This window comes from Nocardioides sp. GY 10127 (genome assembly GCF_004919085.1).
Classification (GTDB): Bacteria; Actinomycetota; Actinomycetes; order Propionibacteriales; family Nocardioidaceae; genus Nocardioides.
Map to the genome: position 1 here is coordinate 516,058 of NZ_STGL01000005.1, position 110,026 is coordinate 626,083.

The 110,026-nt window shown below is 74.5% G+C and carries 92 protein-coding genes and 2 tRNA genes (1 of these 94 cut by a window edge); 46 read left to right on the plus strand and 48 right to left on the minus strand.

The features are described from left to right. The 5 genes from E8D37_RS09535 to E8D37_RS09555 form a co-directional block, all read right to left on the minus strand. Positions 1-897: the 5' portion of a HAMP domain-containing sensor histidine kinase gene (locus E8D37_RS09535; RefSeq protein ID WP_136569499.1), read on the minus strand. The gene continues 555 nt to the left of window position 1, outside the view; only the first 897 of its 1,452 coding nucleotides appear in the window; the start codon lies at positions 895-897; its stop codon lies beyond the left edge, outside the window. Continuing rightward, complete coding sequence (locus tag E8D37_RS09540) at positions 894-1,616, minus strand: response regulator transcription factor (protein WP_136569500.1); 723 nt, start codon at positions 1,614-1,616, stop codon at positions 894-896. Before E8D37_RS09540 ends, E8D37_RS09535 begins: the two co-directional genes overlap by 4 nt. Before the next feature lie 67 nt (positions 1,617-1,683). Beyond that, the gene (locus E8D37_RS09545) at positions 1,684-2,565 is read right to left on the minus strand and encodes a fructosamine kinase family protein (protein ID WP_136569501.1); all 882 of its coding nucleotides are present in this window, start codon (positions 2,563-2,565) and stop codon (positions 1,684-1,686) included. After that, positions 2,562-3,083, minus strand: coding sequence for a low molecular weight phosphotyrosine protein phosphatase (locus tag E8D37_RS09550; RefSeq protein ID WP_240770313.1), 522 nt, complete (start codon positions 3,081-3,083; stop codon positions 2,562-2,564). Before E8D37_RS09550 ends, E8D37_RS09545 begins: the two co-directional genes overlap by 4 nt. Positions 3,084-3,088: 5 nt before the next feature. Beyond that, entirely contained in the window at positions 3,089-3,466 is a 378-nt protein-coding gene (locus E8D37_RS09555; RefSeq protein ID WP_136569502.1) for a phage holin family protein, read from the minus strand. A 247-nt stretch (positions 3,467-3,713) separates the two neighbouring features. Here E8D37_RS09555 and E8D37_RS09560 point away from each other — a divergent pair, with 247 nt between their 5' ends. Beyond that, the gene (locus E8D37_RS09560; RefSeq protein WP_136569503.1) at positions 3,714-5,402 is read left to right on the plus strand and encodes a methyl-accepting chemotaxis protein; all 1,689 of its coding nucleotides are present in this window, start codon (positions 3,714-3,716) and stop codon (positions 5,400-5,402) included. Positions 5,403-5,630: 228 nt separating this feature from the next. Here the strand turns inward: E8D37_RS09560 and E8D37_RS09565 are convergent, their stop codons facing one another. After that, on the minus strand, positions 5,631-6,320 hold the full coding sequence (locus E8D37_RS09565; RefSeq protein WP_136569504.1) for a GntR family transcriptional regulator: 690 nt from the start codon (positions 6,318-6,320) through the stop codon (positions 5,631-5,633). Positions 6,321-6,528: 208 nt separating this feature from the next. Between E8D37_RS09565 and E8D37_RS09570 the strand changes: the two genes are divergently transcribed. The 8 genes from E8D37_RS09570 to E8D37_RS09610 all read left to right on the plus strand — a co-directional run bounded on the left by E8D37_RS09570 (position 6,529) and on the right by E8D37_RS09610 (position 19,147). Next, the gene (locus E8D37_RS09570; protein WP_240770315.1) at positions 6,529-7,518 is read left to right on the plus strand and encodes an arginine deiminase-related protein; all 990 of its coding nucleotides are present in this window, start codon (positions 6,529-6,531) and stop codon (positions 7,516-7,518) included. A 92-nt stretch (positions 7,519-7,610) separates the two neighbouring features. Next, positions 7,611-8,207, plus strand: a complete 597-nt coding sequence (locus E8D37_RS09575) for a VanZ family protein (RefSeq protein ID WP_136569505.1) — start codon at positions 7,611-7,613, stop codon at positions 8,205-8,207. Between the two features lie 103 nt (positions 8,208-8,310). Then, entirely contained in the window at positions 8,311-9,402 is a 1,092-nt protein-coding gene (gene hisC / locus E8D37_RS09580; protein WP_136569506.1) for a histidinol-phosphate transaminase, read from the plus strand. Positions 9,403-9,698: 296 nt separating this feature from the next. Beyond that, on the plus strand, positions 9,699-13,295 hold the full coding sequence (locus tag E8D37_RS20305) for a transglutaminase family protein (RefSeq protein ID WP_240770316.1): 3,597 nt from the start codon (positions 9,699-9,701) through the stop codon (positions 13,293-13,295). 97 nt (positions 13,296-13,392) lie between these two features. Then, entirely contained in the window at positions 13,393-15,993 is a 2,601-nt protein-coding gene (locus E8D37_RS09595) for a circularly permuted type 2 ATP-grasp protein (RefSeq protein WP_136569507.1), read from the plus strand. Next, positions 15,990-16,997 carry a transglutaminase family protein gene (locus E8D37_RS09600; protein WP_136569508.1) on the plus strand — a complete coding sequence of 336 codons (1,008 nt, stop codon included), beginning with the start codon at positions 15,990-15,992 and terminating at the stop codon, positions 16,995-16,997. Before E8D37_RS09595 ends, E8D37_RS09600 begins: the two co-directional genes overlap by 4 nt. Before the next feature lie 75 nt (positions 16,998-17,072). Then, positions 17,073-18,113 carry a putative zinc-binding metallopeptidase gene (locus tag E8D37_RS09605; protein WP_136569509.1) on the plus strand — a complete coding sequence of 347 codons (1,041 nt, stop codon included), beginning with the start codon at positions 17,073-17,075 and terminating at the stop codon, positions 18,111-18,113. Between the two features lie 56 nt (positions 18,114-18,169). After that, complete coding sequence (locus tag E8D37_RS09610) at positions 18,170-19,147, plus strand: glutathione S-transferase C-terminal domain-containing protein (RefSeq protein ID WP_136569510.1); 978 nt, start codon at positions 18,170-18,172, stop codon at positions 19,145-19,147. Between the two features lie 30 nt (positions 19,148-19,177). On the opposite strand, the gene E8D37_RS09615 is transcribed toward E8D37_RS09610, so the two are convergent. Continuing rightward, the gene (locus E8D37_RS09615; protein ID WP_136569511.1) at positions 19,178-19,774 is read right to left on the minus strand and encodes a TetR/AcrR family transcriptional regulator; all 597 of its coding nucleotides are present in this window, start codon (positions 19,772-19,774) and stop codon (positions 19,178-19,180) included. A 172-nt stretch (positions 19,775-19,946) separates the two neighbouring features. On the opposite strand from E8D37_RS09615, the gene E8D37_RS09620 reads away from it, so the two are divergent. Then, positions 19,947-20,702: an SDR family NAD(P)-dependent oxidoreductase gene (locus E8D37_RS09620; RefSeq protein ID WP_136569512.1), complete on the plus strand. Its 756-nt coding sequence runs from the start codon at positions 19,947-19,949 to the stop codon at positions 20,700-20,702. Between the two features lie 119 nt (positions 20,703-20,821). On the opposite strand, the gene E8D37_RS09625 is transcribed toward E8D37_RS09620, so the two are convergent. Next, the gene (locus E8D37_RS09625) at positions 20,822-21,034 is read right to left on the minus strand and encodes a DUF2945 domain-containing protein (protein ID WP_136569513.1); all 213 of its coding nucleotides are present in this window, start codon (positions 21,032-21,034) and stop codon (positions 20,822-20,824) included. Beyond that, positions 21,031-21,522: an SRPBCC family protein gene (locus E8D37_RS09630; RefSeq protein WP_136569514.1), complete on the minus strand. Its 492-nt coding sequence runs from the start codon at positions 21,520-21,522 to the stop codon at positions 21,031-21,033. Before E8D37_RS09630 ends, E8D37_RS09625 begins: the two co-directional genes overlap by 4 nt. A gap of 294 nt (positions 21,523-21,816) precedes the next feature. Here E8D37_RS09630 and pdhA point away from each other — a divergent pair, with 294 nt between their 5' ends. The 3 genes from pdhA to E8D37_RS09645 all read left to right on the plus strand — a co-directional run bounded on the left by pdhA (position 21,817) and on the right by E8D37_RS09645 (position 25,397). Then, positions 21,817-22,968, plus strand: a complete 1,152-nt coding sequence (gene pdhA, locus E8D37_RS09635) for a pyruvate dehydrogenase (acetyl-transferring) E1 component subunit alpha (RefSeq protein ID WP_136569646.1) — start codon at positions 21,817-21,819, stop codon at positions 22,966-22,968. Beyond that, positions 22,965-23,975 carry an alpha-ketoacid dehydrogenase subunit beta gene (locus E8D37_RS09640; protein ID WP_136569515.1) on the plus strand — a complete coding sequence of 337 codons (1,011 nt, stop codon included), beginning with the start codon at positions 22,965-22,967 and terminating at the stop codon, positions 23,973-23,975. The genes pdhA and E8D37_RS09640 overlap by 4 nt, the downstream gene beginning before the upstream one ends. Positions 23,976-24,059: 84 nt before the next feature. Beyond that, entirely contained in the window at positions 24,060-25,397 is a 1,338-nt protein-coding gene (locus tag E8D37_RS09645) for a dihydrolipoamide acetyltransferase family protein (protein ID WP_136569516.1), read from the plus strand. A 2-nt stretch (positions 25,398-25,399) separates the two neighbouring features. On the opposite strand, the gene E8D37_RS09650 is transcribed toward E8D37_RS09645, so the two are convergent. Beyond that, on the minus strand, positions 25,400-26,884 hold the full coding sequence (locus tag E8D37_RS09650; RefSeq protein WP_168929700.1) for a M1 family metallopeptidase: 1,485 nt from the start codon (positions 26,882-26,884) through the stop codon (positions 25,400-25,402). A 92-nt stretch (positions 26,885-26,976) separates the two neighbouring features. Then, the gene (locus E8D37_RS09655) at positions 26,977-27,540 is read right to left on the minus strand and encodes a sigma-70 family RNA polymerase sigma factor (RefSeq protein ID WP_136569518.1); all 564 of its coding nucleotides are present in this window, start codon (positions 27,538-27,540) and stop codon (positions 26,977-26,979) included. Between the two features lie 527 nt (positions 27,541-28,067). Here E8D37_RS09655 and E8D37_RS09660 point away from each other — a divergent pair. After that, positions 28,068-29,846, plus strand: coding sequence for a serine/threonine-protein kinase (locus E8D37_RS09660; RefSeq protein ID WP_136569519.1), 1,779 nt, complete (start codon positions 28,068-28,070; stop codon positions 29,844-29,846). A 7-nt stretch (positions 29,847-29,853) separates the two neighbouring features. Here E8D37_RS09660 and E8D37_RS19840 read toward each other — a convergent pair whose 3' ends face one another. After that, positions 29,854-30,510, minus strand: a complete 657-nt coding sequence (locus E8D37_RS19840; protein ID WP_168929701.1) for a hypothetical protein — start codon at positions 30,508-30,510, stop codon at positions 29,854-29,856. 80 nt (positions 30,511-30,590) lie between these two features. Here E8D37_RS19840 and E8D37_RS09670 point away from each other — a divergent pair, with 80 nt between their 5' ends. Further along, positions 30,591-32,126: an amidohydrolase family protein gene (locus E8D37_RS09670; RefSeq protein WP_136569520.1), complete on the plus strand. Its 1,536-nt coding sequence runs from the start codon at positions 30,591-30,593 to the stop codon at positions 32,124-32,126. A 6-nt stretch (positions 32,127-32,132) separates the two neighbouring features. On the opposite strand, the gene E8D37_RS09675 is transcribed toward E8D37_RS09670, so the two are convergent. Continuing rightward, positions 32,133-33,122, minus strand: a complete 990-nt coding sequence (locus E8D37_RS09675; protein ID WP_168929702.1) for an SGNH/GDSL hydrolase family protein — start codon at positions 33,120-33,122, stop codon at positions 32,133-32,135. 75 nt (positions 33,123-33,197) lie between these two features. On the opposite strand from E8D37_RS09675, the gene E8D37_RS09680 reads away from it, so the two are divergent. Further along, the gene (locus E8D37_RS09680) at positions 33,198-34,208 is read left to right on the plus strand and encodes a cation diffusion facilitator family transporter (RefSeq protein ID WP_136569522.1); all 1,011 of its coding nucleotides are present in this window, start codon (positions 33,198-33,200) and stop codon (positions 34,206-34,208) included. Positions 34,209-34,321: 113 nt separating this feature from the next. On the opposite strand, the gene E8D37_RS09685 is transcribed toward E8D37_RS09680, so the two are convergent. Further along, positions 34,322-35,491 carry a helix-turn-helix domain-containing protein gene (locus tag E8D37_RS09685; RefSeq protein WP_240770317.1) on the minus strand — a complete coding sequence of 390 codons (1,170 nt, stop codon included), beginning with the start codon at positions 35,489-35,491 and terminating at the stop codon, positions 34,322-34,324. A 136-nt stretch (positions 35,492-35,627) separates the two neighbouring features. On the opposite strand from E8D37_RS09685, the gene E8D37_RS09690 reads away from it, so the two are divergent. From E8D37_RS09690 to E8D37_RS09700, 3 genes are all read left to right on the plus strand, one after another. Further along, positions 35,628-36,782, plus strand: coding sequence for a ferredoxin reductase (locus tag E8D37_RS09690; RefSeq protein ID WP_136569523.1), 1,155 nt, complete (start codon positions 35,628-35,630; stop codon positions 36,780-36,782). A gap of 109 nt (positions 36,783-36,891) precedes the next feature. Next, a complete protein-coding gene (locus E8D37_RS09695) occupies positions 36,892-38,178 on the plus strand; it encodes an acyl-CoA desaturase (RefSeq protein ID WP_136569524.1) in 1,287 nt (428 codons plus the stop codon). A gap of 65 nt (positions 38,179-38,243) precedes the next feature. Further along, a complete protein-coding gene (locus tag E8D37_RS09700; protein WP_240770318.1) occupies positions 38,244-39,005 on the plus strand; it encodes an ABC transporter permease in 762 nt (253 codons plus the stop codon). A 63-nt stretch (positions 39,006-39,068) separates the two neighbouring features. On the opposite strand, the gene E8D37_RS09705 is transcribed toward E8D37_RS09700, so the two are convergent. Beyond that, positions 39,069-39,437 carry a MerR family transcriptional regulator gene (locus E8D37_RS09705; protein WP_136569525.1) on the minus strand — a complete coding sequence of 123 codons (369 nt, stop codon included), beginning with the start codon at positions 39,435-39,437 and terminating at the stop codon, positions 39,069-39,071. Between the two features lie 71 nt (positions 39,438-39,508). Between E8D37_RS09705 and E8D37_RS09710 the strand changes: the two genes are divergently transcribed. The 4 genes from E8D37_RS09710 (at position 39,509) to E8D37_RS09725 (ending at position 43,054) form a co-directional block, all read left to right on the plus strand. Then, positions 39,509-40,579, plus strand: coding sequence for an alkene reductase (locus E8D37_RS09710; RefSeq protein ID WP_136569526.1), 1,071 nt, complete (start codon positions 39,509-39,511; stop codon positions 40,577-40,579). Positions 40,580-40,815: 236 nt separating this feature from the next. Beyond that, entirely contained in the window at positions 40,816-41,793 is a 978-nt protein-coding gene (locus E8D37_RS09715) for a trypsin-like peptidase domain-containing protein (protein ID WP_206055663.1), read from the plus strand. Between the two features lie 35 nt (positions 41,794-41,828). Beyond that, complete coding sequence (locus tag E8D37_RS09720; protein ID WP_136569528.1) at positions 41,829-42,560, plus strand: MOSC domain-containing protein; 732 nt, start codon at positions 41,829-41,831, stop codon at positions 42,558-42,560. A gap of 32 nt (positions 42,561-42,592) precedes the next feature. After that, positions 42,593-43,054: a nitroreductase family deazaflavin-dependent oxidoreductase gene (locus E8D37_RS09725; protein WP_136569529.1), complete on the plus strand. Its 462-nt coding sequence runs from the start codon at positions 42,593-42,595 to the stop codon at positions 43,052-43,054. Between the two features lie 672 nt (positions 43,055-43,726). Here the strand turns inward: E8D37_RS09725 and pgm are convergent. The 3 genes from pgm to E8D37_RS09740 form a co-directional block, all read right to left on the minus strand. Then, positions 43,727-45,367 carry a phosphoglucomutase (alpha-D-glucose-1,6-bisphosphate-dependent) gene (gene pgm, locus E8D37_RS09730; RefSeq protein ID WP_136569530.1) on the minus strand — a complete coding sequence of 547 codons (1,641 nt, stop codon included), beginning with the start codon at positions 45,365-45,367 and terminating at the stop codon, positions 43,727-43,729. Between the two features lie 54 nt (positions 45,368-45,421). Further along, positions 45,422-46,255: a maleylpyruvate isomerase family mycothiol-dependent enzyme gene (locus E8D37_RS09735; protein WP_136569531.1), complete on the minus strand. Its 834-nt coding sequence runs from the start codon at positions 46,253-46,255 to the stop codon at positions 45,422-45,424. Between the two features lie 62 nt (positions 46,256-46,317). Beyond that, complete coding sequence (locus E8D37_RS09740) at positions 46,318-48,096, minus strand: SpoIIE family protein phosphatase (protein ID WP_136569532.1); 1,779 nt, start codon at positions 48,094-48,096, stop codon at positions 46,318-46,320. A 213-nt stretch (positions 48,097-48,309) separates the two neighbouring features. On the opposite strand from E8D37_RS09740, the gene E8D37_RS09745 reads away from it, so the two are divergent. The 5 genes from E8D37_RS09745 (at position 48,310) to hutI (ending at position 55,802) form a co-directional block, all read left to right on the plus strand. Continuing rightward, positions 48,310-50,142 carry an NHL domain-containing thioredoxin family protein gene (locus tag E8D37_RS09745; protein WP_136569533.1) on the plus strand — a complete coding sequence of 611 codons (1,833 nt, stop codon included), beginning with the start codon at positions 48,310-48,312 and terminating at the stop codon, positions 50,140-50,142. A gap of 96 nt (positions 50,143-50,238) precedes the next feature. After that, positions 50,239-51,915, plus strand: a complete 1,677-nt coding sequence (gene hutU / locus E8D37_RS09750) for a urocanate hydratase (protein ID WP_136569534.1) — start codon at positions 50,239-50,241, stop codon at positions 51,913-51,915. 55 nt (positions 51,916-51,970) lie between these two features. Continuing rightward, positions 51,971-53,233, plus strand: coding sequence for an allantoate amidohydrolase (locus E8D37_RS09755; protein WP_240770319.1), 1,263 nt, complete (start codon positions 51,971-51,973; stop codon positions 53,231-53,233). Then, on the plus strand, positions 53,230-54,612 hold the full coding sequence (locus E8D37_RS09760; RefSeq protein ID WP_240770320.1) for a formimidoylglutamate deiminase: 1,383 nt from the start codon (positions 53,230-53,232) through the stop codon (positions 54,610-54,612). The genes E8D37_RS09755 and E8D37_RS09760 overlap by 4 nt, the downstream gene beginning before the upstream one ends. Continuing rightward, positions 54,609-55,802 (plus strand): imidazolonepropionase, encoded by a 1,194-nt coding sequence (gene hutI, locus E8D37_RS09765; RefSeq protein WP_136569535.1) that lies wholly within the window; start codon positions 54,609-54,611, stop codon positions 55,800-55,802. The genes E8D37_RS09760 and hutI overlap by 4 nt, the downstream gene beginning before the upstream one ends. A 92-nt stretch (positions 55,803-55,894) precedes the next feature. Here the strand turns inward: hutI and E8D37_RS09770 are convergent, their stop codons facing one another. Then, positions 55,895-56,506, minus strand: a complete 612-nt coding sequence (locus tag E8D37_RS09770) for a LysE/ArgO family amino acid transporter (protein ID WP_136569536.1) — start codon at positions 56,504-56,506, stop codon at positions 55,895-55,897. A 70-nt stretch (positions 56,507-56,576) separates the two neighbouring features. Here E8D37_RS09770 and E8D37_RS09775 point away from each other — a divergent pair, with 70 nt between their 5' ends. Next, positions 56,577-57,467, plus strand: coding sequence for a LysR family transcriptional regulator ArgP (locus tag E8D37_RS09775; RefSeq protein WP_136569537.1), 891 nt, complete (start codon positions 56,577-56,579; stop codon positions 57,465-57,467). Positions 57,468-57,609: 142 nt separating this feature from the next. On the opposite strand, the gene E8D37_RS09780 is transcribed toward E8D37_RS09775, so the two are convergent. Then, positions 57,610-59,457: an acyl-CoA dehydrogenase gene (locus E8D37_RS09780; protein WP_136569538.1), complete on the minus strand. Its 1,848-nt coding sequence runs from the start codon at positions 59,455-59,457 to the stop codon at positions 57,610-57,612. A gap of 276 nt (positions 59,458-59,733) precedes the next feature. Between E8D37_RS09780 and E8D37_RS09785 the strand changes: the two genes are divergently transcribed. After that, positions 59,734-60,192 (plus strand): Rrf2 family transcriptional regulator, encoded by a 459-nt coding sequence (locus E8D37_RS09785; RefSeq protein WP_136569539.1) that lies wholly within the window; start codon positions 59,734-59,736, stop codon positions 60,190-60,192. A 548-nt stretch (positions 60,193-60,740) separates the two neighbouring features. Here the strand turns inward: E8D37_RS09785 and E8D37_RS09790 are convergent. The 6 genes from E8D37_RS09790 to E8D37_RS09810 all read right to left on the minus strand — a co-directional run bounded on the left by E8D37_RS09790 (position 60,741) and on the right by E8D37_RS09810 (position 64,691). Further along, the gene (locus tag E8D37_RS09790) at positions 60,741-61,940 is read right to left on the minus strand and encodes a hypothetical protein (RefSeq protein WP_136569540.1); all 1,200 of its coding nucleotides are present in this window, start codon (positions 61,938-61,940) and stop codon (positions 60,741-60,743) included. A gap of 147 nt (positions 61,941-62,087) precedes the next feature. Further along, positions 62,088-62,720 carry a DUF2461 domain-containing protein gene (locus E8D37_RS09795; RefSeq protein ID WP_136569541.1) on the minus strand — a complete coding sequence of 211 codons (633 nt, stop codon included), beginning with the start codon at positions 62,718-62,720 and terminating at the stop codon, positions 62,088-62,090. 119 nt (positions 62,721-62,839) lie between these two features. Then, on the minus strand, positions 62,840-63,268 hold the full coding sequence (locus E8D37_RS09800) for a hypothetical protein (protein ID WP_136569542.1): 429 nt from the start codon (positions 63,266-63,268) through the stop codon (positions 62,840-62,842). A 441-nt stretch (positions 63,269-63,709) separates the two neighbouring features. Next, a tRNA-OTHER gene (locus E8D37_RS19845) sits at positions 63,710-63,788 on the minus strand. A gap of 10 nt (positions 63,789-63,798) precedes the next feature. Then, a tRNA-Gly gene (locus E8D37_RS09805) sits at positions 63,799-63,871 on the minus strand. A gap of 31 nt (positions 63,872-63,902) precedes the next feature. Beyond that, positions 63,903-64,691, minus strand: coding sequence for an SGNH/GDSL hydrolase family protein (locus E8D37_RS09810; RefSeq protein WP_136569543.1), 789 nt, complete (start codon positions 64,689-64,691; stop codon positions 63,903-63,905). A gap of 62 nt (positions 64,692-64,753) precedes the next feature. Between E8D37_RS09810 and dcd the strand changes: the two genes are divergently transcribed. After that, entirely contained in the window at positions 64,754-65,329 is a 576-nt protein-coding gene (gene dcd, locus E8D37_RS09815; protein WP_136569544.1) for a dCTP deaminase, read from the plus strand. 49 nt (positions 65,330-65,378) lie between these two features. On the opposite strand, the gene E8D37_RS19850 is transcribed toward dcd, so the two are convergent. The 3 genes from E8D37_RS19850 to E8D37_RS09825 all read right to left on the minus strand — a co-directional run bounded on the left by E8D37_RS19850 (position 65,379) and on the right by E8D37_RS09825 (position 67,113). Then, positions 65,379-65,555 (minus strand): hypothetical protein, encoded by a 177-nt coding sequence (locus tag E8D37_RS19850; protein WP_168929703.1) that lies wholly within the window; start codon positions 65,553-65,555, stop codon positions 65,379-65,381. 98 nt (positions 65,556-65,653) lie between these two features. Further along, entirely contained in the window at positions 65,654-66,535 is an 882-nt protein-coding gene (locus E8D37_RS09820; RefSeq protein WP_136569545.1) for a DUF4097 family beta strand repeat-containing protein, read from the minus strand. Positions 66,536-66,591: 56 nt separating this feature from the next. Further along, on the minus strand, positions 66,592-67,113 hold the full coding sequence (locus tag E8D37_RS09825; protein ID WP_136569546.1) for a pilus assembly protein HicB: 522 nt from the start codon (positions 67,111-67,113) through the stop codon (positions 66,592-66,594). A 304-nt stretch (positions 67,114-67,417) separates the two neighbouring features. On the opposite strand from E8D37_RS09825, the gene E8D37_RS09830 reads away from it, so the two are divergent. Both E8D37_RS09830 and E8D37_RS09835 read left to right on the plus strand, forming a co-directional pair. After that, positions 67,418-69,181, plus strand: coding sequence for a sodium:solute symporter family protein (locus E8D37_RS09830; RefSeq protein ID WP_136569547.1), 1,764 nt, complete (start codon positions 67,418-67,420; stop codon positions 69,179-69,181). A gap of 13 nt (positions 69,182-69,194) precedes the next feature. Next, positions 69,195-69,452, plus strand: a complete 258-nt coding sequence (locus tag E8D37_RS09835; RefSeq protein ID WP_136569548.1) for a hypothetical protein — start codon at positions 69,195-69,197, stop codon at positions 69,450-69,452. Between the two features lie 663 nt (positions 69,453-70,115). On the opposite strand, the gene E8D37_RS09840 is transcribed toward E8D37_RS09835, so the two are convergent. The 4 genes from E8D37_RS09840 to E8D37_RS09855 all read right to left on the minus strand — a co-directional run bounded on the left by E8D37_RS09840 (position 70,116) and on the right by E8D37_RS09855 (position 77,337). Continuing rightward, positions 70,116-73,871 carry a (Fe-S)-binding protein gene (locus E8D37_RS09840; RefSeq protein ID WP_136569549.1) on the minus strand — a complete coding sequence of 1,252 codons (3,756 nt, stop codon included), beginning with the start codon at positions 73,869-73,871 and terminating at the stop codon, positions 70,116-70,118. 222 nt (positions 73,872-74,093) lie between these two features. Then, the gene (locus E8D37_RS09845) at positions 74,094-75,074 is read right to left on the minus strand and encodes a DMT family transporter (protein WP_240770321.1); all 981 of its coding nucleotides are present in this window, start codon (positions 75,072-75,074) and stop codon (positions 74,094-74,096) included. Beyond that, positions 75,071-75,844, minus strand: a complete 774-nt coding sequence (locus E8D37_RS20550; RefSeq protein ID WP_136569550.1) for an IclR family transcriptional regulator — start codon at positions 75,842-75,844, stop codon at positions 75,071-75,073. The genes E8D37_RS09845 and E8D37_RS20550 overlap by 4 nt, the downstream gene beginning before the upstream one ends. A gap of 182 nt (positions 75,845-76,026) precedes the next feature. After that, the gene (locus E8D37_RS09855) at positions 76,027-77,337 is read right to left on the minus strand and encodes a choice-of-anchor P family protein (protein WP_136569551.1); all 1,311 of its coding nucleotides are present in this window, start codon (positions 77,335-77,337) and stop codon (positions 76,027-76,029) included. Between the two features lie 226 nt (positions 77,338-77,563). On the opposite strand from E8D37_RS09855, the gene hutH reads away from it, so the two are divergent. After that, positions 77,564-79,156, plus strand: a complete 1,593-nt coding sequence (gene hutH, locus E8D37_RS09860; RefSeq protein WP_136569552.1) for a histidine ammonia-lyase — start codon at positions 77,564-77,566, stop codon at positions 79,154-79,156. A 90-nt stretch (positions 79,157-79,246) separates the two neighbouring features. On the opposite strand, the gene dtd is transcribed toward hutH, so the two are convergent. After that, a complete protein-coding gene (gene dtd, locus E8D37_RS09865; RefSeq protein ID WP_136569553.1) occupies positions 79,247-79,678 on the minus strand; it encodes a D-aminoacyl-tRNA deacylase in 432 nt (143 codons plus the stop codon). A 59-nt stretch (positions 79,679-79,737) separates the two neighbouring features. On the opposite strand from dtd, the gene E8D37_RS09870 reads away from it, so the two are divergent. Continuing rightward, positions 79,738-80,043 (plus strand): hypothetical protein, encoded by a 306-nt coding sequence (locus tag E8D37_RS09870; protein WP_136569554.1) that lies wholly within the window; start codon positions 79,738-79,740, stop codon positions 80,041-80,043. A 124-nt stretch (positions 80,044-80,167) separates the two neighbouring features. On the opposite strand, the gene E8D37_RS09875 is transcribed toward E8D37_RS09870, so the two are convergent. From E8D37_RS09875 to E8D37_RS09910, 8 genes are all read right to left on the minus strand, one after another. Beyond that, entirely contained in the window at positions 80,168-81,520 is a 1,353-nt protein-coding gene (locus tag E8D37_RS09875; RefSeq protein WP_136569555.1) for an RDD family protein, read from the minus strand. A gap of 74 nt (positions 81,521-81,594) precedes the next feature. After that, on the minus strand, positions 81,595-82,461 hold the full coding sequence (locus E8D37_RS09880; protein ID WP_276606478.1) for a CoA ester lyase: 867 nt from the start codon (positions 82,459-82,461) through the stop codon (positions 81,595-81,597). A gap of 4 nt (positions 82,462-82,465) precedes the next feature. Beyond that, positions 82,466-83,572, minus strand: a complete 1,107-nt coding sequence (locus E8D37_RS09885; RefSeq protein ID WP_136569556.1) for a CoA ester lyase — start codon at positions 83,570-83,572, stop codon at positions 82,466-82,468. 83 nt (positions 83,573-83,655) lie between these two features. After that, the gene (locus E8D37_RS09890) at positions 83,656-84,222 is read right to left on the minus strand and encodes a DUF1992 domain-containing protein (protein ID WP_240770322.1); all 567 of its coding nucleotides are present in this window, start codon (positions 84,220-84,222) and stop codon (positions 83,656-83,658) included. Between the two features lie 87 nt (positions 84,223-84,309). Further along, positions 84,310-84,588, minus strand: a complete 279-nt coding sequence (locus E8D37_RS09895) for a hypothetical protein (RefSeq protein WP_136569557.1) — start codon at positions 84,586-84,588, stop codon at positions 84,310-84,312. Between the two features lie 59 nt (positions 84,589-84,647). Continuing rightward, positions 84,648-86,096 (minus strand): MFS transporter, encoded by a 1,449-nt coding sequence (locus tag E8D37_RS09900; RefSeq protein WP_206055664.1) that lies wholly within the window; start codon positions 86,094-86,096, stop codon positions 84,648-84,650. Next, on the minus strand, positions 86,093-87,457 hold the full coding sequence (locus E8D37_RS09905) for a M20/M25/M40 family metallo-hydrolase (protein WP_240770323.1): 1,365 nt from the start codon (positions 87,455-87,457) through the stop codon (positions 86,093-86,095). The genes E8D37_RS09900 and E8D37_RS09905 overlap by 4 nt, the downstream gene beginning before the upstream one ends. Before the next feature lie 65 nt (positions 87,458-87,522). Continuing rightward, positions 87,523-88,170 (minus strand): nitroreductase family protein, encoded by a 648-nt coding sequence (locus E8D37_RS09910; RefSeq protein ID WP_136569558.1) that lies wholly within the window; start codon positions 88,168-88,170, stop codon positions 87,523-87,525. Positions 88,171-88,315: 145 nt separating this feature from the next. Between E8D37_RS09910 and E8D37_RS09915 the strand changes: the two genes are divergently transcribed. Further along, the gene (locus E8D37_RS09915; RefSeq protein WP_136569559.1) at positions 88,316-88,675 is read left to right on the plus strand and encodes a hypothetical protein; all 360 of its coding nucleotides are present in this window, start codon (positions 88,316-88,318) and stop codon (positions 88,673-88,675) included. A gap of 39 nt (positions 88,676-88,714) precedes the next feature. Here E8D37_RS09915 and E8D37_RS09920 read toward each other — a convergent pair whose 3' ends face one another. Next, the gene (locus E8D37_RS09920; protein ID WP_136569560.1) at positions 88,715-90,151 is read right to left on the minus strand and encodes a M1 family metallopeptidase; all 1,437 of its coding nucleotides are present in this window, start codon (positions 90,149-90,151) and stop codon (positions 88,715-88,717) included. Between the two features lie 152 nt (positions 90,152-90,303). On the opposite strand from E8D37_RS09920, the gene E8D37_RS09925 reads away from it, so the two are divergent. Together E8D37_RS09925 and E8D37_RS09930 are read left to right on the plus strand one after the other, a co-directional pair. After that, positions 90,304-90,870, plus strand: coding sequence for a hypothetical protein (locus tag E8D37_RS09925; RefSeq protein ID WP_136569561.1), 567 nt, complete (start codon positions 90,304-90,306; stop codon positions 90,868-90,870). Positions 90,871-91,034: 164 nt separating this feature from the next. Beyond that, a complete protein-coding gene (locus tag E8D37_RS09930) occupies positions 91,035-92,336 on the plus strand; it encodes an MFS transporter (RefSeq protein ID WP_136569562.1) in 1,302 nt (433 codons plus the stop codon). Positions 92,337-92,394: 58 nt separating this feature from the next. Here E8D37_RS09930 and E8D37_RS09935 read toward each other — a convergent pair whose 3' ends face one another. Both E8D37_RS09935 and E8D37_RS09940 read right to left on the minus strand, forming a co-directional pair. Continuing rightward, complete coding sequence (locus E8D37_RS09935) at positions 92,395-93,231, minus strand: aldo/keto reductase (RefSeq protein WP_136569563.1); 837 nt, start codon at positions 93,229-93,231, stop codon at positions 92,395-92,397. 57 nt (positions 93,232-93,288) lie between these two features. Next, the gene (locus E8D37_RS09940; RefSeq protein WP_136569564.1) at positions 93,289-94,089 is read right to left on the minus strand and encodes an amino acid racemase; all 801 of its coding nucleotides are present in this window, start codon (positions 94,087-94,089) and stop codon (positions 93,289-93,291) included. Positions 94,090-94,176: 87 nt separating this feature from the next. On the opposite strand from E8D37_RS09940, the gene E8D37_RS09945 reads away from it, so the two are divergent. After that, complete coding sequence (locus E8D37_RS09945; RefSeq protein WP_206055665.1) at positions 94,177-95,097, plus strand: LysR family transcriptional regulator; 921 nt, start codon at positions 94,177-94,179, stop codon at positions 95,095-95,097. Positions 95,098-95,101: 4 nt separating this feature from the next. Then, on the plus strand, positions 95,102-95,548 hold the full coding sequence (locus tag E8D37_RS09950) for an NUDIX domain-containing protein (RefSeq protein WP_136569566.1): 447 nt from the start codon (positions 95,102-95,104) through the stop codon (positions 95,546-95,548). Between the two features lie 54 nt (positions 95,549-95,602). On the opposite strand, the gene E8D37_RS09955 is transcribed toward E8D37_RS09950, so the two are convergent. Continuing rightward, positions 95,603-96,121 carry a GNAT family N-acetyltransferase gene (locus tag E8D37_RS09955; RefSeq protein ID WP_136569567.1) on the minus strand — a complete coding sequence of 173 codons (519 nt, stop codon included), beginning with the start codon at positions 96,119-96,121 and terminating at the stop codon, positions 95,603-95,605. A 4-nt stretch (positions 96,122-96,125) separates the two neighbouring features. Continuing rightward, positions 96,126-98,912, minus strand: a complete 2,787-nt coding sequence (locus E8D37_RS09960) for a helix-turn-helix transcriptional regulator (RefSeq protein ID WP_136569568.1) — start codon at positions 98,910-98,912, stop codon at positions 96,126-96,128. A gap of 240 nt (positions 98,913-99,152) precedes the next feature. Between E8D37_RS09960 and dnaK the strand changes: the two genes are divergently transcribed. The 4 genes from dnaK (at position 99,153) to E8D37_RS09980 (ending at position 103,387) form a co-directional block, all read left to right on the plus strand. After that, a complete protein-coding gene (gene dnaK / locus E8D37_RS09965) occupies positions 99,153-101,009 on the plus strand; it encodes a molecular chaperone DnaK (RefSeq protein WP_136569569.1) in 1,857 nt (618 codons plus the stop codon). Between the two features lie 77 nt (positions 101,010-101,086). Continuing rightward, positions 101,087-101,617: a nucleotide exchange factor GrpE gene (grpE, locus tag E8D37_RS09970; RefSeq protein ID WP_136569570.1), complete on the plus strand. Its 531-nt coding sequence runs from the start codon at positions 101,087-101,089 to the stop codon at positions 101,615-101,617. A gap of 97 nt (positions 101,618-101,714) precedes the next feature. Further along, the gene (gene dnaJ / locus E8D37_RS09975) at positions 101,715-102,917 is read left to right on the plus strand and encodes a molecular chaperone DnaJ (RefSeq protein ID WP_136569571.1); all 1,203 of its coding nucleotides are present in this window, start codon (positions 101,715-101,717) and stop codon (positions 102,915-102,917) included. Continuing rightward, positions 102,917-103,387: a MerR family transcriptional regulator gene (locus E8D37_RS09980; protein WP_136569572.1), complete on the plus strand. Its 471-nt coding sequence runs from the start codon at positions 102,917-102,919 to the stop codon at positions 103,385-103,387. The genes dnaJ and E8D37_RS09980 overlap by 1 nt, the downstream gene beginning before the upstream one ends. A gap of 36 nt (positions 103,388-103,423) precedes the next feature. Here E8D37_RS09980 and E8D37_RS09985 read toward each other — a convergent pair whose 3' ends face one another. After that, complete coding sequence (locus E8D37_RS09985) at positions 103,424-104,878, minus strand: response regulator (RefSeq protein ID WP_136569573.1); 1,455 nt, start codon at positions 104,876-104,878, stop codon at positions 103,424-103,426. A gap of 250 nt (positions 104,879-105,128) precedes the next feature. Here E8D37_RS09985 and clpB point away from each other — a divergent pair, with 250 nt between their 5' ends. Beyond that, a complete protein-coding gene (clpB, locus tag E8D37_RS09990) occupies positions 105,129-107,771 on the plus strand; it encodes an ATP-dependent chaperone ClpB (protein ID WP_136569574.1) in 2,643 nt (880 codons plus the stop codon). A 617-nt stretch (positions 107,772-108,388) separates the two neighbouring features. After that, positions 108,389-109,888, plus strand: coding sequence for a hypothetical protein (locus E8D37_RS09995; RefSeq protein WP_136569575.1), 1,500 nt, complete (start codon positions 108,389-108,391; stop codon positions 109,886-109,888). The last annotated feature ends 138 nt before the right edge of the window (positions 109,889-110,026 follow it).

Here is a 110,026-nt window from a genome sequence, read left to right on the forward strand (position 1 = left end):
GACGTCGTCGAAGACCTCCTGGACGGCCTCGGGCGGCAGGGCGACCTCGTCGCTGCGGGCCTGGGCCAGCAGCTCGATGTTGGTGCGCAGGCTGGTGAGGGGGGTGCGCAGCTCGTGCCCGGCGTCCGCGACGAGGCGCTTCTGGCGCTCTCGGGAGGAGGAGAGCGCGCCCAGCATCTGGTTGAAGGAGACGCCCAGGCGGGCGATCTCGTCGTCGCCCTCGATGTCGAGCGGCTCGAGCCGCTGGGTGCGTCCGATCTCCTCGACGCCGGCGGTGAAGCGCCGCACCGGACGCAGGCCGCTGCGGGCCACGCCGAAGCCGGCCAGCGCGGCGACGAGGACGCCGGCCAGGCCGAGCACCAGCGTCACCACGCCCAGGTTGGCCAGCACCGTCTCCTGGGAGGAGAGCGACTGCGCGAGCACCAGCGCCTCGCCGTCCTGGTTGGGCACGGGCACCGCGACGACGCGGTAGTGTTCCCCGTCCTCGGAGGTGATGCTGCGCAGCGACTCGGTGGAGTCGCCGGTGGCGACCGCGTACTCGGGGTCGCCGATGACGATGTCGCCGCTGCCGCCGTCGCTGCCGGCGGCGCGCACCTGGATGCCCGAGGCGGTCACCTTGAGGACGGCGATGCGGATGTCGCCGGCGCCCAGGGCGAAGGAGGAGATGTTGACGACGCTGTTGTCCAGGCCCTCGATCTGCGCGCCCGTCCGGGCCCGCTCGATCAGCGAGGAGTCGAGGGTGTCGCGCAGCTGGGCCCGGGTCACGACGAACGCGCCGAGCGCGACCGCCGCCACCGAGAGCGCCACCACGAACGTGGTGAGCACCGTGATCCGGCTGGCCAGCGAGCGTCGGTAGTGCCACCGGTGCCCGAAGCGGGCAGGCCAGTGCAGGCTCATGACTCCTTCAGGACGTACCCGACGCCGCGGACGGTGTGGATGAGCCGGGACTCGCCCTCGGCCTCGGTCTTGCGGCGCAGGTAGCCCACGTAGACCTCGAGGGAGTTGGCGGTCGTGGGGAAGTCGTAGCCCCAGACCTCCTCGAGGATGAACGAGCGCTCCAGGACGCGGCGGGGCCGGCGCAGGAACATCTCCAGCAGCGAGAACTCGGTGCGGGTCAGCTCGATCTGGCGTCCGGCCCGGCGCACCTCGCGGGTGGCGGTGTCCATGGTCAGGTCGGCGAACGAGAGCTGTTCGGTCTCGTCCTCGCCGGCGGGCGTGACGGCGCGGCGCAGGAGCGCGCGCAGGCGGGCCAGCAGCTCCGCGAGGGCGAAGGGCTTGGTCAGGTAGTCGTCGGCCCCGGCGTCCAGGCCCTCGACCCGCTCGCCGACGGCGTCGCGGGCGGTGAGGACGAGCACGGGGACGTCGTTGCCGGCGCTGCGCAGCGCGCGGGTCGACTCCAGGCCGTCGAGGCGGGGCATCATCACGTCCATGACCACCACGTCGGGGCGGGCCTGGGCGATGGACGCCAGCGCCTGGGCGCCGTCGTCGGCGGTGCTCACCTCGTAGCCGTTGAACTCCAGGGAGCGGCGCAGCGAGTCACGGACGGCGCGGTCGTCGTCGACCACGAGGACGCGGGGACGCGGTTGCGTCGCGTCCGGGGCAGCGGGGGCAGGCACGGGCCCACTGTGGCAGAGGCTGCTGAGTGCTGGCTGAGAGCCTCCAGTGAGGCCCCGGCCGGGCGGCTCAGACGTACCGCGCCGCGACCTGGGCGGCGCGCGGGCCGTAGCCCCCACCGAACAGGCAGGCGTGCAGCAGCAGCGGGAACAGCTGGTGGACGCCCTGGCGCTCCTCCCAGCCGTCCGCCAGGGGCGAGACCTCCTGGTAGGCCTCCATCACCTGCGGCAGCAGCGGCAGGCCGAAGAGCGCGAGCAGGGCGAGGTCGGTCTCGCGGTGGCCGCCGTGGGCGGCGGGGTCGATGAGGTGCGGCACGGTCTGGCCACCGGGGGGCGCGCCGGCGGGCAGGCCCCACAGCACGTTGCCGTTCCACAGGTCCCCGTGCAGGCGGGCCGGGGGCTCGTCCGGGACGAGCTCGGGCAGGCGTCCGACCAGGCGCTCGACCACCCGCGCGTCGTCGGCCTCGATGGCGCCGCGGTCGCCGGCGAGCTTGAGGTAGGGGAGCACGCGGCGGACGGCGTAGAACTCCGCCCAGGTGGGGGCGGGACGGTTGGGCAGCGGCAGCCGGCCGGCGTAGCCGTCCTTCTCGGCGCCGAACGTGGGCGCCCCGGCGGCGTGGGTGCGGGCCAGCCCGCGGCCCAGCTCGGCGGCCGACTCGGCGGAGACCCGGCCGGGCTCGACCCAGGACAGGACGAGGCACTCGGCGTCCACCGCCAGCACCTCGGGGACCGCGACGCCGCCCGCCTCCGCCAGCCAGCGCAGGCCGGCCGCCTCGGTGGGGAAGAGGTCGGCCGGGGCGCCGGGGAGCGTCTTCATCAGCGCCGTCCGGCCGTCCGAGAGCCGCAGCTTGGTGGCGTGGGCGACGTCGCCCCCGGCGACCTGCGAGGTCGCGGAGACGGCCGCGCCGAGCAGCCGCTCGGCCCGGCGGACGACGCCGGACGCCCGGGTCACGGCAGGCCCGTGGGGCCCGTGACCCCGGGGGTGCGCTGGAGGGTGGCGACGAGGCCGGCGGCCACCCGCTCGACCATGTGCAGCACGTCGTTGAAGCCCTGCTCGCCGCCGTAGTACGGGTCGGGCACGTCGGCGCCGGGGGCGACCGGGTCGTGGTCGCGGAACAGGTGCACCCGCTCGCTGCGCCCGCCCATCTCGGCCAGGTTGGCGGCGTCCATCGCCAGCAGCAGGTCGTGCTCGGCGAACCAGTGCGGGGCGAGCTGCTGGGCGCGGTGCTCGCTCGGGTCGTACCCCCAGGAGAGCAGGGCGGACGCCGCGCGGTGGTCCATCGCGTTCCCCACGTGCCAGCCGCCGGTGCCGCAGGAGGCGACGCGGACGTGCCGGGACAGCCCGGCCTCGTCCACCCGCTCGCGGAGCACGATCTCGCCCATGGGGGAGCGGCAGATGTTGCCGAGGCAGACGATGCCGACCGAGTAGGAGCCGGCGGTGCGCGGGGCGGGGATGGTCGCGGTGCGCACGGCGCTCAGTCCTCGCCCAGGACGCCGTCGACGACCCAGGTCACGACGGTGATGATGAGGGAGCCCCACAGCGCCGGCCAGAACCCGCTCACCCGGAAGCCGACGCCGAGCTGCTGGGCGAGCCAGCCGGCGAGCATGAGCATGGCGGCATTGATGACCAGCAGGAACAGGCCCAGGGTGAGGATGATGAAGGGCAGCGAGAGCAGCTGGAGCACGGGCTTCACGAACGAGCTGATCGCGCCGAGGATCACCGCCGTGATCAGCAGCGGGACGATCTTCTCGCTCCAGTCGCCCTGCCGGGGCAGGAACCAGATGCCCCCGATCAGCCAGGCGGCGACGGCGAGGGCGACGGCGTAGGAGACGAGCCAGCTCACGAAGCGCACGGCTCGATCATGGCAGGTGCCGGGTGGGCGTCCCCACCTCTTCCCGCGGGTGAGGGGGCGCCTGGACGCATGTCGGGGAGCACCGGTCGGGGCCACCGGACCAGTCCACTCCCGGCCCCACCGGCTCCCACCTGCGGGAAAGCGCTTGAGTCACCCGTGGGGCTGCCGATGGCTCACTCGTCCCGGGCGAGGAGCCCGGCACGACTCGTCCCGTGCGCCGATCGCACGGTCGCCCCAGGAGACCCTCGTGACCCTCGCCCCCGAACGACCCCCGGCACCCTCCCCGATCTTCGGTGCGCCGGCGCCCGCCGCGGACCCGGCCCCCGTCATCGAGCCCGCCCCCGACCGCGCGCCCGGCCCCTGGTCGCGCGTGGCGCTGCGGTGGAAGATCCTCACCCCCGTCGTCGTCGCCGGGGCGGTGGCCGCCGGCGTCGCCGTGGTCGGCGCCAACGGCATGGCGGCCGGCGTGGAGGACACCCGCACCATCTACGCCGACCAGCAGACCGTCGAGCACCTCGCCGACCTGCGCGCCATGCGCCGCGCCCTGGGCGTCGACGCCCGCGACCTGGTGCTGTCCGACGACGCCCAGTACGCCGACGTGAAGGCGCAGTGGGCGCAGGACCAGGCGGACTTCACCGACGCCTTGGACGCGCTGGCCGCCACCGAGATCGGGAAGTCCGAGCCGGAGACCGTCGACCAGCTGGCCGGTCAGCTCACCGAGTACGTCGCCTCGGTCGAGGCGGACGTCGCTGAGCACCGCGAGTCCGGCGACCTCAGCGAGTGGCTCGCCCACTACGACGAGGAGTCGCTGCCCATCGCCACCGCGATGAGCGACTCCCTCGTGGCGCTCCAGGAGGCGGAGGACGCCCGGTCGGCCGACGTCGTGGCCGACGCCGAGGCGTCCTTCAAGCAGCGGCTCCTCACCTTCCTCGGCCTGCTCGGGCTCGGGATGCTCGTCTGCGTCGCTGTCGCGGTGGTCGTGAGCAACGGGATCGTCCGGGCCGTCGGTCGCCTCCAGGTCGCGCTGGGCGCGATGGCGGGCGGCGACCTCACCGTCGCCGCCGGCGTCCACGGCGGGGACGAGGTCGGCCGGATGGCCGCCGACTTCGACGCCGCCCGGGAGGCCCTGCGCGCCTCGCTCGGCGGCGTCACCGACCACACCGTCGTCCTCGCCGCCTCGGCCGAGGAGATGGCCGCCGTGGCGATCGAGCTCGGCGGCGTCGCCGAGGAGTCGGCCGTCCAGGCGTCCTCGGTCACCACCGCCGCCGAGGAGGTCTCGGTGAGCGTCCAGGTCGTCGCGTCCTCCAGCGACGAGATGGGCATCAGCATCCGCGAGATCGCCGAGTCCGCGACCGACGCCGCCCGCGTGGCCGCCGAGGCCGTGGTCAACGCCGAGCGCACCACCGAGACGGTCACCCGGCTCGGCGAGTCCTCCGCCGAGATCGGCAGCGTCATCAAGACGATCACCGCGATCGCCGAGCAGACCAACCTCCTGGCCCTCAACGCGACCATCGAGGCCGCCCGCGCCGGTGCCGCCGGCAAGGGGTTCGCGGTCGTCGCGAACGAGGTCAAGGAGCTCGCGGTGGAGACCTCGAGGGCCACCGACGACATCGCCCGCCGGGTCGAGGCCATCCAGGCCGACACCAGCGGCGCGGTCACCGCGATCGAGCAGATCGTGGGCGTCATCGGGCGGATCGCGGACTACCAGACGACCATCGCCGCGGCGGTGGAGGAGCAGACCGCGACGACCGGCGAGATCAGCCGCAACATCGGCGGCGCCGCGAGCGGCTCCACGGACATCGCCCGCAACATGGAGATGGTCAGCCGCTCCTCGGAGCACACCGCCGCAGCCGCGTCCATGACGCAGGAGGCCGCCGGCGAGCTCTCGAAGGTCGCCCAGGAGATGCGGGACCTGGTCGGACGCTTCCGCTGCTGATCCCGTCCCGCCTCCTCACGAGCTCCTCGCGCCGGGCGGCAGCCGGCGCGAGGTGGGCGGACCCTCCGGGCCGGGAGCCCCGGACGGTGCCGCACCCCAGCCCCCGCACCGGCGCACGCCGTCCGGTGCGGGGGCTCGTGCGTGATCGGGGTGGACGCGGTGCACGAGAGGCACCGCATCCACCCCGATCAGCCGGTTCAGCCCGATCAGCCCCCCTCGGGCCGGGTGTCAGCCGACCTGGTCGAGCCCGAGGGCGTCGAGGATGTCGTCCTCGGCGTCGATGAGGTGCTGGCGCAGGAAGGCGTCGGCACCCTGCACGTCGCCGGACTCCAGCAGGACGACGAGGGCGGTGTGGTTCTCCGCCTCGTCGTGGGCGTTGCGCCGGATGCGCTCGACCTGCGCGAGGGCGAGCTTGAGCTCCACCACCAGCGCCTCGGCCATCGCCTGGAGGCGCGGCGAGCCGGTGAGGCCCACCAGGGAGAGGTGGAAGGCCAGGTGCCGCTCGTTGAGCTCCTGGTAGGACGCCCCGGCGGCGACGGCGCCCGTGTACGCCTCGAGGGTCTGGCGGACGCGGCGGCGCTGCGCGTCCGTGGCGAGCTCCCACCGGCGCACCCCGGCCCCCTCCAGCACCCAGCGGGCGCGGCAGACGTCGCGCACCGAGTCGGCCTCGGGCGTCGTCACGCTCACGCCGCGGTTCGGCTCGCGCGTGGCCAGGCCCTCGGCCACCAGCATGGTGAGCGCCTCGCGCACGGTGGGCCGGGAGACCCCCAGCGAGCCGGCCAGCGCGACCTCGCGCAGCGGGGTGCCGGACTCCAGCTCGCCGTCGAAGATCGCGCGGCGCAGCTCCGCGGCGACGCGGTCGACGGTGGAGGAGTGCTCCAGCCGCAGGGTGGCGAACTGCTCGGACACGGGGCTCATCTTCCTACGAGGCGTCGCCGCCCCGGCGCGGGACGTGCGGGGGCGGACGGGTGGGTGCGGGTGCGGGTGTCGGGACTTGCAGGGACCAGGGTCCTGCCTCACACTGGCCGATGTCAGATTGTCTGACAATCTGACAGATGTGACCGGCGTCATCCCGACGGCCGCCCCGACCCCCGATGTGCCCCCGACGCTCCCCAGGAGGACAGCCGTGAGCTCTGCCCGGAACCACCCCGCCCGCACCGCCGACCTGCACGCCGTCCCCGCGGCCGCGCCGCTCGCCGCGCAGCAGCCCGCCCAGCTGGCCTGGGGCCGGCACTACGCGGCCGTCCGGCCGGACCACTTCCGGGTCGAGTACGCCATCAACCCGTTCATGCACCTCGACGACCAGCCCGACCCGGCGCTCGCCCTCGAGCAGTGGGAGCGGATGGTGGCGACCCTGCGCGGCCTCGGCGCGCAGGTCGACGTCCTCGACCAGCGGCCGGACTCCCCGGACATGGTCTACGCGATGAACCTCGGGCTCGGCTACGTCGACGCCCGCGGCCACGACGCCATGGTGATGAGCCACATGCGCTACGCCGAGCGTCGGCACGAGACCCGGTCGGCGGAGCCGTTCTTCGCCGCGGCCGGCCGGGCCACCTCGTTCGTCGGCGCCGACGGCGTCGGCCCGCACCTGGAGGCCGGCGACGCGTTCGCGTTCGGCGACGCCCTCGTGGTCGGCTACGGCCCCCGGACCGAGGAGGACGCCCTGGCGCACCTCGCCCGCACCCTCGAGGTCCGCGTGCGCGGCCTGCGGATCACGCACCCCGGGATGTACCACCTCGACCTGGCCTTCTGCCCGCTCGACGAGCGCCGCGCCCTGGTCTGCCCCTCCGCCCTCGACGGCCCGTCCGCCGACGCGCTGCTCGACCTCGTGCCCGAGCCGCTCGTGCTCACCGAGGCCGAGGCGCTGAGCACCTTCGCCGCCAACTCGGTGGTGGTCGGCCGCACGGTCGTCATGCCCGCCTGCCCGCCGCGCGTGCGCACCCGCCTGGAGGAGTGGGGCTTCGAGGTCGTCATCGTCGAGGTCGGCGAGTTCCACAAGGGCGGTGGCTCCATCCGCTGCCTCACCAACCCGCTCGACGTCACCGTCGGCCGCGACCTGCCGCGCGTCGAGGGCGGGGACGTCGTGCTGCCCGGTGCGGTGGAGGGCGTCGCCTGACCCGCTGCTGACCCGCTGACCGGGCGCTCCTCACAGGCAGGCACAGCACCGGGCGAGGCGGTTCCTGGCCCCGTCTGCCTAGGGTGCCTGGCGTGTTCGGCAGCGAGTTCCCCGTCGGCGGCATCCCGGTGATGCTCGCCGGCATCGCCCTGACCGGGCTGCTGTGCCTGCTCGTGCGCCGGGCGCTGCGCGGCCGCGGGGAGGTCTTCTCCTGGTCGGTGGCGCTGCTGCTCTGGGCGATCGCCGTCATCGGGTTCGTGACCCTGCTGCCGACCAGCAGCGACACCGGCGTCGTCTACGCGGACGAGCGGCTGGCCGGCTGCTCGTGGGACATCGGCGGCCCGGCCCCCGACGGGTTCTGGATCTTCTCCGGCGGGCAGCGCCTGCTCAACACGGTGATCTTCGTGCCGGCCGGCGCGCTGTGGGCGCTGGCCGCGTGCCGCTGGCGGGCCGGCCGTGTCCTGGTCCCGCTCGGCCTGCTCGTGCTCGCCGGCTACTCGGCGCTCATCGAGTGGACCCAGCTCGAGGTCGCGAGCCTCAACCGGGCGTGCGACGTCACGGACGTCGTGGACAACAGCACGGGCGCGGCGATCGGGCTGGCGGCCGGCGTCCTGCTCGCCCTCCTGCTGCGACCGTGGCGCGAGCGCCCCGGGTGGGTGCCCGCCCACGGGGTCTCCCGCGCCGCCTGACGGCCCCGCCTGATTGCCCCGCCTGAGAGCGGCGCCACCCGGACGGGGCGACCGCCGGGCGAGGGCTTCGGCCGCGGGCCGAGTGCCTCCTATCCTGCGGCCCATGAGCGACGAGGCCCGCCCCGCCACCCCGACCCCGCGCCCGCACCTGGCGCGCGTGCCCGCCTACGTGCCCGGCAAGCCGCCGGCCCCGCGGGAGGACCTGGTGACCTACAAGCTCTCCAGCAACGAGAACCCCTACCCGCCGCTGCCCGGCGTGATCGCCGCGGCGCACGAGGCGGTCGACACCATGAACCGGTACCCCGACATGGGCAACGGCGTGCTCTACGCCGGGCTCGCGGAGAAGCTGGGCGTGCCGGCGAGCCACCTGGCCGCGGGCACGGGCTCGGTGGCGCTGATCTACCAGCTCCTCACGGCGTTCTGCGAGCCCGGCGACGAGGTCGTCTACCCGTGGCGCAGCTTCGAGGCCTACCCGATCGCGGTCTCCACGTGCGGCGCGGTCTCGGTGCAGGTGCCGCTCACCGCCGACGGCCGCCACGACCTCGAGGCGATGCTCGCCGCCATCACGGACCGCACCCGGATCGTCATGGTCTGCACCCCGAACAACCCCACCGGCCCCTCGCTCACGCAGACCGAGCTCGACGCCTTCCTCGCCCGCGTGCCCTCGCACGTGGTGGCGGTCGTCGACGAGGCGTACCTGGAGTTCGTCCGGATGGACGACGCCGTGGACGGCATCGCCACCTACGCGCGGCACGAGAACGTCGTGCTCTTCCGCACCTTCTCGAAGGCCTACGGGCTGGCCGGCTTCCGGGTCGGCTACGCCGTGGCCCCCGAGCCGATCGCGGCCGCGCTGCGCAAGGTCTCGCTCCCCTTCGGCGTGAGCTCGGTGGCCCAGGTGGCCGCGGTCGCGTCGCTGGGTGCGGAGGAGGCGCTGCTCGAGCGCGTCGACGCCCTGGTGGCCGAGCGCGACCGTGTCGGCGACGCCCTCAAGGCGCAGGGCTGGGCGATCCCGGACGCCCAGGGCAACTTCGTGTGGTTCGGCCTCGGCGAGCGGACGCTGGAGCTCGCCGCGGCCTGCGAGGAGGCAGGCATCGTCGTGCGGCCGTTCGCGGGCGAGGGCTGCCGGGTGTCCATCGGCGAGCCCGAGGCCAACGACCGGCTGATCGAGGTCGCCGCGCGGTTCGTCCGCGGCTGACGGCGGCTGACGGCGTCGCCGGGCGCGGTCAGAGCCGGCCGGCGACCGCGAGGGCGACGACCCCGAACCGGACGGTGCGCCCGACGAGGCACAGGACGGCGAACAGCGACCGTCGCCGGCCCCGCGGCCCTGGACACCCCACGGCAGCGCAGGCCTCGGGGGGCCCGTGAGAGGCCGGCCGGAGGGGCCGGGAACGCACCCGAGACCCCGCCGGACCCGGGCACGCAGCGAGAATCACCGGGCAATTCGGTGAGATGGTGATGCCCTCGTAACGGTGACCGGGCAGTCTTGCCCCCATGTCGATCAAGGTCGCCCTGGAGCACCGGACCACCTACGACTTCGCCGAGCCGGTGGGGGTGGGCCCGCACGTCGTCCGGCTGCGGCCCGCGCCGCACACCCGCACGCCGATCGACGCGTACTCGCTCAAGGTCGAGCCGGCCAACCACTTCATCAACTGGCAGCAGGACGCGTTCGGCAACTGGCTGGCGCGGCTGGTCTTCCCGGAGAAGGTGAAGAAGCTCGACATCACGGTCGGCGTGGTCGCCGACATGATCACCATCAACCCCTTCGACTTCTTCGTCGAGGAGTACGCCGAGCACTTCCCGTTCGACTACACCGAGGAGCTCCGCAGCGACCTCGCCCCCTACCTGCGCCCCGTCGAGGACGCGGAGAAGGTGGACGCCTGGCGCGAGGCGCTGGACCTGCCCTCCGAGGGCGTGCGGACCGTCGACTTCCTGGCGCAGCTCAACGCCGCCGTGCAGGGCGAGATCGCCTACTCGGTGCGGATGGAGCCCGGCGTCCAGACCCCGGACCACACGCTGGCCAGCGCCATCGGCTCCTGCCGCGACTCCGCGTGGATGCTGGTGAGCCTGCTGCGCCAGTACGGCCTGGCGGCGCGGTTCGTCTCCGGCTACCTCGTCCAGCTGGCCGCCGACCAGGAGAGCCTGGACGGCCCGAGCGGCCCGGCCGAGGACTTCACCGACCTGCACGCGTGGACCGAGGTGTTCGTGCCGGGCGCCGGCTGGATCGGGCTGGACCCGACGTCCGCCCTCTTCGCCGGCGAGGGCCACATCCCGCTCTCCGCCACCCCGCACCCGTCCTCGGCCGCGCCCATCGACGGCGCCACCGACAAGGTCGAGGTCGAGTTCTCCTACTCCAACACCGTCACCCGCGTCCACGAGGACCCGCGCGTCACCAAGCCCTACACCGACGAGGCGTGGGCCCGGGTGGACGCCGTGGGCCGGGCTGTGGACGCGCGCCTGGAGGCCGGCGACGTGCGCCTCACGATGGGCGGCGAGCCGACCTTCGTGGCGCTGGACGACCAGATCTCGGACGAGTGGAACACCGACGCCGACGGCCCGCACAAGCGCGAGCTGGCCCGCACCCTGGCCGAGCGCCTGCGGAAGACGTACGCGGTGGGCGGGGTCGTCCACCGCGGCCAGGGCAAGTGGTACCCGGGCGAGCCGCTGCCCCGCTGGAACATCGCGCTCCAGTGGCGCACCGACGGCAAGCCGCTGTGGGGCGACCCCGCGCTGCTGGCCGAGCCGTGGGACACCTCCGGCGCCTTCGAGGACGCCCACGAGCGGGCCGAGAAGCTCGCGCAGCGGGTGACGCGGACGCTCGGCCTGCCGATCGAGCAGCTGCGGCCCGCCTACGAGGACCCGTTCCTCGCGCTGGCCGAGTCCGTGGCCCGCCCGCACGGCGAGCGGCCCGAGGTGGACCTGCTCGACCCCGAGCACGTCGACGCGCTGGTGGCCGCCGGCGAGGAGCTCCCGGCCCCGCACGTCCCGGTGGCCGACGCCCGCACCGCCCGCGAGCACCACGGGGTCGAGACCGACCCGGTGCGCGACTCCGACGCCGAGCCCGGCGCCAAGGGCCTGCGCGACCCCTCCGACCCCACCGACCCGCGGGCCCGCGCGGCCCGCGAGCGCGACGAGGAGCACCCGGAGGAGCACCCGGACGAGGCCGCCGAGGCCGCCGAGGCCCCCGTGTCGATGGTCGACCGGCTCGACGCCGCCGGCCTCGAGCTCATCCAGCGCCTGGACGAGGCGGTGACCGAGCCGTCCGGCTGGGTCCTGCCCCTGACCCCGGGCGAGGAGTGGACCTCCCCGCAGTGGCGCCTGCGCCGCGGGCGCCTGGTGCTCACCCCGGGCACGAGCGCGGTCGGCCTGCGGCTGCCGCTGGACTCGGTCTCGTGGGTCGACCCCGAGCCCGACGACCAGCCGTCCTACCTCGAGGCCGGGGCGCCGCTGGAGCCCTCGGTCCCGGTCGTCCGCGTCTGCGCCCCGGACGGCGCGGCCACCACCGCCGTCGCCTTCGAGGCCCGCGACGGCCACGTGCACGTCTTCCTCCCGCCGACCCAGCGGCTGGAGGAGTACGCCGACCTGCTGAAGATCATCGAGGTCGCGGCCCGCCGGCTGCGCCAGCCCGTCGTCCTCGAGGGCTACGGCCCGCCGCCGGACCCGCGCCTGACCAGCCTCACCGTCACCCCGGACCCGGGCGTCATCGAGGTCAACGTGCAGCCCACCCGCACCTGGGGCGAGCTGCGCGACCTCACCGAGACGCTCTACGACGAGGCCCGCCGCTCGCGGCTGACCACGGAGAAGTTCGACCTCGACGGGCTGCACACCGGCACCGGCGGCGGCAACCACCTCACGCTCGGCGGCCACCAGCCGGTGGACTCCCCGATGCTGCGCCGCCCCGACCTGCTGGTGAGCCTGCTGCGCTACTGGCAGCGGCACCCCTCGCTGTCCTACCTGTTCAGCGGACGCTTCATCGGCCCGACCAGCCAGGCGCCGCGCTTCGACGAGGCGCGCCCGGAGGCCGTCTACGAGATGGAGATCGCCTTCGCGGAGATCTCCCGGATCACCGACTCCCTGGCCTGGCAGGGCCTGGAGCCGCGCCCGTGGCTCGTCGACCGCGCCCTGCGGCACCTGCTCGTCGACCTCACCGGCAACACCCACCGCGCCGAGTTCTGCATCGACAAGATGTACAGCCCGGACTCCTCCCGCGGCCGCCTCGGCCTGCTGGAGCTGCGCGGGTTCGAGATGCCCCCGCACGCCCAGATGGCGCTGGTCCAGGCGCTGCTGGTGCGCAGCCTCGTGGCGATGTTCTGGGAGCGGCCGAACACCGACCCGCTGGTGCGCTGGGGCACGGGCCTGCACGAGCGGTTCCTGCTGCCGCAGGGCTGCATCGCCGACATCGCCGAGGTGGCGGCCGACCTGCGCGGCGCCGGCATCGCGTTCGAGGAGTCCTGGCTCGACCCGTTCACGGAGTTCCGCTTCCCGCGGATCGGCGTGGTCCGGGTGCCCACGACCCCGGGGCTGCGGCCCGAGCAGGGCGGCAACGCAGTGGAGCTGGAGCTGCGCCAGGCCATCGAGCCGTGGACCGTCCTGGGCGAGGAGGCGACCTCCGGCGGCACGAGCCGCTACGTCGACTCCTCGGTCGAGCGCGTCCAGGTCACCGTCCGCGACGCCGACCCCTCGCGCCACCTCGTCACGGTCAACGGCGTCCCCGTGCCGCTGGCGCCCACCGGCCGACCCGGCGAGTACTACGCCGGCGTCCGCTACCGGGCGTGGCAGCCGTGGTCCGCGCTGCACCCCTCGATCGGGGTGCACGCGCCGCTGCACGTCGACGTCGTCGACGCGTTCTCGCAGGTCAGCCTCGGTGGGGCGACCTACCACGTGGCGCACCCGGGCGGTCGCAACTATGACGTCCCGCCGGTCAACGCCAACGAGGCCGAGGCCCGTCGCCTCACCCGGTTCGCCCCGCGCGGGCACACCCCGGGCCTGCTGGACGTCGCGGCCATGCGCGAGACCGGCCGCCGCGCGGCGTCCGCCGAGACCCCGCACACGCTGGACCTGCGGCGCGTGCCGGGACCGCTCCTCACCTGAGGAGGGTGGCGGTGACTGCGGACGTGGGGTGCGTCGGCCGCGACCCGGCGGCGACGCCGACGGGCGTCGGAGGGCCGGGTCGGGTGAGAATGGCGCCGTGACGGTCCTGCGCGACTACGCGGCCACGGTCTCCCAGCCGCCTCTGGACGACACCGTCCGGCCCCGCCGCTTCGACGAGATGGTGGGCCCGGACGGCTCGCTGCGACCCGCGTGGAAGCCGCTGGCGGAGCTGGCGGTGGGCCTCACCGCCCATGACCTCTACCGCGTCGACGGCGACATCGTCCGGATGCTCGCGGACGAGGGCGTCACCTACGGCCGCCCCGGCGAGCGGCCCGGTCCGTGGCGCCTCGACCCCGTGCCGCTGCTCGTCGACGCCCCGACCTGGGCGCCGCTCGAGGTCGGCCTGGCCCAGCGCACCGAGCTGCTCAACGCCCTGCTCGTGGACCTCTACGGCGAGCAGCGGGTGCTGCGGGAGCGGGTCGTGCCCGCGCCGGTCGTGCTCGGCCACCCCGGCTTCGTCCGGGCGATGGCCGGGGCGCGGATGGCGGACAGCCACCCCCTGATCTTCTCCGCCACGGACGTCGGGCGCGACGGCGAGGGCGGCTGGCGCGCGGTGGCCGACCGCACCCAGGCGCCCTCGGGCATCGGGTACGCGATGGAGAACCGCCGCGTCCTCTCCCGCGTGCTGCCGGAGCTCTACCGCGAGTCCGGCCTGCACCGGATGGAGCCGTACTTCTGGGCGCTGCGCAGCGCCCTGATGCAGGCCGCGCCCACCGACACCGCCGACCCGCGCGTCGTCGTCCTCACCCCCGGAACCCACTCCGAGACGGCCTACGACCAGGCGTTCGTCGCCTCGACGCTCGGCTTCCCCCTCGTCGAGGGCAGCGACCTCGTCGTCCGCGACGGCTGGGTCTACCTGCGGCAGGCCCGCGGCCGGTTGGAGCGGGTGGACGTCATCCTCCGCCGCGTCGACGCCGCGTGGTCGGACCCGCTGGAGCTGCGCGGGGAGTCCCAGCTCGGCGTCGTCGGGCTCACCGAGGCGGCCCGGCGCGGCCGGGTGCGCGTGGTGAACCCCATCGGCGCCGGCGTCCTGGAGAACCCGGCGCTCATGCCCTACCTGCCCGCGGCCTGCGAGCTGCTGCTGGGCGAGCCGCTGCTGCTGGACTCGGCCGAGACCTGGTGGTGCGGCGAGGCCGCCGGCCTCGAGGCCGTCCTCGACGCGTTCGCGAGCGACCCCGAGCTGCGCCTCACCGGCATCGACGGGGAGGACGCCGGCCTGGCCGGCCTGCCGCGCAGCGAGGTCGTCCAGCGGCTGCTGGCGACGCCGCACCGCTACGTCGGGCAGCGCACCCCCGTGCTCTCCCAGGTGCCGACCTGGCGCGCGGGCTCGGCCCGCCCGCGGCCGGTCACGCTGCGGACCTTCACCGTGCGCTACGGCTCCGCGTACCGGCCGCTGGTCGGCGGCATGGCGAACGTGCTGGACGAGCTCACCGGCCGCTCCTCGGCGAGCAAGGACGTCTGGGTGCTCAAGGCCGACCCGGCCGACATCGACCAGGGGCTCTCCGGCGTCCTGGCCGCCACGCCCGGGCGGGCGGCGCCGGTGGCCGCGCCCCGCGTGCTCGAGGACCTGTTCTGGACGGGCCGCTACGCGGAGCGCGCGGAGGACCTGCTGCGGGTCCTGCTGGTCACGCACGCGGTGGCCGAGGACTACCGCACCCGCCCCCGCACCGCCGGCGGCACGAGCCTGGAGGTGCTCCTCGCGTCCCAGGCGCGGCTGGCCGGCCGGGTGCACGCCGACCTCGACGAGGAGTTCCGCTCCGTCCTGCTCGACGCCGACCGCGTCGGCGGCGTCGGGCACAGCATCGCCTCGCTGCGCGACGCCCTGGCCGGCGTCCGCGACCAGCTCTCGACCGACACCTGGCGCGCCTTCGGCGTCATCGACCGGGCCGTGGAGCTCCTCGAGGGCACGCGGTACAGCCACCAGATCGCCGAGTCGGCCGGGCGCCACCTGACCGGCCTGCTCTCCCTCCAGGGGAGCACCGCGAACATGATGCAGGACGAGGGCTGGCGGCTGCTCTCGGCCGGCCGGCTGCTCGAGCGCGCGCTGCAGCTGTGCCACCTGCTCGTGGGCACCACCACCGAGCGCCGAGGGCTGGACGTCGACCGGGCCGTGCTCGGCGCGGTGCTCGAGGCCGCCGAGTCCGGGGTCACCCACCGCCGGCGCTTCCGCGGCTACGTCCGGCCCGCCGGCGTCCTGGACCTGCTGCTGCTCGACCCCGACAACCCGCGGTCCCTGCTCCACTGCCTGGTGCAGCTGCGCGGGCACCTCGCGCACCTCCCCGGCTCGACCGGCTCCACGCGGCCGGAGCGGCTGCTGGAGAACCTGCTCTCCGAGGTCGAGGCGCAGGAGGTCTCCTCGCTGGTGGCCATCGGCGGGGCCGACCGCCCCCTGCTCACCGAGTTCCTGGAGACGATGCTCGACCGCCTCACGACGCTGGCCGACGCCATCGCCGACCACTACCTGGCCGTCGGCCCGCCGCCGCGCCCGCTCAACAGCCTCGCGGTGCTGGAGTCGCTGCCGCTGGAGCCGGTCACCGGCACCATCCCGATCATCACCGACGACATGGAGCGACCGCCCGGCATCCCCCCGCGCACGCCCCGGGGCGGCTCGCGCCCGGGCGGGGGTGAGCGGCCGTGAGGTACCGCGTCACCCACCGCACCACCTACACCTACGACAAGCCGGTCACCGACTCCTACGGCCTGGCCTACGTGACGCCGCGGACGCTACCGTCGCAGGAGGTCGAGCAGTGCGAGGTGATGGTCAGCCCCGCGCCGTCCGACCTCACCACCCGCGAGGACTACCTCGGCAACCTCGTCACCTATTTCCAGGTCACCGAGCCCCACCGCCGGCTGGAGGTGGAGGCCGTCTCGACGATCCGCACCGCCGAGCCGACCCACCCGGAGGCCTCGCTGGCCCAGCCGTGGGAGCGGGCGCGGCCGCTGGAGCACCCCGACCTGCCCGGTTCCCGCGACGCCACCGACCTGGCGCTGCCCTCGGCGCTGGTCGAGCAGACCGAGCAGGCCGCCGCGTACGGCGCGGCGTCGCTCACGCCCGGCCGCCCCCTCGGCGAGGCGGTGATCGACCTCATGCGCCGCGTCCACCGGGACTTCACCTACGACAAGACCGCCACCACGGTCACCTCGACCATCCCGGACGTGTTCGAGAGCCGCGCCGGCGTGTGCCAGGACTTCGCCCACCTCATGCTGGCCTGCCTGCGCAGCCACGGCCTGGCCGTCCGCTACGTCTCGGGCTACCTGGCCACCGACCCGCCGCCGGGCAAGCCGCGGATCGTGGGGGCGGACGCCTCGCACGCCTGGGTCGCGGTGTGGCTGCCCGGCGTCGACGGCGCCGAGGACGCCTGGCTCGCGGTCGACCCGACGAACGACCAGACGGCCAACGAGCGGTACGTGACCGTGGCCTGGGGCCGCGACTACGCCGACGTGCCGCCGGTCAAGGGCGTCATCTTCACCGAGGCGAAGCGGTCCACGCTCAAGGTCTCCGTGGACGTGGCGCCGCTGGACGAGGACGGCAACCTGATCGAGGTCGTGGGCGCGCTGCCGGCGGCGGCGTCCGCCGCCTCGTCCGCCGCCGCCTCCTCCGCGGCCGGCACCCCGGTCGACCCCGCGGCGTCCGAGGACTGACACGGCGCCACCGGCTCCGGCGCGTCCCCGGGCGGGTGGTGCCCCCGCGGCGCCCGGATGCGTCATCCTTCCGCGGTGAAGGCGTACCGCTGCCGGGTCTGTGCGAACCCGCTCTACTTCGAGAACTCCGTCTGCGTGTCCTGCGGGACCAACCTGGGCTGGTCGCGCGCCGAGCGCGACATCGTGCCGGTGGACGCCAAGGGCACCTACACCGACGCCGCCGGCGAGGTCTGGTACGTCTGTAAGAACCTCAACCTCTCGGGCTGCACGTGGCTGACCCGCGACGAGGGCGGCTGGTGCTTCTCGTGCCACCTCACCCGCACCCGGCCCAACGACGCCGACCTCGAGGGCATCTCGAACTACCCCGTCGCCGAGCAGGCCAAGCGCGCGCTCATCACCGAGCTCGAGGGCCTGGGCCTGCCGATCCTCTCCAAGCAGGGCGAGGACGGCGCGGGGACCGGGGCCGACGAGGTCGAGGGGCTGGCCTTCGACCTGCTCTCCTCGGTGGCCGAGAACGTGGTGATCGGGCACGCGGACGGCGTCATCACCATCGACCTGGCGGAGTCCGACACGGTCTACCGCGAGAAGGTCCGCGACCAGATGGGCGAGCCGTACCGCACGATGCTCGGCCACTTCCGCCACGAGATCGGGCACTACTACCAGTGGCAGCTCGTGCGCGACGACGAGACGCACGCGCGGTACGTGGAGCTGTTCGGCGACGACACGGTGAGCTACCAGGACGCCATCGACCGGCACTACGCCGAGGGCGCGCCGGCGGACTGGGCCGACCACTTCATCTCGACCTACGCCACGATGCACCCGTTCGAGGACTTCGCCGAGACCTGGGCGCACTACCTGCACATCGTCGACACCATCGAGACGGCGCGCTCCTACGGCCTGGCCGGGCCGATGGCCGTCGAGCCGGCGTTCCGCGACGTCGTCCAGCACACCTGGATACCGCTCTCGACGGCGCTCAACATGGTCAACCGGTCGATGGGCAAGGAGGACCTCTACCCCTTCGTCATCCCGGAGGCGGTCGTGGACAAGCTCGAGTTCGTGGACGGGCTCGTGCGCGCCAGGTCCGGCAACGTGACGGGCACGCGGCCGCTGGGCTGAGCGGGGGCGACCCCGAGGGGTGGGCAGATAGTTCAGATATCAACTACTATCGGCCCATGGCGACGACGACCGAGCACACCCCGTCCTACGTGGAGAAGGGGAAGGGCTACGACCGGGACATGACCTACGTGCCGGACCGGATCACCGCCGGCGCCCGGACCCCGGAGCACGGCCCGGTCAACGGCGAGCTCTGGCCGGTCGAGCCCGGCCGGTACCGCCTCGTCGCGGCGCGCGCCTGCCCGTGGGCCAACCGGGCGATCATCGTCCGCGAGCTCCTGGGCCTCCAGGACGTCATCTCCCTCGGCCTGCCCGGGCCCACGCACGACCAGCGCTCCTGGACGTTCGACCTCGACGAGGGCGGCGTGGACCCGGTCCTCGGCATCCACTTCCTCAAGGACGCCTACGAGAAGCGCTTCCCCGGCTACCCGCGCGGCATCACGGTGCCGACTGTCGTGGACGAGCGCACCGGCGAGATCGTCACGAACGACTTCCCGTGGATCACCCACGACTTCTTCCACGAGTGGAAGGAGTTCCACAAGCCCGACGCGCCCGACCTGTGGCCCGCGGACCTGCGCGAGGAGATGGACGCGGTCAACAAGCGCGTCTTCACCGAGGTCAACAACGGCGTCTACCGCTGCGGGTTCGCCGGCTCCCAGGAGGCCTACGAGGCCGCCTACGACCGGCTCTTCACCGCCCTGGACTGGCTCGAGGAGCGGCTCGCCGACCGCCGCTACCTCATGGGCGACCGGCTCACCGAGGCCGACGTCCGCCTCTTCACCACCCTCGTCCGGTTCGACGCGGTCTACCACGGGCACTTCAAGTGCAACCGGAACAAGCTCACCGAGATGCCCAACCTCTGGGGCTACGCCCGTGACCTGTTCCAGACCCCCGGCTTCGGTGAGACGGTGGACTTCGACCAGATCAAGGCGCACTACTACGTCGTGCACACCGACATCAACCCCACCGGCATCGTCCCGAAGGGTCCGGACGCGTCGGTCTGGCTCACGCCGCACGGGCGTGAGTCGCTGGGCTGAGGCTCTGCTTGACGGGGTGCGCTGACGGGCTCAGCCGACGGGCTGGGCCGCCCAGACGGTCCACCACTGCGGCAGCAGCCGCTCGAACAGGCTCATGAAGGCGTCGACGTCCTGCTCGGGGGCCTGGATCCAGACGGCGATGACGCCGACGGTGGCGTCGGCCAGGAACCGCTCGGCGGCCCGGGCGGCGAGGTCGTCGTCGATCCCGGGGGCGTGGACGTCGAGGTCGATCCGCCCGGCGCGGACGAGCTCGCGCGTCGAGCCGGCGAAGTGGCGCGCCAGCATCGCGTGCAGCGAGCTGGGCCCGGCGTCGTCGGCGAGACCCTGGCGGTAGACGGCCAGGTGGTCGCGCACGTGCACGAGTACGCTCCGGGTGGTGTGCGAGACGGCCTGCTCCACCGGCGTGTCCTGGTCGAGGAGCCCGGTGCGGAACGCGTCGAGCTGCTCGACGAGCGCCTGCTCGAGCAGGGCGAAGGGGGAGGTCGCGTGCTCGTAGAACGTGGTGCGGTGGACGCCGGCCTCGGCCGCCACCTCGGTCACGCTGAGCGAGGCCACCGGACGCTCCTGCGCCAGCGCCAGCACCGCCCGGTGCAGTCGTTCCCGGCTGCGTCGCTGTCGTGCGTCCATCGGTCCCCTCGCTGTCCCTCGCCGCTCGCCGGGGCTCCGTCGCCCCGACTGAGGATGTGACCCACGTCTCAGGAATGGATCACGTTGCGAGCAGGTTACTCCTCCACAGAGTCCGACACATGTCGGTTAAGAGAATCTCCGGCCGTACGACCGGACACTGAGGAGGATCATCATGGCCACTTACGACGTAGCGAACCGCTCCGCCATCGTCACCGGAGCGGGCAACGGCATCGGCCGCTCGGTCGCCCTCACCCTCGCCGCCAGCGGCGCCTCCGTCCTCGTGTGGGACCTCGTCGAGGACGCCGCGGAGAAGGTCGTCGCCGAGATCGAGGAGGCCGGCGGCATCGCCCAGGCCTTCGTCGGCGACGCCTCCGACCCCGAGACCCACGCCAAGGCCGTCGAGGCCGCCAACGCCATGGCGCCGCTCAAGATCGCCGTGAACAACGCCGGCATCGGTGGTGCCTCCGCCCCGCTGGGCGAGTACCCGCTCGACTCCTGGCGCAAGGTCATCGAGGTCAACCTCAACGGCGTCTTCTACGGCGTCCAGGCCCAGGTCAACGCCATGAAGGCCAACGGTGGCGGCGCCATCGTGAACATGGCCTCCGTGCTCGGCTCCGTGGGCATCGAGAACTCCGGCGCCTACGTCACCGCCAAGCACGGCCTGCTCGGCATGACCAAGAACGCCGCGCTCGAGTACGGCACCGACGGCGTCCGCGTCACCGCGGTCGGCCCGGGCTTCATCAAGACCCCGCTGCTCGAGGCGAACCTCGACCAGGCCACCCAGGACTTCCTGGCCTCCAAGCACGCCCAGAAGCGCATGGGCCAGCCGGAGGAGGTCGCCTCGCTCGTGGCGTTCCTGGTCTCGGACGCCGCGTCGTTCATCACCGGCTCCTACCACCTGGTCGACGGCGGCTACGCCGCCAGCTGACCCACGCCTCGCGCCCCTCGCGGGCGCCGGCTCGTCCCGGCCCGTCCACGTCCCGTGGGCGGGCCGGTCTGCGTGGCGGGCCTGCCACGGGCCGCGATTGGGGGCCGGGTCCGGGTGCCTCAGCCCGCCCGCTCGACCTCCGAGGCGAGCTTGAGGACGCGGGAGCCCGAGTCGGTCGCGATGACGTACGCGGGGTCGTCCTCGCTCCCGTGCCGGGTGATGTCCTCGCCCTTGATGGTGCGGCGCACCGTGTCGCGGTGCACCTCCTCGACCGTGCCGGTGGCCCGGCCGGACCCCCAGGCCCAGCTGACCTGCGTGCCGGTGCGGATCATGCGTCCTCCTCGCCTCGTCGTGCGTCCTGCTCGGCCGCGTCGCGCAGGCGCCGGAGCGTCTCCTCGATCGCGCGCAGGTTCTTGGAGGGGTACCCCAGGAGGCGCAGTGCGAGCCGCCCGGCGGCGGGGTAGCGGGAGTCGTCCCACGTCTCGGTGACGCGGCAGCGGGGCCCGCCGGCGTCCTGGGCGTCGTGGGCGTCCTCGGCGGGGAGCTCCTCGAGCTCGTAGCGCCACCGGTGCAGGCCGACGTGGCGCCAGGCGATGAGCCGGTCCGGCTCGTGCTCGACGACGGTGTTGCGGGTCCGGTAGCCGACGCCGAGCCGCATCCCCATGCCGAAGGTGTCGCCGAGGGCGAGCCGGTCCGGCCCGTCGGCGTCCCCGAGCACGGTGCCGGAGCCGTCGATCCGGGCGTGCTGGCGGGGGTCGGCGACGATGTCGAAGACGACGGACGCGGGGGCCTGGACCACGATCGAGGACTGCACGCTCATGCGCCGACCGTAGACGCGTCCCCCACGTCCGGTACCACCCCGTGGGACCCGCGCGCCGCCTCCGACCTGCGACGGGAGAGGATGTCGCCCCCGCGCGAGGCCACCTGGCGTGGTGCTCGGGGCGGTGGGGCGGTAGCGTGGACACACGATGTGGTCTGCGTCACATGACACCCGTGTGGCGCGGAATCCGGCAGGATGAGGCGCACCACCCCCGCGCCGAGCCCGCTCGGAGCGACAGAGCAGGACCACCCGGCGGAGAACCCCGGCGGGCGAGAGGAGTGGACGGTGCCCAGCATGCCCTCAGGCAGCACGCAGACAGACCCGAGCGACGCCTTCGCGGGTGCCTACGCCCAGGGCTCGCCGGAGCCGGTGCAGCTCCTCACGCCGGAGGGCGAGCGCGTCGAGCACCCGCTCTTCTCCTCCGACCTCACCCCGGAGCAGCTGCGCGGCCTGCACCGCGACATGGTGCTGACCCGGCGGCTCGACACCGAGGCCACCGCGCTCCAGCGCCACGGCGAGCTCGGGCTGTGGGCGCAGTCGCTCGGCCAGGAGGCCGCCCAGGTCGGCGCCGCCCGGGCCACCCGGCCGCAGGACTTCGTCTTCCCCACCTACCGCGAGCACGGCGTCGCGTGGTGCATGGGCGTCGACCCCGTCGAGCTCCTCGGTCTCTTCCGCGGCACCGACCACGGCTCGTGGGACACGGAGCGCACGCGGATGGCGCTCTACACGATCATCATCGGCGCGCAGACCCTGCACGCCGTCGGCTACGGCATGGGCCTGCAGCGCGACGGGGTCGTCGGGACGGGCGACCCGGACCGGGACGCCGCCGTCCTCGCCCACTTCGGCGACGGCGCCTCCAGCCAGGGCGACGTCAACGAGGCGCTCGTCTTCGCGGCCAGCTACCACGCCCCCGTGGTCTTCCTCTGCACCAACAACCAGTGGGCGATCTCCGAGCCGACCGAGCGGCAGAGCCGCGTCCCGCTCTACCAGCGCGCGTGGGGCTTCGGCCTGCCCGGCGTCCGCGTCGACGGCAACGACGTGGTGGCGGTGCACGCCGTCGTCTCCGCCGCGCTCCAGCGGGCCCGCGAGGGCCAGGGGCCCGTCCTGGTGGAGGCGTTCACCTACCGGATGGGGGCCCACACCACCACCGACGACCCCACCCGCTACCGGCTCTCGGCCGACCTGGAGTCGTGGAAGCTCAAGGACCCGATCCTGCGGCTGGAGGCGTTCCTGCGCCGCAACGGGCACGTGGACGAGGCCTACCTGACCGCCCTCACCCAGGAGGCGGACGCGTTGGGCGAGCGGCTCCGGGAGGGCTGCCGCTCCCTGCCCGACCCCGACCCGCTGTCGATGTTCGACCACGTCTACGCCGAGCAGACGCCCGAGCTCGCCGCCCAGCGAGCCGCGTACGCGGCCTACGCCGGCGGCTTCGAGGAGGAGCAGTGAGCAGCGCGAGCACCGGGACCGCGGGGGGCTCCTCGCGGATCACCCTGGCCAAGGCCCTCAACCTCGGCCTGCGCCGGGCCATGGAGGCCGACGACAAGGTCCTGGTGATGGGCGAGGACGTCGGCCGCCTCGGCGGCGTCTTCCGCATCACCGACGGCCTGCAGAAGGACTTCGGCGAGGACAGGGTGATCGACACCCCGCTGGCCGAGTCCGGCATCCTCGGCACCGCCGTCGGCCTGGCGATGCGCGGCTACCGCCCCGTGGTGGAGATCCAGTTCGACGGGTTCGTCTACCCGGCCTACGACCAGATCGTCTCCCAGGTGGCGAAGATGCGCGCCCGCACCAACGGCCGCACCGCGATGCCGCTGGTCATCCGCATCCCGTTCGGCGGCGGCATCGGCGCGGTGGAGCACCACTCGGAGTCGCCCGAGGCGCAGTTCGTGCACACCCCGGGCCTCAAGGTCGTCGCCTGCTCCAACCCGGTGGACGGCTTCACGATGATCCAGCAGGCCGTCGCCTGCGACGACCCGGTCGTCTTCCTCGAGCCGAAGCGGCAGTACCACTCCGACAAGGCCGAGGTGGACCTCGCCGCCCCGGCGCACCCGCTGTTCGCCTCGCGGGTGCTGCGCCGGGGCACCGACGTCACCGTCGCGGCCTACGGGCCCACCGTGCGCACCGCCATGCGGGCCGCCGAGGCCGCGGCCGTCGAGGGCACCTCGATCGAGGTGGTCGACCTGCGGACGCTGTCGCCGCTGGACCTCGGCCCGGTGGCCGAGTCCGTGCGCCGGACCGGGCGGCTGGTCGTCGTCCACGAGGCCCACGTGACGCTGGGGGTCGGCACCGAGGTCGCGGCGCGGATCACCGAGGAGTGCTTCTACTCCCTGGAGGCGCCCGTGCTGCGCGTGGGCGGCTTCGACGTGCCCTACCCCGCGGCCCGGATCGAGGAGGCGTTCCTCCCCGACCTGGACCGGCTGCTGGACGCCGTCGACCGCTCGCTCGCCTTCTGACCGCCCCGCTGTGAGAGTCCTGGTGGTCGAGGTGCGAGGGCGGCCACGCCCGAGCCTCGAGACCGCCGCCCGTGAGAGGAACCCATGCCCGAGTACAAGCTGCCCGACGTCGGCGAGGGCCTGACCGAGGCCGACATCGTCGCCTGGCGGGTCAAGGTCGGCGACACGGTGAAGGTCAACGACGTCGTCGTCGAGATCGAGACGGCGAAGTCGGTCGTCGAGCTGCCCTCGCCCTACGCCGGCGAGGTCACCGCGCTGATGGTCTCCGAGGGCGAGACCGTGGCGGTCGGGACGCCGATCATCCGCATCGGGCTGCCGGACCTCGCGCCCGCTCCCGCCGCACCCGCCGCGCCCCCGGCACCCTCAGCGCTCGAGATCGACCCCTCCAACCCGGCCGCCACCGGCGGCGGCGAGGGGGAGTCGCTGGTCGGCCGGGCCAAGGCCGAGGGCGGCACGACGCGGCGCCGCCGCAAGGCGGTGGAGGCGGCCGAGCCCGCCGCGGAGCCGGCCGCCCGCGACGTCCGCGCCCTCGCGAAGCCGCCCGTGCGCAAGCTCGCGAAGGACCTCGGTGTCGACCTCGCCGCCCTCGCGCCGTCGGGTGCCGACGGCGTCGTCACCCGGGAGGACGTGCTGGCGGCCGCCGGGTCGTCGCCCGCGTCGTCCGCGTCGCCGACGGCGAGCCCCGCGACGCCCCGTCTCGCCCCCGGCGAGCGCGAGACCCGCGAGCCGATCAAGGGCGTGCGCCGGGCGATGGGCCAGGCGATGGTCGAGTCGGCGTTCACGGCCCCGCACGTGAGCGTGTGGAAGACCCTCGACGTGACCCGGGCGATGGAGCTCGTCGAGCGGCTGCGCGGCCACCGCGAGCTGCGCGACGTGAAGGTCACCCCGCTGCTCGTGGTCGCCCGCGCCGTCCTGCTGGCGCTGAAGCGGCAGCCGCTGCTCAACTCCACCTGGGACGACGCGGCCGGCGAGATCGTCCTCAAGCACTACGTGAACCTCGGCATCGCGGCCGCCACGCCCCGCGGGCTGGTCGTGCCCAACATCAAGGACGCCGACGCCCTCGGCCTGCGCGACCTCGCGCTCGCCCTCGGGGTGCTCACCGCGACCGCGCGCGAGGGCCGCACCAGCCCCGCCGACATGGCCGGCGGCACGTTCACGATCACCAACGTGGGCGTGTTCGGCATGGACGCCGGCACCCCGATCCTCAACCCGGGGGAGTCGGGCATCCTCGCGGTCGGCGCGATCGAGCGGCGGCCGTGGGTGGTCGGCTCCGGGGCGGACGAGCGGATCGAGCCGCGCCACGTCACGACCCTCGCGCTGTCCTTCGACCACCGGCACGTCGACGGCGAGACCGGGTCCCGGTTCCTGGCCGACGTCGCCGCCGTCCTGGAGGACCCGGCCCTCGCGCTGCTGCTGGGATAGATCTATCCCCGTGCCGGGGACGTCTCCGAGTAGAGCCAGGAGCGGAAGAAGGACGCCGGGACGCCGCTGCGGCGCGACCACCAGGCGATCATCTGCGCCGAGGTGGCGTTGCCGTCGGCGTGCTGCTGCGGCCAGGCCCGGACCAGCGCCCGGAACCGGGCGTCGCCGATCCGCTCCCGCAGGCGGTGCCACATGAGCGCCGGGGAGTAGTAGACGTTCGAGGCGCCGAAGGACTCGGGGTCCGGCGCGCCGGGCGGGCCGTAGCGGCGGCGCAGCGCCTGGTCCTGGGCCGCCCAGGTGGCGGCCACCTGCCGCATCGTCACGCTCGAGCCGTGCTCGACCTGCCACACGACCTGCAGGTACATCGCCATGCCCTCGTTCATCCACAGGCCGCGCCAGTCGGTCGGCGTGACGAGGTCGCCGTACCACTGGTGGACGATCTCGTGGACCAGCACGGCCTGCGAGGTCGCGTACTCGGTGTCGCCGAGGGTCAGCATGGTCTGGGTCTCCATGCCGGAGTCGGAGTCGACCACCAGGACGCCCAGGGAGTCGTAGGGGTAGGCGCCGAGCCAGCCGGTGACCCAGTTGAGAGCGTCCGGCGCGGCCGCCACCGCCACGGCCCGCGAGGAGCCCTGGGGCACGTAGGTCGTGACCGGGGTGTCGCCCTGCACGAGCGCGGTCGTCTCGTACTCGCCGGTGGCGAGGGTGACCAGGTAGGACGCGGCGGGCGAGCCCAGCTGCCAGTGGGTGGTGCGGACGCCGTCGGTCGTGTCGTCCCCGACCACCCGACCGTTGGCCACGGCCGTCCAGCCCTCCGGCACGGAGACGGTGATGTCGTAGAACGCCTTGTCGGCCGGCTGGTCGTCGACCGCGTACCACGTGAAGGCGCCGTACGGCTCCTGCATCGTCCAGGTGGAGCCGTCGGTGCCGGTGGTCCAGCCGGTGGTGGAGAAGTCGCTGCGGGTGGTGGGGGCGGCCACCGGCTCGGGGGTGCCCTCGTAGTCCAGCTCCAGGACGTACCGCTCGTTGCGCACGACGCCGGCCTTGATCGTCACGTCGTCGCGGGCGTGGGTGACGGCGGTGGGGTCCAGTGCCTCGCCGTCGAGCGCGACGGCGGTGACGTCGAGGGAGTCGGAGAGGTCGAGGACGAGGCGGGGCGCGGTGCGTGCCGCCCGCAGCACGAGCGTCTCGTGGCCGGTGAGGAGGCGGGCGTCCGGGTCCCACGCCAGCTGCAGGTCGTAGTGCAGCGCGTCGACGACCGGGTTGCCGACCACCGGGTAGACGGGGTCGGTGCGCGGGGTGCTGAGCGCCTCGTCGTACACCGGGTCGTCGGGGTCGGGGAGGTCCGCGTCGCCGCGGCCCACGGCGGTGTCCAGCGTGACGGTGGGCGAGGTGTCGGTCGGCTGGACGCCGTCCTGCTGGCCGGGTGCCGGCGAGCACCCGGTCGCGAGGAGCGTCCCCGCCACCGTGGCCGCCACCCACGCCACGGCGCGCGTGCGGCGGGTCCGGGCGGAGGGCGTGTGGGTCCGGGCGGCGGGCCTGCCGCCCCGGGCGGCGGGCGCGGGCGCCCGACGTGGCCTCACGCGAGGTCCCGCAGGAGCGGGCGGGTGAGGCGGCGGCCGGTGTGGATCTGCGCCTTGACCGTGCCGAGCGGCAGGTCGAGGAGGGCGGCGATCTCGTCGTAGGGCAGGTCGTAGACGTCGCGGAGCAGCAGCGGCTGGACGAGCTGCGGGTGCTCGCGCTCGAGGGTCTCCATCGCGTCGAGCAGGTCGAGGCGGGTGCCGGCGACGACGGAGGTGGTGCGCGGGTCGGGCCGGTCGCTGCTCGCGTGGTCGTGCGGGTCGACCGGCCGCGCCTGCCGCGAGAGCCGCCGGTAGGTGGAGCGGGCGCTGTTGACGCAGACGGCGTGCATCCAGGTGGTGAAGCGCCCGTTCCCGCGCCACTGACCGAGCCGGGTGGCGACGTTGAGCAGCGCGTCCTGGCAGGCGTCCTCGGCGTCGGCGGGGTGCGGCAGCACGCCGCGGCACGCCGCCATCGCCCGCGGCCGGACCGCCGCCAGCAGCTCCTCCAGCGCCGCCGCGTCCCCGCCCGCCGCGCGGCGGGCCAGCTCGTCCACCTCGTCGGGCGTGGGTGCGTCGGTCACGAGCCGTTCCTACCCCGACCGCCCCTCCTGTGGCGAGGGTGTGCACCGACCTGGGACCTGATCGTTGCGGAGGTCGCTGGTGGGGGCTGGCGCTGGCTGGGGCTGTCTTGTGGCTGGTGGTGACTGGGGCTGCGGCCGGCCGGGGGCGTTCGGTCCTCGTGGGCGCGAGGACCGAACGCGGGCGGTGGGCTGGAGACGGCCGTCTGACCTGGGGAGATGCGGGGGCGGTGGGGTGTGGCGGGGTGTTCGGTCCTGCTGGGGGACGGTGCGGGGTGGTGTGGCCGGCGGTGTGGCGGGTGGCGTGGGGTCGGTGGTGGGGCTGGGTCGGTGGTGGCAGCTGGTGCGGGTGGCGGCCGGCGGGGGCGTTCGGTCCTCGTGGGCGCGAGGACCGAACGCGGGCGGTGGGCTGGGGGCGGCCTTCTGACCTGCGGAGACGCGGGGGCGGTGGGGTGCGGGGCGTGGTTGGGTCCTCGTGGGGAACGGTCTGACTAGGCTGACCCGGCCTGACGCGACCCGGAGGGAGGCACGTGGACGAGCCGACGCAGCCGGCCCCCGGCACGCCCCGCCCGGACACACCCGCGGACGCACCGACCCCGGGCACCCCCACCGCCGGCACACCCACCCAGAACCCACCCCCACCAGGACCCCTGCGCCTCGGCCGCTACGCAGTCCGCCGCCGGCTGGGCGCCGGGGCGTTCGCGACGGTCTGGCTGGCGTACGACGAGCAGCTGGACAGCCCGGTCGCGGTCAAGGTGCTGGCGGACAACTGGGCCGGCGAGCCCACGGTCCGCCGCCGGTTCACCGAGGAGGGGCGCTGGATGCGCCGGGTGGAGTCGCTGCACGTCGTCCCCGTCTACGACGCCGGCGAGCTCGACGACGGCCGCCCGTTCCTCGTCATGGCGTTCGCCGACCAGGGCACGCTCGCCGACCGCCTCGACGTCGTCGGCCTCACGCCCGCGCAGTCCCTGGAGGTGCTGCGCCAGGTGTCCCTCGGCCTGGCGGCGCTCCACGAGCGCGACCTCGTCCACCGCGACGTCAAGCCCGCCAACGTCCTCTTCCGCACCCGCGACGGCTCGGTGGTGGCGATGCTCGCCGACCTCGGGCTCGGCAAGGCGCTGGACGTCTCGAGCCGGCTCAGCCTCGTCGGCGGCACCCCCACCTACACCGCGCCCGAGCAGGCGCGCGGGGACGCGGTGGACGGCCGCGCCGACCAGTACTCCCTGGGCGCCCTGGCCTACCTGCTGCTCTCCGGCCGCCCGGCCTTCCGGCACGCCGACCTCCGCGCGGCCGCGGCCCCGACGGCACCCCCGCCCCTCGACGGCACCGCCCGCGGTCTGCCCGAGGAGGCGGCGCGGCGGGCGGACGCCGTCGTGCGGCGCGCCCTCGAGCCCGACCCCGCGGACCGCTGGCCCGACGTGGGCGCGTTCGTCGCCGCCCTGGAGCAGGCCCTGGAGCAGGCCCTGGAGCAGGCCCTCGAGCACGCGCAGACTCAGGGAGAAGAAGGGGCACACGGCGGGACGTTGCCCCCGACCGGCCCGGGCGGCCACCGCGGTTCCCAGCTCTCCGCGGCGCTCTCCGTGGCGGTGCCCTGGCTGCCGCTCGACCCCGAGCTGACCCAGCCGGGGGCGCGCCCCTCGGCGGTCGCGCCGTCGGGGGAGCTGCCGCCGCCGGTCGCCCCGAGCACGGCACCGGTCTCACGGCGCCGTCGGCTGCTCGGCGTCCTGGCGGTGGCGCTGGCGTGCCTGCTGGCCGCGCTCGGAGCGGGCCTGGCGGCCGACGCGGCGCTCACCCCGGACCCCCCGACCGAGGTCACCGTCGACGACGCCACCGGCACCCTCTCGGCGCTGGTCCCGGCAGCGTGGGACGTGGCGGTGGCGGACGAGCCGTGGAGCTCGCCCGCGGACGACGGCACCTACCCGGCGCTGTCGGTGGGCACGTCGGCGGCGTGGCAGTCCGCGGCCGGTGGCCAGGGAGTCTTCCTGGGGCTGATGAGCGGCAACGCGCTCCCGGACCGGATGCCCGGGCACCCCGAGTGCGACCGGGTCCAGGCGCGCTACACCGACGACGGCAGCGAGCCGGCGCGCACGGTCGTGCACGCCGGCTGCCCCGACGCGTCCAGCACCACCAGCAGCACCACCAGCAGCACCACGAGCAGCAGCACCACCGGCAGCAGCACCAGCACGGCCGTGATCGTCGAGCGCGTGGTCCGCGTGACGGCCGACCGCCTCCTGTGGGTCCAGGTCCGCGCCGCCGACTCGGCCACGGCCAACCGCGTGCTGGACGGCATCGCCACGCACGGCATGTGAGGCCGGCTCAGAACCGGAGGCTGTCCGCCGCGACGTCCAGCAGCGAGGCGAGGCCCTCGCGGTCGACCTCGCGCCCCACGACCCCGACCCACACGAACGCCACGTCCTCGCCCGGGCGGGCCACGTAGGTGTCCATCTCGACGCGGCGGTGCTCGTCGACGACGTAGGTGGTCAGCAGCGAGTCGTCGGTGCGCTGCTCCACCTGCAGGTCGAGCACGTCGGAGGCGGCCTCGAGGTTGGCGACCCGGTCCTCCAGCGCCGCCGCCACCGTCTGCTGCTGGTTGGCCACGAGCCGCAGCCGCAGGAAGTAGGTGTTCGCCGAGTCCGGGTAGGCGTAGGGGTAGAACTGGACGCCGCCGAAGGTCGAGTCCGAGCGCACCCAGCCCTGGGGCACCCGCAGGCTGACCGGGAACTCGGTGCTGCCCACCTGCACCCGGTGCGAGGGCAGGTCGGGCGCGAGGGCCGGGTCGTCGGGGTCGTCCACGACGCGCACGGTGCGCTCGCGCGGGTAGGCGGGTCCGGAGGCCGCGACGGGGCTGGGGACGCCGGCCGCGACCGGCCCCGCGTCGTCCTCGCTCCCCGCCAGGCGCGCACCCACGACCCCGCCGACGGCGGCGGAGACCAGCACCGCGCCGACCGCTGCCCCGAGCACCCGCGTCCGCACGTGGCACACCGTACGGCCACCCGGCCCGGGGGCGTGCCCGGTTCGTGCCCGTGCACGGGCGTCTGCCATCGTCGGCAGGCATGAGCGACCTCCTCCTGCGCCGTGCACGCGTGGTGCCCCTGCGGCCGGGCGACGGCCCCGGCCCGGAGCCCGTCGACGTCCTCGTCCGCGACGGACGGGTGGTGGAGGTCAGCCAGGGGATCGCGCCGACGGACGCCGTCGAGACCGTCGACGCCGCCGGACGCTGGCTGGTGCCGGGCCTGTGGGACGCCCACGTCCACCTCGCGCAGTGGACCCTCACGTCCGGACGGCTGGACCTCTCGAGGGCCCGCTCGCCGGAGGACGCGACGCGGCTGGTGGCCGAGCGCGTCGCCGAGTACCCCGACCTGCCCGTCATCGGCTTCGGCCACCGCTCGGCCGGCTGGCACCGCGAGGTGACCGTCTCCGAGCTCGACGCCGTCTCCGGCGACACCGCCGTCGTCCTCATCTCCGGCGACGCCCACCACGCCTGGCTCAACACGGTCGCGCTCATGCACCTGGCGCTGCCGGTGCGCGACTCGGTGGTCCGCGAGGCGGAGTGGTTCCGCGCCTACGCCCGGCTCTCCACGCTGGTCGGCGACGACGGCACCAGCCCCGAGGCCTACCGCCGCACGATGGACGCCGCGGCCGCCTCCGGCGTCGTCGGGCTCACCGACTTCGAGTTCTCCGGCGGGGCGCGGGAGTGGGCCGAGCGCTGGGTCAGCGGCGCCGACGTCCTGCGGGTGCGCATGAGCACCTACGCCGAGAACCTGGACGACGTCCTGCGCCGTGGCCTCGCCACCGGTGACCCGCTCGTGCCGCAGCTCCCGGACGCCCACCGCCTCACGATGGGCCCCCTCAAGATCATCAGCGACGGCTCGCTCAATACCCGCACCGCGTGGTGCTGCGAGCCGTACGGCGACGCCCACCGCCTCGAGTACCCCGCCGGCCAGGCGAACCTCTCCGGTGCCGAGCTGCGCGACCTGCTGCGCACCGCCCACGCCCACGGCCTCGAGGTGGCCACGCACGCCATCGGCGACGCCGCGGTGGCCGAGGCGCTGGCCGCCTACCGCGAGGTGGGCGCGCGCGGCTCGATCGAGCACGCGCAGATGGTGAATCGCGCCGACGTGGCCGAGATGGCCCGGCTGGGCCTGCGCGCCAGCGTCCAGCCGGCGCACCTGCTCGACGACCGCGACCTCACCGAGGCGATCTGGGGCACGCGCTCGGAGCGCTGCTTCGCGTTCCGGTGGATGCTGGACGACGGCGTCGAGCTGGCCCTGGGCTCCGACGCGCCCGTCTCCCCGCTGGACCCGTGGCTGGCGATGGCCGCGGCGGTGCACCGCTCCGCCGACGAGCGCGCCGCCTGGCACGGCGAGCAGGCGCTCACGCCCCGCGAGGTGCTGGCCGCCTCCGTGGACGGTGCCCCGACGGTCGGGGTCGGCTCGCTGGGCGACCTCGTCCTGCTGGACGCCGACCCGCTGGCGTCCGTCGACGCCGAGGACCCGGCCGAGGCCGCCGCCCTGCACGCAGCCCGGCTGCGGTCGATGTCCGTCGCGCTCACGGTCGTCGACGGACGGGTCGCGCACCGCGACCTCTGAGGGCGCTCAGCCCTGGAGCACCGCCAGCACCGCGTCGGCGACGGCCTGCTGCTCGGCGGCGAACGGGTGGAAGGAGAGCGCGGCGGACGTGTCGGTGCGCTGGCCCTGGATCCACGGATCGTCGGCGCAGATGTCGTGCCCGGCCGTGGCCGCCCAGACGTCCACGTACTCGACCCCGGCCCGCTTCGCCGCCTCCTCGACCGCGTCGGTCAGGCCCCGGTTCACCGAGCGGATGAACGGCAGGTCGCCGCTCGCCACCGGGAGCAGCCGGGGGCAGGAGCCGGAGGCGGGCACGATCTGCGGGTAGCCGACGGCCAGGACGCGGGCGTCGGGGCTGCGGTCGGCCACCCCCTCGAGGGCGGCGCGGACGTGGCTGCGGATCGTGGCCAGGGTCTTCTCGACCTCGGCCTCGGAGGTCGCGTCGGCGCACGGCGTCCGGCCCTGACCGCTCGTGGCCAGCTGCACGCAGCCGCCGAGCATGGAGCTGAACAGGTCCTGGTCGTTGCCGCCGATCGAGACCGTCACGAGGGTGGTGTCGGCCGTGAGCGCGTCGAACTGCGCCGGGTGGGCGACCCCGTCCATCGTCGTCTGCACCCCCACCAGGGACGACGTGGTGGCCCCCGAGCAGGAGACGTCGGTGAGGCTCGCGCCCAGCGCCGCGGCCACCAGGTGCGGGTAGTTGCCGTCGGACTGGAGGCAGCCGTCGTTCAGGTCCGTGGTCGGGACGAGCGGGGCGGCCGTGTAGGAGTCGCCGATCGCCACGTAGACCGGGCCGTCGCCGGTGGCGGTGGACGTGCTCGTGGACGTGCTCGTGGACGTGCTCGTGGACGCCGACGGGGAGCCGGTGTCGGCGCTGCTCGTGGTGTCCGTGGACGCCTGCGCACCGCCGTCCTCCGACGAGCAGGCGACGAGCCCCAGGGCGGGCAGCAGCCCGACGAGGGCGAGGGCGGCGAGGGCGCGGCGGGGGGCCCGACGCCGGGGGGTGCGCGTGGTCACGCTCACGACGCTACCGGGGGCGCGGTACCTCCGCGGGTGAGCGCCGGCGCGGCGTCCCCGCGCTACACAGGGAGCATGACGAGCGACGCCGTGCCCGAGCGGGAGGTCCGAGAGGCCCAGCCGCTCGACCCCGACGTCTCCGACTCCGACGACGGCGGCGGGGAGTCCCTGCTCACCGTGGTCGTGGCGCTCACCGCGAACGCCCTGCTCGCGGTGGGCAAGACGGTGGCCGCGGTGATCAGCGGCTCGGCCTCGATGCTCGCCGAGGCGGCGCACTCGTGGTCCGACACCGGCAACGAGGTCTTCCTGCTCATCGCGGAGAAGAAGGGCGCGCGCCCGCGCGACGAGGAGCACCCGCGCGGCTACGGCCGCGCCACCTACATCTGGTCGCTGGTGGCCGCGTTCGGCCTGTTCACGGTCGGCGCGCTGGTCTCCATCTGGACCGGCATCAGCGACCTGCTCGAGCCCGAGTCCGGCGACTCCGGCGGGTTCACCCTCAACTACGTCGTCCTCGCCATCGCGTTCGTGCTCGAGGGGACGTCGTTCGTGCAGGCCGCCCGGCAGGTCCGCGGCTCGTCGAAGAAGTGGGGCCTGCACCCGCTGCGCTACGTCAGCGACACCTCGAACCCGACCCTGCGCGCCGTCGTCCTCGAGGACGCCTCGGCCCTGGTCGGCATCGTGCTCGCCGCGCTCGGCATCGGCCTGCACCAGGCCACCGGCAACGCCCGCTGGGACGCCGTCGGCTCGATCGGCATCGGCCTCCTGCTGGCCGTCGTGGCGATCTTCCTGATCCGCCGCAACATGGAGTACCTGCTCGGCGAGGGGATCGCGCCGGCCATGCGCTCGCGGGTGCTGGCCCGGCTCCTCGAGCACCCGGACATCGAGCGGATCACCTACCTGCACGTCGAGTACGTCGGCCCGCAGCGGCTCTTCATCGTGGCGGCCGTGGACCTCGTCGGCGACGACGCCGAGCACGACCTCGCCCGACGCCTGCGCCGCGTGGAGCTCGACATCGAGACCGAGCCGATCATCATGGACGCCGTCCTCACCCTCGCCCCGCCCGAGGACCCTTCGCTGCTGCCGTGACCGCCCGCCCGGTGCCCCGGTGGCTGGTGGGCGGTGTCTGAGCAACCGTTGGGTGGCCGGGTTGGGTTGGTGGGGCACCGCCCACGGCAGCCCAGCGGCCAGCCGGCCCGACCTCACGCCAGCGCGACGGTCAGCGCCAGGACGGTCTCGGGGTCGTCGAGGGAGTCGCCGAACAGCTCGCGCAGCTGACCCATCCGGTAGCGGACGGTCTGCGGGTGGACGAACAGGGCGGCGGCCACGTCGTCGCGGCGGCCGTGGTGCAGCAGCCACGCCCGCAGGGTCTCGCTCAGCTTCTCGGCGGTGGCGGGGCGCAGGTCGGCGAGGGGGGCGAGCACCTGGGCGCGCAGGTCGGCGCGGGCCTCGGGGTCGGCGTCGAGCACGAGCTGGGCGAGGAACCGGTCGGCGTCGGGGCCGAGCCCGGCCGTGCGGGCACGCAGGGCGCGGTCGTAGGAGGACCGGACGGCCAGCCAGTCGCGCGCCGGGCCGGCGGTCACGTCGCGCTCGTCGACGCCGGCCAGGAACCGGGTACGCGCGGGCCCGGTGAGGTCCGGGACGAGCAGGAGGCCGTCGTCCTCGCGCCCGGGAGCCTCGGGGAGCGCGATCGTGGCGGCGGGCAGCCGCCCGAGGACCGGCCGCACCTGCGGCTGCGCCACGAGGACGGCGGTGAGGGTGGACGGCGGGGCCCACTCGGCCTTCGCCGCGGCCTCCAGCACCCGCTCGGCCGGGGCACCGGCGAGCAGCTGCGCGGCCAGCCGCTCCAGGAGCCGCTGCCGCACGCGGCCGGTGGTGGCGAGCTCGTCGGTGTGCCCGGCGACCGACGCCGCGGAGAGCTCGTCGATGTAGGCGAACACCAGCCCCGCGAACTGCCCGACCGTCTCGGCGTCCATCCCGCCCTCGACCGCGAGGGAGGACAGCTGCCGCCAGGACTCGCGGGCCCCGATCCGGTAGGCGGAGAGGAGCGCGTCGGTGCTGCGCCCGGAGCGCGCCTCGCCGCGGCCGAGCTGGTAGGCGCCCTCGACAGCGGGGCCGGTGGGGGTGCGCGGGTCGACCCCTCGGCGTCCGGAGGCCAGCGAGAGGAAGCCGCCGAGCGCGAGCTGCACCGCGTTGCGGATGTTCTCGCCCATCCGGCCCGCGAAGGTGTCCGCGTAGGAGGGCACCTCGCGGGTGATGGTGGTGACGACGTGGTCGGCGACGGCGGGCAGCTCGGCGCGCATGAGCGCCACCGCCTCGGCGGGCAGCCGGACGCCGTGGCCGGCGGTGCGACGGGTGAGCGGTCGGGCCACGTTCACGCCTCCTTCACGCGGAGTTGCTGAGAATCTGCGCCTTCGGGAACTTCTGTACCGAGCGAACAAAACTCGCGCGTAGGTTCACGTTCGCATGACAGGACTTTAACCCCATCGCAGCGTCACCATGGAGCCCATGACCAGCACCACCCTGCCCGGCGCCCGATCGGCGGCCGGGGGAGGACGGCCCGGGCCGCTGCGCCGGACCCTGCGCGACACCATCGCGCCCAAGGTCCGCCAGGTGGCCGACGCCGCCGTGACGCCCCTGTCGATCGACGACGTCCTCGACCACTTCCACCCGCTGCGCGGCGGCTCCGAGCTGCGTGGACGGGTCGTGCAGGTGACCCCCGAGACCCCCCGCTCCGCCACCGTGCTGATCAAGCCCGGCCGCGGCTGGCACGGTCACGTGCCCGGCCAGTTCGTCCGCCTCGGCGTCGACGTGGACGGCGTCCGCCTGTGGCGCTCCTACTCGCTCACCCACGGCCCGCGCCCCGACGGCCTCATCTCGATCACGGTCAAGATGGTCCCCGGCGGCGCCGTCTCCACGCACCTGGTGCGTCGGGTCAAGCCCGGCACCCTCGTGCACCTGGCCCCCGCCGAGGGCGACTTCGTCCTCCCGCAGCCGATGCCGCGCAAGCTCCTGCTCGTCACCGCCGGCTCCGGCATCACGCCGGTCATCGGCATGCTGCGCAACCTCTTCCACAAGGCGGAGGCGCCGGACGTCGACATCGTCCTCATCCACTCCGCGCTCGCCCGCGCCGAGGTCATCTTCGGCCGCGAGATCCGCGGCTACGCCGAGGCCGGCCTGCTCCGCCTCGTCGAGCTGCACACCGACACCCGCGGTCGCCTCGACGTCGACGAGCTCGACCAGCTGGTGCCCGACCTCGCCGAGCGCCCCACCTACGCCTGCGGACCCGTCGGCCTCCTCGACAGCCTCGAGGAGCACCACGCCGCCCGCGGCCTGGAGCTGTTCGTCGAGCGGTTCCGCCCCGTCCTCCTCGCCGAGCCCGGCGAGGGCGGCACGGTCACGTTCGCGGCCACCGGCACGGACGTCGAGGTCGCCGGCGACACGGCGATCCTGGACGCCGCGGAGGACGCCGGCGTCCTCATGCCCAGCGGCTGCCGCATGGGCATCTGCATGTCCTGCGTCCTGCCGCTGAAGGAGGGGACGGTGCGCGACCTGCGCAACGGCGAGCTGACCCACGCCGTCCCCGGCGAGACCCACCCCGACGGCGTGATGGTGCAGACCTGCATCACCTCCGCCGCCGGCCCCTGCACGTTCAGCCACTAGCCGCCAGGCACCGGCCACCCGGCACCACCCGCCGCCACCCGCACGGCGGCCCACCAGCACCCCGCCAGCACCCCGCCAGCCCGCCCCACCACCACGAGGGAGCACCGCGATGACCAGCATCACGAACAAGGACGTCAACCCCGTCGCCCACCTGAGCCCGGAGGACATCGAGCAGATCGGCCTCGAGCTCGACGCCATCCGCCAGGACATCCTCGACATCCGGGGCGAGAGCGACGCCAAGTACATCCGCCGGGTCGTCAAGGTCCAGCGCAACCTCGAGCTCGGCTCCCGCGCCGTCCTGCTCGGCTCCGCGCTGCCTCCGCTGTGGGTGCTCGGCACCGTCGGCCTCTCCGTGGCCAAGATCCTCGAGAACATGGAGATCGGCCACAACGTCATGCACGGCCAGTGGGACTGGATGCGCGACCCGAAGATCCACTCCTCCACGTGGGAGTGGGACAACGCCTCGACGGCGGAGGGCTGGAAGCACAGCCACAACGAGATCCACCACACGTACACGAACATCATCGGCAAGGACAACGACCTCGGCTACGGCATCATGCGCGTGGACGAGGAGCAGAAGTGGGTCCCGATGTACCTGGCCCAGCCGCTGTGGAACGCCATCAACGCCTGCTTCTTCGAGTACGGCATCGCCGCCTACGACCTCGAGCTCGGCCGCAACCTGCGCCTGCCCGAGGAGCGCCGCACGCCCGGCTTCAAGGAGCGCGCCGCCGCCACCGTGAAGAAGATCCGCAAGCAGGCGACCAAGGACTACGTGGTCAACCCGCTCATCGCGCTGCCCTTCGGCTCCGCGCTGCCGGCCCTGGCCGCCAACTTCACCGCCAACGTCGTGCGCAACGTCTGGTCGCACTCCGTCATCATGTGCGGCCACTTCCCCGAGGGCGTCGAGACGTTCGAGCTCAACAAGATCCCGGAGAAGGAGACCCGCGGCGAGTGGTACGTGCGCCAGATGATCGGCTCCGCCAACATCTCCGGCAGCAAGCTCACGCACATCATGACGGGCAACCTGTCCCACCAGATCGAGCACCACCTGTTCCCCGACCTGCCGAGCAGCCGGTACGCCGAGATCGCCCCGCGGGTGAAGGCGCTCTTCGAGAAGTACGAGCTCAACTACCACGAGGCGCCCCTGCCGCAGCAGGTCGGCTCGGCCTGGCACAAGGTCGTGCGGCTCTCGCTGCCGAACCACTGGCTGGAGACCACCAACCGCTCCAACGTCGTCGAGCAGAGCAAGCTGCTCTACGCGATGGTCACCAAGGGCCCGAAGATCCGCCGGCTCGCCCAGCGCCGCCTCGACCAGATGGCGCGCAAGCAGGCCGAGCAGAAGGCCGCGGCCGACGCCGGCACCCCGCTCACCGTGGTGGAGTCCGTCCCCGCCTGATCCGCCACTCCGCTCAGCACGGCCACTCGTGCCCGGTCCGACCTCGGACCGGGCACGATGTGCGTGTGAGCGGTCTGTGGGAGGACTGGCTGCGGTTCGTCCTCGGCCTGGCGGTGCTCGCGCTGGTCACCGTCGGGGTGGCCGCGTGGGCGGGGGTCGGCCTCGGCTGGCTGCCGGTCCGGGCGCTGGTGCGTGCCGCCGTCCAGCTCACGGCGGTGGCGCTGCTGCTGGCGGGGGTCCTGGCGACGCCGTGGACGGTGGTGGCGTTCGTCGCCCTCATGCTGGCCACGGCGTCCTGGACGTCGGCCGGCCGACTGCGCTCGCTGCACCGGGGGCGCCGCACGGCGGTGGTCGGGGTGCTGGTGGGCGCGTCCGTGTCCGTCGGCACCGTCCTGCTGCTCGGCGAGACGCTGGGGCTGGTGCCCTCGGGCGTGCGCTACGTGGTGGCCGTGGCGGGCATCCTGGTCGGCAACGCCATGACCGCCGCGACGCTGTCGGGCCGCGGCTTCCTGCGCTCGGCGCGCGTGCGGGCCGGCGAGGTCGAGGGCTGGCTGGCCCTGGGGGCGACCCCGTCCCAGGCGCACGCGGCGATCGGCCGGGAGGCGGCGCGGGAGTCGCTGCTGCCGACCCTCGACCAGACGCGCGCCACCGGCCTGGTGACCCTTCCGGGGGCGTTCGTCGGGGCGCTGTTCGGCGGGGCGAGCCCGGCCGACGCGGCACGGTTCCAGCTCGTCGTCCTGGCGGGCATCGCGCTCACCGGGGTGGTGACGGCCGTGGTGGTGACCCGGCTGGCGGGGCGGAGCCAGTTCGTGGCCGTGGAGGAGTGAGCGGTCGCGCGGGTCGTGTGCCTGGACGGGCCGCCTGGGGCCGATCGGGGCACACGACCTGCGTCAGCCGGCGACGATCTGTGCCCGGCAGCTCTCGGAGGCCTCGATGAGGCGGTCGAGGGCGTCGCGGGTGCGCAGCAGCTCGGCGATGTGCGCGTCGAGCCGGTCGCGCTCGCCGCGCAGGGTCGCGAGGGCGGCGTCCGAGGTCTCCGGTCCGGGGCTCTCGACGCACGGCATGACCTCGGCGACCGTGCGGCTGGAGAGCCCGGCGGCGTAGAGGCGCTGGATGAAGGCGACGCGCTCGACGTCGTGCTCGGTGTACTGGCGCTGACCGCCGCTGCTGCGCTCGGAGCTGAGGAGCCCCTGCTCCTCGTAGTACCGCACGGAGCGGGCGCTCACCCCGCCGCGTCGTGCCAGCTCGCCGATGCGCACGTGTGACCTCGCAGACGTTCGGTGTCCAGGACTTGACCCTGACGTCAGTGTCAGGTTCTAACGTCGACAGCATGACACAGCTCCACGACTCCTACGACCTCGCCGGCCTGACCCTGCCCAACCGCGTGGTGATGGCACCGATGACGCGCGTCCGCTCGAACCCCGAGGGGCTCGCGACGGCGTCGACCGCGACCTACTACGCGCAGCGCGCCTCGGCCGGCCTCATCGTCTCCGAGGGCGTCCACCCGCACGTCGAGGGCCAGTCGAACCCGCTCACGCCGGGCCTGGCGACCGACGAGCAGGCGGCGTCCTGGGTGCAGGTGACCGACGCCGTGCACAACCACGGCGGCCGGATCTTCGCCCAGCTCATGCACGGCGGCCGGGTCGGCCACCCCGACAACACCGGCGGCCTCCAGCCCGTCGGGCCCTCCGCCGTCGCCGCGCCCGGCCGCGGCTTCACCCCGAAGGGCCCGCAGGACTTCCCGACCCCGCGCGCGCTGAGCGGCGACGAGGTCGTCGAGCACGCCGCGTCCTACGGCGAGGCCGCCGCCCGCGGCATCGGTGCCGGCTTCGACGGCGTCGAGCTGCACGGCGCGAACGGCTACCTCATCGCGCAGTTCCTCTCCAGCAACGCCAACCTGCGCACCGACTCCTACGGCGGCTCGATCGAGAACCGCGTCCGGTTCGCCGTCGAGGCCACCGCCGGCGCCGTGGAGAAGGTCGGCGGGCACCGGGTCGGCATCCGGCTCTCGCCCGACTCCGGCATCTGGGGCGTCGAGGAGACCGAGTCCCGCGAGCTCTACCTCGCCCTCCTCGAGCAGCTGAGCCCCCTCGGGCTCGCCTACGTGCACCTCGAGGCCACGACGGACGACGACACGCTGCTCGCCCTGCGCAAGGCGTGGGACGGCACGCTGATCATGAACCCGGCCCGCCCCGGTGGCCCGACCCCCGCCGGCCCCGAGGACGCCCGGCGGTGGCTCGACAACGGCGCGGACCTCATCTCCTTCGGCCGCGCGTTCATCGCCAACCCGGACCTCGTCGAGCGCCTGCGCGACGGCCTGCCCCTGGCCGAGGCCGACCCCGCGACCTTCTACGCGGGCGGGGACCGCGGGTACATCGACTACCCGACCTACCGGGCCTGAGGAGCACTCTCAGGGGCTCCTGTCCAGTGGTGCGGACCGGTCGTCCAGCCCGCCGCGGCGGCGAGGCGATCAGCGTTTGCACAGGTGGGAGCCCCTGAGCAGCATCGAGGGGTGAGCGAGCGATCCGCCGCGGGCCGGCGGTCCCGCCTCCGTGCCTCCGTGCCTGGGCCCCGGCCGTCGGCGCGCTGCTGGCCGCAGGGGTGGTCGGCGGCGTCCTGGGCGGGGCGATCGTCCACGTGACGACGGGTTCGTCGCGGGCGACGTCGGTCTCGCGGGCCGTCTCCGACCTGGTCTGCGACGCGACCAGCGTCGCGGACACCGTGCTGCCGTCGGTGGTCACCATCTCCGCGGAGGGCGCCGACGGGTCGGCCGGCACCGGGACCGGCGAGATCTTCGCCGAGGGCGGGTACGTGCTCACCAACCAGCACGTCATCGCCGACGCCGGTGACGGTGGGCGCATCGTCCTCGTCTACACGGACGGGACGCGCACCACCGCGACCCTCGTCGGGGAGGACGTGGCGACCGACCTCGCCGTCCTGCGCGCCGACGACGGGGCCGAGGGGCGTCCCGTCATCGCGCTGGGCTCCTCCGCCGACCTCGAGGTCGGCCGCCCGGTCGTCGCCCTCGGCGCCCCGATGGGCCTGTCCAGCACCGTCACCACCGGCGTGGTGAGCGCGCTGGGGCGCTACGTCCCGGTGCCGAACGGCTCGGTGGTGCATCACCTCGTCGACGCCATCCAGACGGACGCCGCGGTGAACCCGGGCAACAGCGGCGGCCCCCTCGTCGACTGCGACGGCGCCCTCATCGGCGTCAACGCGGCGATCGCCACGGTGCCCAACGCCGACGGCGTGAGCGGCGGCGGCAGCGTCGGCCTCGGGTTCGCGATCCCGGTCGGCGTGGCCGAGCCCGTGGCCGAGCAGCTCATGACCACCGGCAGCGCGAACCACCCCGTCGTCGGCCTGGCCGCCCATGCGGTCACCGCCGCGGACGGCTCGCCCGCGGGGCTGCTGGTCAGCCGCGTCGCCTCCGGCGGGCCGGCGGACGCGGCCGGGCTGCGCGTCGGCGACGTCATCACGGCGGTGGACGGCGCGGTCGCCACCACCGCCGACCAGCTCGTCGTCGCCACCCTCACGCGGTCCGCCGGCGACGTCCTCCCCCTCACCGTCGAGCGCGACGGGGCGAGCCAGGACGTCGACCTCGTGCTCGCGCGGTAGGCGCTGGCTCGTCCGCGGCCGTCTAGGGTCGGCCCGTGGAACGTGTCCGGCAGGTAGGCGCCGTCGCCCTCGCCGGGTTCGCCGCGGTGAAGGGCACCGCCTGGCGCCCGCGCGCCTCCCTGCGACTCACAGGGGCCGGGGTGGAGGGCGACCGCCGCTGGTGCTTCGTGGACGTCGAGGCCCGGCAGGTGCTGCGCACGGTCTCGCACCCCGGGTTGCTGGAGCTCGAGGTGCGCGACGAGGACGCCGGCCTGCCCGTCGTCCACGTGCCCACCGGTGAGCGGGCCGAGGGCGGGCCCGTGCCCACCGGGGAGACGCTGACCTGCGACTACTGGGGGCGCGCGGTGCCCCTGGCCCTCCACGACGGCGCGCAGGCGGCGCTGGCCTCCCTGGTCCTGGGCCGCGACGTGGTGCTGGCGCAGGCGCCCCCGTCGGCGATCGTCTACGCGGGCGGGGTGAGCCTGGTGAGCACGGCGTCGTGCCGGGCCGTGGGCGTCGACCCCGTGAGTGTCCGCGCCTCGCTCGTCCTCGACCTCGGCGACGAGCCCTTCACCGAGGCCGCGCTCGTCGGACGGGAGGTGAGGCTGGGCTCGGGGGCCGTCGTGCGGCCCACCGCCGAGACCACCCGCTGCGCGGTGCTGGGCGCCGACGCCCTGCGGCGGCTCACGGCGCTGCGGGGGGCGCTCCTGCTGGGGGTCGACGGGGACGTGCTGGCACCCGGGGAGGTCCGTCCGGGAGACCCCGTGACGGTGGACGGAGGTCCTTGATCCCCGACCCGCGCGCTGCGTTGGATGGAGGCATGGCCTCCCGCAACCCCGTCGCCCGGCTCCTGCGCACCCGGTGGGCGGTGCGGGCGCCGATCCCGCTGTTCCAGCACGGGCTCGGGTTCCTCCTCGGCCCGCGGATGCTGCTGCTCGAGCACGTCGGCCGCACGTCGGGCGAGCCGCGCTACGCCGTCCTCGAGGTCGTGGAGCGCGAGGACGACGACCACCTGCTCGTCGCCTCCGGACTGGGTCGGCGGTCCCAGTGGTTCCGCAACCTGGCCGCCACGCCGGCCTGCCACGTCTCGACCGGCAGGCGGCGTCGCGTGCCCGCCGAGGCGGCCGAGCTGCCGCCCACCGAGCGGGACGCCGCGCTGGCCGGCTACGCAGTCCGCAACCCCCGTGCCTGGCACGCGTTGGAGAAGGGCATGCAGCAGCTGGCCGACGAGCGCGGTGAGGCGCTCGACATCCCGCTCGTGCGGCTGAGCCTGCGGGTGTAGGTGTGGGTGTGCCGCGGCCGGCTGTGGCCTGCGGCCTGCGGCCTGCGGCCTGCGGCCAGCTGTGGCCGGCTGTGGCTGGTGGCCGGCTGTGGGCGGCGGCCGGCTGTGGACGTTCGGTCCTCGTCGTCACGAGGACCGAACGCGGCGGCTGGGGTGAGGGCAGCTGCCTGACCAGGGCGGATGCGACGTGGCAGGCGGGTGGGGTGGGGTTCGGTCCTCATGGAGGACGTTCGGCGTCACAGGCAGCCCGTCGGCGGCCCCGGCTCGCCCGGTGGGCGCCGGCGGCCGGCTGTGGGCGTTAGGTCCTCGTCGCCACGAGGACCGAACGCAGGAGCCGCCCCGGGGCCAGCCGCCTGACCAGGGCAGATGCGACGCGGCAGGCGGGTGGGGTGGGGTTCGGTCCTCACGGAGCACGCTCGGCGTCACCGACAGCCCGTTGGCAGCCCCGGCTCGCCCGGTGGGCGCCGGCGGCCGGCTCTGGGCGTTAGGTCCTCGTCGCCACGAGGACCGAACGCAGCAGCCGCCCTGAGGACAGCCGCCTGACCAGGGCAAACGCGGAGCGACAGGCGGCTGCGGGGCGTTGGGTCCTCGTCGCCGCGAGGACCGAACGGGGCAGCGGCAGCCGCAGCCGCAGCCCCAGTCGCAGCCCCAGCCGCAGCCCCAGCCGCAGCCTCAGCCCAGCGCAGCGGACACGACGGCCCGGGCCTCCTCCTGCACCTGCGCGAGGTGCTCGGCGCCCTTGAAGGACTCGGCGTAGATCTTGTAGACGTCCTCGGTGCCGGACGGGCGCGCGGCGAACCAGGCGTTCTCGGTGGTCACCTTCAGGCCACCGATGGCGGCGCCGTTGCCGGGGGCCTCGGTGAGCTTCGCGGTGATCTCCTCGCCGGCCAGCGTGGTGGCGGTGACCGCCGAGGGCGAGAGCGCCTTGAGGGCGGCCTTCTCCTCGCGGGTCGCGGGGGCGTCGACGCGGGCGTAGGCGGGGTCGCCGAACCGCTCGACCAGCTCGGCGTACCGCTGCGAGGGGGTCTTGCCGGTGCGGGCCAGGATCTCCGAGCCGAGCAGGCAGAGCAGGATGCCGTCCTTGTCGGTGGTCCACGCGGAGCCGTCGTGGCGCAGGAACGAGGCGCCCGCGGACTCCTCGCCGCCGAACCCGAACGAGCCGTCGATGAGGCCCGGCACGAACCACTTGAACCCGACGGGCACCTCGACCAGCGGCTTGCCGACGGACGCGGCGACCCGGTCGATCATCGAGGAGGACACGAGCGTCTTGCCGATGGCGGCGGTGGCGGGCCAATCGGGGCGGGCGCCGCCGAAGAGATGCTCGATCGCGACGGCGAGGAAGTGGTTGGGGTTCATCAGCCCGGCGTCGGGGGTGACGATGCCGTGCCGGTCGGCGTCCGCGTCGTTGCCGGTGGCGATGTCGTAGGCGTCCCGCTGGGCGACGAGGGAGGCCATCGCGGACGGCGAGGAGCAGTCCATCCGGATCTTGCCGTCCCAGTCCAGCGTCATGAACCGCCAGGTCGGGTCGACGAGCGGGTTGACGACGGTGAGGTCGAGCCCGTGCCGCTCCGCGATGGCGCCCCAGTAGTCGACGGACGCGCCGCCGAGCGGGTCCGCACCGATCCGCACGCCGGCGGCCTTGATCGCCGCGAGGTCGACCACGTGCGGGAGGTCGTCGACGTAGGTGCCGAGGAAGTCGTAGGGCTTGGCCTCGGCGCGCGCCCGGCTGAACGGGATCCGCTCGACGCCGCCCATGCCGGCGCGGATCAGCTGGTTGGCGCGGTCGGCGATCCACGAGGTGGCGTCGGTGTCGGCCGGGCCGCCGTGGGGCGGGTTGTACTTGAAGCCGCCGTCGCGGGGCGGGTTGTGCGAGGGGGTCACGACGATGCCGTCGGCCAGCCCCGGGCCCGAGGTGCGGCCGCCGTTGGCGCGGATGATCGCGTGGCTGACGGCGGGGGTCGGGGTGTAGCGGTCCGCCGCGTCCACCAGGACGGTGACGTCGTTGGCGACGAGCACCTCCAGCGCGCTGGCCCACGCCGGCTCGGAGAGCCCGTGGGTGTCGCGGCCGAGGAACAGCGGCCCGTCGAAGCCCTGCGCGGTGCGGTAGTCGACGATCGCCTGGGTGGTGGCCAGGATGTGGGTCTCGGTGAACGCCGTCGTCAGGGACGAGCCGCGGTGGCCGCTGGTGCCGAACGCGACCTGCTGGTCGACGTCCTCGGCGTCCGGGACCAGCGTGTAGTACGCGGTGACGAGGTGGGCCACGTCGATCAGGTCGGCGTGCTCGGCGGGCTGTCCGGCGCGAGGGTGACTCATGAGGCGCATCATGCCGCGCCGCGGGCACCCGTGGGGTGGTCCGCCCGGGTGGGATCAGGGCGTGGTGGTGAGCCCGGCGAGGAACCGCTCGCCCAGCGCCTCGTCGCCCTCCAGGACGACGGCCGCCGCGACGTCCTGCGGGCGGCAGCGACCCCCGGCGAGCCGCACGAAGGTCTCCCGGTCGGTCCGGACCACGAGGGTCGGCGCGTCCGGCACCGGCGCCGGCCGCGCCCGCCCGTCGGGGCCCACGAGGGCGGCGCGCGGCTCCTCGCCGGCGAGCGCCAGCACCACCGAGTCACCGGCCTCGGCGCGGGCACGCTTCACCAGGACGTAGCCGAGAGACTCGGCCAGGAACGCCACGGCGTGGTCGGCCGCGGCCGTGTCGAGCCCGCCGGGTCGGCCGGTCGCGCGGCGCAGGTCCTGCTCGTGCATCCACAGGTCGAAGGGACGGTTGCGCAGCAGCGTCCGCACGGACCACCCCAGGTCGCCGAACGGGGACGGCGCGGGGGCGTCGGGGTCCAGGGGCGGCTCGGCGCGCAGGGACGCGCGACGCAGCGAGGTCACGGTCCGGATCTCCGCCAGCAGGGCCGCCGGGGTCGCCGAGCGCCGGTTGGCCACGCCGATCTCCGTCCAGGCGCCCAGCGGGTTGCGCACGTGCGGCTCCCGGCCGACGTCCGCCGTCTCCTGCTCACCGGTGGCGATCACGGCCTCGGCGTGGGCGACGTGCGAGGCGATCGCGCGGACGTCCCAGCCGGGGAGGTCCGTGGGCAGGTCCCACTCCGCCTCGTCGAGGTCGGCGAGGACATCGAGCACCCCGCCGACCGCCGTCCACCACACGTCCAGCAGGGGGCGCAGCTCGGCGGGCGCCTCGCGCCGTGCGGTCGTCATCCGGCGAGGCTAGCGAGGCCGCGCCTCCCGCGACAGGGGGTCCGGACGGGGGTGCCCGACGCTCAGACGAACCGGACGGCCAGCACCGCGAGGTCGTCGGCCTGCTCGGTGCCGACCAGCTCGCCGACCACGCCGTCCACGAACGCGCCGACCGGCTGCCGCCCGTGCCGGGCCGCGCTGTCGGCCAGCCGCGCGAGACCGTCGGCCAGCGACTCGCCGCGCCGCTCCACGAGGCCGTCGGTGTAGAGGAGCAGCGTGGAGCCGCGCGGCACCGTCACCCGGTGGTCGGTGCGCTCGGCGTCCGGGTCGACGCCCAGCAGGACGTCGGGGTCGCTGTCGCCGAGGAAGCGCACCTTCCCCTCGGGGCAGACGAGCACCGGCGGCGGGTGCCCGGCGTTCGTCCACAGGAGCGTGCGCTCGCTCGTTCCGTCCCGCGGCTCGATGCGCAGGTAGGTGAGCGTGGCCATCGCCTCGACGCCGAGGTCGTCCAACGCCCGGTCGAGCTTCGCCACGAGCGCGGACGGTGCCTCGTCGATCGCCCAGGCCAGCGCGCGCAGCGTGGCCCGCACCTGGCCCATCGTGGCGGCGGCGGCGAGGTCGTGGCCGACGACGTCGCCGATCATCAGGGAGGTGACCCCGCCGGACATCTCCACCGCGTCGTACCAGTCGCCGCCCACCTGGTCGCGCGCGGCGGCCGGCCGGTACCGGGCCGCCATGAGCAGGTCGTCGCTCTCGGGCAGGTGCGGCTGGAGGGCGCTCTGGAGCACGAGCAGCGCGTCCGACTGCTCCTGCACCAGCAGGGCCCGGCCCAGCGCCTGGGCGGTGTAGCGGCCCAGCGCCTCGAGCGTGGCGAGGTCGTCGCGCCCCAGGTCGCGCCGCTCGGGCCAGATGACTGCCATCCCGCCGAAGGCACGGCCGCGATGGGTGAGCGGGACGAACGCGCGCGCCTGCCCGACCTGGCGGCTGAGGTCGAGCCGGTCGTAGACGGCGTTCTGGGCGTCGGTGTCGGGGAACCACAGGACGCGGTTCTCCAGCAGGGCGCGGCCGATGGGGTTCCGCTCGTCCGCGCTGAGCTCGCCGTTGAGCCGGGCGGACTCCCACTGCTCGCCCAGGTGCGGGACGTAGCGGAGCGTGCCGGGGCTGCCCTCGGAGCCGGGCAGGTCGGCGGCGCGGCGCACCGCGTCGTCCTCGGCGATCCACAGGCCGGCGACGAGGGCGCCGAGGTGCTCGCGGGCCACCGCGTCGACGGCCGCCGCGACGTCCACCACCGTGCGGGTGGCGGTGAGGGACTCGGCGAGCGCGAGCAGCAGGCCGCTGCGCTGGCTGAGGTAGCGGTCGCGCGCGGCGCCCGCCGAGGCCGCCCGGCGCTGCTGGCGCTGCACGATCTCGGTGGTGACGGCCGCGGCGATGTCCTCGAGCGCGGCCAGCTCCTCGCCGTCCCAGGCGCGGGGCTGGTCGTCGATGGCGCACAGCGAGCCGATGACGCGGCCCTGCTGGTCGCGGATGGGGAAGCCGGCGTAGGCGATGACGCCGAGGTCGGGGATGGCCAGGTTCGTCCGCAGCCGCTCCTCCACCCGCGCGTCCGGGGTCACCAGGGGAGCCTCGTCGGCGACGACGTACTGGCAGAACGAGTGCGACAGGGGCGTCTGTCGCAGCTCCATCAGCTTCTCGTCCAGGCCCTGCGCGCCGACGAAGAGCTGGCGGTGGTCCTCGACGAGGCTGACGAGCGCGACGGGCACGTCGATCGCCCGGCGCACCATGCGGGCGTACCGGTCGAAGGACTCGTCGACACCGATCTCCTCGGCGTCGGCTGCGGTCTCCGCCGCGGTCCTGCTCGACATCGTGTCTGCCTCTCGACTCGCGCGCAGCGTAACTGCGTGGACGGCAGCGGCTGGTGTCTTCCACGGACATTTGACCCAGTGGACGGTGAAACCGGCCAGCCGTGGTCGAAAACCTCACGCGACCTGCACGAACGCCCACCCCCCGGGGTGAGGGGGCTGCGTCCGTCGACGCGAGATGCAGGGGTGCGTGGACGCCGGCGCGAGACTGTCCCCATGAGCTCGACGCAGAACCCCGGCACCCGTCCCCGCGTCCGCGCCCCCGAGCTGGTGGGCCGCGGCTGGCTCAACACCGGCGGCGAGACGATCCGCGTCGCGGACCTGCGCGGCCGCTTCGTCCTCCTCGACTTCTGGACGTTCTGCTGCATCAACTGCCTGCACGTCCTGGACGAGCTGCGCGAGACCGAGGAGCGGTTCGCCGAGGAGCTGGTGGTCGTCGGGGTCCACTCGCCGAAGTTCGTGCACGAGGCGGACCCGGACGCGCTCGCGGCCGCCGTCGAGCGCTACGGCGTCGCCCACCCGGTCCTCGACGACCCCGACCTGGTCACCTGGCAGGCCTACACCGCCCGCGCCTGGCCGACGCTCGTGCTCATCGATCCCGAGGGCTACGTCGTGGCCCAGTACGCGGGCGAGGGCCACGCCCACGCCATCGCGGCCCTGCTCGCCGAGCTCGTGCCGCTCCACCGGGAGAGAGGGACGCTCCAGCCGGGCGACTCCCCGTACGTCCCGCCCGTGGTCGAGCCGAGCGACCTGCGCTTCCCCGCCAAGGCCGTGCCGATCTCCCGGGACACCGCGGCCGGGCGTGTCGAGGGCGTCCTCGTCGCCGACGCCGGCCACGACGAGGTCGTGCTGCTGGCCGCCGGCGGGGACGACGGCACGGTGCTGCGGCGCTTCGGCGGCTTCCGCGAGCCCAACGGCCTCTGCCTGCTGCCCGAGGAGGTGGCGGCCGAGGTCGGCTACGACGTGGTCGTCGCCGACACGGCGGCGCACCGGCTCGTCGGGCTGTCGCCGGCCACGGGGGAGACCCGGACGCTGGCCGGCGACGGCACGCAGTGGATGCAGGGCGACGGCACCGAGCGGCTCTCCTCGCCGTGGGACGTCGCGTGGTGGGGCGACCGCGTCTGGGTCGCCATGGCCGGCGTCCACCAGCTCTGGACCTTCGACCCGCGCACGGGCGAGGTGGCGGTCGCGGCCGGCACCACCAACGAGGGCCTCCTGGACGGCGCGCCCGCCGAGGCCTGGTTCGCCCAGACCTCGGGGCTGGCCGCGGACGGTGACCGGCTCTGGCTGGCCGACTCCGAGACGTCCTCGCTGCGGGTGCTGGAGCGGGCCACGGAGCGGGCCACGGGGGAGGCCGGCGGCGGGCTCGTCGTCCGCACGATCGTCGGCTCGGGCCTCTTCGACTTCGGGTTCCGCGACGGCCCCGCCGACCAGGCGCTGCTCCAGCACCCGCTGGGCGTGACGGTGCTGCCCGACGGCTCGGTGGCGGTCTGCGACACCTACAACGGCGCCGTGCGCCGCTACGACCCGGCCACCGGCGAGGTCGGCACGCTCGCCTCCGGGCTCGCGGAGCCCTCGGGCGCGTTCGTGGACGGGGAGCACCTGGTGGTGGTGGAGTCCACCGCGCACCGGCTGGTCCGGCTGCGGCTGGACGCCGACGTCGTCGCCACCGACGGCTTCTCCCACTCCACCCAGCGGCCGGTCACCGAGGTGGCCGCGGGGCTGCGGCTCGTCGTCTCCTTCACCCCTCCGCCGGGGCAGAAGGTGGACGACCGGTTCGGTCCGCCGTCCCAGCTGATGGTGGAGTCCACCCCGCCCGGCCTGATCCGGTCCGGCGGCGGACGCGGCACCGACCTCGTCCGGACGATCGAGCTCGACCCGCACGCGGGCGAGGGCGTGCTGCACGTGGCGGCCCGCGCGGCCTCCTGCGACGCGCACGGCGGCGAGGGCGCGGCCTGCCGGATGCACCAGCAGGACTGGGGCGTGCCGGTGCGCGTCGTCGACGGCGCCCCCGACGTCCTCACGCTCCCGCTGGGCGGGGCCGAGTAGCGGCGCCGGGGTGACATCGGGCGGTGTCTCGCATCCGAGACACCAAGGCCCGGGAACCCTCTGGCGAGGGGGACGCGACAGGAGTGGACTGCCGTCATGACCACCAGCAACCCCCGCCTCCCGATCCACGCCCCGCAGGGCACGGACCTCGTCGCCCGCTCGTGGCAGACCGAGGCGCCGCTGCGGATGCTGATGAACAACCTCGACCCCGAGAACGCGGAGCGCCCGGAGGACCTGGTGGTCTACGGCGGCACCGGCCGGGCGGCCCGCTCCTGGCAGGCCTACGACGCGATCCTCGCCGAGCTCAAGGACCTGGCGGACGACGAGACGCTGCTGGTGCAGTCCGGCAAGCCCGTCGGCGTGATGCGCACCCACGAGTGGGCCCCGCGCGTCCTCATCGCCAACTCCAACCTGGTGGGGGACTGGGCGAACTGGGAGGAGTTCCGCCGCCTGGAGGACCTGGGCCTCACCATGTACGGCCAGATGACGGCCGGCTCGTGGATCTACATCGGCACGCAGGGCATCCTCCAGGGCACGTTCGAGACGTTCGCGGCCGTCGCCGACAAGAAGTTCGGGGGGACGCTGGCCGGCACCATCACCGTCACCGCCGGCCTCGGCGGGATGGGCGGCGCGCAGCCGCTCGCCGTCACCATGAACGGCGGCGTCGCGATCTGCCTCGAGGTCGACCAGGCGCGCCTCACCCGGCGCCTCGAGCACCGCTTCCTCGACGTCCAGGCGCGCGACCTCGAGCACGCCCTCGAGCTCGCGACGGCCGCCCGGGACGAGCGTCGGGCCCTCTCCATCGGCGTCCTCGGCAACGCCGCCGAGCTCCTGCCGCGGCTCGTCGAGATCGGTGCCCCGATCGACGTCGTCACCGACCAGACCTCCGCCCACGACCCGCTCTTCTACCTCCCCGCCGGGGTGCCGTTCGAGGAGTGGCAGACCCGCCGCGAGGCCGACCCCGAGGGCTTCACCAAGGAGGCGCAGGCCTCCATGGCCGTCCACGTGCGGGCCATGGTGGACCTCATGGACGCCGGTGCCGAGGTGTTCGACTACGGCAACTCGATCCGCGACGAGGCCCGCAAGGGCGGCTTCGACCGGGCCTTCGACTTCCCCGGCTTCGTCCCGGCCTACATCCGCCCGCTGTTCTGCGAGGGCAAGGGCCCGTTCCGCTGGGCCGCGCTGTCGGGCGACCCGGCCGACATCGCCGCCACCGACAAGGCCATCCTCGAGCTCTTCCCCGACAACGAGCGGCTGCGCACCTGGATCACCATGGCCGGCGAGCGGGTGCACTTCCAGGGCCTGCCCGCCCGCATCTGCTGGCTCGGCTACGGCGAGCGCCACAGGGCCGGGCTGAAGTTCAACGAGATGGTCGCCTCCGGCGAGCTCAAGGCACCGATCGTGATCGGCCGCGACCACCTCGACTGCGGGTCGGTCGCCTCGCCCTACCGCGAGACCGAGGGGATGCTGGACGGCTCCGACGCCATCGCCGACTGGGCGCTGCTCAACGCCCTGGTCAACACCGCCTCCGGCGCCACCTGGGTCTCCTTCCACCACGGCGGCGGCGTCGGCATCGGCCGCTCGCTGCACGCCGGCCAGGTGGTCGTCGCCGACGGCACCGCGCTGGCCGCGGAGAAGATCGAGCGCGTCCTCACCAACGACCCCGGGATGGGCGTCATCCGGCACGTGGACGCCGGGTACGACCGCGCCGAGGAGGTCGCGCTCGAGCGCGGCGTGAAGGTGCCGATGCCGTTCGTCTCGCGGGAGTCCTGAGGCGGGTGCTGTGTCGGGTGAGGGTGCTGGCTGACGTGTGGGAGGGCGACGCGGCGTGACCGACGACTTCGAGGCGATGTGGGCGGACCTGGCGCCGCTGGGCCGCTCGGCCTCGACCGGGGGCTACTTCCGGCAGCCCTGGCACGCGGCGGAGCGCGAGGCCCGCGCCTGGTTCGCGGAGCAGGCGGCCGCCCGCGGGCTGCGCCTGGTGACCGACGCCGTCGGCAACCAGGTGGCCTGGTGGGACGTCCCGGGCGGCTCCTCCGGCCGGCCGGGCGACGCCGTGCTGACCGGCAGCCACCTGGACTCGGTGCTCGACGGCGGTGCCTTCGACGGCCCGCTGGGCGTCGTCTCGGCGCTGGCGGCGGTCGACCGGCTGCGCGAGCGGGGCGTCGCCCCGACGCGTCCTCTCGGCGTGAGCGTGTTCGTGGAGGAGGAGGGCTCGCGCTTCGGCCTCGCCTGCCTCGGGTCTCGCCTGGCCACCGGGGAGGTGGCGCTCGAGGACGCCCTCGCGCGCCGCGACCGCGACGGCACGAGCCTCGAGGACGCCCTGGCGGCCGCTGACCTGGGCGGCGGAAGTCGGGATGGTCAGGCTGTCCCGGGCCTGCTCGACCTCTCCGGCGTCGGCTGCTTCGTGGAGCTGCACGTGGAGCAGGGGCGCCACCTCGTCGACACCGACGCGGCCGTGGGGCTGGCGAGCCGGATCTGGCCGCACGGGCGGTACCGCTTCGACGTCACGGGCCGCGCCGACCATGCCGGTGCGACCCGGATGGAGGACCGGCACGACCCCCTCCTCACCTTCTCGATGACGGCGCTGGCGGCCAACAAGCAGGCCCGGCTCGCCGGGCAGCGGGCCACCTTCGGTCGGCTGGACGTGGCCCCGAACGCCACCAACGCGATCCCCTCGCGCGTCACCGGCTGGCTGGACGCGCGGGCCGACTCCGACGAGGCCCTCGCCGCCCTCGTCGAGGCGATCACCGCGCAGGCCGCCGCCCGCGCCGAGCGCGACGGCACCGCGCTGAGCGTGACCCCGGAGTCCGTCTCGCAGGCCGTCGCCTTCGACGCCGACCTCACCGCCCGGCTGGGCCGGGTGGGCGCGAGGACGGGCACGGGCGCCGGGTCCGGGGGCTGGCCCGTCCTGCCGTCGCTTGCCGGGCACGACGCGGGCATCCTGGCCGCGGCCGGGGTGCCCACGGCGATGATGTTCGTCCGCAACCCCACCGGCGTCTCCCACGCGCCCGACGAGCGCGCCGAGACCGCCGACTGCCTCACCGGGGTCGAGGCGCTGGCCGACGTCCTGGCGGAGCTGGTCTCGTGATCCCGGCCGGTGGCTCCGCGCCCGAGAGCGTGCGGGTGCGGCGCGCGTGGCTGGAGCGGGCGTGGATCGGTGCGGGCGCGCAAGCCCGGGTCGCGGACGACGTCCTGGTGGAGGTGGCCGACGGCCGGTTCACCCGGGTCGAGGCGGGGTGGCGTCCGGGGCAGGCCCCGGAGTCGGCCCCGGCGCCCTCCGCGCCGCGCGTCCCCGGCCTCACCGTGCCGGGCCTGGCGAACGCCCACAGCCACGCGTTCCACCGCGCCCTGCGCGGGCGCACCCAGGCGGGCCGCGGCACGTTCTGGACGTGGCGCGAGCAGATGTACGCCCTGGCGGCGACGCTCGACCCCGACTCCTACCGGCGGCTGGCGACCGCCGTCTTCCGCGAGATGGTGGCGACCGGCGTCACGACCGTCGGGGAGTTCCACTACCTGCACCACCGCCCCGACGGGGGGCGCTACGACGACCCGAACGCCATGGGCCACGCGCTGGTCGAGGCCGCCGCGGAGGCCGGGCTGCGGATCACGCTGCTCGACACGCTCTACCTCTCCTCGGGCTTCGGTCGCGCGCCGGAGGGGGCGCAGGTCCGCTACAGCGACGGGGACGCGGACGCCTGGCTGGCGCGGGTCTCGGACGTGCGTCCGGCCGACCACCTCGTCGTCGGGCGCGCCTACCACTCGGTGCGGGCGGTGCCCCGCGGCCAGCTCCGCGCGCACGACCCGGCCGACGGCCCGCTGCACGTCCACCTCTCCGAGCAGGTGGCGGAGAACGAGGCGTGCCTGGCGGCCACCGGGCTCACGCCCACCGGGCTGCTCGCCGAGGCGGGCGCGCTCGGGCCGGCCACCTCCCTCGTCCACGCCACCCACCTCACGGACGCTGACGTGGCGCTGCTCGGGTCGAGCGGCAGCTGGGCCTGCTTCTGCCCCACCACCGAGCGCGACCTGGGCGACGGCATCGGGCCCGGGCGGGCCCTGCACGAGGCCGGCGCGCGGCTGAGCCTGGGCTCCGACAGCCACGCCGTGGTCGACCTGTTCGAGGAGATGCGCGCGCTGGAGCTGGACGAGCGGCTGGCCACGCGGTCCCGCGGGCACTGGTCGGCGGCCGAGCTGCTCGCCGCGGGCACCGCCCACGCGAGCCTCGGGTTCGCGGACGCCGGCCGGATCGAGGTGGGCGCGCGGGCGGATCTCGTCACGCTCGACACCACGAGCGTGCGCACCGCCGGCACCGGCGCCGACGAGGCCACCGCGGTCTTCGCGGCGGGCGGGGCCGACGTGGTGCTCGTCGTCGTGGACGGCCGGGTGGTGCACGAGCGCGGGCAGGAGGCGGAGGTCGGACGGCAGCTGGCGGCCGCGATCTCGGAGACGTGGGCAGGGGCGGGGGCATGAGCACGACGACGCTGCTGACGGGGATCTCGGAGCTGATCACGGGGCGCACGGACGCCGCGGGCCGCCCGACCGAGGAGACGGTGCTGCGCGACGCGGCGCTGGTGCTGGCGGGGCCGACGGTCGCCTGGGTGGGCCCCGCCGCCGACGCCCCGGCCGCCGACCAGCTGCTGGACCTGGGCGGCCGGGCGGTGCTGCCCGGCTTCGTCGACAGCCACTCGCACCTGGTGTTCGCCGGCGACCGCGGGGCCGAGTTCGCGGCCCGGATGGCGGGCGAGCCCTACGCGGCGGGCGGCATCCGGACCACGGTCGCGGCCACCCGCGCGGCCACCGACGAGCAGCTCACCGCGCACGTGGCGCGACTGGTCGCCGAGATGCGCGCCCAGGGCACGACGACGGTGGAGATCAAGTCCGGCTACGGGCTGTCGGTGCACGACGAGGCGCGCTCGCTGGCGGTCGCGTCGCAGTTCACCGACGAGACGACGTTCCTGGGCGCGCACGTCGTGCCCGCGGAGCACGCCGACGACCCGGACGGGTACGTCGCGCTCGTCACCGGCGCGATGCTCGCCGCCGCCGCGCCCCACGCGCGCTGGATCGACGCCTTCTGCGAGACCGGGGCCTTCGACGCCGACCAGGCCCGCACCGTCCTCGCCGCGGGCGCCGCCGCCGGGCTGCGCGGACGCCTGCACGCGAACCAGCTGGGCCACGGCCCGGGCGTCGCGCTGGCCTGCGAGCTCGGCCTCGTGGCCGTCGACCACTGCACCTACCTCAGCGACGACGACGTGCACGCCCTGCGGGAGTCCGGCACCGTCGCCACCCTCCTGCCGGGGGTCGAGTTCTCGACCCGGCAGCCCTACCCCGACGCCCGTCGCCTGCTGGACGCCGGCGTGCGGGTCGCTCTCGCCTCGGACTGCAACCCCGGCTCCTGCTTCACCAGCTCGCTGCCGTTCTGCGTCGCGCTCGCCGTCCGGGAGATGGGGATGACGCCGCTCGAGGCCGTGCTCGCCGCGACCGTCGGCGGCGCCGCGGCGCTGGGTCGGGACGGTGACTCCGGCGAGCGTGCCGTCGGGCGGATCGTCGTCGGTGGGCCGGCCGACCTCGTCGTCCTCGAGGCCCCGAGCCACGTGCACCTCGCCTACCGCCCCGGCGTGCCCCTCGTCCGCTCCACCTGGGTCGCCGGCCGGCCGGTGTGACGCCCGGCAGCGATAGTCCCTGACCAACGGACCGTGAAGGGGCCCGAGATCGGGTCCGTTCGTCAGGGACTATCCCCCCTCAGCCACCCCCCTCAGCCACCCAGGGCGAGGGAAGCGGCGATGGTGAGCATGGTGACGCCGATGACGGTGTCGAGGACGCGCCAGGCGACCGGGCGGGCGAAGAGCCGCCCCGCGAACCGGGCGCCGTAGCCGAGGGCGACGAACCACAGGGTCGAGCCGAGGGCGGCGCCGAGCGCGAACCACCAGCGTCCGGGGTGGCCGTGGCTGCTGGCCAGCGAGCCGAGCAGGAGCACGGTGTCGAGGTAGACGTGCGGGTTGAGCCAGGTCAGGGCCACGGCCTGGAGGACGACGGCGGAGAGCGCCGGGGCGGCGCCGCCGTCCGCGCGCAGGGACTCCCCGCCGGCGACCGCCCGGCGGAACGACAGCACCGCGTAGGCCACGAGGAACGCGACGCCGAGCCAGCGGATCAGCGTCACCAGCCACCCCGCGGCCGCCACGAGCGCCCCCACGCCGGCGACCCCGGCGGTGATGAGCAGGTAGTCGGAGACGGTGCACACGAGCACCACCGCGCCCACGTGCTCGCGACGCAGCCCCTGGCGGAGGACGAACGCGTTCTGGGAGCCGATGGCGACGATGAGCGAGAGGCCGGAGAGCAGGCCGGCGACGAGGGCGAGGAGGTCCACGAGGACGACTCTGAGGCCGGTGGGCGATGAAGGCCAGCGAAAGAATCTTGAGGTGCCTTAGCGTGGCTTCATGAGCACGTTCCCGTCGGCGCAGCTGGAGGCGCTCGTCGCCGTGGTGGACGAGGGCACCTTCGAGGCCGCGGCCAGGACGCTGCACGTGACCCCGTCGGCGCTCAGCCAGCGGGTCCGGGCGCTGGAGTCGAGCGTCGGCCAGGTGCTGGTCCGCCGGGCCAGCCCGTGCACGGCCACCGAGGCGGGCAGCGTCCTCGTGCGCCTGGGGCGCGCCCAGGCGCTGCTGCACGCCGAGGCGGCCGGCGTCCTGGACCCCGGGGGAGCGGGCCGCACCCGGCTCGCCGTGGCGGTCAACGCCGACACCCTCGCCACCTGGTTCCACGCCGTCCTCGCCGACGTCGCCGGGTGGCAGGACGTCGAGCTGCGGCTGTCCGTGGAGGACCAGGCGTTCTCCGCCGACCTGCTGCGCTCGGGCCGCGCCCTCGCGGCGGTGACCAGCGACCCGGTGGCGGTCCAGGGGTGCTCGACCGAGCGGCTGGGCGCGATGCGGTACCTGCCCGTCGTCCACCCGGACCTGCTCGCCCGCTGCACGGACCCGGACGGGCGGCTCGACGTCTCCCGCCTCCCGCTCGTGCGGTTCAACGACAAGGACGCGCTCCAGGAGGACCTCCTGGCGCGCCTCGGGCTCGGCCCGGCGCCCGCCGTGCACGAGGTGCCGACCTCGACCGACTACGTGGCCGCGCTCCGGGTCGGGCTGGGCTGGGGCGTGCTGCCCGAGCCGCAGGCCGACGACCCCGCGCTGGGCACCGACGTCCTCGTGCCCCTGCCGCACCCCGACGCCGGGACGCTGGACGTCGACCTGCACTGGCAGCGCTGGCGGCTGGACTCCCCGCTGCTGGACCGGCTCACGGCGTCCGTCCGGGCCGCCGCCCGGGTGCTGCGCCCCTGACCCGTGCGCCCCTGGGCGGTGTGAGAGGCCCCGGAACGCCGACGACCCGCCCGGGCGGGGGTGCGCCGGGCGGGTCGTGACGGAGCGTCGGCCCCGGGGACAGCGGGGCCGCGTGCTCAGCGGGGGGTGCGGGGGAGGTGCGTCAGAACGCGGCCTCGTCGAGGTCCATCAGGTCGAGGTCGACCGTCTGGGCCTTCTTCAGCTCGGCGCGGATGCTCGGGAGCACCTCGTGGGCGAAGAACTTCGCCGAGGCGATCTTGCCCTCGTAGAAGGCCTTGTCCTTGGCGCCGGCGTCGCCGCCGAGGGCGTTCAGCGCGACCTCGGCGCCACGCAGCAGGAGCCACGCGGTGACGACGTCGCCGAGCGCCATGAGCAGGCGGGAGGTGTTGAGGCCGACCTTGTAGAGGTTGCGGACCTCGCCCTGCGCGGACATCAGGTCGTTGATCATGAGCCCGACCATCGCGTTGGCGTCCTCGAGGGCCCGACCGAGGAGCTCGCGCTCCTCCTTGAGGCGACCGTTGCCGGCCTCGGAGGCGAGGAAGGCCTTGATCTCCTCGGCCACGTGGCCCAGCGCCTTGCCCTGGTCCTTGACGATCTTGCGGAAGAAGAAGTCCTGGCCCTGGATCGCGGTGGTGCCCTCGTAGAGGGTGTCGATCTTGGCGTCCCGGACGTACTGCTCGATCGGGTACTCCTGCAGGAAGCCGGAGCCGCCGAAGGTCTGGAGCGACTCGGTGCCCAGCAGCACCCACGAGCGCTCGGAGCCGTAGCCCTTGACGATCGGGAGGAGCAGGTCGTTGACGGCCTCTGCCAGGTGGTCCTGCTCGCCGGCGTGCTGGGCGAGCATCACGCGGTCCTGCCAGGAGGCGGCGTAGAGGACGAGCGAGCGCATGCCCTCGGCGAACGACTTCTGGGTCATGAGGGAGCGGCGGACGTCCGGGTGGTGCGTGATGGTGACGCGCGGGGCGGTCTTGTCGCCGGACTGGGTGAGGTCCGCACCCTGCACGCGGGACTTCGCGTACTCGAGCGCGTTGAGGTAGCCGGTCGAGAGCGTGGCGATGGCCTTGGTGCCGACCATCATCCGGGCGTTCTCGATGACCTGGAACATCTGGGCGATGCCGTTGTGCACCTCGCCGAGCAGCCAGCCCTGGGCCGGCGACTTCTCGCCGAAGGTGAGCTCGCAGGTGTTGGACACCTTGATGCCCATCTTGTGCTCGACGTTGGTGACGTAGACCCCGTTGCGCTCGCCGGTGAGCTCGCCGGTGGCGTGGTCGAAGTGGTACTTCGGCACGAGGAAGAGGGAGAGGCCCTTGGTGCCGGGGCCGCCGGCGCCCTCGACGCCCACGGGGCGGGCGAGGACGAGGTGCATGATGTTGTCCTGCAGGTCGGACTCGGCCGAGGTGATGAACCGCTTCACGCCCTCGATGTGCCAGGAGCCGTCGGCCTGCTGGGTGGCCTTGGTGCGGCCGGCGCCCACGTCCGAGCCGGCGTCGGGCTCGGTGAGCACCATCGTGGCGCCCCAGCCCTTCTCGACCATGATCTGGGCGATGCGCTTGTCGCGCTCGTTGCCGTTGCGCTCGACCACCGAGGCGAACGAGGGGCCGGCGGCGTACATCCACACCGGCGCGTTGGCGCCGAGCACCATCTCCGCGATGGCCCAGTTCAGGGTGGACGGCGCGGGCTGACCGCCCAGCGACTCCGGGATCTGCAGGCGCCAGAACTCCGACTCCATCCAGGCGTCGTAGCTGGCCTTGAAGGAGGCGGGCACCGGGGCGGTGCTGGTCTCGGGGTCGAAGACCGGCGGGTTGCGGTCGGAGTCGACGTAGGAGGCGGCGAGGTCCTCGCGCGCGATGCGGTCGACCTCGGCGAGCACCTCGCGGGCCGTGTCGGCGTCGACCTCGGCGAACGGGCCGGTGCCGAGCACCTCGTCCCGCTTGAGCAGCTCGAAGAGGTTGAACTCGATGTCGCGCAGGTTGCTCTGGTAGTGGCTCATGGCCCACCTTCCGGTTCGTGCGGGGTTCGTGCTTCGGGTCGCGTGCCGAGGAGGGGCGCATCAGGGGGATGGCCCGCCCGTCCGGCGGGGGTCGCCACGCGCGCCAGCACGCGGCCCGGCGGTCTACTGGCCGGTAACTTTGGATGGTACGCGTCAGTAACTTGGGCCACAAGGCCCTTCCGCGAAGACCCAGGTGAGGGGGTCGCCAGGACGCTCCGGGCCGCCGTCACCCAGTAAGTCGACTGAGTCGATCGACTCGTCTGAGACACTGGACCCATGCGCGTCTCAGCCAAGTCCGACTACGCGCTCCGCGCGCTGGTCGAGATGGCCTCGCACAGCAGTGAGCGCGCCGTGAGCGCCGACGAGCTGGGACGCCTCCAGGAGATCCCCCGCGGCTTCCTCCAGGCCATCCTCGCCGACCTCCGCCGCGCCGGCATCGTGCTCTCCCAGCGCGGCCAGTCCGGCGGGTGGCGGATGGCCCGCGCCGCCTCCGACGTCACCGTCGCCGACGTCATCCGCGCCGTCGACGGACCCCTCGTCAGCGTGTACGGGCTGCGCCCCGAGGCTGTCGAGTACAACGCCACCGCCGAGGTCCTCCAGCACGTCTGGATCGCCGCCCGACGCTCCCTGCGGGACGTCTTCGAGCAGGTCACCATCCAGCAGCTCGCCGACCAGGACCTCCCCGCCGTCGTCACCGACGCCACCGCCGACCAGGACGCGTGGCAGCCGCACTAGCTCTGATGGCGCCCTCCGGGCGCATGTTCTCGGGCTCGTACCCCCTGCTCTTCGCTCCTCGGCTCGGCACGAGCGTTCGCAGGCTCACGGCTCGCACCTCGCCTCGTTCGCTGCGTTGGATGGCCGCCTCCGGCGGCGTGTCCGCGCGCGTATGACCCCTGCCCTTCGCTCGGAGCACTCGGCACCGACGCTCGCAGGCTCGCGGTCGGCACCTCGTCATCCTCGCTGCAGCGCAGGGGCGCGCGCGGACGTCCCGGGGCGGTTGGGTGGGGCCGCGGGCTGCTCAGCTGGTGGGCGGTGTGTGAGCAACGGTTCTCTCGCCCGAAGGGTTGCTGGGGCACCGCCGGTGGCTGCTGCGTGGGTGGGCGGTGCGCCAGCAACCTATTGGCTGCCGCAGCAGGTTGCTCAGCCACCGCCCCTCGGCGTCCTGCTGGGGGAGCGGTGTCGCAGCAACCGATGAGTGCGTCGCTCGGGTTGGTGGCACACCGCTCGTCAGCGGCCCACCGCCGCGGGGTGGTTGTGCGGCCGCGGGGTCGGTGGGCCGTGGGTCAGCCGGTGGCGAGCAGCTCGCGGAGAGTCCGCTTCTTCTTCGCCAGCTTCTTGGTGAGCCGGGCGTTGCGGTGCTCCAGGTCGCCGACCGCCTGGCGGAGGCGGGCCGTGTCGGCGACCAGGTCGGCGAGGGCGTCGGTGGCGAGCTGGAGGCGGTGGGCCAGGTCGGGGTCGGTGGGGGCGGTGTCCGCGGGGGAGAGGGCGTCCGCCGGCACGCGCAGGGCGCCGGCGTCCCCGGTCACCGCGTAGCCGCCGTGGGCCAGGGCGTCCACCCAGCGCTCGCCGAGCGCGGCCAGCGCCTCCCTCGAGCCCTCCGACAGGCGGGCGAGCAGCCGGGCGACGGCTTCGCTGTCGGCCCCGCTGTCGGCCCCGTTGTCGGCCGGGCCGGCGGGCCCGTCGGTGAGCGACCCGACCAGGGTGCTGCGGTCCGGCACGGTGGCGGCCGCCGAGGTCGACTCGTTGACCTCGCGCAGGACGTCGAGGGCGGCCGGGTCCAGGGGGCGGACTCCGCCCCCGGCGGCGACCGGCGGCAGCGGGACGGCCACCGGGTCGACGCCGACGAGCCGCGCCACGACGGTCCACGCGGCGTCCACGACCGGCCGCTCGGCGTCCGCCACGACCACGTGCACGCGGTCGGCGCGCCGCAGCTCGTCGGCCCACCGGTGCAGGACGGCGGGCAGGTCCTGGTCCGCCCACGGCAGCGCCCACCCGTCACTCGCGCCGGAGCCGGGCTCGCGGCCCAGGCAGCGGCGCGCGAACCGGCTGAACGGCAGGTCGCAGCCGTGCCACAGCGCCTCGGCCCAGGCGTGCGCCAGCTGGTGGGCGGGGTCGGCGACGAGCACCACGACGTGGACCTCGAACGAGCCGAGGGAGTCCAGCAGCAGGTCGATCTGGTCCGGGGTCGCCCCCGCCAGCAGCTCCTCGGCCACGAGGACGGCGTCCTGCGACCGCGCGCCGGAGGTGCGGGCGCGCCGGCACAGCCGGGCCCAGCTGCCCTCGACGTCCTTGCGTCGCAGGCCGTGGGGGGCGTGCAGCCGGCGGATCTCGAGGCCCGCGTGCCGGCTCTCCTCGGCCGAGCGGGCCGGCACCGTCACCCCGTGCTCGGCCAGGACGTCCCGGGCCGAGGCGAGACGGGCGGAGAGGTCGCCGCCGCCCGCGTGCGGGAGGCCGACCATGATCACGAACCTGCGCTTGGCCATGGCCCGCAGGGTGTCAGGGGGTGGCGACCCCGGCCCGACCCTCCGGTGGACCCGCGGTGGCGGCTCGGTGTCGGCCCGGTGACCTCCTCCGAGGGGGGGCGGCGCGGGCGGTGGCACGCAGAGCCGGGAGGGGCGGGGGTGCCGGCCTCAGTCCTGGACGTGCCGGCGGACCCACTCCACGAACGGGACCATCCGCCGCCAGTCCTCCCGCACGACGTCCAGCGCCTCCGCGGTGTGGATGACGGGCTCGAACCCGATCATGTGCCCCATCGTCAGCGACCGGTGCCGGAGCAGGTCGATGCGCGGGTGGTCGGCCTCGAAGCCGCGGGGGCTGGTCTTGAGCCGGTCGCCGTTGCGCTCGAAGCCGGCCGCCTCGAGGTCGGCGACCAGGCGCTCGAGCTCCGGGCCGTACAGCTCGTGCGCCGCGGCCTCGCGGTAGGCGGCGAGACGAGTGCCGGACGCCTCGTAGAAGCCGCCTCCAGTGCGCAGCCCGCGCGGGGAGAGCTCGACGTAGAACCCGGTGGCCGGGCCCTGGGCGACGAACGCGCCCTGGTGGGTCTTGTAGGGCGTCTTGTCCTTGCTGAACCGGACGTCGCGGTACGGGCGGAAGATCTTCGCGGTCCCGAACTCGGGCTCGAGCGCGGCACAGAGCGCCGTCATCGGCCCCTTCACCGACTCCTCCCACACGTGCTTGTGGGCGTCCCAGAACGACTTGGTGTTGTCGACCTCCAGGTCGTCGTAGAAGTCGAGGGCAGCGACGGGGAAGCCGGTGAAGTCCACGAGTCGCGACCCTAGTCGGCCGCCGCCACCCGCGTGGGCGGGCGGGCCGGGAAGCGGACGAGCGGGGTCGCGCCGCCTCCCGTGCGGTGCGACCCCGCTCGTCGCGGGTGCGGGGTGGCTCAGGCCGCGGCCAGCGCCTTGACGGTGTGGACGTCCTCGAGCAGTCGGGCCACGGCGGCCACGACCGCGGCCGGGTCGAGCGGGTGGGCCGTGACGGACTCGGCCAGGGACACGGAGAACGTGCCGTCGCCGGCCAGGTGCAGCGTGATGCCACCGTCGACGGCGCTGCGCCCGGTGCGGTCCTGGATGACGGCCAGGAGGCGGTCGGCCTGGCGCAGGCCGCTGAAGGCCGGCGCCTCCAGCGCGACCCACGTGGCGTGCCCGGTGCGCTCGACCCAGACGAGGACGCCGTCGCCGCCGTCCTCGACCGTCCAGCCGCCATCGAACAGGCCGACCCCGGAGAAGTGAGTGCACAGGATGTCGTGGACCAGGTCCTCGACCTCTGGCCCGAGGTCGCCGAGCGGCATGTTCCCGAGAAGACTCGTCATGACCGCAAGGTTAAGAGCCGGGTCGGTCGGAGGGCCGCTTGTTCCTGAGACCGGACAATCCCGGACAGGGTGCGTGAGGGTGCCCTGACCTGCGAAGACCCGGATTCTCTCAACCACGGGCGTCAGGATCGACACGGCATGAGGCACCTCTGCCCCGGCAGGTGCGGCCGTGACCAGCGGGAGTGTCGCCGCGGGCGCGGATCGCCGTCGACGGGAGGCCCTGACGGGCGGAACGAGTGTTTCCGGAAACGGCGGTCCTGAATGAGTGGTTTCGGCGTCCTGACGCGCCTGACGACAGCCGTCGATCTGCCCGGACCTGGGCAGAAGTCCGGACGCGACAGGTGTCCGAGAAGTGCCGGGGAGGGGGCTCCCAGGCCCCGGGAACGACGCCCGGGAACGACAGAGGGTCGCGCTCTGGGAGCGCGACCCTCTGTGTGTCGGAGCGGATGACGAGACTCGAACTCGCGACATCGACCTTGCCGGGAACGACAGAGGGTCGCGCTCTGGGAGCGCGACCCGCTGGGTGTCGGAGCGGATGACGAGACTCGAACTCGCGACATCGACCTTGGGAAGGTCGCGCTCTACCAACTGAGCTACATCCGCGTGGCCGTGAGGCCGCCGCCACTCTAGACGATCAGTCGTCGGTGGGCGGTATCCGGGTCAGGGTGGCGTAGCGGGGCTCGAGCCCGTCCCCGGACGAGCGGCCGGTGAGCCGCCGCTGCACCCACGGCACGGCGGCCTCGCGGAACCACTCGGCGTCGGAGCGCAGCCGCTCCTTGCGGGGCAGGGTGGGGCGCGGGGCGGGGTCCGGCACGGGCAGGTCGTGCGGGACGCCGAGCACGTCGAGGACACGGCCGGCCATGAGCCGGTGGCCGGGCGTGCCCATGTGCATGCGGTCGTCGTCCCAGTAGCCCCAGTCGCGGTACTCCCGCATGCGCCAGTAGTCCACGACGTCCGCCCCGACCGCGTCGGCCGCCTCGCGGACGAGCTCGTTGTAGAGGGCGAACCGGCCGCGCAGGAGCCGGTAGGTGGCGGAGCCGCCGGGGTCGAAGGCGGTCCAGACGAGGACGCGCGCGCCGGTGCCCGCCAGCCGGGCGAGGCCGTCGCGGTACTCCCCGACGAGCGCGTCGAGGTCGACGCTGGGCCGGAGGATGTCGTTGGCGCCGGCGTAGACCGTGACGAGGTCGGGCTCGAGGGCCAGGGCCGGCTCGAGCTGCTCGGCGAGGATGGGTCGGAGCTTGCGTCCCCGGATCGCGAGGTTGGCGTAGCCGAACGGCCGGCCCGCGGCGTCCGCCTGTGCCTGGAGCTGCTCGGCGACGCGGTCCGCCCACCCGCGCACGCCGTTCGGGCGCGCGGGGTCGGGGTCGCCGACGCCCTCGGTGAAGGAGTCGCCGAGGGCGACGTAGCGCGCCGGGAAGGGCACGGGACCGGACGCTGGGTGGGACGGCGCGATGGGGCTCACACGCCCACGCTAGGCTCCGCCTCGTGCTGCTCTCCGACCGGGACATCCGAGCCGAGCTCGACGCGGGCCGGATCGCGCTCGAACCCTTCGACGCGGAGATGATGCAGCCGTCGTCGATCGACGTGCGCCTCGACCGGTTCTTCCGGGTCTTCGAGAACCACAAGTACCCCGACATCGACCCGGCGCTGGACCAGTCGGACCTCACCCGCGTCGTCGAGCCCGACGGGGACGACCCGTTCATCCTGCACCCGGGCGAGTTCGTGCTGGGCTCGACCTTCGAGGTCGTCACCCTGCCCGACGACGTCGCGGCGCGCGTGGAGGGCAAGTCCTCCCTGGGCCGCCTCGGCCTGCTCACGCACGCCACGGCCGGCTTCGTGGACCCGGGCTTCTCCGGCCACGTGACCCTCGAGCTGGCGAACGTCGCGACGCTGCCGATCAAGCTCTACCCGGGCATGAAGATCGGCCAGTTCTGCTTCTTCCGGCTCTCCTCGCCCTCGGAGCACCCGTACGGTTCGGCGAAGTACGGGTCGCGCTACCAGGGCCAGCGGGGCCCCACGCCGTCCCGCTCCTACCAGAACTTCCACCGCACCCGGATCTGAGCGGGGCCGGGTCCGTGAGGGCCCGGCGGTCCGGCGCGCACGGCTCGGCTCAGCCGTCGATCCGGTCGGCGAGCCCGCGGAGGCCGTCGGCCAGGCGGTGGCGCCCGGGGGTGGTGCGCTCGCCGCGCACCCCGGCGCGGGCGGTCGCGGCCGCGTGGGCGCGGGCGAGGCGCGCCTCGCGCTGCTGGCGGGCGGCGGTCTCGACGAGGTAGGGGTTCTCGGGCACGGCGGTCTCCTGGAGGGCGGTGGTGGCTGCTGGGTGTCTGCTGGTTTCTGCTGGGTTCCTGCTTGGGGGCGTGCGGTGGTGCGTGACCGGGTGGCGGCTCAGGCCGGGTGCAGGGTCACGTCCCCGCTGACGGTGGTGGCCCGCACCTCGACGAAGTCCTGACCCGGCTCCGGGGCCCCGACCGGGGCGAGCGTGGAGCGGAGGCCGCCGGAGAGGCTGTTCACGTCGGTCCACACGGGGACGCCGGCCGGCACCCCGAGCCGGACGTCGCCCGAGGCGCCGCGGACCGTCACCGCGCCGCGGTGCACCAGTGCGGCGTGGAGGTCCCCGGAGCCGGTGGCGAAGGTGAGGTCGCCGGAGAGGCTGCCCACGAGGACGTCGCCGGAGCCGGACTTGAGGGACAGCTGCTCGGTGAGGTCGGCGCGGTCGACCCGCACGTCGCCGGAGCCGGTGGCCACGGACACCCCGGCCTGGACCTGCTCGAGGTGGAGGTCGCCGGAGCCGGTGCGCACCGACAGGTCGGCGGCCACGCGGACGACGTGCACGTCGCCGGACCCGGTGGCGACCTGCGTCGCCGAGGCCGCCTCGTCGAGCCGCACCTGGCCGGAGCCGGTCTTCACGGTGACGTCGCCGGCGGTGCCGTGGACGGTGATGTCGGCGCTGCCGGTGCGCACGTCGAGCGTGCTGCCGGTCGGCAGGGTGATGCTCACGTCGAGGCGCGGGTCGCCGCTGAAGAGGCCGCCGCGCGGGGCGAGGACGCGGACGGCGCCGGGCTGGGTCTCCACCCGGACCCGGTCGCTGTCGCGTCCGCTCACCTCCACGGTGGTGGTGGCGGTCTCGGCGAGGGTCACGAGGACGGTGCCGCGACCGGTCTCGACGAGGAGGTCGATCGGGTCGGGGGTGTCGATCTCGCGGCGCAGCGGGCCGCCCTGGCGGGCGTCGGTGCCGGGGTTGCTGCCGGGGATGGTGCTGTCGGTCATGGGGCCCTCCGGGGCGGTGGGTGGTGCGGGCTGATGGATGGCGCGGTTGGGGGTGCTCAGACCCAGCCGGTCTGCCGGCGTCCCTTGCCCCGGCCCGCGCCGAAGGGCAGGGAGGAGAGGTCGACGTCGACCCGCAGGGTGTCCGTCGCGGTGGCCTGCCGGACCGCGGAGACGAGCCAGGCGTTGAGGGACGTGCCGGCCTGGTTCGCCAGCTCCTCGGCGCGGGTCTTGAGCGAGTCGGGCAGGCGCAGCGTGAGGCGGGTGACGGAGCCGTCGTCGGGGTCGACGTCGCCGCCGGGCGCGGCGGGGGCGGCAGGGGCCTGGACGCTGGGGGCCGGCGGCGCGTCGACGACGAAGTCGAGGTCCCGGCCGTCCAGGCGGACCTCGACGCTGCCGGCGGGCATCGCGGCGGTGATCTCCGCGGCGGCGTGCGAGAGGGCCTCCATCAGGGCCAGGCGCGCGGCCGGCTCGATGGCGGCGCCGAGACGCTCGGCCGCCGCGGCGACCTCGGGGCTGGAGGACTCGGCGACGAGGCGGAGGTCGCGGCGGAGCCCGTCGAGGTACGGCGTCATGTCCATGACGTCATAGTGACACCACTCTGGTGTCAGTACAAGCAATTCCTGGTGTCATGTGGTGTCCGCGGTGACGCCGGAGGGGTGAGGGTGCGTCTGACGTCTGTCGGGTCGCCCGGAACGTCCCAGGTCAGGCGGTACGCGAACCCGCCCCCGGAAGTTCCCTCCACCCGGGTGACACCGCTCACCGTGGGGGGCCGTACGGTGCTGCGGTTGCCTGCTGCAACGAACAGATCCCCCTGAGCGAACGAGCAGGACCGCACCACGCAGCACACGCGGCAGGCACGCTCATAGAAAGGAAGGCCTGCGCATGACGTGGCCCACCACCCTCTCGATCGGTGCACCGCCGGTCCTGACGAGCACGATCATCTCGGCGCACCTCGTCGACTACCTGATCGTCGCCATCTACTTCGTCTTCGTCCTCGGGATCGGCCTGGTGGCGCGTCGCCAGGTCTCGGACTCCGTCGACTTCTTCCTCTCGGGCCGCTCGCTGCCCGCCTGGGTCACCGGCCTCGCGTTCGTCTCCGCGAACCTGGGTGCCGTCGAGATCATGGGCATGTCCGCCAACGGCGCCCAGTACGGCCTCCCGACCGTCCACTACTTCTGGGTCGGCGCGATCCCCGCGATGCTCTTCCTGGGCGTCGTGATGATGCCGTTCTACTACGGCTCGAAGGTCCGCTCGGTCCCCGAGTTCATGTACCGCCGGTTCGGCACGGGCGCGCACCTGGTCAACTCGATCTCGTTCGCCGTCGCCCAGCTGCTCATCGCCGGCGTGAACCTGTACCTGCTCGGCACGATCATCCAGGCTCTGCTGGGCTGGAACCTCTACGTCGCCCTCGTGGTCGCGGCGATCATCGTGCTCTCCTACATCACCGTCGGCGGCCTCTCCGCCGCGATCTACAACGAGGTGCTCCAGTTCTTCGTGATCGTGGCGGCCCTGCTGCCGCTCACGCTGCTGGGCCTCCACAAGGTCGGCGGCTGGAGCGGCCTCAAGGACCAGATCACCCAGGCCGCGGCGAGCAACCCCGACGGGCCCACCGCCGCGCAGCAGCTCAGCTCCTGGCCCGGCACCGCCCTCACCGGGTTCTCCTCCGACTTCCTGTCGGTCATCGGCATCGTCTTCGGCCTCGGCTTCGTGCTGTCCTTCGGCTACTGGACGACGAACTTCGTCGAGGTCCAGCGCGCGATGGCCACCGACTCGATCTCCTCGGCCCGCAAGACCCCGATCATCGGGGCCTTCCCGAAGATGTTCGTCCCGTTCATCACGATCGTGCCGGGCATGCTGGCCGCCGTCCTCGTCACCGAGATCGCGAAGACGAAGGCCGGCGACACCGTGGCCGGCGGCGCCGGCGGCACCGTCACCTACAACGACTCGCTCATCTACCTGATGCGCGACCTGCTGCCCAACGGCCTGCTCGGCGTGGCCATCGCCGGTCTGCTGGCCGCGTTCATGGCCGGCATGGCGGCGAACATCTCCGCCTTCAACACGGTGTTCTCCTACGACCTGTGGGAGCGGTACCGCGTGCCCGGTCGCGAGGACGGCTACTACCTCAAGGTCGGCCGCTGGGCGACCGTCGGGGCCACCGTCGTCGCGCTGTTCACCGCGCTGTTCGCGTCCGGCTTCTCCAACATCATGGACTACCTCCAGACGCTGTTCGGGTTCTTCAACGCCCCGCTGTTCGCCACGTTCATCCTCGGCATGTTCTGGAAGCGGATGACCCCCACCGCGGCGTGGATCGGCCTCATCGCCGGCACGCTGTCGGCCGTCACGGTGGCGATCCTGTCCGAGGGCACCCTCGGCTCGCTCTCGGTGGGCGTCCTGCCGCTCTCCGGCCAGGGCGCCTCGTTCGTCGCCGCCGGCGCCGCGTTCGTCGTCGACATCGTGCTGTCGGTGGCGATCTCCCTCGTCACCGAGCCCAAGCCCGACTCCGAGCTGCGCGGACTCGTCTACAGCGAGACGCCCAAGGAGGACCTGGTCGACGAGGCGGAGAAGTCCCTGCCCTGGTACCAGCGGACGCTGCCGCTCGCCGGCGTCGCCCTCGTGCTCGTCATCGCGCTCAACGTCGCGTTCTGAAAGGGGTCGCACCATGCCTGCCAACGAGGTGGAGAACCGGAAGACCCACAACGCGGGGCTCTTCGACATCCGCAACATCATCGGTGCCCTGCTGGGCATCTACGGCGTGATCCTGCTGCTCATGGGGATCTTCGGCGACCCGGAGACCGACAAGACCGGTGGCCCCAACGCCAACCTGTGGGCCGGGCTGGTCATGCTCGTCATCGGGCTCGTGTTCCTGGCCTGGGCGCGACTGCGCCCGGTGAAGGTGCCCGAGACGCACGAGGACTGACTCCCCGTCCCACTGCCTGCCTCAGGGCCCGACCGAGCTGTTCCGGTCGGGCCCTGCTGCTTTCGGCGTGCCCTGTGTGCCGGGGGCGGCCCGGGACGTCATGCGGGCGGGACGTCCCTTCGTCGCGGATGGATGACGTCCGGGGCGGCGGGGGAGTGGCGGTGTGTGGGCAACCTGTTGAGCTCGGTGGGTGGTTGCTGGTGCACCGCTGGTCGCTCGGCCCCGGAACGGCGGTGGCGCAGCAACGCATCTGCCGGCGCAGGCGGTTGCTGGCGCACCGGTGATGTGGGTGGGACGCGAGCGGCGGTGGGTGAGCAACCGGTGGGCGGTCGAGCTCGGTTGCCAGGTCACCGCCGGTGGGTGCGAGTGGGCTGGGTGCAGCGGGGCCGGTGTGGGGACGTCATGCGGGGCGGACGTCCCCTCCCTCAGATGGATGACGTCCCCCGGTGGGTGTCCGGGACGTCATGCGGGCGGGACGTCCCTGTGTCGCGGATGGATGACGTCCGGGGCGGCGGGGGAGTGGCGGTGTGTGGGCAACCGGTTGAGGGCGATGAGTGGTTGCTGGTGCACCGCCGGTCGGTCGGGCCCTGGAACGGCGGTGGCCCAGCAACGCATCTGCCGGGGCAGACGGTTGCTGGGCCACCGCTGGTGCTGCGGAGTCGGTCAGGCGTCGAAGAGCGAGTCCAAGGCGTCGATGTCGACGTCGCGCCGGGGCTGGTGGGCGTCGGAGGGGTCCGCCGGGGTGGCGGGCTCCGGGGCGGACGCCGCGGGCGCCGGGTCCGGGGCGGACTCCGGTGCCGGCGACTCCACGACCGGCTCGGCTGAGACCGGCTCGGCGGCGACCGGGCTCGACGCCTCCACCGGCGCGGGGGCCGGCGTGGCGGCCGGCGTGGCGGTCGGTGCGGCCGCGGCCACGGTGGTCGGCTCGGGTGCCTCGACGTCGAAGAGCGAGTCCAGGGCGTCGATGTCGACATCCGTGCGCGGGGTGTGGGCCTCCGTGGACGCGGCAGCCACCGGCGCAGCAGCCACCGGCGCGGCAGCGACCGGGGCGGCGGGCTCCGCGACGGGGGACTCGGCCGCCTCGGCCTCGACCACCGAGGCCGCCTCGGGGGCGGTCTCGGCGGGGGTCTCGACGGAAGGGGCGGGAGCGGAGGTCGGTGCGGCCGCAGCCACGGTGGCCGGCTCGGGTGCCTCGACGTCGAAGAGCGAGTCCAGCGCGTCGATGTCGACATCCGTGCGCGGGGTGTGGGCCTCCGTGGACGCGGCAGCGACCGGCGCAGCAGCCACCGGCGCGGCAGCGACCGGGGCGGCGGGCTCCGCGACGGGGGACTCGGCCGCCTCGGCCTCGACCACCGAGGCCGCCTCGGGGGCGGTCTCGGCGGGGGTCTCGACGGAAGGGGCGGGAGCGGAGGTCGGTGCGGCCGCAGCCACGGTGGCCGGCTCGGGTGCCTCGACGTCGAAGAGCGAGTCCAGCGCGTCGATGTCGACATCCGTGCGCGGGGTGTGGGCCTCCGTGGACGCGGCAGCGACCGGCGCAGCAGCGACGGGCGCGGCGGGGGGCGCGGCGGGGGGCTCGGCCGCCTCGGCCTCGATCACCGGGGCCGCCTCGGGGGCGGTCTCGGCGGGGGCCTCGACTGCAGCGGCGGGAGCGGTCGGTGCGGCAGCCGGCGCGGCGGTCTCGAGGCTCGTCGCCGGCGCTCCTCGCACCTCGACCACCGGGGTGGTCGGCTCGGGTGCCTCGACGTCGAAGAGCGAGTCGAGGGCGTCGATGTCGACGTCGGTGCGCGGCTGGTGGGCGGACGCCGGGTCGGTCGGTGCCACGGGCTGCGCGGCGGCCTCGGCCTCGGGCTCACCGGCGGGCTCGGAGGCCTCAGAGGCCGGCTCGGGCTCGGCCGGGGTGTCGAACAGCGACCCGGAGAACAGGTCGTCGTCGGACCCGCCGCCCGAACCAGCGGGCGCCGGCTCAGCGGGTGCCGGCTCGACGGGGGCCGGGGTGTCGAAGAGGGACGAGGCGTCGTCAGGCGCGGTCTCGGCCGGAGCCGGATCAGCAGCCGGAGCAGCAGCCGGAGCAGCGGCGGCAGGAGCAGCGGTCGGCGCGGCGGTCTCGAGGCTCGTCGCTTGCGCTCCTCGCGCCTCGACCACCGGAGCCGCGGGAGCGTCCCCCTTCACGGAGGCGAGCAGCATCTGCGCGACGTCGAGGACCTCGACCTCCTCGCGCGCCTCGCCGGCGGCCTGCTTGGCGGTGAGGCCGTCGGAGAGCATCACGCGGCAGAAGGGGCAGCCGACGGCGATCTGGTCGGCGCCGGTCTCGACGGCCTCGGTGGTGCGGTTGAGGTTGATCCGGGAGCCGAGCTTCTCCTCCATCCACATGCGGGCGCCACCGGCGCCGCAGCAGAAGGACTTCTCGGAGTTGCGCGGCATCTCCTTGTACTCGGTGCCTGGCAGCACCTGCAGCAGCTCGCGCGGCGGCTCGTAGACGCCGTTGTGGCGGCCGATGTAGCAGGGGTCGTGGTACGTGATGGAGCGCTTCTTCGCGCCCGCACCCCCACCGACGGGCGTGAGGCGCCCCTCCCGCACGAGGCGGTTGAGCAGCTGGGTGTGGTGCACGACCTCGAGCTCGATGCCGAAGTCCTTGTACTCGTTCTTGAGCGTGTTGAAGCAGTGGGCGCAGGTCGAGACGACCTTCTTGACCTTGTACTCCTTGAACGTCTCCACGTTCTGCGCGGCGAGGCCCTGGAAGACGAACTCGTTGCCCGCGCGGCGGGCGGGGTCGCCGGTGCAGGTCTCGCCGTTGCCGAGGACGCCGAAGGTCACGCCGGCCATGTCGAGCAGCTCGGCCACGGCGCGGGTGGTCTTCTTCGCGCGGTCCTCGTAGGCGCCGGCGCAGCCGACCCAGAACAGCCACTCGACCTCGTCCAGGCTCTCGATGCTCTCGCCCACGACCTTGACGTCGAAGGGGAGCCCCTTGGCCCAGTCCATGCGCCCCTGGGGCGACATGTTCCACGGGTTGCCCTTGCCCTCCAGGCCCTTGAAGAGGCCGTTGAGCTCCGGCGGGAAGTTCGACTCGACGAGCACCTGGTAGCGGCGCATGTCGACGATGTGGTCGACGTGCTCGATGTCGACCGGGCACTGCTGCACGCAGGCGCCGCAGGAGGTGCAGTTCCACAGCACCTCGGGGTCGATCACGGCCTCCATGCCGGGCGGGTTGTAGAACCAGTCGCCGCCGTCGGTGGAGGTCTCGTGGCCCTCGAAGGTGCCGCCGGTCTCGCCGACGAGGGCCTTCTCGACCTCGCGGGCCAGGTCGGGGTCCTTCTCGAGCAGCGCGGCGCGCTCGGACTCGTCCGCGAGCAGGTAAGGAGCCTTCGCGTAGGCGTGGTCGCGCATCGCGGTGATGAAGAGCTTGGGCGAGAGCGGCTTCTCGGTGTTCCAGGCCGGGCACTGGCTCTGGCAGCGGCCGCACTCGGTGCAGGTGGTGAAGTCGAGGATGCCCTTCCAGGAGAAGTCCTCGATCTTGCCGACGCCGAGGACGGTCTCCTCGTCCATCTCCTCGAGGTCGTCGAGGGTGAGCGCCTTGCCGCCCGCCGTCATGGGCTTGAGGCCGCCCAGGGCGGTGGTGACGCCGTCGGTGTCGCGGCCGACCGCCTGACGCTTGAACCAGATGTTGAACCAGGCGGTGAACCGGTGCCACGCCACGCCCATCGTGAGGTTCGAGGCGATGACGAGCAGCCAGACGAGGGCGAGGACGACCTTGATCAGCGCGATCGCGATGACGGTGTTCTCCAGCGTCCCCAGGTTCTCCGGGCCCTGCGCGAAGAGCGCGTCGCCGAAGTACGAGGAGACGGGGAAGTGGAACCTCGTGAAGCGCTCCGGGTGCTCGCCGGCGGCCTGGCCGAGGTTGTACTCGGCGCCGCGGATGAAGAGGATCGCCGCGCCCTCGAGGAGCGCCATCACCTCGACGAAGTAGGCCTGCCAGGCCGTGGAGCCGAAGAACCGGGACCGGCGGCCGAGGCTGCGCGGGTGGTGCTTCTGCCGGTAGACGATGAGGAAGACGATGCCCACCGTCGACAGCACGCCGAGGGCCTCGTTGACCCACTCGTAGACGAACCAGTGGCCGATGACCGGCAGCGCGAAGTGCGGGTCGAAGAGCTGCACGAAACCGGTCGCCACGGCGCCGGAGAGCACGATGAAGCCCGCGTACACGAACCAGTGCATGACGCCGACCCAGTGCCACTGGAGCATCCGGGTGTGCAGCACGGACTCCTTCAGCAGGGTCACGGTGCGCTTGCCGGGCTCGTCGGTGCGCCCGGTGGTGGGCTGGCCGATCCGGATCGTGGCGACCATGCGGCGCACGGCGCGGACCAGCACGACGGCGGTCACGGCCGTCAGTGCCAGGGCGACGACGATGGCGAAGGTCTGCATGCTGCGGGGCTCCTCGTGTCGGGGAAGGCGCCCGCAGGGCGGACGCTCGTCGGAGCCTAGGCGTGGTGCGCGCCACGCGGCAGGTCCCGACGTGTGGCGAAGATCTTACTGGACAGTAACTTCGTGTCGAGTGGTGTGAGCGCACAGGCGCACGCCGACTCGTTGTCCATTCCACCAATCCGCCGGCCCACCAGCCCACCAGCCCTCGGCGGGCCCCGCGGGTCACTCGATAGCGTCGGGGTGCGGTTGCTCCAGCGCCAGCCCCGCGACCGCGAGCAGGACGAGCGCGGTGCCGAGCCAGCCCAGGGGGCCGAGCCGCTCGCCGAGCAGCAGGGCGGCCGCGACCGCGGCGGTCACCGGCTCCATCAGCGTGCCGACGACGGCCGCGGAGCCCCGGGTCGTCCGCAGCCCCGCGTAGAGGAGGGCGTAGGAGACCGCCATGGTGAAGACGCCGAGGTAGACCAGGATCGCCAGGGTGCCTGGGTCGGCGGTGACGTGCGGGCCCGGGGTGAGCAGCGCGACGGGCACGAGGACGACGGCGCCGACCACGCTGGTGGCGGTGGTGAGCGCCAGCGGCTCGGTGGTGGCGGCCAGCAGCTGGCCGCGGTCGGTGGCGAAGGCGTACGCGGCGCCCGCGGCCAGGGCCAGGACGATGCCCCACCCCACGTGCCCCCCACCCGCCGAGGACCCTGTCGAGGACCCCGCGGAGGAGGAGTGGCCCGAGAACGAGACGAGCAGGAGGCCGGCGAGCGCGAGGGCCAGGGTCCCGAGGGCGAGGGGGCCGGGCGGACGTCGGTGGCGCCGCGCGTCCACCAGCGTGAGCAGCACGGGCGCGATGCCGAGGCTGAGGACGGTCGCCACGGAGACGCCCGCGAGCACGACCGCGCCGAAGTACAGGGTCTGGTAGAGCATCGTCGCCAGCCCGACGACCGCCGCGGCCACCGGGCGCTCGCGCGCGAGCCGCAGCAGGGCCGGCCCCCGGCGCGCCACGAGCACCGCGACGAGCAGCGCGATCGCCGCCAGGCTCAGCCGCCACGCGCTCGCGGTCACGACGCTCATCGGCACCCGCTCGCGCACCAGGGTGACGCTCAGCCCGCCGGTGCCCCACAGGACGCCGGCCAGGCACACCTGGAGCAGCCCGAGGCGCGAGGAGCGCGGCGCTGCCCCGGTCGGGGGCGCGGGCACGGCCGCGGGGAGCGTCACGGGGCGAGCATCTCAGCCGCCGGCCGACCGCCCAGCCGGCGGGTGAGCAGCGTGGTGGTGCGCAGCACCTCGGAGGCCAGGTGCGCTGCCTCGTCCTCCCCGGGGACGAAGGTGAGGGCCACGGCTGCGACCGGCAGCCCGTTGTGGTCGAGCACCGGCGCGGCGACGCCCGCCAGGCCGGGGGTGATCTCCCCCTCCTCGCCGGCCCAGCCGCGCTGCCGCGTGTCGGTGAGGAGGGCGCGGAGCCGGCCCGGCGTCGTCGGCCCGGTGCCGGTGCGGCTCGTGAACGCCGCGGCGTCCGGGTAGAGCGCCCGGACCTGGGCCGGGGGCAGCGCCGCCAGCAGCGCCCGCCCCGAGGCCGGGAGGTGCGCGGGCAGGCGGACCCCCACGTCCGTGACCAGGGGAGGGCGGCCGGGGGCGCGCTCCTCGAGGAGGTACAGCACGTCCCGCCCGTGCAGGACGGCGAGGTGGGCGCTCTGCCCGGTGCGGTCGACGAGGCTCGCGAGGGGCCGGCGGGCGAGCCGTTGCAGGGGCTCCTGGCGCACGTAGCCGCTGCCCACCTCGAAGGCCGCCACACCCAGGCCCCAGCGGTGCTCGTCGGCCAGGTGGGTCACGAAGCCCTCCTCGGCCATGGCGGCGAGCAGGTGGTACGCCGAGGACCGCGGCAGGTCCAGCGCCTGGGCCACGTGCGCGAGGGGCACCGGGGCCGGCTGGGAGGCCAGGAAGCGCAGCACCCGCAGCGCGCGGGTGGCGGCGGGGACCTGGGGCACGAGGGACAGTCTGCCGCTCCCGCGCCCGGCACGAGGGCCGGAACAGCTCGAGTGCCGGAACAGGGGGCAGGCCCGGCCTCCGGGGGGTGGGAGGCCGGGCCTGCGAGGAAACCGCGAACCGGTGAGAAGGGGGGCCGGCTCAGCGGTGGACGATCAGCGCCGGACGTCCCGGCGGCGTGCGGTCACGGGACGATGGCGAGCCGGGCGATGCCGAGGTCGACGACGGAGTCGACGTCGGTGCCGTCCAGCAGGGTCACCCGCAGCGGGATCGCCTGGATGCCGTCGGGGTAGCGCTGCACGAGGCCGGTCTCGATCTTGGCGAGGCCGCCCGGGATCTCGACGACCTGGCCGTCGAGGTCCTCCGCGCTCATCTCCTCGCCGTCCATGGTGGCGCCGAGGATGCGCGTGGTCGCGGTGCGCTCCAGCGTGCCGTCGGCGTGCTTGGTGACGTGGACGGAGGCCTTGGCGACGTCGATCGTGAGGGGGCCGATGGTGAGGCCGTTGAGCTCCGCGTTCTCGGTGCCGTGGGCCTGGAGGTCGGTCTGCTTGCTGCGCTGCCACAGCGTCGCCGCGTCGACGGAGAGGCCCTGGGAGTTCAGCATGTCGGTGGTGTCCGCGGCGCCGTCGACCTGCTTGGCGTCGTCGGTGCCGGCGCACGGCATCACCTGGTTGACGACCCGGCCGACCTTCACGAGGTCACCGAGGACCCGGCCCTTGATCGCGGAGGCGGAGCCGCGGAAGGCGCCGACGGGTGCGCCGACCTGCATCTGCGCGGTGGAGCGGGCCACGTGGATCACGGTGCCGGTCGCCAGCAGCGTGATCTTGGCGGCCGCCGAGTAGACGAAGGAGTGCTCGGAGGTGACGTTCTTGGCGTTGCGGCCGAGCTCGATCGTGGCGAGGCCGGGGATGGTGATCGGGGTGTCCGCGTCCGGGATCTCGAACTCCATCGGGTCGCCCGCGGCCGGGGTGAGGACGATGCGCCCGATCTGGTTGTCGGTGACGCCGGAGAAGCCGTCGGGGCCGTGGATCGCGCGGGCGGTGGAGCGCAGTCCCTGGATGGAGAGGGTGCCGAGGTCGGTCTGCGCGAGGACGATCTCGGCGACCTTCTCGGTGGCGACGGTCTCGACGATCCCCTCCTTCGGCCTGCGCAGGGTGCGGTTGTGGGAGGTGACGCCGCGGACGGTCGCGACGTCCTCGGGCAGCTGCGCCTCGGTGACGAAGTTGCGGCTGCCCTCGCCGGCGAGCGTGGTGCAGGCGGTGACGGCGAGGCCGGTGCGCTCGGAGTCGAGCGGGATCTGGCCGCCGCGCACCGAGGTGCCGTAGCCGTTGGCCTTCATGCCGAACTGGGTGGGGGTGCCGCCGCTGTCGGAGACGGCCGCCTGGGCGGTGGAGGGGGCGAGAGCGACGGAGGCGCCCAGGGCGGCGCAGGCGATGCCGGCGACGACGTGGGCGAGCGGGCGGCGCCGACGGTTGGTCATGTGATGGGGGGACATGAGCGTTCCTCGGTGGTCGGTCTGGATTCCCGGGCCCCCCTCCCGGAAGGGAGGGCCACGGTTGCGACTCCCCCTCTGCGTGGCCCAACGCGCCGGGCGGATGAGAGTTACGCCATATCGGTAAAGAGATCGGAATTGGTCGGACCCGAGCGAGGAATCTCGTATCCGAGACGCATGTGGTCCTCGGTGTCGCCTCGGGAGCCCCCGGCGCGGATTCACTGGAGGCATGACGTCGACCGCCGTGCCCGCTCCCGCCGACACCACCTCCGACACCCCCCGCGAGGTCGTGGTCGGCACGGGACCGGTCACCCCCGAGCAGCTGGTCGCGGTGGCGCGGCACGGGGTCGGCGTCCGCCTGGACGAGGGGGCGCTCGCCGCCCTCGCCCACGGGCGGGACGTCGTGGAGCGGCTCGCGTCGCAGGACCGGCCGGTCTACGGCGTCTCCACCGGCTTCGGCGCCCTGGCCACGCGGCACATCCCCGTCGCGGACCGCGCCCGGCTCCAGCGCTCCCTGGTCCGCTCGCACGCGGCCGGCTCCGGCCCCGAGGTCGAGACCGAGGTCGTGCGCGGCCTCATGCTGCTGCGCCTCTCCACGCTGGCCACCGGGCGCACCGGCGTCCGCCCCGAGACGGCCGGGCTCCTGGCCGACCTGCTCACCCACCGGATCACGCCCGTCGTCCGCGAGTACGGCTCGCTCGGCTGCTCCGGCGACCTCGCCCCGCTCAGCCACGTCGCGCTCGCCCTCCTCGGCGAGGGAGAGGTCCGGGACGCCGCGGGCACCCTCCTGCCCGCCGCCGACGCGCTCGCCGCCGCCGGGCTCGCCCCGGTGGAGCTCGGCGCCAAGGAGGGGCTCGCCCTCATCAACGGCACCGACGGGATGCTCGGCATGCTGCTCATGGCCGCGGCCGACCTGCGTCTCCTGCTCGACACCGCGGACGTCGCCGCGGCGATGAGCATCGAGGGCCTGCTGGGCTCCGACCGGGTCTTCGGCGAGGCGATCGCCGCCCTGCGTCCGCACCCCGGGCAGCTGACCTCGAGCGCCCACCTCCGGGCGCTGCTGGCCGACTCGGGGATCGTCGCCTCCCACCGTGGACCCGACTGCACCCGCGTCCAGGACGCCTACTCGCTGCGCTGCACCCCGCAGGTCCACGGCGCGGCTCGCGACACGCTCGCGCACGCCGAGGCCGTGGCCGGGCGCGAGCTGGCCAGCACGGTCGACAACCCCGTCCTCGTCGGCGACGACGTCGAGTCCAACGGCAGCTTCCACGGGGCACCCGTCGGCTACGTCCTGGACTTCCTCGCCATCGCCGTCGCCGACGTGGCCTCGATCAGCGAGCGCCGCACCGACCGGTTCCTCGACGCCGCCCGCAACCACGGCCTGCCGCCGTTCCTGGCGCACGACCCCGGCGTCGACTCGGGCCTCATGATCGCGCAGTACACCGCCGCGGGGATCGTCTCGGAGCTCAAGCGCCTCGCCGTGCCGGCCTCGGTCGACTCCATCCCCTCCAGCGCCATGCAGGAGGACCACGTGTCGATGGGCTGGGCGGCCGCACGCAAGCTCCGCCGGGCCGTGGACGGGCTCACCCGCGTGCTGGCCGTCGAGGTGCTCACCGCCGCCCGCGGCGTGGAGCTCCGCTCGCCGCTGGTCCCCGCCCCGGCCTCGGCCGCCGTCGTCTCGCTGCTGCACGCGCACGGCGTGGCCGGCCCGGGCCCGGACCGGTTCACCTCGCCCGACATCGAGACCGTCGTCGGGCTGGTCGGCTCCGGCGCGGTCGTGGCCGCGGCCCGCGCGGCGCTGCCGGACGGCGCGCTCGCCTGAGCCGCGTGACCCGCCTGAGCCGCCTGAGCCGCCTGGCCCCCTGACGCGCCTGACCCGCCCGGCCCGCCTGGCCCGCCGGACCGAGCCCGCTCAGCGCGGGCTGTCGAGGACCAGCGTGATCGGCCCGTCGTTGACGGAGGCGACCTGCATGTCGGCGCCGAAGACCCCGCGCTCCACGTGCGCGCCGAGGCGCGCCAGCTCGGCGCAGAACGCCTCGTACAGCGGCTCGCTCACGGGGCCGGGGGCGGCGGCGCCCCAGGACGGGCGTCGGCCCTTGCGGGCGTCCCCGTAGAGCGTGAACTGGCTGACCACGAGCACGGGCGCGCCCTCCTCGGAGGCGGAGCGCTCGTCGCGCAGCAGCCGCAGCTCCCACACCTTCCGGGCCGTCCAGGCGACGTCGGCCGGGCCGTCGTCGTGGGTGATGCCGAGGTAGCAGAGCAGCCCGGGCACGTCGGTCGCGCCGACCACCTGGCCCCCCACGGTCACCGACGCGGACAGGGTGCGCTGGACGACGGCTCGCATGGCGTCATCCTGCCGCGCCGCCCGGGGGCGCCCGGTGGTGGGCCTCCTAGGCTGGAGACGTGGACGACGCGGTGGAGCCCCTGCTCGCTCGGCTGCCGCTCGGCGCCAGCGAGGTGCGCTACCGCGGCGCGCGCTGGTCGGTGACCCGCACCAGCCTGCTCGGCGGGCGCTCCCAGAAGGTCCTGGCCCACGAGCTCGGCGGCACGGGCCTGGTGAGCGCGAACCTCTACGTCGGGGAGGACGGCCTCGAGCGGTTCCGGCCGTGCGAGATGCCGGCCGAGGTGGTCCTGGACTTCCTCGCCGGCTGCGTCCCGGTGGCGGCTCCGCCCACAGGGGGGTGGCAGGCGGAGCCGCCTCCGGTGTGACGCAGTTCACCACGAACGTGGTGCTGGCGCTACCCCCTGAGAGGTCTTTTCAGCCCACCTCGCGACCTGGGAATCGCTCGCGTCGTCGCAGGTCAGGTGCCGGTCGCCGCGTCTGGGCGGCGGCTCAGGCCTCCCAGTCGGGGCCCTGGCGCTCCAGGAAGGCGGAGAGGGGCCCGGGCAGCTCGGCCGCCCGCTCGCCCCAGTCGTAGACCTCGCAGGTGCCCGCCACCAGGTCGTGCAGCGTCCGGTGGGCGGGGTGCAGCAGCCCGAGCACGAACCCGGCCCCGAGCAGCAGGGCGCTGAACGGGAACGCCACCGTGCGCACGAGCGCCTGTCGCACGGCCAGCACCGCGCCGTCCGCCGAGACCACCCGCAGGCCGACGAGGGCCTTGCCCGGGGTGCGCCCGGCGATCGCCAGGCTGGCGAACAGGTACAGCGCGGCCCAGGAGAGCAGGGCGGCCAGGGCCAGCGGGGGGTAGCCCTGGGTGTCGCCGAAGGAGACCCCGAGGAAGACCTGCGAGAGGAAGCCCGTGCCGGCGACGGCCAGGGTGTAGGACGTCGTGACGGCCGCGACGTCGAGGCCGGCGGCCACGAGGCGGGTGGCGGCGCCCGCGTAGTGCCCGGTGACGGAGCGCCGGCGGGCCCGGGCCCCGGCCTCGCCCGAGGGCTGCTCCGGGCGGACGAGTCGCTCGGGACCCTCCGGCTGGGCGGCGGGGTCGCGTCGCAGCAGCGGCGCCAGCAGGCGCCCGAGCAGGCGGTCGATGATGACGTCGAGCGCCACCAGCTGGCGGCGGGCGAGGTCGAGCGCGGAGCCGGCGAGCTGGTTGGTGCTGTCGGCGATGAGGTCGGGGACGCCGGAGCGCTTCACCGCGGCCTCGAGGTCGACGCGGGCGAGCACGGCGTCGAGGTCGACCCGGGCCAGGACGGCGTCGAGGTCGACGCGGGCCATCACCGCGTCCAGGTCCACGCCGGCGAGGACGGCGTCCAGGTCGACGCGCTGGACGAGGGCGGTGGCGTCCACCCGCTCCAGCAGCCGGTCGGGGTCGACCCGGTCGAGCACCGCGTCGAGGTCGACGCGCTTGAGCAGGGCCTCGAGGTCGACCCGCGCCAGGACGGCGTCGAGGTCGACGCGGGCGAGCACCTCGTCGAGGTCCACGCCGGCGAGGACGGCGTCCAGGTCGACGCGCCGGACGAGGGCGGTGGCGTCCACCCGCTCCAGCAGCCGGTCGGGGTCGACCCGGTCGAGCAGCCGGTTCGGGTCCACCCGGTCGAGCAGGGCGTCGGGGTCGACCCGGGCCAGCAGCCGGTCGGGGTCCACGCGGTCGAGGAGGCGGTTCGGGTCGACGCGGTCGAGCAGGGCGTTGGGGTCCACCTGGTCCAGGACGACGTCCGGGTCGACCACGCTCACGACGCGCTCGGTCACTCCACCGGCGAGGCGGTGGAGGAATCCGGCCTTCTCGCCGCCTGCCTCGGGCATGCTCCGCACGCTAGCGCGTGCGAACGCCCGCGGCACGCGTTCGGTGCAGGACGGCCGGCGGGCAGGGGCGCGGCTCAGCCCAGCGCCCGCACGGCCTCGGCGATCGCGAGCGTCCGGCGCGCGGACTCCACGTGCAGGTTCTCGACCATCTTGTTCTTGTAGGTCACCACGCCGGACCCGGCGCCCGCCTCGAAGGCCGCGATGAGCCCCTCGGCGTCCGTGACCGCCTCGGGGCTGGGGGCGAAGGTGTCGTTGGCGGGGCCGACCTGGGCGGGGTGGATGAGCGTCTTGCCGTCGAAGCCCAGCCGGCGGCCCTGGACGCACTCGGCGAGGAAGCCCGCCTCGTCCCTGGTGTCGTTGAAGACGCCGTCGAGCACCTGGATGCCGGCCTCGCGGGCGGCCAGCAGGCTGAGCCGCAGCGAGGTGAGCAGCGGCTCGCGACCCGGCACGTGCTCGGCGTAGAGCTCCTTGACCAGGTCGTTGGTGCCCATGACGAGCACGGACAGCCGCTCGGAGGCCGAGGCGATGGCGCGGACGTCGAACACGGCCGTCGGCGTCTCGATCATCGCCCACAGGCGCGTGTGGTCGGGCGCGCCGGCCTTCTCCAGCGCCTCGACCAGGGCGTGCACCTCCGCGGCGCTGTTGACCTTGGGCACGACGACGGCGTCGGGGCCCGCGGCGGCGACGGCCGCCAGGTCGTCCGCGTGCCAGGCGGTGCCGATCCCGTTGACCCGGACGGTGAGCGTCCGGCGTCCGTACTCGCCGGAGGCGGCAGCGGCGCAGACCGCCTCGCGGGCCTCGGGCTTGGCGTCGGGCGCCACGGCGTCCTCGAGGTCGAGGATGAGGCCGTCGCAGGCGATGCTCTTGGCCTTCTCCAGCGCGCGGGCGTTGGAGCCCGGCATGTAGAGGACGCTGCGCAGCACGCTGATCTCGGTGGTCACGGCGTCAGGCCTCCTGCTCGGTCGGGGCGTCGGTCGTGGGGATGGCGTCGTAGAGCGCCTTGAGGTCCGGGTCGATCGCGGCGAGCTGCTCGGCCAGCTCGACCATGACCAGGCACTGCTTGAGGGAGGCGTCGTCCTCCATCTTGCCGTCCAGCATCACCGCGCCGGTCCCGTCGCCCATGGCGGCCACGACCCGGCGGGCGTGCGCGACGTCCTCGACGCTGGGGGAGAAGACGCGGTGCGCGATGGCGACCTGCTTGGGGTGCAGGCTCCAGGTGCCCACGCAGCCGAGCAGGAAGGCGTTGCGGAACTGGTCCTCGCACGCGACCACGTCCGTGATGTCGCCGAAGGGCCCGTAGTAGGGGTAGATCCCGTGGGTCGCGCAGGCGTCGACCATCCGCGCGATCGTGTAGTGCCACAGGTCCTGCTGGAAGATCGAGCGCGGGCCGTCGATGGCGCCGTCCACCGGGTCCTGCCGGACGAGGTAGCCGGGGTGGCCACCGCCGACCCGGGTGGTCTTCATCCGCCGGTCGGCGGCGAGGTCGGCGGGGCCGAGCGAGAGCCCCTGCATCCGCGGCGAGGCGCCGCAGATCTCCTCGACGTTCGCGACGCCGCGGGCGGTCTCCAGGATCGCGTGCACGAGGATCGGCCGGGTCAGGCCCGCCTTCGCCTCGAGCTGGGCGAGCAGTCGGTCGACGTAGTGGATGTCCTCGGGGCCCTGCACCTTCGGCACCATCACCACGTCGAGCCGGTCGCCGATGGCGGGGACGAGGGTGAGCAGGTCGTCCAGCGCCCACGGGCTGTCGAGGGCGTTGATCCGGGTCCAGAGCTGGGTCGGGGAGTCGGGGCCGCCCAGGGTCGGGGTGTCCTGCGCGATGCGCACGAGGCCCTCGCGCGCGGCGAGCTTGTTGTCGGCCTTGACCGCGTCCTCGAGATTGCCGAGCAGCACGTCCACGGTGCCGACCATGGCCGGCACCTTCGCCGCCATCTTGGCGTTGCTCGGGTCGAAGAAGTGGATGGCCCGGCTGGGGCGCGCGGGCACCTCGGTGGCGGGCGTCGGGGCGCCCACGGCGAGGGGGCGGAAGAAGTCCTTGGCGCTGCGGTGCGACATGGCTCGGAACGTAGCAGCGGTCACATCCCGGCTCTATGACTCATCTGACACCGCGGGGGCTGGCCCGCCCGCCGACACCGACCTCAGGCGCGGCGGCGTCGGCGCCACCAGCGCGGGCGGGCCACCGGAGGCGCCGCCGGGCTGCCGGACGTCCGCCTCAGGGCGGCCGCGCGGCGGGCGGCGCGACGCTCCTCCCACGCTGAGACCTCGGCCTCGACGTCGCGCGGCTGCGTCACGAGCGGGGGCTGGTTGTCCTGCACCGTGTAGCGGGCCCGGAGCACCCGGGCGTTGAACTCCTCGAGCACGCGCCGCACCTCGGCCTCCACTGTGAGCGCGTCGAGCTCGCCGTCGAGCAGCGCGTCGTCCTTGCGCAGCTGGAGGCTGGGCGGGAGGACGCCGGTGATCTGCTCGCGCTCCACGAGCTTGCGCACCCACCAGTCCGGGTCGTGCTGCTCGCCGAGCCCCTCCAGCGGCTTGCCGGCGCCCGGGAGATCGTCGAACTCGCCCCGGGCCATGGCGACCCGGACCTGTTCGTCGACCCACGAGGTCTGGTGCGCGATGCGGGCGGCCGCGGCGCTCTGCGTGCTGCGCTTGCGCCGCTCGGCCTCGTCGCGGGCCCGCTGGACCTCGCCCTGCGGCCTCTGCTCCACGGGGCCTCCCTGGTGCGCCGACGTCTCGAGCGTGCCCGGCCAGCCTACGGGGGCGGCCAGTCCACGGGGGCGGTCAGGCGCGCCGGCTCACACGACCTCAACGGTGAGGACGACCCACGCGGTCACGACGAGCACGAACGCCGTGGCCGCGAGCACGAGGGCGCCCCGCGAGGCACGAGAGTCGCCGGCGACCAGCGCGATGCCGGCCAGGGCGCCGCAGCCGAGCAGCGGCATCGCCAGGACGGCGGTGAGGAACCCGAAGAGCTCGTGGGGGTGCCGGACGAACTCCAGCGTGCCGAAGACCGCGAGGACGAGCCCGAGGCCCCAACCGGCCACGAGCTCGGTGATCGCGATCCTGCGGAACACGGGCGGGAGCGTAGCCACCCGGGCTCAGGAGCGGGAGGCCCCCGGCGGCATCGACCCGCTCACCCGGACGCGGCGTCCCCCGCTCGCGCCGCCGCCCGCGCCGCCGTCGGAGTGCGTGGCAGGAGGAGCAGGCTGACCGCCGCGGCCAGCGCGGCGAGGGCGCACACCGTCCACACGACCAGGTACCCGCCGAGGGGGGCGTGCCCCAGGTCCGGACCCTCGAGGCTGCCCGTCGAGGCCAGGGCCACAGCGAACACGGCGGAGGCGAAGGCGCCGCCCACGGTCTTGGTCGCGTTGGTCATGCCCGTGGCGAAGCCGGTGCGCTCCGGGGGCGCAGCCGCGGCCGCCGCCGCGGGCAGCGCGGCGACGAGGGCCCCCGAGCCGAGGCCCGCCACCGCCATGTTCGTCACGAGCTGGGCGCTGGAGTCGTGGAAGGGCAGGAACAGCGCGTAGCCCACGCCCACGAGCAGGGCGCCCGCGACGAGGGCCCCTCGCTCGCCCAGGAGCCGGCTGGTCAGGGGCAGCGTGAGGGCGCCGGTGGCCATGCAGATGACGTAGGCGCCGATGAGCACCGAGACGAAGGCGGCGTCGGCGCCGAGGCCGTACCCGGCGACGGCGGGGTCGGTGCGGGCGAACGTCGAGAGCGGGATCTGGGCGCCGAGCACGGACATGCCGAAGAGGAAGGCCGTGAGCTGGACCGGCCACATGGCGCGGACGGCCATCAGCCGGACGTCGACCAGCGGCTCGGTCAGCCCGCGCTCGCGCCGCACGAACGGCACCAGCAGGGCCAGGCCGAGCACCACCAGCAGCCACGGCACCGGCGAGGTGGGCCCCAGCAGGCGCAGCGCGAAGAGGCCACCCATCACCGCCACGAGCAGCGTGGTGAGCAGGCCCAGGCCGGCCAGGTCGTGTCCGCCCGAGGACTCGCCGGGCACGTGCTCGACCCCGAACCAGACCGCGACCAGCACGATCGTCACCACGATCGCCGGCAGCGTGAGCAGGCCGGTCATCCCGATCGCGGTGACGAGCACGCCCGAGGTGAGCGCGCCGGCGATCACGGCGATCTCCAGGGCGCCCACCAGCACCGCCGCGGCGCGCCGGGTGAGCAGGTGCTGGCGCGGGCTGCCGGCGGTGCGCCGGTGGATCACCGCGACCTCCAGCGGCAGCCACACCACGTAGAAGCCCTGGAGCGCCCAGGCCACCAGGAAGGTGCCGAAGGACGGCGCGAACGCCACCGCCCAGGACGCGGCGGCCGTCACGGCGGTGGCGAGCACCAGCACCCGCTGGTGCCCCCAGACGTCGGCCAGCCGCGCCAGCGGCGGCACGCAGAGCGCCGAGACCAGCAGCTGCGCCGCCTCGAACCAGTTCACGTCCGCGTCGGCGACACCGAGCCGGTCGGCGATGTCGCTGTAGACCGGCGTGTAGTAGCCCTGGAGGACGCCCGAGGCGATCTCGAGGGCGACCAGGAACCCGACGACGCGCAGCAGCGAGGACGCGGGCGCGCTCACGCGGGCAGCTCCTCGAGCAGGCGTCGGTAGAACCGGACGCCGTCGAGCAGGTCGGCGACGTGGAGGTGCTCGTCGGGCCCGTGGATGCTGGCCCGCTGCGTCGCGGACATGCGGAAGGGCGCGAACCGGTAGACCCGCGGGCAGAGGCCGGTGAAGAACCGGCCGTCGGTGGCGGCCAGCACCACGTACGGCGTCGGGACGGCGTCCGGGAAGACCTCGCGTACCCCGGCCTCGAGCAGGGCGAAGGCCTCGTCGTCCCACGGGCTCAGCGGGGTGGGCTCGCCGTGCTCGACGACCTCGACCTCGATGCCCTCGCCCACGGTCCGCCGCACGTGCGCGAGGAGGTCGGCCACCGACTCGCCCGGCGCGATCCGGGCGTTGACCCCGGCGGTGGCGCGGGTGGCGACCACGTTGAGGGCGGGCGAGCCCGCGAGGGTCGTGGTGACGGTGGTGGTGCGCACGAGCGCGGCGGCCTCGCCGCCCATCGCCGCCAGCGCGCGGGCGGCCACGGGGCGGGCCCTGTCCACCCGCGCCAGCACGGCGCCGATCGGGCCCGTCGCGTGCGGGGCGAGGCGGCGGAACATCTCCACCGTCACGTCCCCGAGGCGGGCGGGCAGCGGGTGCTTCTCGAGGGCGAGGACGGCGCGGGCCAGCCGCGCCGTCGCGCCACCCCGCGCGGGGGTGGAGGCGTGCCCGCCGCCGCCGGAGGCGGTCAGGTGCAGGGACGTGGTGCCCTTCTCGGCCACGCCGATGAAGGCGACGGGGACGGCGACGCCGGGGAAGACCTCGGTGCCCACGGCCCCGCCCTCGTCGAGGACCAGCCAGGGCGCCACCCCGCGCCGCTCGAGCTCGGCCGCGGCGTGGGCGGCGGCCTCGCCGGAGACCTCCTCCTCGTGCCCGAAGGAGAGCCAGACGTCCTGGGCGGGGGTGTGGCCGGCGGCCAGCAGGTCCTCCACCGCCTGGCACACCGCGGCGACGGAGCCCTTGTCGTCCAGCACGCCGCGGCCCCAGAGGGTGCCGGCCTCGAGCCGGGCCTCGAAGGGGTCGCCGGTCCAGTCCTCGCCGGCCGGCACGACGTCCTGGTGGGCCATGAGCACCACGGGGCGCTCGGCGCTGCGCCCGGGCCAGCGGAACAGCAGGGCGCCCGGGCTGCCCGGCACCTCCACCCGCTCGAGCCGTGCGTGCAGCAGGGGGAAGTGCGCCGCCATGACCCGGTGCAGCTCGGCGACGAGCGCGGGGTCGGCGACGTCCGGCGACCGCAGGCTCACGGTCGGGACCCGGACCATGGCCCGCAGGGCCGCGACCACCGGCTCCTGGTGGGCGGTCTCGTCGGGGTGCGTGGACGCCGTGGGGGAGCTCACGGGTGCAGGCTAGCCGCGCGGACGGCCGGTGGGCAGGGGTCCAGGGCAGGGCTTCAGTGGTGGGCTCAGCGCAGGGGATCGCCCGAGCCCCAGGTGCCGCGGTGCACCACCTCGTCGAGGGGGCGGCGGGGGCGTCGCGCGGCCGACCCGCGCGGCCGTGCCGACCCGGGGGCCGGGTGGCCGACGGTGACGGCCCCGACCGGGGTCATGTCGTCGGGCAGCCGCAGCTGAGCCCGGACCGCTGCGTCGGAGGCCACGGGCAGCCCGAAGAAGCAGGCGCCGAGGCCCTCGTCGACCGCGGTCTGGAGCACGAGCAGGGCCGCCATGGCCGGGTCGGTGAGCCAGTAGGGCACGAGCCAGGGCGAGCCGTCGGGTGCCGTGCCCCCGCGCCGGGCGGCGTCCTTGTCGGTCTCGGCGTAGCGGGCCAGGTAGGCCTCGCGGGAGCCGCACGGGACGATCACCACCGGCGCGCGCGCCATGCCGCGCAGCCACGGGTCGGGCTGCGCCGTCCGCTCCTCGCCGGCCGCGGCCCGCCAGAACCCGGCGACGGCCTCGGGGGTGTCGAGGACGACGAAGCCCCAGCCCTGCGCGAACCCCGCGCTCGGCGCCCGGACGGCGTGCTCGAGCAGGCGCCGCACGGTGGCGGCCGGCACCGGGTCGGGCGCGTAGTCGCGCACCATGCGCCGGCGCCGGACGACCTCGCGGAACTCCACGGCGCCAGCATGCCCGGCCGCGGGCCGTACCCGGAATGCGGTCCTCCTGGGACGTTCGCTCCCCGGACCGGCCGCGACGGGTCTAGCGTGGACGACTCACGCGCCGCCCCGGCACTCCTCACCGTCCCCCGAACGCGAGGTCACCGTGTCCCCCTACACCTCTGTCGACGAGTACGTCGCGTCCTTCCCCACCCACGTCCAGATCGAGCTCCAGGAGCTGCGCCGTGCCGTGCGCGCCGCCGTGCCGATCGCGGGCGAGCGGCTGCGCCGTGGCCTGCCCACGTTCACGACGGACGGCACCGACTTCCTCAGCGTCGGGGTCGGCGAGGGCCACCTGCGGCTCGAGCCGCTGCCCCGCCGCGCCGACGCGGAGCTGACCGACGCGATGGCCGACTTCGTCGAGGACGACGGCCTCCAGCTGCCCCTGAAGAAGACGCCCTACGCGCTGGTCGGTCGCGTCGCTGCGCGCCTGGCCACCGAGGCCGGCGCGGCGCCGCTGCACTGATCCGCACCGACGCGCCGCGGCCGCCACTGGCCGCCCGGCTCAGTAGCCCGCGGGCTTGCCGTCGGTGCGCAGCCAGTCGTCGAAGAACGTCGAGAGGTCCTGGCCCGAGACGCGCTCGGCCAGCGCCTCGAAGCCGGCGGTCGTGGCGGTCCCGCCCGTGTGTCGCCGGACCCAGCCCCGCAGCACCCGGAGCAGGTCGCGGCCGCCGATCCGCTCGCGCAGCGCCTGCACGGTCATGGCGCCCCGCAGGTACACGGGGTCCCCGAAAAGGTCGGCGGGGTCGGTGAAGGTGGTCGGCGCGGGGCTCCACAGCGGGGCCGAGGCCGGACGGGCGTAGAGCCGCGCGAAGTGCGTGGCGGGCGTGAGCCCCCCGTGCGCCCCGGTCCACAGCCACTCGGCGTAGGTGGCCAGCCCCTCCGCGAGCCACAGGTCGTGCCAGTCGCGCACCCCCACCGCGTCGCCGAACCACTGGTGCGCCTGCTCGTGGACCACGAGCCGGGTGCCCACCGGGCCCACCGGGTAGAACGGCAGTGTCTGCGTCTCCAGCGCGTAGCCGACGTGCGCGTCGTCGAGGAGGTGCCCGGTGGTGGCGAACGGGTAGGGCCCGAAGCGCCGCTGGAGGAAGCGCAGGACGGTCGGCAGGACGTCGCGGGCCGCGGCCGCGCCGGCGTGCTCGGCGTCCTCGAAGAAGCGGGCGGTGACCGTGCGGCCTGCGCCCAGGTCGACCTCGCGGGTGACCTGGCGGAACCGACCGATCGCCAGCAGCACGAGGTGCGGGGCGACCGGGCTCTGCTGGCGCCAGGTCCAGGTGCGCACCGGCTGCGGGGCGGACGCCCCGGGCAGGGTCGCCGTCCCGGAGCGGGTGCGCACCAGCGTCCCGCCGGCGACCGCCGTCGCGGGGGCCGGCACGGTGACGGCGAGCTCCACCCGCGCCTTGTCGGCGGGGGTGTCGTTGACGGGCAGCCAGGTGCGGGTGCCCAGCGGCTCCCCGAGCGCGACCGCGCCGTCGGCGGTGCGCACCCAGCCCTCCCGGCTCCCGTCGTCGTCCCGCATGCTCCCGGGCCGCCCCTCGTAGGTCACGCGGAGGGTGAACCGGCCGTCCACGGGGGCGGTGGGGGTCACGGTGAGGTGGGCGTCGGCCTGCGTCACCGTCGCGGGCTCGCCGTCGACGGTGGCGCGGGAGACCGCGGGGCCGGTGTAGTCCAGCTGCACCTGGTCCAGCGTCCGGGTGGCGCGGGCGGTGATCGTCACGTGCGCCTGGAGCCGACCGGTGCCGGGGCGGTAGGCCAGCCGGGCGCGGTAGGCCCGCACGTCCAGGTCGGTGGTGCCCACGCCCGGGAAGAGGGGAGTGGCCGTGGTCGCGGAGGCGAGGGCGGCGGTGCCGCCCGCCCCCGGGCCCGCCGGGAGCGGTGCCGCCGTGGCGAGCAGCAGCGCGGCGACGGCGCCGGCTCGGCCCAGGCTGCGGTGCGCTCTCACCGGACGACCATAGGGCTCCGGACGCTCGGGGTCACCTGACGGGCGCCGGGCTGCCCGCCCGGGCCGGGTGGCTTCCCCCACCCGTGGTTGGAAAGGGTGGGTCGGGTCGTGAAGAATGGCGCGGCCCGCTGCCGTCTGCCCAGGAGAACCTCGTGCCGCGCTTCAAGCCCTCCGAGGAGCACCCCGTGCTCGTCGGCCTCGTCGCCCTCGTCGGTGTGGCGATGGCGGTCGGCCTCCTCCTCGGCGGGATCGCACTGGCCGGCACCAAGATCGCCGGTCTCGGCGACGACTCCTCGACGTCGAGCGCCGACAGCACCCAGGAGACGCTGTACGCCCCGCGGCCGTCGAAGACGTCGTCCTCGGCCTCCGAGTCCAGCAGCGACAGCAGCTCGACGGCCTCGTCCCCCACCTCCTCCGCCACGGCGCAGCAGACGAAGAAGGCGAGCACCAAGAAGATCACCCTCCAGGCCTCCCCGAGCTCGGTGAGCGCCATGGAGGAGATCGACCTCACCGGCACCTACAAGGGCGGCGAGGGCTCCGTCCTCCAGGTGCAGCGGTACTCCGACGGCTCCTGGACCGACTTCCCGGTCACGGCCGTCGTCAGCGGCGGCACCTTCGCCACCTACGTGCAGACGGGCTACACCGGCAAGGTGAAGTTCCGCGTCGTCGACACCGACTCGAGCCGCACCTCGAACGTCGTCAGCGTCACCGTCGGCTGACCGGCCCGCCGCGGCCAGGGATAGTCCCTGACCAACGGACCCGTTTCGGGGCCCGGAAGGGGTCCGTTCGTCAGGGACTATCCACGGGCTGCGGCACCCCGCCCCCCTCGAATCCGCTCGCGCCGACGCCGGCGTGCTGACAGCATCGGCTGCGTGATCCACGGATGAGCCTCGCCGCGCGGCTGCGCGCCCTCCGCCTCGACCTCACGCCGCTGCGCACCTCGCGCGACTTCCGGCTGCTCTTCGTCGCCGGCACCGTCTTCTACCTGGGCGGGATGGTCACCTACGTGGCCGTGCCGTTCCAGGTCTACCGGGTGACCGGCTCCAACCTCGCCGTCGGCGCCATCGGCCTCGTGGAGCTCGTCCCGCTGGTCGTCTTCGGCCTCTACGGCGGCGCGCTCGCCGACCACGTGGACCGGCGCCGGCTGCTCGTGGCCAGCGGCCTGGCGCAGGCGGCCGCGACCGCCGTCCTGGCCGTGAACGCCGCCGGCCTGCTCGGCGGCCAGCACGTGTGGCTGGTGTTCGTGGTGGCGGCGGTCCTGTCGGCCACGTCCTCCCTGCAGCGGCCGTCGCGGGAGGCGCTGATGCCGCGCACGGTGCGCCACGACGAGCTGCCCGCGGCCAACGCGCTGACCAGCCTCGGCATGCAGATCGGCGTCCTCGTGGGGCCGGCGATCGGCGGCCTCCTCATCGCCTACGTGGGCCTCGGCTGGTGCTTCGTGGTGGACGTCGCGGGGCTGCTCGTCGCCTCGGCGATGTACGCCGCGATGAGCGCCTACCCGCACCGGGAGGAGACGACCCCGCCCAGCCTCGCGGGCGTCCGCGCCGGCCTGGAGTACGCCCTGCGCCGCCGCGACCTGCTGGGCACCTACCTCGTGGACATCGCGGCGATGCTGCTGGCGATGCCGGTGGTGCTCTTCCCCGCCCTCGTCGAGGACGTCTTCCAGCGGCCGGAGCTGCTGGGCCTGCTGTACTCCGCGGAGACCGTCGGGGCGCTCCTGGCCACGGCGCTCTCCGGGTGGACCGGCCGGGTGCACCACCACGGAAGGGCCATCGTCCTCGCCGCCGCGGCCTACGGCGGCTGCGTCGCGCTCGCGGGCCTGATGCCCTCGTTCTGGCTGGTGGCCCTCTTCCTCGCGCTCTCGGGCGCGGCCGACATGATCTCGGGCGTCTTCCGCGGGATCGTGTGGAGCCAGACGATCCCCGAGGCCATGCGCGGACGCCTCGCCGGCATCGAGATGCTCAGCTACTCCCTCGGGCCGCTGGGCGGTCAGGTGCGGGCGGGCGTCACCGCCGACCTGTGGTCGGTGCGGGGCGCGATCACGTCCGGGGGCGTGGCCTGCGTGGCCGGCGTCGGCCTGACGGCGGCCTGGCTGCGCGACTTCTGGTCCTACGACTCCCGCACCGACCCCCACGCCGTCGCCGAGCGCGCGACGCGCGCTGCCGCCGGGGAGTCCCAGGCATGACGACGCCCGCCTCCCCGAGTGGTGGGGGGCGGGCGTCGGCCGTGCGCGGGTGAGGCTGTCAGTCGGGGACGTAGTCGAACGTGTCCGGGTTCGGGCCGGTGCGGCCGTCCTCGCCCTGGTCGAGCGCCGAGATCGCGTCCATCTCGGCATCGGTGAGCGAGAAGTCGAACAGGTCGAAGTTCTCGACCATGCGCTCGCGGTGGGTGGACTTGGGGAACACCACGTCGCCGCGCTGCACGTGCCACCGCAGGGTCACCTGGGAGGCGGTCTTGCCGTGGGCCGCGGCGATCTTCCCGATGGTCTCGTCGTCCAGGACGGCGCCCTGGGCGATCGGCGACCAGGCCTCGACCACGGAGCCGGTGCGGTGCGTGGCCGCGCGGGCGGCCTCGTTGGTGAAGAAGGGGTGCACCTCGATCTGGTTCACGGCGGGGACCAGGCCGGTCTCGGCGGCGAGGCGGTCGAGGTGGGCGGGCTGGAAGTTGGAGACGCCCACGCCGCGGGTGCCCTGGCCGACCAGCTCCGTCATGGCCTTCCAGGTCTCCACGTAGTCGAGGCCGATCGTCGGCAGCGGCCAGTGGATGAGGAACAGGTCGAGGTGGGTGCCGAGCTTGGCGACGGTGTCGTCGAAGGCTCGCTTCACGTCGTCGGGCGAGTGGAAGCAGTTGTTCAGCTTGGAGGTGATCCACAGCTCCTCGCGGGGGAGGCCGGACGCCGCGACGGCGACCCCGACCTCCTGCTCGTTGCCGTACATCTGGGCGGTGTCGATGTGCCGGTACCCGACCTCGAGCGCGGTGCTCACCGAGTCGGCCGTCTGGGCCGGCGGGATCTGGTACACCCCGAAGCCGAGCTGGGGGATGGCGGTCTCGTTGTTCAGCAGGATCGTGGGAACGGACATGGGTCCAGGCAACCAGCCGACCGGGTCGGGCACCCTCACCCCCACGGACCCACCCCGCTAAACCCCCGCCGCCCGGGTGAGGGCGCCGGGCCCCTCGGCCAGCAGGTCCGCCAGCGCCCGTTCGACGGTGACGTCCCCGGGGGCCAGGACGAGCTCGGCGAGCAGGTCCGCGTGCGCCACGGCGGTGTCGATCAGCCCGAGCGCCGATCCGTCGGCCGGGCCGTCGCCCGACCCTGGGGGCAGCAGCAGGCCGATCTCGGTGCAGGCGAGCGCGACCGCCCCGGCGCCGCGGGACGCCAGGTCGTCGACGATCGCCCGGTACCGGGCCCGGGAGTCGTCGAGCAGGAGGCCCCTCGTCAGCTCCTCGAAGACCACGCGGTCGACCTCGACCCGGTCGGCGGCCGAGGGGACGACGACCGCGATGCCGTGCTCGGCGAGCCGCTCGGCGTAGAAGGACTCCTCCATCACCGGCCGCGTCCCGAGCAGGCCGATCGTGTCCACGCCAGCGGCCCGTGCTGCGCGGGCGACGGCGTCGGCGATGTGCACGACCGGGACGTCGAGCGCCGCGCTGACCTGCGGGTGGTTCTTGTGCATGAGGTTGGTGGCGATGGCGACGAGGTCGGCCCCGCCCGCGACGCACCGCCGGCCGGCCTCGACGAGCAGCCGCGCCGACGCCTCGTAGTCGCCGGCGACCTGGCAGGCGCGCACGTCGTCGAAGTCGAGGGACTGCAGCGCCACCGGCGCCGACGCGTGCCCGCCCCGGCGGCGGGCGACCACCTCGTTGACGCGGCGGTAGTAGGTGACGGTGGAGTGCCAGGACATCCCGCCGATCAGGCCCAGGGTGCGCATCGTGCTCATGCGTCCATGCTCGGGGCCGGGGCTGACCCAAGGAAGACCCGAACTCCTAGGCAAGACCCCAAGCACCGCTTATGGCAGGCTGCCCGGGTGGCCCTCGACGTCCGCCGCCTCCTCATCCTCCGTGCCGTGCTGCGCGCCGGCTCGCTCACGGCCGCGGCCCGTGAGCTGGGCTGGACCCAGCCGGCCGTGAGCCAGCACCTGCGCCACCTCGAGCGGGAGGCCGGCGTCCCGCTCCTGCTGCGCGGCCCGGCGGGCGTGAGCCCTACCGAGGCCGGCTTCGTGCTGCTCGCCCGCGCCGACGCGGTGGCCGCCGAGCTGCACGCGGCCGAGGAGGAGGTCTCCGCGCTGGCCGGGCTGCGCGCCGGCCGGGTCCGGCTCCAGGCGTTCCCCAGCGCGGCGGCCACCCTCGTGCCGGCCGCGGTCGGCGCGCTGGCCGAGGCGCACCCCGGCATCGCCGTGGGGCTGGAGGAGGCCGAGCCGGACACCGCCCTGCCCGCCGTCCTGGCCGGGGACGCCGACCTCGCGCTCGCCTTCGGCTACGACGGCCCGCCGAGCGACCTGTCCGGGCTGGCGTGGCGGCCGCTGCTGGTCGAGCCGGTCCTGCTGGTGCTGCCGCCCGGAACGTCCGCCCCTCCCGGCCTGGCCGCGCTGCGCGAGGAGCCCTGGATCGGGGGGTGCGTGCGCTGCCGGGGGCACCTCGTGGACGCCTGCCGGACGGCCGGGTTCGACCCGCACCTGCGCCACACCACCGACGACTACGTGGTGGTGCAGAACCTGGTCGCCCGCGGGCTGGGCGTCACCGCGCTGCCCGCCTCGGCGCTCGCGGCGCACCGGCACCCCGACGTGGTCGCCGTGCCGCTGGCGGAGCTGGGCCTGCGCCACGTCGGGCTCGCCCTGCGGCCGGGGGCCGAGGCCGTCCCCGCCACCGCCGCGCTGGTGGCCGAGCTCGAGCGAGTCGCGCGCCACACGGCCCCGGCACACACGCTGACCAGCGAGGCGGCAGACTAGGAGGATGCATTACACCGCCTACGACACCCGCCTCGCCTCGTACGCCGTCGTCGTCGACGAGGGCCAGGGCGACGTGCGGGTGCTGCTGGCGCTGTGGAACGAGGGCACGCGACGCCAGTGGACGCTGCCGGGCGGCGGCGTCGAGCTGCACGAGACCGTCGAGGCCGGCGTCGTCCGCGAGGTGCGCGAGGAGACCGGCTACGACGTCGCGCTCGACGGGCTGCTGGGCGTGGACTCCTACGTCCTGGACCCGCAGCGGCGGCACGTCGACACCGACCGGCCGTTCAAGGCGGTGCGGACGCTGTTCCGCGCGCACGTCGTCGGCGGGGAGCTCACCCACGAGGTCGACGGCTCGACCGACGAGGCGCGCTGGGTCTCGCTCGCCGAGGTCGACCAGCTCGACCGCGTGTCCGTCGTGGACGTCGGCCTGCGGCTCGCCGGGCTGCGCTGAGCCTGCGCCACGCCCCCCGCGACCGCCCCTCGACCGCCCCGCGACCGCCCCGCGCTAGCGGGCGGTCGGCACCCAGTACCGCCGCTTGTCCACGGGGTCGTCGTCCGGGCCGGGCACGACGTCCTCCAGGACGCCGCCGCAACCCTCGATGACGGCCGCCGAGCCCACGTTGTCGTCGTCGCACGTCACCAGCGCCCGCTCCACCCCCGCGTCGGCGAGCCGGTCGAGCGCGCCGCGCAGCAGCGTCGTGGCGTGGCCGCGGCGTCGGAAGGCCGGCCGCACGCCGTAGCCGACGTGCCCGCCCCACCGGGCGAGCCAGTCGTTGAGCTCGTAGCGGACCGACACGCGGCCGACGACCTGGCCGTCCACCTCGAGCAGCAGGAAGTCCGCGGGCACGCGACCCTCCGGTGGGTGCTCACGCAGCGTGGGCAGCCGGGTCACGAAGTCCGCCCACGGCTCCTCCGGGCCGATCTCGAGGAGGAACTCGAAGCCGTCGGCGGCCAGCTCCTCGTGGGCGGCACGGACCTGCGCCTCGTCGTCGGGACCGGGGGGACGCAGCAGGCTGGGTGGCACCCGGTCACCCTGACGCGGACGAGGTCCGCGCGCCACCCGGTTTCCCGGCCGGCTGCTCGGCGCCGACCGCCAGCAGGGCCGGCAGCAGGCGGCGCAGCTCGTCGCGGTCGGCCGCACCGCTCTTGCCGTAGAGGGCGCGGACGTGCCACTCCGCCGTCCTGGCCGACACGACCAGCCGCTGCGCGACCGTGGCGTTGTCCAGGCCGTCGGCCACGGCCCGGGCCACCTCGCGCTCCCGCGGGCTGAGCAGGGGCAGGAGGCCGAGCGCCGGGGTCCGGGCCCCGGGGCACGCGGCGCGGTCCGTCCAGGCGTGGGCGCGAGACGCCGAGGCGGCCCGCTCGTCCCCGGCGGCGGCGTGTGCGCGGGACGCCCAGGCCCGGTGCTCGGCCGCGTGCAGGAGGCAGCCGCGCTCGGCGAACGCGGCGGCGACCGCGTCGAGCCCGGGACCGTCGTCCTCGGCGAGCGCCCGGAGGGCGCGGTCGAGCGTGGGGAGGAACCAGCCGTCCAGGTCGCCGGTCGCGGGGCCGCGGGAGCCGAGGGCGGCGAGGGCCTCGTCGGGGGAGGCGCCCAGTCGGACCGCCTCGTGCGCGAGCTGGAGGGCGTCGGCGGGCTCGGTGCCGCCCTCGGCCACGGCCGAGAGCAGGTGGGCGGCACCGGAGGCCGCGTCGCCGCTCGCGGCGCGGTGCCAGGCCTCCGCGCGCGCCCACAGCGGGGCGACCAGGGCGCCGGCCAGCCGCGGGCGCCGGGCCGGGGTGAGCCACCGGGTGCCGGGTGCCGGGTCGCCGCACATGGCTGCCGCGAGCGCCCCGGAGAACCACGGCGGGTACCAGAGGCCCGTCGGGTCGGCCGCGTCGAGCAGGCGGACGCCGCGGGCGGCCGCGGCGGTGGCGGCGGTGAGCCGCCCCGCGACGAGGTGGGTGACGGCCTCGACGCCGGCCACGTAGCCGCGCAGCGGGTCGCTGTCGCGCTCCCGGGCCCAGGCGCCGAAGCGCACCACCGCGTCCTCGAGCTCCGGGAGCCGGGCGTCCGTGACCCAGGCGAGGACGAGGCTGGACTGCACCCATTCCAGGGCTGCCGGCACCTCCGCCACGTGCGCCTGCGCCTCCTCCCAGAGCGCCCCGACGGTGCCGAGGCACTCGGCCGGCCGACCGAGGCGGCTGAGCGAGATGCCCACCGGGAACACGGCGTGCAGCCGGGTGAGAGGTTCGGGGGAGTCCAGCAGCGGCCGGGCCAGGGCGTGCGCCTCGGCCCCGTGCCCGCTCACCGCCAGCCCGTGCGCGGCCACGGCGTCGGCCAGGCCCGCGGAGAGTCCGGGCTCGCCGTCCGCGGAGAGTGCCGCGGGGGTCGTCCCGGCGCCCAGCCACGCCCGGGCGCGGGCCTCGACGAGACGTCGGCGCAGCGCCGGGGACGCGGTGCCGGGGGCGCCGGGGGCGCCGGGGGTACCGGCGGCGTCCGGGATGTCGACCGCGTCGGTGGCGAGAGCGTCCAGGGCGGCGAGCGCGTCCAACGCGTCGGCCGGCCGCGCGGCGTCCAGCAGCGCCTCGGCGTGGGCGAGGTGGGTGACCGGCCCCGGCTCCAGCGCCGCGGCCCGCCCGGCCAGGGCGGCCGCGGTCTCGCGGTCGTTCGCCCGGCGCGCGGCGTCGGCGGCCGCCAGGAGGTCGGCGGACGGCCAGGCCACCGCGCCCGCGTCGGTGCCCAGCATCCAGCGCGCCACGGCGAGGGGCGAGGTGGCCGCCACGACCCGGGCCGCGGCGTGCACGCGGCCGACGAGGTCCTCCCGCACCACCACCGGGTGCGTGGACGTGGCCAGCAGGGTGCGCAGCGGGTGCCGCGGCGCGAGCGCGTCGCCGCCGCGTCCGGCCCGGACCACGCCACCGGCGGCGAGGGCCTCGCCTACGGCCTCGGCGGAGAACGCCCCCGCCGCGACGACGGAGGGGAGCAGCGCCTCGGGGGGCCGGGTGCCGGAGTGGGGCCGGGTGTCCGAGTGGGGCCGGGCGCCGGGGTGGACCAGCGCGACGGCGTCGGCGAGCGCGCGGGCGTCGCGGCCCTGGCCGCCCCACCCGACGACGTGGCGCAGCCGGGACTCCAGCGCGGCGGGCGCCGTGAGCCGCCAGCCGTCGCGCTCGTCGGCGACGAGCGTGCCGGCCCGGGCCGCCCGCAGGAGCGCGGCCGCGACCGCCGGGAGCCCCGCGGAGGCGCCGTGCAGCCAGGCGGCGTCGGGGGCGGGGACGTGGCCCGCGTCGGCGGGCGGCACGAGGGTGGCGACCTGCTCGACCGTCCAGGGCTCGAGCCGCCCGATCTCGGCCGCCACGGCGGCCAGGTCCTCCGCCGCGGGGGCGGCCCCGGCCGGCGGCCAGGTGAGGAGCAGGATCGAGGTGCGGCCCAGCGCGGCCTCGGCGACGAGCCAGGCCAGGGCGGTCTCGGGGCAGCGCTCGAGGGTGTCGACGACGACCAGGTCGACGGGGCCGGGGTCGGCGTGGTCGGGGGGACCCACCGGCAGCGGGCCGGCTCCCGGGGAGCCCTGTGAGCCCGTGGAGCCCAGGGAGTTCAGGGTGCCCGGCGAGCCCAGGGTGCCCGGCGGCCCGGCGAGCGCGGGGTGGTGCAGGAGGCGGGCTCGCAGGCCGTGCGCGGACGCGGCCTGCACGACGGCCCGGGCGAAGGTGCTGGCGCCGGCGCCCGGGGGTGCGGCCACCGCGCTCACCCGCGGCGCCGCGCCGGCGAGGTCGCGGAGCAGGTCCTCGGCCCGCCGGACGCTGGGCCCGGTGCGCGGGTCGCTCTCCGGGTGCTGCACGGGCCGACGCTACCGAGCCCGCGCGGGGGTGCGGAGGGGAGGAGGCCAAAAAGATCCCGTGACCCGGGAATGGATCGACCGGGGCAGGTGCTGAGCCGGATGAGAAAACTTGAGTCGCAGTGACTCAAGAGATTTGTCTGCGGCGCAGCAGCGACGCACACTGGGGAGGACGAGCCCGGGAGGGCTCCCCCGAACAGCAGCACCAGACCCCGTAGCAGTTCCCAGTAGGAGGTACACACCATGGCCCGTGCGGTCGGTATCGACCTCGGCACGACCAACTCCGTCGTGTCGGTCCTCGAGGGTGGCGAGCCCACCGTCATCGCGAACGCCGAGGGCGCCCGGACGACCCCCTCGGTCGTCGCGTTCTCCAAGTCCGGTGAGGTCCTGGTCGGCGAGGTCGCCAAGCGCCAGGCCGTCACCAACGTCGACCGGACCATCCGGTCCGTCAAGCGCCACATGGGCACCGACTGGAAGATGGCGGTCGACGACAAGTCGTTCAACCCCCAGCAGATCAGCGCCTTCATCCTGCAGAAGCTCAAGCGGGACGCCGAGGCCTACCTGGGCGAGGACGTCACCGACGCGGTCATCACCGTGCCGGCCTACTTCTCCGACGCCCAGCGTCAGGCGACCAAGGAGGCCGGCGAGATCGCGGGCCTCAACGTCTCGCGCATCGTCAACGAGCCCACCGCCGCGGCGCTGGCCTACGGCCTCGACAAGGGCGAGGACCAGACGATCCTGGTCTTCGACCTCGGTGGCGGCACGTTCGACGTCTCCCTGCTCGAGGTCGGCGAGGGCGTCGTCGAGGTCAAGGCGACCTCCGGCGACAACCACCTCGGTGGCGACGACTGGGACAACCGCGTCGTCGAGTGGATGGTGAAGAAGTTCAAGGACGCCAACGGCGTCGACCTGTCCCAGGACAAGATCGCCCAGCAGCGCCTCCAGGAGGCCGCGGAGAAGGCGAAGATCGAGCTCTCCAGCTCCTCGGACACCACCATCCACCTGCCCTACATCACGCACGGCGAGTCCGGCCCCCTCCACTTCGAGGAGCGCCTCACCCGCGGCGAGTTCCAGCGCCTCACCGAGGACCTGCTGGAGCGCACGAAGTCCCCGTTCCAGGCCGTCCTCAAGGACGCCGGCGTCAGCGTCTCCGCGATCGACCACGTGGTCCTCGTCGGTGGCTCGACCCGCATGCCGGCCGTGAGCGAGCTCGTCAAGAGCCTGCTCGGCGGCAAGGAGCCCAACAAGGGCGTGAACCCGGACGAGGTCGTCGCCGACGGCGCGGCCCTCCAGGCCGGCGTCCTCAAGGGCGAGGTCAAGGACGTCCTCCTGCTCGACGTCACCCCGCTCTCCCTCGGCATCGAGACCAAGGGCGGCGTGATGACCACCCTCATCGAGCGGAACACGACGATCCCGACCAAGCGCTCGGAGATCTTCACCACCGCGGACGACAACCAGCCGTCCGTCGAGATCAAGGTCGCCCAGGGCGAGCGCCAGATGTGGGCGCAGAACCAGCCGCTGGGCAACTTCGAGCTCACGGGCCTGCCGCCGGCCCCGCGCGGCATCCCGAAGATCGAGGTCACCTTCGACATCGACGCCAACGGCATCGTCCACGTCATCGCCAAGGACCAGGCCTCCGGCAAGGAGCAGTCCATGACGATCTCCGGTGGCTCCGCCCTGAGCAAGGACGACATCGACCGGATGGTCCGCGAGGCCGAGCAGTACGCCGAGGAGGACGCCAAGCGTCGCGCCGCGGTCGAGACCCGCAACCAGGCCGAGCAGCTCGTCTACTCCACCGAGAAGTTCCTCGCCGACAACGCCGAGAAGCTCCCGGAGGACGTCAAGACCGAGGTGCAGACCGACGTCGACGCGCTCAAGGCCCTCCTCGGCAAGGACGACGCGGAGGCCGCCGACATCGAGGCCGCCGTCGCCAAGCTCAACGAGTCCAGCCAGAAGATGGGCGCGGCCCTCTACGCCGCGGCCGAGGCCGACGCCTCCGCGGCCGGTGGCACCACCGGCGCCACGGGTGAGGCGGACGACGACATCGTCGACGCCGAGGTCGTGGACGAGGACGGCGGCGACGCCGGCGAGGCCAAGTGACCCAGTCGGGCGACGCCGCGGGGCGGGAGCAGGACGCTCCCGCCCCCGGCGGCACCTTCGGTGAGGAGGCAGCACAGATGACCGAGGAGACCGAGGTCGAGCAGCCGCTGGACGGCAGCACGAACGGCGACACCCCGGCCGAGGAGGCCGCGGCGGAGCCGACCCCGGACCCCGTCGCCGAGGCGGAGGCCCGGGTGGCGGAGCGGACCGCGGACCTGCAGCGCCTGCAGGCCGAGTTCGTGAACTACAAGCGCCGGGTCGAGCGCGACCGGGAGCTGCTGCGGGAGAACGCCACGTTCTCGGCGCTGGCCCCCATCGTCGAGGTGCTCGACACGATCGACCGGGCCCGCGAGCACGAGCCGCTCGAGGGTGGCTTCAAGGCCGTCGCCGAGCAGCTCGAGCGCACGGTCGCCGCGTCCGGCCTCATCCGCTACGGCGAGGCCGGCGACGCGTTCGACCCGAGCCTGCACGAGGCCCTGTCGCACGTCGGGACCGACCCCGAGGTCACCGTCACGACGTGCAAGGTGATCGCCAAGGCCGGCTACCGCATCGGCGAGCGCGTGGTCCGCGCCGCGCAGGTGCTGGTGGTCGACCCCGCGGAGGGCTGAGCCCCACCGCAGCACGCCCGGCCCGGCGTCCGCACCCCCGCGGTGCGACGCCGGGGCCGGGCGCAGCAGCAGATCAGCGAGGAGAGGAGGAACCGAGGTGGCCGACAACGACGGCATCCGCCCCGACTGGGCGCAGAAGGACTTCTACAACGTGCTCGGCGTCAAGAAGGACGCGGGCGCGGACGAGATCAAGAAGGCGTACCGCAAGCTCGCGCGCGAGAACCACCCGGACTCCAACCCCGGCGACACCGCGAAGCACGAGCGGTTCAAGCAGGTCGCCGAGGCCTACGACGTGGTCGGCGACCCCGACAAGCGCAAGAAGTACGACGAGTTCCGCGCGGCGTACGGCTCCGGCTTCCGGCCCGGCTTCGGCGGGGGCGGCACCAGCGGCTACGGCTTCGGCCAGGGCGGCGCGGGCGGCCAGGGGATCAACCTCGAGGACCTGCTGCGCGACTCCGGCGGTTCCGGCGGCTTCGGCGACATGTTCGGAGACCTCTTCGGCGGCGGCGCGCGCCGGCGCACCACGCGGCCCCGGGCCACGAAGGGCGCGGACGTCGAGTCCAGCGCCACCATCAGCTTCACCGACGCCCTCGACGGCGTCACCATCTCGCTGCGCCTGACCACCGAGTCGGCCTGCGACACGTGCTCGGGGACGGGCGGCAAGCCCGGCACCAAGCCGCACGTGTGCGCGCAGTGCGAGGGCACGGGCTACGTCGCGGCCGGCGTCGGCGGCGGGTTCTCGATGAACGAGACCTGCCCCGCGTGCGGCGGTCGCCAGCTGGTCTACGACCAGCCCTGCCCGACCTGCCACGGCAACGGCCGCGGCGCGTCCTCGCGCACCATCCAGGCCCGCATCCCCGCGGGCGTGAAGGACGGGCAGCGGATCCGCCTGCGCGGCAAGGGCGCCCCGGGCGAGAACGGCGGCCCGGCGGGCGACCTCTTCGTCACCGTGAAGGTCTCCGGGCACCGCGTGTTCGGCCGCAAGGACGACAACCTCACGCTCGACGTGCCGGTCGGCTTCGACGAGCTCGCGCTCGGGGCCGAGATCCGCATCCCGACGCTGGGCGGCAGCCCGGTGACGCTGCGCGTGCCCGCCGGCACCCCCGACGGCCGGACGTTCCGCGTCCGCGGCAAGGGCGCGACCAAGGCGGACGGCTCCAAGGGCGACCTCCTGGCCACCGTGAAGGTCCAGGTGCCCGCGGTGCTGGACGCCGACACCCGGGCCGCGGTCGAGGCGTACCGCGCTGCGACCGCCGACAAGCCGCTGCGCGCGAACCTGTTCACGCAGGCGGGTGCGTGATGACCACCCAGGGTCCCTTCGGTGACCCGGACGCGGCGGTCTTCGTCATCTCGGTGGCCGCCGAGCTCACCGGCCTGCACCCGCAGACCCTGCGCACCTACGAGCGCATGGGCCTGGTGACCCCGGGACGTACCGGCGGCGGTGGCCGGCGCTACAGCCAGCGCGACATCGAGCGGCTGCGCCAGATCGCCGAGCTCACCTCGTCCGGCACCGGGATCGAGGGGGTGCGGCGCATCCTCGAGCTGGAGAACCAGGTGGCCGCGCTCGCCCAGCGCACCGCCGAGCTCGCGGACGAGAACGAGCACCTGCGCGAGGCGCTGCGGCAGGCGGCCCTCCGGCTCCGCGCCGCCCAGCAGCCCCAGGCGCCGGCTCCCGGCGGTCCGGCGGGCGGGACGTCGTCCAGCCGGCTGCCCGTGCTGCGCACCCCCGACCCGGGTCAGTCCGTGGTCGTGTGGCGTCGCGGCCGCTGAGCCGCCCCTGCTGAGCCGCCCCGTGCTGGGCGGGGCTCAGCCGGCGACGGCCGGCAGCGCGACGGTGAACACCGAGCCGCCGTACGCGCCCGGCTCGTAGTCGGCCCGGCCGCCCTGCGCCTCGGCCAGCGCGCGCACGACGAACAGGCCCAGCCCCGTGCCGGTCGCCACGGTGCCCGAGGCCCGCGAGAACTCGGCGAAGAGCTGGTCGCGGAAGTCCTCCGGCACGCCGTCGCCGCGGTCGAGCACGTCGACGGCGACGAGCGCACCGTCCGGGCGGACCCGCACGGTGTACGGCGCCTGGCCGTACTTCACGGCGTTGCCGAGCAGGTTGGTGACCATCTGCTCCAGGCGCAGCGGGTCGGCCACGACGTGCCGCTCGTCGGTGATCTCCAGCTCCACGTCGATGCCGAACCGGTCCTCCACCACCGAGCGGACGAGCGCGACCGGGTCGACCTCGCGCGGGTCCAGCCGCAGCGCGCCCCGCTGGATCTGGGCGGTGGTGAGCAGGTCGGCGGTGATCGAGTCGAGGATGCGCGCCTGACGTGCCACCGAGGTCATGAGCCGCGTCTGGGACTCGGCGTCCAGGCCGGCGTCCTCGCCCCAGGTGCTGGCCTCGGCGATGCCGCAGATGACGGCCACCGGCCCGCGGATCTCGTGCGCGGCCGTGGCGATCGCCCGCCGCAGGACGGCCACGTCGTCCTGACCCGAGTCGAGGTAGACGAGCAGGGAGGCACGCGAGGAGCGCCGCAGGACCACGCGCACCGTCACCCCGCCGAGGTCGGCCTCGAAGGCCGCGTCGTCGGTCATCCGGTGGTAGGCCACGAGCGTGGCCAGCGGGCCGTTGACGAAGCCGAGCGGGCTGCCGACGTCGGCGCCGGCGAGCTGACGGCGCGCGACGGGGTTGATCTGGAGGACGCGGAGCAGCGGCTCGTCGGCGAGCTCCAGGACGCCGACGGGGGCGAGGTCGAGCGCCTCGGTCCAGGCGCCCGCCGGGGACGCCTCCGGGCGGGCCGGCGCGGGCGCGCGCGGCGCGGCGTGGGCGGCGTGGGCGGCGGGGACGCCGGCCGGGGCGCTGGGCGCCGCCACGGTCATCGACCGCGCGGTGCTGCTCGGCACGCCCGCCACGACGTCCTGCAGGTAGGCCAGCACCGACTCCAGGGAGCTGCCCTTCTGGACGTACCCGTCGGCGCCCATGGCCAGCGCGCGGTCGGACATCTGGGTCGCGCCGAAGCCCGAGAGCACGATGATGAGCGCGTCGGGGACGGCCCGGCGCAGCGCCGGCAGCGCGTCCAGCCCGTCCACCACGGGCATGGAGAGGTCGAGCAGGACGAGGTCGGGGTCGGTCGCCTGGACGACCTCGAGCCCCGCCCTGCCGTCGGCGGCCTCGCCGACGACGTCGAAGCCGCCGCGGGCCAGGGCCAGGCGCAGCAGCTCGCGCAGGTCCGAGGTGTCGTCGATGATGACGACGCGGTGCCGGTGGGTGGTCATCTCGCCTCCTGCTCCGGTCGTGGGGCCCGGTGCGTGGGCTCACCGTAGGACCCCCGGAGGCCTGCGCGCGCGGCATTCGGGCCAGGATGCCTGCGGACCGGTGCGGTCGGCAGGCCGGGGAGGACGGGACCTTCGGCCAAAGGTGAGGGGAATGGACTCAACTTTCTTGATGTTGGGCCAGGTGACCGCCACACTGGGTGGCGGGCCCCGTGCCGCGTCGGCGCGGGGGTCGTCGTGCAGGAGGAGACCCATGAGCCAGTTCGGCGCCGAGAAGTTCACCACCCGCAGCCGCGAGGCGATCGAGGCTGCCCAGCTCGCCGCCACGCAGGGCGGCAGCACCGCCACCGAGCCGATCCACCTGCTGGTGGCGCTGCTCGCGCAGGAGGACGGCGTGGCCCGCAGCCTCGTCGCCAAGAGCGGCGTGGACGCCGCGGCGCTGGTCTCCGGCGCCCGCGCCGCGCTGGAGAAGCTGCCCCGGGCCACCGGCGCGACCGTGCAGCAGCCGGCCGCGTCCGCCGCCCTCACCCGCGTGCTGGCCGGGGCGCTCGACCTCGCCGCGTCCATGAAGGACGACTACGTCGCCAGCGAGCACCTGCTGCTCTCCCTGGCCACCGTCGAGTCGAGCGCCCGCACCGTGCTCGCCGAGGCCGGGCTCAGCGCCGACGGGCTGCGGGAGTCGCTGTCCGCCGTCCGCGGGAACCGACGTGTCACCAGCCAGGACGCCGAGGACTCCTACGAGGCCCTCGAGAAGTACTCCCTGGACCTGACCCAGGCCGCGGAGGAGGGGCGCCTCGACCCCGTCATCGGGCGGGACGCCGAGATCCGCCGCGTGATCCAGGTGCTCTCGCGGCGCACCAAGAACAACCCCGTGCTCATCGGCGAGCCCGGCGTCGGCAAGACCGCCGTCGTCGAGGGCCTGGCCCAGCGCGTGGTCGCGGGCGACGTGCCCGACTCCCTCAAGGGCCGGCGCGTGCTCAGCCTCGACCTGGCCGCGATGGTGGCCGGCGCGAAGTACCGCGGCGAGTTCGAGGAGCGGCTCAAGTCCGTCCTCGAGGAGATCAAGTCCGCCGAGGGTCGGGTCATCACGTTCATCGACGAGCTGCACACCGTCGTCGGCGCGGGCGCCGGCGGCGACAGCCAGATGGACGCCGGCAACATGCTCAAGCCGATGCTGGCCCGCGGCGAGCTCCACATGATCGGCGCGACCACCCTCGACGAGTACCGCGAGTCGATCGAGAAGGACCCGGCGCTGGAGCGCCGCTTCCAGCAGGTCTTCGTGGGCGAGCCGAGCGTCGAGGACACCATCCAGATCCTCCGGGGCATCCAGGAGAAGTACGAGGCGCACCACGGCGTCCGCATCACCGACGCCGCGCTCGTGGCCGCGGCGAGCCTCTCGGACCGCTACATCAGCGGCCGTCAGCTGCCCGACAAGGCCATCGACCTCATCGACGAGGCCGCCTCGCGCCTGCGGATGGAGATCGAGTCCTCCCCCGAGGAGATCGACCAGCTGCGGCGTCGGGTGGACCGGATGAAGATGGAGGAGTTCGCGCTCGAGAAGGAGCACGACGACGCCTCCGTCGAGCGGCTCGCGGCCCTGCGCTCCGACCTCGCGGACGCCGAGGAGGAGCTGCGCGGCCTCGAGGCCCGGTGGGAGCGGGAGAAGCAGTCCCTCGAGGGCGAGGGCGAGCTGCGCCGTCAGCTCGACGCGCTGCGCGTGGAGGCCGAGAACCTCCAGCGCGCCGGCGACCTGGGCAAGGCCTCCGAGATCCTCTACGGCCGCATCCCGGCGCTGGAGCGGCAGATCGAGGCGGCCCAGCGCTCCGAGCCCGGTGCGGTGGACGGCCTCGAGCCCCTGGTGGGCGAGGAGGTCGGGCCCGAGCAGATCGCGGACGTCGTCGAGGCGTGGACCGGCATCCCCACCGGTCGCATGCTCGAGGGCGAGACCGAGAAGCTGCTGCGCATGGAGGAGGTCCTCGGCGAGCGGCTCATCGGTCAGCGCGAGGCCGTGGCGGCGGTGAGCGACGCGGTGCGGCGCAGCCGGGCCGGGATCGCCGACCCGAACCGTCCGACAGGCTCCTTCCTCTTCCTCGGCCCCACCGGCGTCGGCAAGACGGAGCTCGCCAAGTCCCTGGCCGACTTCCTCTTCGACGACGAGCGGGCGATCGTCCGCATCGACATGAGCGAGTACTCCGAGAAGCACGCGGTGGCCCGGCTCGTCGGTGCCCCTCCCGGCTACGTCGGCTACGACGAGGGCGGGCAGCTCACCGAGGCCGTGCGGCGGCGTCCGTACAGCGTGGTGCTGCTCGACGAGGTGGAGAAGGCGCACCCGGAGGTCTTCGACATCCTGCTCCAGGTGCTGGACGACGGTCGGCTGACCGACGGCCAGGGGCGCACCGTCGACTTCCGCAACACGCTGCTGATCCTCACGTCCAACCTGGGCAGCCAGTACCTGGTGGACCCGACGCTGGACGCCGAGAAGCAGCGTGAGTCGGTGCTGGCGACCGTGCGGGCCGCGTTCAAGCCCGAGTTCCTCAACCGGCTCGACGAGGTCGTGACGTTCGAGGCGCTCTCCAAGGACGCGCTCACCCACATCGTCGACCTGCAGCTGGCGCTGCTCGAGACCCGGCTGGCCGGCCGGCGCATCCGGATCGAGGTCACCCCCGCCGCGCGGCAGTGGCTGGCCGACACCGGGTACGACCCGGCCTACGGCGCCCGCCCGCTGCGCCGCCTCGTGCAGACCGCGATCGGCGACCCCCTCGCCCGGCTGCTCATCGGCGGTCAGGTCACCGACGGCGGCGGCGTCCTGGTGGACGTCCCCGACGCCGATGCCCTCCCCGCTCTGCCCGGTGCGCCGGCCTCCGCGACCGGTCTGGTGCTCACTCCGCAGGCGTGACGCTGCCCGGCTGAGCTGCGGCTCGGCTGAGCTGCTGGCCGGCTGAGCTGCTGGCTGGCTCTGCCGCTGGCCGACCCACAGGCGGCTTCGGTCCTCGTGCCCACGAGGACCGAAGCCGTCTCGGTGCGTGGGGAGGGGCGCGTTGGTGCTGGTCAGCGGTGTGGGGCGGCGGGCGGGCTCGGGTTCGGTCCTCCTGGGGCACGCGGACGACGCCGGCGGCCCGCTGCTCTCGGCCGGCCGACTCAGCGGGGCCCGGGCTCGGCTGAGTCCGTGTCCGGCTGAGTTGCTGCCCGGCTGAGTTGCTGCTGGCTGAGTTGCTGGCCGACCCACAGGCGGCTTCGGTCCTCGTCCCCACGAGGACCGAAGCCGTCTCGGTGTGGGTGGGGCGGCGCATCGGTGCTGGTCAGCGGGGTGGTGTGGCGGGCAGCGCCATGTTCGGTCCTCCTGGAGCGCGAGGACTGCTTTGCTCGGCGCGGCAAGCCGGCGCGGCTCTGGTCTGTACCTCCGGGGGTATGCGGCGCAAACGTTCCCGATTCAGGGACGCGGCGGTCGCCATCGCTCTAGGTTGCCGCTGCCGCGCTCGGCGGCACCCCGGATCGTCCCCCAGGAGAACCTCTGTGACCGCACTTCGCGGTCGCGCTGCTGTGCCGCCCCGTCGGCGCACCGGCGCGACCTTCCGCGCTCTCGGCCTCGCGCTCGCCGGTGCCCTCTGCCTCGTGGGCTTCACGGCCCTGCCCGCCTCGGCCAGCGTCGGTACCACCTACATCGAGGGTGACATCGTGGGCGGCTCGGTCGTCACCGGAGTCATCCCTTCCGGCACCGGCGACGTCGACATCATGAATTTCAACTACTACTCCACCCTGGCTGCCTGCGAGGCCGACCCGAGCCGCAACGCCGCACAGCGCGTGGTCAGTGGCAGCACGACCACGACGCTGCCCACGACGGGAGCCGCCGTCGCCTTCTCCTGGGTCAACGCCGCGCACACGATGGCCGGCTCCTCGGTGTGCTACGAGTTCACTGACGCCCCGCCGGTGTTCACGACCTCCCCGACGGTCGCCCTCGACGGGCCGCCGCAGGTGGACGTCTCGGTGGCGGCCGCCGTCACCGGTGGCGACCCCGCCGCCGACGTCACCACGAAGACCTACCAGTGGACGCTGGACGGCGACGACATCGACGGCGCCACGTCCGCGACCTACACCCCCGTCCCCTCGGACGCGGGCCACGACCTGGCGGTCAGCGTCACCTCGTCGGTCGACGGCTACGTCGACGACCTGACCTCGTCGGTCGAGTCGATGGTGGCCAAGGGTGCTGCCTCGGCGGTCGACGCGCCGACGATCACCGGCCCGGCCGTCGCCTGGTCGACGCTGACCTGCACCTCGGAGGAGCTCGACGCCACCTACCGCTGGCTCGTCGGCGACGAGGAGGTCGGCACCGGCTCGACGTACATGGTCTGGCCCGACGACGTCGGCTCGGCCATCACGTGCGAGGTCACCGTGGCCCGGGACGGCTACGAGGACGCGGTCGCCACGGCGGACTCCGCCGTTGCCGTGCGCGCGACCCTTCCCCCGTACACGCTGACGCTCTCGGGCCACGCCGTCGTCGGCGGGACGATCACCGCGACCGGCCAGCAGCAGGCGCCGCGCACCTCGGTGCGCGTCTCCCCGCGCAGCACCAGCTCCACCACGTGGAAGTGGCTGCGCGACGGCAAGGTCATCCGCAAGGCGATCCCGTTCAACACCTACACCCCGGTGGCGGCGGACTACGGCCACACCATCACCGCGGTGATGATCGTGAAGGACATGGGCTACAAGACGGCCCGCGCGGAGGCCACCTCCGAGGTCGTCGGGGTCAAGGGCCTCCAGGTGAGCGCGCCGGAGAAGGTCGCCGCGGGCCGGAAGGTCACCGTCACGATCTCGAACCTCGTCCCCGGCGAGGACTGGACGCTGGCGCTCGGCAACGGGAGCTGGAGCCGGAGCGGGACCGCGTCGGCGCGCACCACGGAGCGTGCCCTGACCGTCACCCTGCCGAAGCGGCTGTCGTACACCGGCGCCCGCCGCCTGGTGCTCACGCAGGGCGAGCGCACGGCCGCCACGGGCTTCACCTTCACCAACGGCTGATCTCTGGCCGACCCACAGGCGGCTTCGGTCCTCGTGCCCACGAGGACCGAAGCCGCCTCGTGCGTGTGGGGTGGTGTGTTGGTGCTGGTCAGCGGGGTGGTGTGGCGGGCTGGCGTGGGTTGGGTCCTTCTGGGTGAC

Coding starts and splice junctions, on each gene's coding strand:
- E8D37_RS09565 (WP_136569504.1), bottom strand. CDS start 6,320: ATGAGCCCCGTGTCCGAGCAGTTCGCCACCCTGCGGCTGGAGCACTCC.
- hisC (WP_136569506.1), top strand. CDS start 8,311: ATGAGCGACGAGGCCCGCCCCGCCACCCCGACCCCGCGCCCGCACCTG.
- E8D37_RS20305 (WP_240770316.1), top strand. CDS start 9,699: ATGTCGATCAAGGTCGCCCTGGAGCACCGGACCACCTACGACTTCGCC.
- E8D37_RS09610 (WP_136569510.1), top strand. CDS start 18,170: ATGGCGACGACGACCGAGCACACCCCGTCCTACGTGGAGAAGGGGAAG.
- E8D37_RS09615 (WP_136569511.1), bottom strand. CDS start 19,774: ATGGACGCACGACAGCGACGCAGCCGGGAACGACTGCACCGGGCGGTG.
- E8D37_RS09620 (WP_136569512.1), top strand. CDS start 19,947: ATGGCCACTTACGACGTAGCGAACCGCTCCGCCATCGTCACCGGAGCG.
- E8D37_RS09625 (WP_136569513.1), bottom strand. CDS start 21,034: ATGATCCGCACCGGCACGCAGGTCAGCTGGGCCTGGGGGTCCGGCCGG.
- E8D37_RS09630 (WP_136569514.1), bottom strand. CDS start 21,522: ATGAGCGTGCAGTCCTCGATCGTGGTCCAGGCCCCCGCGTCCGTCGTC.
- pdhA (WP_136569646.1), top strand. CDS start 21,817: ATGCCCTCAGGCAGCACGCAGACAGACCCGAGCGACGCCTTCGCGGGT.
- E8D37_RS09645 (WP_136569516.1), top strand. CDS start 24,060: ATGCCCGAGTACAAGCTGCCCGACGTCGGCGAGGGCCTGACCGAGGCC.
- E8D37_RS09670 (WP_136569520.1), top strand. CDS start 30,591: ATGAGCGACCTCCTCCTGCGCCGTGCACGCGTGGTGCCCCTGCGGCCG.
- E8D37_RS09680 (WP_136569522.1), top strand. CDS start 33,198: ATGACGAGCGACGCCGTGCCCGAGCGGGAGGTCCGAGAGGCCCAGCCG.
- E8D37_RS09690 (WP_136569523.1), top strand. CDS start 35,628: ATGACCAGCACCACCCTGCCCGGCGCCCGATCGGCGGCCGGGGGAGGA.
- E8D37_RS09695 (WP_136569524.1), top strand. CDS start 36,892: ATGACCAGCATCACGAACAAGGACGTCAACCCCGTCGCCCACCTGAGC.
- E8D37_RS09710 (WP_136569526.1), top strand. CDS start 39,509: ATGACACAGCTCCACGACTCCTACGACCTCGCCGGCCTGACCCTGCCC.
- E8D37_RS09725 (WP_136569529.1), top strand. CDS start 42,593: ATGGCCTCCCGCAACCCCGTCGCCCGGCTCCTGCGCACCCGGTGGGCG.
- pgm (WP_136569530.1), bottom strand. CDS start 45,367: ATGAGTCACCCTCGCGCCGGACAGCCCGCCGAGCACGCCGACCTGATC.
- E8D37_RS09735 (WP_136569531.1), bottom strand. CDS start 46,255: ATGACGACCGCACGGCGCGAGGCGCCCGCCGAGCTGCGCCCCCTGCTG.
- E8D37_RS09740 (WP_136569532.1), bottom strand. CDS start 48,096: ATGTCGAGCAGGACCGCGGCGGAGACCGCAGCCGACGCCGAGGAGATC.
- E8D37_RS09745 (WP_136569533.1), top strand. CDS start 48,310: ATGAGCTCGACGCAGAACCCCGGCACCCGTCCCCGCGTCCGCGCCCCC.
- hutU (WP_136569534.1), top strand. CDS start 50,239: ATGACCACCAGCAACCCCCGCCTCCCGATCCACGCCCCGCAGGGCACG.
- hutI (WP_136569535.1), top strand. CDS start 54,609: ATGAGCACGACGACGCTGCTGACGGGGATCTCGGAGCTGATCACGGGG.
- E8D37_RS09775 (WP_136569537.1), top strand. CDS start 56,577: ATGAGCACGTTCCCGTCGGCGCAGCTGGAGGCGCTCGTCGCCGTGGTG.
- E8D37_RS09780 (WP_136569538.1), bottom strand. CDS start 59,457: ATGAGCCACTACCAGAGCAACCTGCGCGACATCGAGTTCAACCTCTTC.
- E8D37_RS09785 (WP_136569539.1), top strand. CDS start 59,734: ATGCGCGTCTCAGCCAAGTCCGACTACGCGCTCCGCGCGCTGGTCGAG.
- E8D37_RS09790 (WP_136569540.1), bottom strand. CDS start 61,940: ATGGCCAAGCGCAGGTTCGTGATCATGGTCGGCCTCCCGCACGCGGGC.
- E8D37_RS09800 (WP_136569542.1), bottom strand. CDS start 63,268: ATGACGAGTCTTCTCGGGAACATGCCGCTCGGCGACCTCGGGCCAGAG.
- E8D37_RS09820 (WP_136569545.1), bottom strand. CDS start 66,535: ATGACCGACAGCACCATCCCCGGCAGCAACCCCGGCACCGACGCCCGC.
- E8D37_RS09825 (WP_136569546.1), bottom strand. CDS start 67,113: ATGGACATGACGCCGTACCTCGACGGGCTCCGCCGCGACCTCCGCCTC.
- E8D37_RS09830 (WP_136569547.1), top strand. CDS start 67,418: ATGACGTGGCCCACCACCCTCTCGATCGGTGCACCGCCGGTCCTGACG.
- E8D37_RS09835 (WP_136569548.1), top strand. CDS start 69,195: ATGCCTGCCAACGAGGTGGAGAACCGGAAGACCCACAACGCGGGGCTC.
- E8D37_RS09840 (WP_136569549.1), bottom strand. CDS start 73,871: ATGCAGACCTTCGCCATCGTCGTCGCCCTGGCACTGACGGCCGTGACC.
- E8D37_RS09855 (WP_136569551.1), bottom strand. CDS start 77,337: ATGTCCCCCCATCACATGACCAACCGTCGGCGCCGCCCGCTCGCCCAC.
- hutH (WP_136569552.1), top strand. CDS start 77,564: ATGACGTCGACCGCCGTGCCCGCTCCCGCCGACACCACCTCCGACACC.
- dtd (WP_136569553.1), bottom strand. CDS start 79,678: ATGCGAGCCGTCGTCCAGCGCACCCTGTCCGCGTCGGTGACCGTGGGG.
- E8D37_RS09875 (WP_136569555.1), bottom strand. CDS start 81,520: ATGCCCGAGGCAGGCGGCGAGAAGGCCGGATTCCTCCACCGCCTCGCC.
- E8D37_RS09885 (WP_136569556.1), bottom strand. CDS start 83,572: ATGTCGCACCGCAGCGCCAAGGACTTCTTCCGCCCCCTCGCCGTGGGC.
- E8D37_RS09930 (WP_136569562.1), top strand. CDS start 91,035: ATGAGCCTCGCCGCGCGGCTGCGCGCCCTCCGCCTCGACCTCACGCCG.
- E8D37_RS09935 (WP_136569563.1), bottom strand. CDS start 93,231: ATGTCCGTTCCCACGATCCTGCTGAACAACGAGACCGCCATCCCCCAG.
- E8D37_RS09940 (WP_136569564.1), bottom strand. CDS start 94,089: ATGAGCACGATGCGCACCCTGGGCCTGATCGGCGGGATGTCCTGGCAC.
- E8D37_RS09950 (WP_136569566.1), top strand. CDS start 95,102: ATGCATTACACCGCCTACGACACCCGCCTCGCCTCGTACGCCGTCGTC.
- dnaK (WP_136569569.1), top strand. CDS start 99,153: ATGGCCCGTGCGGTCGGTATCGACCTCGGCACGACCAACTCCGTCGTG.
- grpE (WP_136569570.1), top strand. CDS start 101,087: ATGACCGAGGAGACCGAGGTCGAGCAGCCGCTGGACGGCAGCACGAAC.
- E8D37_RS09980 (WP_136569572.1), top strand. CDS start 102,917: ATGACCACCCAGGGTCCCTTCGGTGACCCGGACGCGGCGGTCTTCGTC.
- E8D37_RS09985 (WP_136569573.1), bottom strand. CDS start 104,878: ATGACCACCCACCGGCACCGCGTCGTCATCATCGACGACACCTCGGAC.
- clpB (WP_136569574.1), top strand. CDS start 105,129: ATGAGCCAGTTCGGCGCCGAGAAGTTCACCACCCGCAGCCGCGAGGCG.